This window comes from Burkholderia sp. SCN-KJ (assembly GCF_024656005.1).
Classification (GTDB): Bacteria; Pseudomonadota; Gammaproteobacteria; order Burkholderiales; family Burkholderiaceae; genus Burkholderia.
Window position 1 is genome coordinate 1 of the sequence record NZ_JANKOG010000011.1, and the last position, 111,940, is coordinate 111,940.

Sequence of the window (111,940 nt, forward strand, 5' to 3'; positions counted from 1 at the left end):
CTCGGGCGTCTCGCCGGCTTGCGCTTCGCCGAAGAAATACGGCTGGTCGATGTGCACGATGTTCTCGACCTTCGACGGCATCTGCTCGTGCATGTAGCCCATCCCGCCGAGCGTGCCGCCCGCGATCGTCGAGCCGTGATAGCCGTTCCTGCGCGAGATCACGAACTTCTTCTGCGGCTTGCCCTGCACGCGCCAGTACTGGTGCACGAGGCGCAGCACGGTATCGTTGCCTTCCGAGCCGCTGTTGCAATAGAAGAAGTGGTTGAAGCCGGCGGGCGTGACTTCGGCGAGCATCGCCGACAGTTCGATCACCGGCGGGTGCGTGGTCTTGAAGAACGTGTTGTAGAACGGCAGTTCCTGGAGCTGGCGATATGCGGCATCGGCAAGTTCCTTGCGGCCGTAGCCGACATTCACGCACCAGAGGCCGGCCATCCCGTCGATGACCTTGTTGCCGTCCGAGTCCCACAGATAGACGCCGTCGGCCTTCACGATCACGCGGCTGCCCGCGCGATTCAGTGCGCCCATGTCCGAGAACGGGTGGATGTGGTGCGCGGCGTCGAGCGCGCGGTATTCGGCGGTCGAGCGTGCCTGCGTCGTGCGCGGTGCGGCGGCCGGCGCGGCCGGCTGGATCCAGGCAGATTCGTTGCGGTACGTCATGTTTCCTCCGTGATTCCGTATTCGGTCGTGTGCACGCTCAGACGTGCAGCAGCAGATGGCGGCGTTCCCACGAACTGATCACGCGGAAGAACGCTTCGTATTCGGTTTCCTTCAGCGCGAAATACGCCTTCAGGAACTTATGGCCGAGAATCTCGCCGAGCGGCTCGCACGCGGCCATCAGCGTGAGCCCTTCCTCGAGGTTGCGCGGCAGCTGGTACGGCAGGTCGTAGCCGTCGCTGACGAGCGGTTCGGTCGGCTCGAGACGCTGCGTCATGCCGAGATAGCCGGCCGCGAGCGTCGCCGCGAGCGCGAGGTACGGGTTGCAGTCGACGCCCGGAATCCGGTTCTCGATGCGGCGCGCGGCCGGGCCCGAGTGCGGGATGCGGAAGCCGACCGTGCGGTTGTCGTAGCCCCACTGCACGTTGATCGGCGCGGCCATGAAGCGCGACAGGCGGCGATACGAGTTGATGTACGGCGCGAAGATCGGCATCAGGGCGGGCGTGTACTTCTGCAGCCCCGCGAGGTAGTTGTAGAACAGCGACGTCGCGCCGCCCGTTTCCGGCGACGTGAACAGGTTGCGGCCCGTTTCCTCGTCGACGATGCTCTGGTGCACATGCATCGCCGAGCCCGGCTCGTTTTCCATCGGCTTGGCCATGAAGGTCGAGTACATGTTGTGGCGCAGCGCCGCCTCGCGCACCGTGCGCTTGAACAGGAACACCTGGTCGGCGAGCGACAGCGCGTCGCCGTGCATGAAGTTGATCTCCATCTGCGCGGCGCCGACTTCGTGGATCAGCGTGTCGATGTCGAGGTTCTGCGCTTCGCAGTACTCGTAGATGTCCTCGAACAGCGGGTCGAACTCGTTGACCGCCTCGATCGAATACGACTGGCGGCCCGTCTCGGGGCGGCCCGTGCGGCCGACCGGCGGACGCAGTGGCAGGTCCGGGTCCTTGTTCATGTCGACCAGGTAGAACTCGAGCTCCGGCGCGACGACCGGCTTCCAGCCCTTCGCCTTGTAGAGGTCGAGCACGCGGCGCAGCACGTAGCGCGGCGAGATCTCGACCGGCGAGCCGTCGAAGTGCACGCAGTCGTGGATCACCTGCGCGGTCGGATCGACGGCCCACGGGATCAGGCGAATGGTCGACGTGTCGGGCACGCACACCATGTCGGGATCGGTCACGCCGGTCAGCGAGCCGTCTTCCGGGTAGTCGCCGGTGACGGTCTGCACCATCACGGCCTGCGGCAGCCGCATCGATTCGCCGGACGTGAACTTGTTGCGCGGCGTGATCTTGCCGCGCGCGATGCCGGCCATGTCGGGAATGATCGCTTCGATCTCGGTGATCCTGTGCTGCTTCAGAAAGTCTTCGATGTCTTGCATGTCTGTTCTCGTTATGTGGGTCGGCGCGCTCAGGCGAGCGCGGCGGCGGCCGTGGCACGTGTGCGGGCGTCGCGGCGCGCGCGGCAGGCGTCGCCGAAGGCGCGGAAGATCGCGCTCGACAGCGGGTCGTGCGCATGCCGCCATTCCGGGTGCCACTGCACGGCGAGGGCGAAGGCCGGGGCATCGACGACGCTGACGGCCTCGATCAGGCCGTCCGGCGCGACGGCTTCGACGGCGAGGCCGGAACCGAGCTGCGCGATGCCCTGCTTGTGCAGCGAGTTCACGTGCACGTCGTCGCGGCCGCCGGCGAGCGTGTGCAGCACGCCGCCGGGCGTCAGGTGCACGACGTGCGCGGGGCCGTATTGCGTGTCCATCGGCGCGTCGTCGTCCTCGCGGTGATCGGCGAGGCCCGGCACGTCGTGCACGCGCTGATGCAGCGTGCCGCCGCAAACGACGTTCAGCTCCTGGAAGCCGCGGCACACGGCCAGCACGGGCACGCCCGCGACGATCGCCGCGCGCAGCAGCGGCAGCGTCGTCGCGTCGCGTGCGGGATCGTGCTTCGTGCCGGGCGCGCTCGGCTCGCCGCCATACAGGTGCGGCTCGACGTTCGAATAGCTGCCGGTAAACAACAGGCCGTCGACCGTGGCGAGCACGTCGTCGACCGACTGGCGATCGCCGAGCGCGGGCAGCACCATCGCGAGCGCGTGTGCGCCGTCGACGACCGCCGCGACGTACTTGTCGCCGACCGTGTGCGACGCATGTGCGCCGATCTGCGTGAAGTCGGCGGTGATGCCGACGAGGGGTTTCCTTTCCATGACGTCAATCAGTTGTCCGTAGGGCTGTTGCGTGCATGACGCGGGAAAACCGCAAAATGCAGGCGCGACACGACCCCGCAGCCTGGCGAAACGCGCAAGGCCGCTGGTGAATGGGCGCAACGGGTTCGCATGGCGATCCGCGCTGCGCGCGACGGTCAGGCCATCGTTCGTTTCGTTGAGCCGTGCGACGCGGCAATGAATGCGCGAACGCGTTCCGTCACCGCGCAGACGACGCGGCTGACGAGCAGGCAGTTGAAACGAACGACGAGAAAAGGAGGAGAGGCGCTATGGCAGCAGCGACGCGACTTCGTCGGTATCGACGGCCACGAACGCGCGTGCGGAAACGGCGTTGTGACGGCGAACGGAACGACGGGACAGGATGGTGTAGATCGACAGATGCAGCAGGCGAGGACTATGCCAGCCGCAACTGCCATCGGAAGCGGGAGCAGCGCTGCGCAAACTTCGCACATCGCCTCGATCCCACCTCACCAGAGGGCCACGGACTCTCACGATTACACTCGACTGGTTTGTTGAAAGTATTGAACACCTGATCGTTTCGGCGCGCGAGGCGTTTAAAATAATCAAGGTGCCGGCCCTGCGTCATTTACATCGATGGGCATCAATTTTTACGTTGCAATAACGTTTTTCGGTGCCGATGAATGGCCAATGACGCTGACCTGAGAGCCAGCATATACGAGCCAAAAACGGCGTCAAATGTTTTTTGACGGTCTTGTGTCAGGGCTTTCCCGAGGCCGTGCGAACAGAAGATTCGTAAATGGAATGACTCGCGGGGTGTTCATTATTTCGAACGCCTTTCAGGGTTTTCCCCGCTGATGCGCGGCATAAAGTGATTAGAATATTCAACAGCTGCTCAACGCTGTCCAATGCGTCGCTTCACTTTTTCACCGCACTCCTATCGTGTCCGAAACCGAATCGATGTCCACCGAAGTCGCCGAGCGCCTGCGTTTCGTGCGCAACAAGCATGGCCTGTCGCAGCGCGAACTCGCGAAGCGGGCCGGCGTGACCAACGGCACGATCTCGCTGATCGAACAGGGGCGCGTGAGCCCGTCGGTCGGCTCGCTGAAGAAACTGCTCGAATGCATCCCGATGAGTCTCGCGGAGTTCTTCACGTTCGAACTGGTCGAATCGCGCTCGGTCGTGTCGCGACGTGACGAGATGCCGAACCTCGGCAACGACGCGCTCGCGTTTCACCTCGTCGGCGCGGGCGTGAAGGACCGCAACATGTGCATCATGCGCGAGGTCTACCAGCCGCTCGCCGATACGGGGCCCGAGATGCTCGTGCACGCGGGGCACGAGGGTGGTGTGGTCGTGTCGGGCCGGCTCGAGCTCACCGTCGACGGCGCGACCTGGCTGCTCGACCCCGGAGACGGCTACTACTTCGAAAGCCGTTTGCCGCACCGTTTTCGCAATCCCAGCGCGGAACAGCTCTGCGAGGTCGTGTCGGCCAATTCGCCGGCCACCTTCTGACCGCGCATCACCGCATTCGCCACCGCCGGCAGCGTTGCCGTCGCACGGCGTGCCGCAGCGCGAATGCCACAACCGTTGAGGCATCCTGAATGAACAAGTTGACTTTGGCTGACTGGCAGGACAAGGCGGCGTCGCTCGAGATCGAGGGGCGCGCATTCATCGACGGCGCGTCGTGCGACGCGCACGGCGGCAAGACGTTCGACTGCGTGAGCCCGATCGACGGCCGCGTGCTCGCGAAGGTGGCCGATTGCGGCGAGGCCGACGTGAATGCCGCCGTCGCGGCCGCGCGCCGCGCGTTCGACGCCGGCGTGTGGGCCGGGCTGAATCCGCGCGCGCGCAAGGCCGTGCTGCTGCGCTGGGCCGCACTGATGCGCGAGCATCTCGACGAACTGTCGCTGCTCGAGACGCTCGACGCCGGCAAGCCGATCGGCGACACGACGACGGTCGACGTGCCGGGCGCCGCGTATTGCGTCGAGTGGTTCGCCGAGGCGATCGACAAGGTCGGCGGCGAAGTCGCGCCGGCCGACCATCATCTCGTCGGTCTCGTCACGCGCGAGCCGGTCGGCGTGGTCGCGGCCGTCGTGCCGTGGAACTTCCCGATCCTGATGGCCGCATGGAAGTTCGGCCCGGCGCTCGCGGCCGGCAACAGCGTCGTGCTGAAACCGTCGGAGAAATCGCCGCTGACCGCGATCCGCGTCGCGCAGCTCGCGTACGAGGCCGGCATCCCGGCCGGCGTGTTCAACGTCGTGCCGGGCGCGGGCGAACCAGGCAAGCTGCTCGCGCTGCATCGCGACGTCGACTGCATTGCGTTCACGGGCTCCACGGCAGTCGGCAAGCTGATCATGCAGTACGCCGCGCAGTCGAACCTGAAGCGCGCATGGCTCGAACTCGGCGGCAAGTCGCCGAACATCGTGCTGCCCGATTGCCCGGATCTCGACCGCGCCGCGCAGGCCGCGGCCGGCGCGATCTTCTACAACATGGGCGAGATGTGCACGGCCGGCTCGCGCCTGCTCGTGCATCGCGACATCAAGGACGCGTTCATCGAGAAGCTGGTCGCCGCCGCGCGTGCGTACGTGCCGGGCAACCCGCTCGATCCGTCGGTATCGATGGGCGCGATCGTCGACGGCATCCAGCTCGAGCGCGTGCTCGGCTACATCGATGCCGGGCGCAAGGAGGGCACGCTCGTCACGGGTGGTGCGCGCGTGAAGGCGGAGACGGGCGGCTTCTACGTCGAGCCGACGGTGTTCGAGGTGAAGCCCGATGCGAAGATCGCGCGCGAGGAGATCTTCGGTCCCGTGCTGTCGGTGATCGTGTTCGACGATGTCGACGAGGCGGTGCGGATCGCGAACGATACCGAGTACGGGCTCGCGGCGGCGGTGTGGACGTCGGACCTGACGACCGCGCACGATGTGTCGCGCCGGCTGCGGGCGGGCACGGTGTGGGTGAACTGCTACGACGAGGGCGGCGACATGAACTTCCCGTTCGGCGGCTACAAGCAGTCGGGCAACGGCCGCGACAAGTCGCTGCATGCGCTCGAGAAGTACACCGAACTGAAGTCGACGCTGATCCGGCTGCGCTGACGCGGCCGGTGTGCGGGCGCGGTGCCGACGAACGCCGCGCCCGTACTGCGCACGCGCGCGTCAGGCCGTGCGCAGCGCCGGGTGGAAGCCCGCGGCTTCGATGATCGACTGCACGCGTTCGGCGCCTTGCGCCGATTCGACCTTGACCGTCTTCGCGGCCACGTCGATGTCGAGCTTCGCAGCGGGGTCGGCTGCCGTCACGGCACGCGTGATGGCGTTGGCGCAGCCGCCGCAGGTCATGTCCTGGACTTCGAATTCCATCGTGTTCTCCTGGGTTGGGTGGCGATTCACAAACGTCGCCAGCATGAAGCTTGCCATGGTGGGAAGGTCAAGCGATTCGTCGCGTTCGGTATCGCACAAGCTGTTTGTAAAGCTGATGTCAGACGAATCGTAATCCGCGGATGTACGTCAGTCGGAATTTTTCCCGATTGACGGTCGCGCATTGTCGGCGAAATCTGGCGGAGCCTTGCACGACAAGGTGCGTGTCGCGTCGACGACGCCCGATGCCCATGCCGTCAGTAAGGGTACTTCGAGAGGGAAATGCGAATCGATCTTACTATCGGTTCCCCCTCGATATTTCATTTCGTTACCCATATGAATCGCTTCGCTTTCGGTTTCGCACTGGCCCTGCTGGGCGCATCGGCAACGTCCGCCTTCGCTGCCGACGACGTCGTCAACCTGACCCTGAAGGACCACAAGTTCTCGCCCGACGGCGTGACGATTCCGGCCGGCAAGAAGGTGAAGTTCGTCGTGAAGAACCTCGACGCGACGCCCGCGGAATTCGAAAGCGACGATTTCAAGGCAGAGAAGGTCGTGCCGGCCGGCAAGTCGGTCGAGATCCTCGTCGGGCCGCTGAAGGCCGGCACCTACGAGTTCCACGACGAGTATCACGAAGCGCAGTCGAAGACGCACCTGACCGTCAAGTAAGCGGATATCGCCATGCTGTCTACTGCCCTGATCGTCTTTCGTGAAGTGCTCGAGGCCGCGCTGGTGGTCTCGATCGTGATGGCCGCCACGAAGGGCGTGCCGCGGCGCGGCTGGTGGGTCGGCGGCGGGCTCGTCGGCGGCGTGATCGGCGCCGGCCTGATCGCCGCGTTCGCGGACGTGATCTCGCAGTGGGCATCCGGCATGGGGCAGGAAGTCTTCAACGCGGGCGTGATGTTCGTCGCGACGCTGATGCTCGCGTGGCATTGCATCTGGATGAGCCGCCACGGCCGCGAGATGGCGCTGCACATGGGCGAGGTCGGGCGGGCCGTCGCGGCCGGCAGCCGGCCGCTCACGGGGCTCGCGATCGTGGTCGGCGTCGCGGTATTGCGCGAAGGCTCCGAGGCCGTATTGTTCCTGTACGGCATCGCGGCGGGCGATCCGGGACAGACGCCGCAGATGATCGTCGGCGGGCTGCTCGGCGTGCTGGGCGGCGCCGGGCTCGGCTATGCGATGTATGCGGGCCTGCTGCAGATTCCGCTCAAGCGCCTGTTCTCCGTCACCAATGCGCTGATCGTGCTGCTCGCGGCAGGGATGGCGAGCCAGTGCGTCGGCTTCCTGCTTGCCGCAGGCCTCGTGCCGTCGTGGGGCGACGCGGTCTGGGATACCTCGTGGCTGCTCAAGGAAACGAGCATCGTCGGCAAGGCGCTGCATACGCTGATCGGCTATACCGCGCGTCCGGCGGGGATCCAGATCGCCGCGTACGTGGTCACGCTGGTTGCGATCGTCGTGCTCGCGCGGCTCGTCGGCCGGCCGCGGACGGTCGTGCCGCCGCCGCGGCCCGTCGCCTGAGCGGGCGGGGCCGAATGCAGCAAGGGGCGTCTTGGACGCCCCTTGTTGCATGTGTTGACGACGGTTCGCGCGCTGCCGCGCGCTCCGTTCAGCGATGGCTGTCGATCCACGCGCGGGCCCATTCGAGCCCCGCTTCGCGCGCTTCGTCCTCGGTATCGAACACGCCGAGCACGCCCGACGCTTCGACGAGCCGGTTGTTCTGCGTGATCGTGCCGCTCGCCGCGAAGCGCTCGGGCTGCAGGATTTCGTCCTGCTGCAGGATCGAATGGCCCCAGATCTGGTAGCCGTGATAGGTCTGCGCTTCCATTATCGCGTCACCTCCGCGGAACGGCGGCTCGCGCCGACGCGCAGCACGTTGCCGTCCGGCGTGTATTGCCGCGGGATATCGGAGTAGCCGAGTGCGTGCGGCGTGTCGGGCACGGCCGGCTGCATCACGGTGAGCCGGCCCGGCGCGGGCTGCGCGACCGGGCGCGGCGCGGCGGGCGCATCGACCGTCGCGGCGGTCGGTCGATGCGGCGCGGTTTTCACGGCTTGTGCGACGCGGCGCTTGTGCGGCTTGACGGCGACCTTCGGCTGCACGCTCGCGTGCTTTTCCGCGGTCTTGTTGCCGGCATGCGCGTCGGCGGCCGCGCGCGGGGTCGGCGTACGTGCCGCCGGCACGCGCGCCTCGGGCGGGTTCCAGACTTCGACGTAGTGCTCGGTCGCCCAGCCCGTCGACGCGAAGCTCAGCGCCAGCAATCCGCATCCAAACAGTCTTACCATGGTCTCTCCGTCATCTTGCTTGCGGCTTGCGTCGTGTTGCGGTGCCCGGCGCGGCGGCGGCCGCTCGTCAGCGTTCGGGGAACGCGGTTCAGGAAAATACCTCGAGCCCGTGCTTCTCGACGATCTGCAGCATGCGCGCGGCGATGCCGCTCGGCCGCTTGTCGCCCTGTTCCCATTGGCGGATCGTCGACGTCGTCGTGTTCAGGTAGAGCGCGAACACGCTCTGGCTGACGTTGACCGACTTGCGGATGCGGGCAATCGCTTCCGGATCGAACTTCGGCGCCGCTTCGATGCATAGTGCGTCGTATTCGCGCATCGTCTTCTTGTCGATCAGCCGTGCGCGATAGAGGCCCGACGCGGCGCTGTGGACCGCCTCCGTCGCGTCGCTCTTGAATCGGCTCTTAGCCATTGCAAATCTCCACCCACTCGTTCAGTGCGACCAGTGTCGCGATGTCGACGTCGGTGCGCCGACCGACGTCCGCAGCGAGCTTTTTGAAGGCGCGCAGTTCGCGAGCATCGATGTCGTCACGGTCGCGCTTCGCGAACAGGAACACGAACACCCACGTATGCCCGAGCTTGCCCAGCACGATGCCGCGCTGCCGATTTCCGTCCAGGCGCTTTTTCCAGACGTTGCCGCCGAGATCGACGCCCTGGCCCCGCGCCAGCTCGCGCACCGCGCGGCACAGTTCGCCATCGGCGATTCCCGCTTTTCCTGCTGCCTTGTGAAACCACTTCGTCTTGAATACGCGTCGTACGGAAGCAGACATGTCGAGCCAGTCGAGTTAGCACAGGATTATATACCACTACGTGGTATATATTTCGACCTGGCCGAATGGCCTGCTTCCCGCCGCTACGCAGCCCGGACGGGCCGGCGTTACTCCACCGTCACCGACTTCGCGAGGTTGCGCGGCTTGTCGACATCGGTGCCGCGCGCGCACGCGGTGTGATACGCGAGCAGCTGCAGCGGCACGACGTGCAGGATCGGCGACAGCTGGCCGTAGTGTTCCGGCATCCGGATCACGTGCAGGCCGTCGTCGTTGACGATCTGCGTGTCGGCATCCGCGAACACGTACAGCTCGCCGCCGCGCGCGCGCACTTCCTGCATGTTCGACTTCAGCTTCTCGAGCAGCGTGTCGTTCGGCGCGACCGTGACGACCGGCATCGCTTCCGTGACGAGCGCGAGCGGCCCGTGCTTCAGTTCGCCGGCCGGATAGGCCTCGGCGTGGATGTACGAGATTTCCTTCAGCTTCAGCGCGCCTTCGAGCGCGATCGGGTAGTGCAGCCCGCGGCCGAGGAACAGCGCGTTTTCCTTGCGCGCGAATTCCTCCGACCACGCGATGATCTGCGGCTCGAGCGCGAGCACGCTGTTCAGCGCGGCCGGCAGGTGGCGCAGCTCCTTCAGGAATTGCGCTTCCTGCGCGGCGTCGACGTGCCCGCGCAGCTTGCCGAGCGTCGCGGCCAGCACGAACAGCGCGACGAGCTGGGTCGTGAACGCCTTGGTCGACGCGACGCCGATCTCGGTGCCCGCGTGCGTCAGGAACTGCATCTCGGTGAGGCGCACCATCGCGCTCGTCGCGACGTTGCACACCGCGAGCGTATGCGTGTGGCCGAGCGACTGCGCGTGCTTGAGCGCGGCGAGCGTGTCGGCCGTCTCGCCCGACTGCGAGATCACCAGCACGAGCTGGCGCGGGTTCGGCACCGACTCGCGGTAGCGGTATTCGCTCGCGATCTCGACCTGGGTCGGAATCTTCGCGATCGATTCGAGCCAGTACTTCGCGGTGAGGCCCGAGTAGTAGCTCGTGCCGCACGCGAGGATCAGCAGGCTGTCGATGTCCGCGAACGCGGCGGGGGCCGCGTCGCCGAACAGCGTCGCGTCGAACGCTTCGGTTTGCGGCACCGTGTCGCTGATCGCGCGCGGCTGCTCGAAGATTTCCTTCTGCATGAAGTGGCGATACGGGCCCAGCTCGACCGCGCCGCCGTATGCGCTGACCACGCGGATCTCGCGCTGCGCGAGCGCGCCGTGGCGGTCGACGATCTTCACGCCGTCGAGCGACAGCTCGCACACGTCGCCTTCCTCGAGGAACGTGAAATGGTCGGTGCTGCCGGCCAGCGCCAGTGCGTCGGAGGCGAGGAAGTTCTCGCCGTCGCCGTGGCCGACGACGAGCGGCGAACCCTGGCGCGCGCCGACGACGATGTGCGGCTGGTCCTTGTGGGTCACCGCGATCGCATACGCGCCGTGCAGCTGCTGCACGGCTTCGCGCACGGCCTCGAACAGATTGCCGCGATACAGGCTGTGCACGAGGTGCGCGATCACTTCGGTGTCGGTCTGCGACACGAATTCGTAGCCCTTCGCGCGCAGCGCGTCGCGCAGCGTCTCGAAGTTCTCGATGATGCCGTTGTGCACCAGCGCGAGCGCGTTCGACGAGAAGATCGGGTGCGCGTTGTGCGTGACGGGCGCGCCGTGCGTCGCCCAGCGCGTGTGCGCGACGCCGGTCGTGCCTTCGAGGTGCGATTCCTGCACCTGCGCGTCGAGATCGGCGACGCGCGCGACGCTGCGCGCGCGCTTCGGCGCGTCCGGCTCGAGCACGGCGACGCCGCACGAGTCGTAGCCACGGTATTCGAGGCGCCGCAATCCTTCGATCAGCACCGGAACGATATTACGCTGCGCAACTGCGCCGACAATGCCGCACATGAAAATCTACCCTCTCAATGTGGATACGGGCGCCGCGCGGCGCCCGCATGATGTTAATTTTTCTTCTTGACCGGTCGGACGTAGCCGCTTTTCGCGGTCTGCGTCTTCTCGTTCAGTGCGAGGACGCCCTCGGCGACGTCCTTCCAGATCGTCGTGCCGGCCGCGATCGTCACGCCGCGGCCGACGCGCACCGGCGCGACGAGCTGCGTGTCCGAGCCGACGAACACGTCGTCCTCGATGACGGTGCGGAACTTGTTCGCGCCGTCGTAGTTGCAGGTGATCGTGCCCGCGCCGATGTTCACGCGCGCGCCGATGTCGGCGTCGCCGATGTAGGTCAGGTGGTTCGCCTTCGAACCGTGGCCGATCACCGCGTTCTTCACCTCGACGAAGTTGCCGACGTGCGCTTCGTCCGCGAGCTGCGCGCCCGGGCGCAGCCGCGCGTACGGGCCGATCACGGTGTGCGCGCCGAGTTCGGCGCCGTCGATGTGCGTGAACGCGTCGATGCGCGTGCCCGCGCCGACCGACGCGTTGCGGATCACGCAGTTCGCGCCGATCGTCACGTTGTCGGCGAGCGTCACGTTGCCTTCGAACACGCAGTTCACGTCGATCGACACGTCGCGCCCGCAGCGCAGCGTGCCGCGCACGTCGAGGCGCGCCGGATCGGCGAGCGTGACACCGTCGACGAGCAGCGCATCGGCGACGTTGCGCTGATGGATGCGCTCGAGTTCCGCGAGCTGCGCCTTGCTGTTCACGCCGAGCGTTTCCCAGTCCTCGTCGGGCTGCGCCGTGACGATCTCGAAGCCGGCCTCGATCGCGAGTTCGACGACGTCGGTCAGGTAGTACTCGCCCTGCGCGTTCTCGTTCTTCAGCGCGCCGAGCCACATCGACAGCTGGGCCGTCGGCGTGACGATGATGCCGGTGTTGATCTCGGCGATCTTCAGTTGCTCGGGCGACGCATCCTTCTGCTCGACGATGCGCGTGACGAAGCCGGACGCGTCGCGCACGATGCGGCCATAGCCGGTCGGATCGTCGAGCGTGACCGTCAGAATCCCGTAGCGGCCCTCGCGTGCGGCGTCGACGAGACGCCGCAGCGTCGATGCGCGGGTGAGCGGCACGTCGCCGTACAGCACCAGCGTCGGTTGTGCGGGATCGAGCAGCGGCAGCGCCTGGCGTACCGCGTGGCCGGTGCCGAGCTGTTCGGCCTGTACCGCGAACTGGACGTCGGGCGCGGCGACGGCGGCCTGGACCTGCTCGGCGCCATGACCGACGACGACCACGAGCCGCGACGGCTGCAGCGTGCGCGCGGTGGCGATGACGTGGGAGAGGAGCGGCCTGCCGGCCAGGGGATGGAGCACTTTCGGCAGCGCGGAACGCATGCGCTTGCCGGTGCCTGCCGCCAAAATCACGATATTCATGGCGCCAGCTTGTCAGAGGAGTTCGAAGCCGTCCATTTTAGCATGCGGCCCCTGGCGTTCCGGGCCTGTCGCGACGGGGCGACAGTGCCGGCAAGGGGGCTTGCGCCTCCGCGCCGGCGTGTGTTCAGGCCCTGCTTACAGGTCGTCGAACTGGACGATCGAGATCGGTTTCGCGGCACCCGGCATGGCTGTGTCTTCGCCGGATGCGCACGGCTCCTCGTCGAACGCGATGTCGCCCTGCGGATCGGCTTCTCCGGTCGCGCGCAGCGACGCGAACGGGAACTGGGTCGTATCCATCAGGTGCGACGGCACGACGTTCGCGAGCGCGCTGAACATGTTGTCGACGCGGCCCGGGAAGCGCTTGTCCCATTCGCGGATCAGCGCCTTCATTTCCGCGCGCTTCAGGTTCGGCTGGCTGCCGCACAGGTTGCACGGGATGATCGGGAATTCGCGCAGCTCCGCGTATTTCTCGAGATCGGTTTCCTTCACGTACGCGAGCGGGCGGATCACGACGTTCCGGCCGTCGTCCGATTGCAGCTTCGGCGGCATCCCCTTCAGCTTGCCGCCGTAGAACATGTTGAGCAGCAAGGTTTGCAGGATGTCGTCGCGGTGGTGGCCGAGCGCGATCTTGGTCGCGCCGAGCTCGCCCGCCACGCGGTACAGGATCCCGCGGCGCAGCCGCGAGCACAGCGAGCAGGTCGTCTTGCCTTCGGGCACGAGCCGCTTGACGATGCTGTAGGTGTCCTGGTTCTCGATGTGGAACGGCACGCCGACCTGCGTCAGGTACTCGGGCAGCACGTGCTCGGGGAAGCCCGGCTGCTTCTGGTCGAGGTTGACCGCGACGATGTCGAAGTCGATCGGCGCGCGCTCGCGCAGGCGCAGCAGCACGTCGAGCATCGCGTAGCTGTCCTTGCCGCCCGACAGGCACACCATCACCTTGTCGCCCTGCTCGATCATGTTGTAGTCGCCGATCGCCTGGCCGACCTGGCGCACGATCCGCTTGAACAGCTTGTTGTTCTCGTACGCTTCCTTCTGCTCGCGGCGCGTCAGCGCGCGGCGGCCGGTGTCGGCGACGGTGGCTTCGATGGCGACGCCATCGGCCGCCGTGTCATTCATGTGGGGGGCGTTCATGCGCGCTCCTCGTCCTTGATGCGAAAGACTTCGACGCCGACGGCGTCGCAGTCCGGATAGGCGTCCGGTTTCTCGGTACGGACGCGTACCGCGCGCACGCTGTCGTGCGCCAGCAGGTTCGCGGCGATCGCGTCGCACAGCGTTTCCTGCAGGTGGATGTGGCCGCGCGACAGGCACTGCGCGACGCTCTGCTTCATCAGGTCGTAGTCGACGACTTCATGCAGCCGGTCGTCGACGGGGGTGGACAGCGCGAGCGGCACGAACAGGTCGATGTTGATGACGACGCGCTGCTCGCCGCGCTTCTCGTGTTCGAAGGCCCCGATGTTGATGTGCACCTCGTAGTCGCGCAGGTAGAGCCTGCGGCAGTCCGCGAGGCGGGGGTGCAGGAGAGCGGAAAACATGGTCGTCCCAGTCAAATTGGCGTGCGTGCACGCAAAGCGGCGCGGGCGGCGGCGGTCGGGCCGCGCGCTCCGCGCAGTTCAGTCATTCGGGCCGGCGGCGGGCGGCACCAGGTGCTCGCCGCCGTCGACGGTCAGCGTCGCGCCCGTGACGCCGGGCGCGCTCGCGAGATAGCAGGCCGCCGCCGCGATGTCGTTCGCGTGCGGCGCGTGGCCGCGCACGAGCGCCGCGACGCGCACCTTCGGCGCGAGCGCCAGCGCGAGTGCCGAGGTCGCGCGGTTCAGCGCGGCCTGCATGAGCGCGTGCGACAGCTGCGCCGGCGCCGGGTGCAACAGGGCCTGATCCAGCACGTGGATCGCGCAGGCGCGCAGCGATTCGTCGTCGCGCGCGGCATCGGGCGTCGCGTCGGCGAGCGCGCGGGCCAGCGCGAGCGGCGCCGTCACGTTGCGCGCGAGCGCGCCGGCGAGCGACGCGCCGTCCACGGTATGCGCGTCGTCGGTGCCGGCGCAAGCGCTCACGAACACCGCGCAGGCGGGCCGGCCGAGCGCCGCGCCGCACGCGGCGACGAGCGCGGCCGCATCGGCTTCCAGGGCCAGATCGGCGTCGAGCACGGCCGCGCGGCGGCCCAATGCGGCGACTTCGGCGAGCAGCGCGTCGCCAGCCGCGCGCGGCGCGCCGGGGCTGCGCTGCAGCGCGACGTCCCAGCCGCGCCGCGCGAATCCGGTCGCGAGCGCACGGCCGAGCGACGCGGCGTCGGCCGCGCTGCCCAGCGCGCCCGCGACGAGCGCGATGCGCGGGGGCGACGTATCGGCTGAAACGGTCATTTACAATGCCGGGATGAACCCGAAAGCTCACGAACCCGCTAGTTTACCTGCTCCCGGCCCTGACGCGCTCGCGCAGTCCGAAACCCTCGCCGCGCAACTGCGCGACGAGATCGCGGCGGCCGGCGGCTGGCTGCCGTTCGACCGCTTCATGGAGCGCGCGCTGTACGCGCCCGGCCTCGGCTATTACAGCGGCGGCGCGCGCAAGTTCGGGCGCCGCGCCGACGACGGCAGCGACTTCGTGACGGCCCCCGAGCTGTCGCCGCTGTTCGCGCAGACGCTCGCGAATCCCGTCGCCGACGCGCTCGCGGCGAGCGGCACGCGCCGCGTGATGGAATTCGGCGCGGGCACCGGCAAGCTCGCGGCCGGGCTGCTCGCGGCGCTCGATGCGCTCGGCGTCGAGCTCGACGAATACCTGATCGTCGACCTGTCCGGCGAACTGCGCGAACGGCAGCGCGACACGATCGCGGCCGCGGCGCCGGCGCTTGCCGGGAAAGTACGCTGGCTCGACGCGCTGCCTGAGCACTTCGACGGCGTCGTGGTCGGCAACGAGGTGCTCGACGCGATGCCGGTGCGCCTCTTCGCGAAGGCGGGCGGCGCGTGGCGCGAGCGCGGCGTCGCGCTCGACGCGCGGCACGCGTTCGTGTTCGACGACCGGCCCGTGGGCGCGGCCGGCCTGCCGCCGGTGCTCGCGACGCTCGACGTCGACGACGGCTACGTGACCGAAACACATGAAGCCGCGCTGGCGTTCACGCGCACCGTGTGCACGATGCTCGGGCGCGGCGCGGTGCTGCTGGTCGACTACGGCTTCCCCGCGCACGAGTACTACCACCCGCAGCGCGACCGCGGCACGCTGATGTGCCACTACCGCCACCACGCGCACGACGACGCCTTCCTGTACCCGGGCCTGCAGGACATCACCGCGCATGTCGAATTCACCGGCATCTACGACGCGGGCGTCGCGACCGGCGCGGACCTGCTCGGCTACACGTCGCAGGCGCGTTTCCTGTTGAACGCGGGCATCACCGACGCGCTCGCCGCGATCGATCCGTCCGACATCCACCAGTTCCTGCCGGCCGCGAACGCGGTGCAGAAGCTGATCTCGGAAGCCGAGATGGGCGAGCTGTTCAAGGTGATCGCGTTCTCGCGCGGCATTGACGGCACGCTCGACGCGTTCGCGCGCGGCGACCGCTCGCACGCGCTCTGACCGGAGCACGGGATGCTGCGCTGGCTGATGGCGTCGTTCGTTGCGGTGATGATCCTGACGCGCTGCTGGCCGTGGCTCGGCAAGTTCGGCATCGGGCGGATGCCGGGCGACGTCACGCTGACGCTCGGCGGGCGGCGTTATCCGTTCCCGTTCATGTCGACGCTGGTGCTGACGATGCTGGTGTCGGTGGTGGCGCGGCTGCTCTGAGCCGTGCCGGATGCGGCGGCGCGTCGCGGTCCGGCCGCGGCGCGCGCGTGAAGGTTCGGCGCGCGACGGATCGCGCATGACGATTCGCGCGTCAAAGCTCGATTTCGCCGAGGATCCGGTGCGCGAGCGCCTTCGCCTCGTCGAACGCCTCTTCCTCGCTCGGACTCGTCGTGTGGACGTCGTAGCGCACGTTCTCCGTCTCGTCGCCGTCGTCCCGGGCGAGGATCACGTAGCCCTGGAACTGTCCGTTGGCGGCGTGCTGCGTATGCGCCTTGGCCGTGTAGATGCCCTTCGTGAACGTGTTCGTGTCCATCGTGCCTCTCCCGCAATAGGACACTTCATCGTAGCACTGCGGCGCAGCATGTACAGCGCCGCATATCGGCGACCGATCAGCGCGCCGTCGTCATCCCGTCACCCTTCGAGCAGCGCGACGACCTCGTCGAGCGTCGGCGCGTGCGCGCCCGTGTGCCGGCATGCGGCGGCGCCCGCCGCGAGCGCGAACGCGAGATGCTCGCGCCACGACCGCTGCGGCGCGGCCATCAGGCTGAACAGCATGCCGCCGATCGACGCGTCGCCGGCGCCGACGGTGTCGACCACCTCGACGCGCGGCGGGCTGGCCTCGAGCACGTCGCCGTCCGCGTACAGCGTCGCCGCCTGCGCGCCGCGCGTGACGAGCACGGCCGCGCGCGGATTCAGCGCGCGCACGGCCGCGACCGCGTCGGGGCCGTCGCCGCCGAACAGGTGACGCAGGTCCTCGTCGGAGACCTTGATCAGGTCGGCGAGCGCGGCCATCTTCTCCAGCGTCGGCCGGTACGCGGCCGTCATCAGGTTGCGGTAGTTCGGATCGAAGCTGATCTTCACGCCGCGCGCGTGCAGGTCGGCCGCGAGCGCGACGAGCGTGCCCGCGAGCGGTTCGCGCACCAGGCTGATGCAGCCGAAGTGCGCCCATTTCACGTGAGCGGCCCAGCCGGCCGGCAGCCGCGCCGGGTCGAACGCGAGGTCCGCGCTCGCTTCGCCGATGAAGAAGTAGGCGGGTGGCTGCGTCTCGTGGACGATCGCCAGCAGCGGCGCACGCGGGACCCGCTGCAGGAAGCGCAGGTCGAGCCCGGCGGCCTCGCTGGTGCGCCACAGCACGTCGGAGAAGCAGTCCTCGCCGATCGCGCCCGCGAGCGCGCTCGGCAGGCCGAGCCGCGCGACCGCGCGCGCGACGTTCCAGCCGGCGCCGCCCGGCACCGAGGTCCACTGCGCGTCGCCTGCGCGCACCATGTCGGTCAGGATGTCGCCCGCCGACACGAAGGCCGGAAAGGTGCCGCCGCTCATTGCGTCGGCTCGCTGCGCGCCGCGCGCGCGAGGGTCGCGAGCACGTCGTAGCACGCGCCCATCGTGTGATAGTCGGTCTTGCCGGCCGGGCTCTTCTCGTCGCTGTACTTGCGGTTGTCGCAGGTGAGGATCCGGTACCACGCGCCGTAGCGGTGATCGACGAAATGCGCCCAGCAGTAGCGCCAGATCTCGTCGTACCAATCCCAGAAACGCTCGCTGCCGGTGCGCGCGCCGAGCATCGCGGCCGCCGCGAAGGTCTCCGCCTGCACCCAGAAATACTTGTTGTGGTCGCAGATCGTGAAGTCGGGCCCGAAGCCGTAGCAGAGGCCGCCGTGATCGGCGTCCCATGCGTGCGTGAGCGCCGCGTCGAACAGCTCGGCCGCGCGCGGCACGAGCCAGTCGAGCGGGCGGTGCCGCTCCAGGATCAGCAGCAGCTTCGCCCATTCGGTCTGGTGCCCGGGCTGGAAGCCCCACGGACGGAAGATGTTCGAGCTGTCTTCCTTGTTGTAGTCCCAGTCGACCGACCAGTCCGCGTGGTAGTGCTCCCACACGAGGCCGCCCGACAGCGCGGCCTGGCGCTGCGTGATGTGGGTCGCGAGCTTTTCCGCGCGGTCGAGATAGGTGAGGTGGCCGGTCGCCTCGTACGCCGCGAGCAGCGCTTCCGTCATGTGCATGTTCGCGTTCTGACCGCGGTACGACGACACGATCCAGTTCGGCGTCGCGTCGTCCGCGTAGAGGCCGGCGGCCGCATCCCAGAAGCGGTGTTCGGCGAGTTCGTAGGTCGACGCGATCAGCGCGCGCGCTTCGTCGATGCCGGCCATCGTCGCGTGCGCGGCGGCCAGCAGCACGAACGCGAGCCCGTAGCAATGACGCGTGCCGTCGAGCGTCGCGTGCTTCGTGCCGTCGCGCCAGTCGAGCTCCCAGTCGTAGCCTTGCAGCGCTTCGTCCCAGTGCGCGTCGCGCAGGAAGCGCAGCCCGTGGCGCGCGTAGTCGAGATGGCGCGGATCGCCGAAATGCCGGTACGCCATCGCGTAGTTGAAGACGAACCGGCAACTGCTGACCAGGTGCCGCGACGTGCGGTTGTAGACGCTGCCGTCGTCGCGGAAATAGTGGTAGAAGCCGCCCGTCGGGTCGAACGCGTTCGTCGCGTAGAACCGCAGCGTGTCCTCGACGTGCGACAGCAGGAACGACGGATCGCGGAAGCTCGCGACGAACGGTGCCGCTTGCGCGTGGTTGGCCGGCGTGGCCGTGCGGGATTGGGCCGGGGGCATGTTCATGATTCGGTGACCGTGGCGGTATCGAGCGCCGGTGAGCCGGCGGGCTGGCTGCTGGCCCGTACGATCAGCTCGACGGGCAGGGAGATCTCGGTGCGCTCGGGGGCTTCCGCGAGCAGCAGTTCGACGCCGCGGCGGCCGAGCGCTTCCTTGTCGACGGCGAGCGTCGTGAGCGGCGGGTTCGCGTGCGCGGCGGCCGGGATGTCGTCGAAGCCGACGATCGCGATGTCTTCCGGAATCCGCACGCCGCGCGCGAGGCACACGCGCTGCGCGGCCAGCGCGGCGGCGTCGTTGTACGCGAACACGGCGTCCGGGCGCGGGCCCGGCGCGTCGAGCAGCTGCTGCATCGCCCGTGCGGCGCCGGTGTCGGGGTCGAGCCCGGCGTCGATCGTCACTTCGTACGCGGGATCGAACAGCCGCCCGGCCTCGAAGAACGCGCGCCGGTAGCCGATCGCGCGCTGCGCGATGCTGTAGTGCGCGGCCGAGCCGCCGATGAACGCGATCCGCGAGCGGCCGGTCGCGAGCAGGTGGCGCATCGCGAGCGCCGCGCCCGTCGCGTTGTCGATGTTCACCGAGCGCAGGCCGGGCGCCCACAGGTCGATCAGCACGAGCGGCCGGCCGGTCGCGGCGAGCGCCTCGATCGTCTCGGGCTCGATGAAGCCGGCCACCGCGATCGCGTCGGGCGCGTGCGGGCGCATCTGGCGCAGCACGTCGTCGTTCGGGCCGACCGTGAGCAGCGTCGGCACGATGCCGCGCTCGCGGCACGCGTCCTCGACGCCGTGCAGCACGTGCGAGAAGAACGGGCTGGCGGGAAAGCGATTGTGCTGGCGGTGCAGCAGGAAGGTGAGCCGGCGGATGCGCGGCCGCAACTGGGCCGGGTCGTAGCCGAGGCGCTGCGCGACCTCGACGATGCGCGCTCGCGTGGCTTCGGACAGGCCCGGCTGGTTTTTCAGCGCGCGGGAGACGGTGCCGATCGAGACCTCTGCCGCCCGCGCTACGTCGCGAATGGTGGTGCCCATCGTTCGGGATCCGGTTTGTTTAGGGTGACGGCGATTGTATAGTAAACGCGGCGCCTAATTCGGGCCGGATAACCGGGGAATACCCGGAAATAGCGGGTTTTTGCGAGCTAATCTGCGAAAACGCCGTTACTAAAAATACTAAACAAAACGCGGAAAAGGCAAGGTGATCACGCGGAATGTGGCGGCGCCGGCAGGTGGAGCGTCGGGCACGTTCCGATGCCCGGCGTGAACGGGCTGGGCGGGGCGATCGGTTGGCTGTTGCCGGGGCGCGGCCCGGCCACGCTCGCGCGGCACCGGCAACGTCGCTCGGGCGGGCCGGCGACCTGCCGGCGATCGGCAGCGGCCCGACACTCAGCCTGCCGCCGCGTGCGGCGGCTCGCCGCGATCGCGCAGCGCCGCGCGGCCCGCGTCCAGATCGACGACCGCGAGCCCGCCCGGCTGCTGTTTCGCACGCCGCTTCGCGAGCGCCGCGACCGACGCGATCTCGTCGCTGCCGTAGCGTATCGCGCCGTTCGCGCCGGCCGGCACGCCGACCACACCGATCGCCATCGTCACGAAGCCGAAGAACGCGGGGTTGCCGTAGCGGTCCTCGCCGCGCAGCCCGCCCGCCAGCCGGTCGGCCTGCGTATAGAAGCGCTGCGCGCCGTCGTTGAAGCGCGCGATCGCGTCGGCCGCGCGCGCGTGCCAGTCGTCGCGCTGGAACAGCACGAGGAAATCGTCGCCGCCGACGTGTCCGAGAAAGTCGCGTTGCGGATCGCACACGCCGGCCAGCACCGTCGCCGCGAACTTCAGCACTTCGTCGCCTTGCCAGTAGCCGTACTGGTCGTTGAACGGCTTGAACTGGTTCAGGTCGACGTAGCACGCGTGGAAGCCGGCGTCGCGTGCCAGCAGGCGCTCGATATGCGCGCTGATCGGGATGTTGCCGGGCAGGAACGTCAGCGGATTCGCGTAGCGCGCGGCCTCGATGCGCATTTCGGTCACCGCGCGCACGAGGCTTTCGCCGGTGCCGAGCCCGACGTAGCGGCCGTGTTCGGTGATCACGAAGCCGTCCGCGAGGTAGCGCTGGTCGTGGCTCGCGAGCAGCATCGCGAGCTGCTCGACCGTCGTCGCGTTGTCGATCATCAGCGGCGCGTCGTTCGCGAACTGCAGGCACGGCTTCTTCCCGAACACCTCGCGGTGGTACGGCAGCGCGAAGCGGTCGATGAAGCCGCGCCGGTTCACGAGCGCGACCGGCCGGCCGCGTTCGACGAGTGCGACCGCGTGCAGGGCGGGCATCCGGTTGAACAGGTCGAGCACGTCGTTGCTGGTCGCGTCGCGCGGCAGCGCCGGCGCGGCGACCAGCATCTTCGCCGCGATCGTGCCGGCCGGCCGCACGGCGCGGGTCGCACCGGGAAACACCGCGATGTGCGGGGCGCGGATCGCGTCGCGCGCGGCCGGCGCGACGACCGGCGAGGGTTGCGCGTCCGGCCGGCCGAGCAGGAAGCCCTGCACGCAGCCGATGCCCATGTCGCGCACGACGAGCAGGTCGCACTCGTTCTCGATCCCTTCCGCGATCAGTTGCGCGCCGCTTGCCTGCGCGAAGTGCTGCATCGCCCTGACCGCCTCGAACTTGAGCGGATCGCGCGCGATGTCGTGGATGAAGAAGCGGTCGATCTTCACGACATCCGGATGCAGGCGCAGCCACAGGTTCATGCTCGCACTCGCGGTGCCGTAGTCGTCGAGCGCGAACTGGATGCCGGCGTCGCGCAGCGAGGCGACCGCCGGCCCGATGCGCGCGACGTCCGGCAGCGCGGTCTGCTCGGTCAGCTCGATCACGATGCGTTCGGCGCCGATCCGCGCGCGCACGAGCAGTTGCCGCGCGCGCTCGCGTTCGCGCGCGAGTTGCAGGATCGTGCCCGCGCTGAAGTTGAGGAACAGCTTGCCGTCGCAGCCGAGCGCCGCGAATGCGTCGAGGCAGGTGCGCGCGGCCGCCTGTTCGAGCGCGACGGTCGTGCCGTCGCGGGCGGCCTGCGCGAACAGTGCGGCCGGCGGCTCGAGGTCGGTGCCGCGCGGGCCGCGGATCAGGCCTTCGTAGCCGACGACCGTGCCCGACCCGAGATCGACGATCGGCTGGAACACGGCCGCGAGCGCGCGTTCCGCGATCAGGCGGGTGGTGGGGGCGACGGACGAGTCGGGATGGGGCGCGGGCATGGAGGGGGCGGCCGAGACGACGGGACGCCCGACTTTAACGGCAGTGCACGCGGAGAATTGAATGAAGATTTCGTGACGCGATGCGCGTCGATGGTGCATGCGTCGCGGCGGGCTGCGCGGCGGGGACGCGGGACGCGAGAGGCGAGAGGCGAGAGGCAGCGACCAAAGGAACAAGACGAACACCCCAGCGCGGCCAGCCATGCCGGCCGCGCAGCCTCCCGCGTCAGCGCTTGCCCGCGCTCAGCGCACCGCGCCCGCGCACGGCACCGGCCGCACCCGCGTCGCCGTCGCGCTCGCCGCTCGTGTCGCGCGCCCCCCAGCGTTGCGCGAGCGCCGCGCAGGCCATCAGCTGGATCTGGTGGAACAGCATCAGCGGCAGCACGATCGCGCCGACCGCCTGCGCGGAGAAGATCACCTTCGCCATCGGCACGCCGGCCGCGAGGCTCTTCTTCGACCCGCAGAAAATGATCGTGATCCGGTCGGCGCGGTTGAAGCCGAGCCGCTTGCTGACGAACGCGGTCAGCCCCAGCGCGATCACGAGCAGCACGACGTTGACGACCAGCAGGCCGCCGAGCGCGCGCGCCGGAATCTGGTGCCACAGCCCCTGGTTCACGGCCTCGCTGAACGCGACATAGACGACGAGCAGGATCGAGCCCTGGTCGACGAAGCGCAGCACGCCGCGGTTGCGTTCGATCCAGCCGCCGATCACGGGCCGCAGCAGCTGGCCGGCGATGAACGGCACGAGCAACTGCATCACGATGCTGCCGACGGTGCTCCACGGCGACGCGGCCGCGGCCGACTGCGACGTGATCATCAGCCCGACGAGCGCCGGCGTCACGAAGATCCCAAGCAGGCTCGACGCCGATGCCGCGCACACGGCGGCCGGCACGTTGCCCTTCGCGATCGACGTGAACGCGATCGACGACTGGACGGTCGACGGCAGCGTGCACAGGAACAGCACGCCGGCATACAGCGTCGGCGTGACGAGCGGCTGCAGCACGGGCTTCAGCGCGAGGCCGAGCAGCGGGAACAGCGCGAACGTGCTGAGCAGCACGACCGCATGCAGGCGCCAGTGGGTCGCGCCCGCGACGACGGCTTCGCGCGACAGCTTCGCGCCGTGCAGGAAGAACAGCAGGCCGACCGCGATGTTGGTCGCCCAGTTGAACGCATGGGCGGCCGGGCCGCGGCACGGCAGCAGGCTCGCGAGCACGACGGTGCCGACGAGCGCGAGCGTGAAGTTGTCGGGAAGGAAACGGGGACGGGCCATCGGGGAACTCGATTCGGAAATGGCGGGCGCGCATGTCGCGCGCGCGAAGCCGGTATTGTCCCGGTTGGTCATTCAATAAACAAATTCATTGTACGAATCCATTGATGAATCGATTGCATGATGCTGCTGCGCAACGCGGCTCGCCCGCGGCGGCCCGGCGACGCGCGAAGCGGCAGAAGAATGTTCTGTCGCGATCCCACCCTGAAGTGAAAAAACCTAGCAGTAACATGGTGTTACACCGATGCCGGCGACATAACACTTTTTGGCTCGACACCGTTTGGGACCGCTCATAAATTACTGCTGAAAGGCTTGCGTCGGCCGGAAACAGCCGGCGGCGAGCGGCAACAGGCACTGAATGATGACGGAACGGGTGAAACTGAAGGTCGGACGATGGGTGGCAGGCGTGCTCGGCGCGCTGCTGATGCCGCTCGCGCTCGCGCAGCCGCCGCACGGCGGTCAGGCGTTCGGCGGCGGTCATGGCTTCGGTCACGGTTTCGGTGGCGGCGACATGCGCATGTACGGCCAGCCGGCCGGCAGCGCGCAGGTGTGGCGCCGGGCGGTGCCGCCGGGCGGCGCACGTGCCGGCGGCGTGAGCGGCTACGGTTCCCGCTGGGGCCTGCGTCCGACGCCGTCTTACGGCCATTACGCCGCGCAGAGCCCGTATCGTCCGATCAGCGCCGAGTCCCGCCAGATGCCGCGCCCGCAGGGCGGCGGCAACGTGCCGCTGCGCGCCGGCTCGATCCGCGCCGACGTCGCGCGCTACAACGAAGAGCGTGGCGGCCGTCCGATGCCGCCGCCCCGCGCGCAGGAAGAGCCTTCCCACTCGCCGTTTTTCTCCCCGTTCTACCGAAACTGAGCGCCCCGCGCGTTCGCCGAGCGCGCCTCGCGCGTTCGTTCCCCCGCCGGCTGTGATGCGAATTCGCCACAGTCGCGCATAGATTTCCGCTGATTTTCCCGTCGCATTGCGCTATCTTTCGCGCCCGGCACGCGCGCCCCCGGCGGCCGTCCCGTCGCGTGCCCGCACCGCGCGGGGCCGCCGCGGCGCGCCTGGCCATGTGCCGATTCCGCGAAGTTAATGCTGCCGCTATACCCGCAATAAGTGTGCGCAATTTTGACGGGACGCAGGTTCCGTAAAGATGGCTGCGCCCCATACGACGCAAGCAATCGGCTCCAAACAACAACGCTCGCGCCACTTATCGACATTCGACAAAACCCTGGAGATCCCATGAAAGCATTCGCTCGCCGTGCGTCGCGCACGTCCGTCAAGCTGATCGCCGCGGCCGCCTGCGTGGCCGCAACCGCACCCGTTCACGCGCAGTCGAGCGTCTCGCTCTACGGTCAGGTCGACGAATGGGTCGGCGCCACCAAGTTCCCGGGCGGCGATCGCGCATGGAACGTGTCGGGCGGCGGGATGTCGACGTCCTACTGGGGCCTGCACGGCGCCGAGGATCTCGGCGACGGCTACAAGGCGATCTTCACGCTCGAGAGCTTCTTCCGTGCGCAGAACGGCCAGTTCGGCCGCTTCCAGGGCGACACGTTCTTCGCGCGCAACGCATACGTCGGCGTCAGCTCGCCGTACGGCACGGTGACGGCGGGCCGCCTGACGACGCACCTGTTCCTGTCGACGATCCTGTTCAACCCGTTCTACGATTCGTACACCTTCTCGCCGATGGTGTACCACGTGTTCCTCGGCCTCGGCACGTTCCCGACCTATCCGAGCGATCAGGGCGCGGTCGGCGATTCGGGCTGGAACAACGCGCTGTCCTACACGTCGCCTTCGTTCGGCGGCCTGAATTTCGCGGCGATGTACGCGCTCGGCAACACGGCCGGCGACAACCGCTCGAAGAAGTGGAGCGCGCAGTTCAACTACGCGAACGGCCCGTTCGCGGCGACCGCCGTCTACCAGTACGTGAACTTCAACAACGGCCCGCAGGACCTGAGCTCGCTCGTGACCGGCATGAAGAGCCAGGGTATCGGGCTGGTCGGCGCGACCTACGACCTGAAATACGTGAAGCTGTTCGGCCAGTACATGTATACGAAGAACGACCAGGTCGCCGGCAGCTGGCACGTGAACACCGCGCAGGGCGGCGTGTCGGTGCCGCTCGGCGTCGGCAACGCGATGGCGTCGTACGCCTACTCGCGCGACGGCGGCGGCCTCGACCAGACGCGCCAGACCTGGGCCGTCGGCTACGACTATCCGCTGTCCAAGCGCACCGACGTCTACGCTGCGTACATGAACGACCACATCAGCGGCCTGTCGAGCGGCAACACGTTCGGCGCAGGCATCCGCGCGAAGTTCTGACGATTCGTCGGTTCGGACGCGCACACAACGCGCGTCGCATGTGCCGGCATTGCGCCCCGAAAAAACGGCGCCGCTATTCGCGGCGCCGTTTTGCCTTTGTTGACCTTTTTGTTTCTTCGCCTTTGTTACCCTATCTCGTAATTGCATAATTCCCAGGAATTGCGAGCTAGTTCGATGGATACCCTCGTCAGCATGAATGTGTTTCGCTACGTCGTCGAAGTGGGCAGCTTCGTCGGCGCGGCCGAGCGCATGCAGATGTCGGCCGCGATGGCGAGCAAGCACGTGATGCATCTCGAGCAGCAGCTCGGCGCGCGGCTGCTGCATCGCACGACACGACGTGTCGCGCCGACCGAGGCGGGACGCGAATACTATGAGCGCCTCGTGCAGGCGCTGTCGGAACTCGACGAAGCCGGACAGGCGGTCGGCGCCGCGAGCGTGGTGCCGCAGGGCCGCCTGCGCGTGACGTCGCTGTCCGCGTTCGGATTGCGGCACGTGATGCAGGCCGTCACCGATTATGCGGGTCGGTTCCCGGACGTGACCGTCGACGTGACGCTGTCCGATCGCGTGGTCGACCTGATCGAGGAAGGCTACGACGTCGCGGTGCGCGCGGCGCCGAACGGGCTGAAATCGTCGTCGCTGGTCGCGCGGCAGATCGCGACCGCGCACATCCTGCTGGTCGCGTCGCCCGAGTATCTCGACAAGCACGGCACGCCCCAGACGATCGCCGATCTCGCGCATCACAACTACCTGCGTCGCGATTCGAATTCGACGATGCTCGATTCGCTGGTGATCGACGCGGCCGCCGCGTCGCGCGTGAACCTGAACGGCAACCTGATCGTGAACCATCTCGAGGGGCTGCGCGCGGCCGTGCTCGCGGGCGCGGGCATCGCGCTGCTCGGCACCGAGGTGGTCGGCGACGACATCGAATCCGGCCGGCTCGTGCCGGTGCTGCTCGACGCCGTGCCGCCGCACGAGGCGCCGATCTATGCGGTGTACGCGAGCCGTCGCCACGTGTCCGCGAAGGTGCGCTCGTTCGTCGACTTCCTCGCGGCACGATTCGAAGGGCAGTCGCTGTGCCCGTCGATCGAGTCGCGCCTGCGTGTGCTGCCGATCACGCGGATCAAGCGCGCGGGCTGACCGGCGCCGGCCGCCCGCGTGGCGGACATGAAAAAAGCGCGAGCCGTTGCGGTTCGCGCTTTTTTGTTTGGTCCGACGTCGTGCGCGCCGGTGGCGCAACCCGCCGCCCGCGTCAGCGCGCGATGCCGAGTCGTGCCTTCGCGTCGTCGTACTCGCGCTTCAGGCGCTCGACGAGCGCGCCGACGCTCGGCAGGTCGTCCATCAGGCCGACACCCTGGCCGGCACCCCAGATGTCCTTCCACGCCTTCGCCTTGTCGCCGCCGAAATTCATCTTCGACTTGTCCGATTCCGGCAGTGCGTCCGGATCGAGGCCGGCCTTCTCGATGCTCTCGCGGATGTAGTTGCCGTGCACGCCGGTGAAGAGGTTCGTGTAGACGATGTCGGACGATTTCGCGTTGAGGATCGCGTGCTTGTAGTCCTCGACCGCGTGCGCTTCCTGCGTCGCGATGAAGCGCGTGCCCATGTACGCGAAGTCGGCGCCCATCGCCTGCGCGGCGAGGATCGAGCCGCCGTTGGCGATCGCGCCGGACAGCACGATCGGGCCGTCGAACATCTTGCGCACTTCACCGACGAGCGCGAACGGCGACGTCGTGCCCGCGTGGCCGCCGGCGCCGGCCGCGACGAGGATCAGCCCGTCGACGCCCGCTTCGAGCGCCTTCTGCGCGTGGCGCAGGTTGATCACATCGTGCAGCACGATGCCGCCGTAGCTGTGCACCGCGTCGACGATCTCGCGCGCCGGCGCGCGCAGGCTCGTGATGAAGATCGGCACCTTGTGCTCGACGCACACGCGCACGTCGTGCTCGAGCCGCGCGTTCGACTGGTGGACGATCTGGTTGACCGCGATCGGGCCGATCACGGCGTCCGGGTGCTTCGCCTTGTGGTCGGCGAGTTCGGACTGGATCTGCGTGAGCCATTCGTCGAGCAGTTCGGCCGGACGGGCGTTGAGCGCGGGGAAGGATCCGACGATACCCGCCTTGCATTGCGCGAGCACGAGTTCGGGGTAGCTGACGATGAACATCGGCGACGCGATGACGGGCAGCGTCAGGTTCTGCAGGACGGCGGGCAATGCCATGTTGATGTCTCCAGTCTCGAGGGGCGGCCGGGCCCGGCGCGGTCGCGCCGACGCCGGCATGCATGCTTGGCGGTCGAACGGTGCTTCGAGTGTAGCGGTACAGCCGCGCGTTCATATTAATACGAACGGTCGTGCGATTCTACGCGAGCTTAACAAACCGCGCGGCGTGGCGACAATCGAGTGAGTGTTCTCTTTCTACGCGTTCGGGCATCTGGCGCGCGCAGCAGCCGGCCGGGCGCTCCTACAATATCCGCCATAACAAACCAACGAGAAACAAACCATGTCGTTTGAGGCGTTTGCACCGTTTCGCGTGACGGTGCAGGACACCGACATCTTCGGTGTCAAAGGAGGCGCGGGGCCGCCGCTTCTGCTGCTGCACGGCCACCCGCAGACCCACATGATCTGGCATCGCGTCGCCGCGACGCTGGCGAATCACTTCACGGTGATCGCGACCGACCTGCGCGGCTACGGCACGTCGGGCAAGCCGCCGAGCGACGCGCGGCATGCGCCGTATTCGAAACGCGCGATGGCGGCCGACCAGGTCGCCGTGATGCGCCATTTCGGTTTCGAGCAATTCCATGTGTGCGCGCACGATCGCGGCGCGCGCGTCGCGCACCGGCTCGCGCTCGATCATCCGGCGGCCGTCGAGCGGATGATGCTGCTCGACATCGCGCCGACGCTCGCGATGTACGAGCAGACCGACCGCGCGTTCGCGACCGCGTATTTCCACTGGTTCTTCCTGATCCAGCCGGCACCGCTGCCCGAAACGCTGATCGAAGGCCGCACCGATGCGTACATCGAGCGCGTGATGGGCAACCGCTCGGCCGGGCTCGCGCCGTTCGCGCCGGAGGCGCTCGCCGCGTATCGCGCCGCGCTCGCGCAGCCGGGCGCCGTGCATGCGATGTGCGAGGACTACCGCGCATCGGCGACGATCGATCTCGAACACGACCGCGCGGATCTCGAGCGCGGCAACAAGGTCGCGTGCCCGCTGCGCGTGCTGTGGGGCGAGCATGGGATCGTCGGCCGCTGCTTCGATCCGCTCGACGAATGGCGGCGCGTCGCGCGCGACGTCAGCGGCCGCGCGCTCGATTGCGGGCACTACATTCCGGAAGAGGCACCCGTCGCGCTGATCGACGAGCTGCTCGCGTTCTTCGAAGCGCGCGACGCGGCCGCGTGAGCGGGGCCGGCCGCGGCGGCTCGCGCGGCGCTTGCTGCGCGTCGACGGTCAGCGTTCGAGGATCAGCGGCGCGCGGCGTCGTCTTCGACCAGCGGCGGCAGGCGGCGCGGCACGGGCGTCGATTTCACGATCGCCGTGCTCGTTTCCGCGCGCTCCGTCACCTTCGACAGGATGTCGTCGAGGTGCTCGATCGTGCGCAGGTAGAGCCGGCAGATGAAGCAGTCCTCGCCGGTCACCTTGTCGCATTCGACGAATTCCGGAATCCGCCGCAGCACCTCCTCGACCAGATGCAGCTGCCCCGGCAGCGGCTTCACGCGGACGATCGCCTGCAGCGTGTAGCCGAGCGCGCGCGGGTCGAGCTCGACGGTGAAGCCCGCGATCACGCCCTGCGCTTCGAGCCGCCGCACGCGGTCGGCGGTCGCGGGCGCCGACAGCCCGATCTGTCGCGCCAGTTCGCTGGTGGCGATGCGCGCATCCTCGGCGAGCGCCGCGAGGATCGCGCGGTCGGTCGCGTCCAGCGACGCGACGGCGGGCGGAGAAAGGCGTTTCGACATGATCGCTTTGCTTTCGAAGGTGAATCGGTCGTTTCGCTTCAGTTTAGCCGTGGATGCACCGAAAGCAAGTTCCTAGAATCGAAGTCATCTTCTCTCGCCAAACGGAGTCCATGATGGCCTCGAACGAAATCCGCCGCGGTGCCGCCGAGATGGTCGTCGCGATGCTGATGTCCGGCACGATCGGCTGGCTCGTGATGTCGTCGCAGCAACCGCTCGCCAATGTCGTGTTCTTCCGCTGCCTGTTCGGCGCCGCGACGCTCGCGATCGTCTGCGCGGCGCTCGGCTTGCTGCGCCGCGCGCTGTTCTCGCCGCGCATGCTCGTGCTCGCGACGCTCGGCAGCGTCGCGATCGTCGCGAACTGGCTGCTGCTGTTCGCCGCGTATTCGCGCGCGTCGATCTCGATGGCGACCGCCGTCTACAACACGCAGCCGTTCATGCTCGTCGCGCTCGGCGCGCTCGTGTTCCGCGAACGGATCAGCGCGTCGACGATCGCGTGGCTCGCGCTCGCCTTCATCGGGCTCGTCTGCGTGGTGCGGGTCGAGCCGGCCGTGCTCGCGGTGCCCGGCGAATATCTCGAAGGCGTCGCGCTGTCGCTCGGCGCGGCGTTCCTGTACGCGGTGTCGTCGATCGTCACGAAGCACCTGAAAGGCACGCCGCCGCATCTGCTCGCGCTGCTGCAGGCCGGCCTCGGCATCGTGCTGCTCGCGCCGTTCGCGCACTTCGACACGCTGCCCGCGACGGCCGCGCAGTGGCTCGATCTCGTCGTGCTCGGCGTCGTCAACACCGGCCTGATGTACGTGCTGCTGTACGGCGCGATCCAGAAGCTGCCGGTCGCGATGACGGGCGCGCTGTCGTTCGTCTATCCGGTCGTCGCGATCATCGTCGATCGCGTCGCGTTCGGGCAGACGCTCGCGTGGACGCAGGTGCTCGGCGCGCTGCTGATCCTGCTCGCGGCGGCCGGCGTGAACCTCGGCTGGCGCATCGTGCCCGCGCGTCGCGCGGCGGTCGGCAACTGAAACGGTCGTGCGATTCGGCTTGCCGCTGCGCTTGCCGCCAAGCCCATCGGCGTCGCCTCCGGGCACGCGGATTGCGCGCCAGACAGGTCGTAAGGAGTTGTAGGGAAACACCCGATGCGACGCTGCAGCGTCGCTCGTATGATGCGGGCTGTGACGTTGATCACGTTCACAGGATTCCGATCTCATGCCGTTCGCCAAGCAGGCCGAACGGCATTTTTTTATGCGCCGCTCCGCGCGAGCAGGCGCCGCCGCGCGTCGAGCCGCGCGAGCAGCACGCGTCTCGCGTCGTCGTCCGACGCGCGCCATCCCTTGATCTCGTCACGCGTGCGCAGGCAGCCCGCGCACCAGTCGGTGCGCGGATCGATCCTGCAGACGTCGGTGCACGGCGAGGCGACCGTGCCGACCAGTACCGGCACGTCGCTCATGCGTCGTTACGCAATGCGACGTCGGCGACCGGCGCACCCGTCAGCGCGACGAGTTCCTGCGGCGACAGGTTGAACACCGCGTGCGGATGGCCGGCGGCCGCCCACAGGCTGTCGAGCTCGAGCAGGTCGGCGTCGATCAGCGTGACCGGTTCGACGAGATGGCCGATCGGGCACACGCCGCCGATCGCGTAGCCGGTATGGTCGCGCACGAACTTCGCATCGGCGCGGCCGACCGCGCCGACCTGGGCGGCGACCTTCTTCTCGTCGACGCGATTCACGCCGCTCGCGACGACGAGCACCGGCAGGCCGTCGGATTCGCGGCGAAACAGGATCGACTTCGCGATCTGCGCGACCGAGCAGCCGAGCCCGGCCGCGGCTTCGGCGGAGGTCTTGCCGGTTTCGGCGAGCATCACGATCCCTTTCGCATGCCCGCGTTCGCGCAGCAGCAGCGCGACGCGTCGCGCGGAATCGGGGAGAGAGTCGAATGAAGCGGGTGTCGTCATGGGGAGTCCGTGAGTGTCGGGGTCACGCGCAGCTCGGCGCGTCGGCCGCGCTCTGCGCCTTGGCGAGCAGCGCGCGACCGGCGCGCGACACGTTCGCGCGGCCGATCGCGTTCGAGATGAAGTCGCCGGCGGCGACCACCTGCGCGAGATCGATGCCGGTGTCGATGCCGAGGCCCTGCATCAGGTACAGCACGTCCTCGGTCGCGACGTTGCCGGTCGCGCCCTTCGCGTACGGGCAGCCGCCGAGGCCGGCGACCGACGCGTGGAAGATCTCGATCCCTTCGAACAGCGCCGCGTAGATGTTCGCGAGCGCCTGGCCGTAGGTGTCGTGGAAGTGGCCCGACAGCCGTTCGCGCGGGAACACGCGCGTGACGGCCGACAGCACTTCGCGCGTGCGCGTCGGCGTGCCGACGCCGATGGTGTCGGCGATGTCGATCTCGTCGCAGCCGAGCGCGGCGAAGCGTTCGACGACGTCGACGACCGACGCGACCGGCACCTCGCCCTGGTACGGGCAGCCGAGCGTGCACGACACGCTGCCGCGCAGCCGCAGGCCGGCATCCTTCGCGGCCTTCGCGACTGGCTCGAAGCGCGCGATGCTCTCCGCGATGCTGCAGTTGATGTTGCGCTGCGAGAACGCCTCGCTCGCCGCGCCGAAGATCACCACTTCGTCGGCGCGTGCGGCGAGCGCGTTCTCGAAGCCTTTCAGGTTCGGCGTGAGCACCGAATACACGGTGCCCGGGCGACGCTCGATGCCGGCCATCACGTCGGCGCCGTCGGCCATCTGCGGCACCCATTTCGGCGACACGAACGATGCGGCCTCGACATTGCGGAAGCCGGCGCGCGACAGCCGGTCGACGAGCGCGATCTTCACGTCGGTCGGTACGAAGGTCTTTTCGTTCTGCAGCCCGTCGCGCGGGCCGACTTCGACGATCTTGACGGCGGTGGGGAACGTCATGGTTGTCTCCAGTTTCGTATAGGCGGAATTCAGTAGCCGCGCGCGTAGTCGACGATGCCGCCGACGCGCTCGCCGCGCTCGAGCGCGCGGATCTTGCCGGCGATCTGCTCGACGGCTTCGTCGCGCAATGTCTCGGCCGAGCTGTGCGGCGTGATCGTGATGCGCGGCGCGTGCCAGAACGGGTGGTCGACCGGTAGCGGCTCGTGCTGGAACACGTCGAGCGTCGCGGCGGCGACCTGGCCGCTCGCGAGCGCGTCGAGCAGGTCGGCTTCGACGAGGTGCGCGCCGCGTGCGACGTTCACCAGGTATGCACCCGGCGCCAGCTTCGCGAAGGTCCGCGCCGACAGGATCCCGTCGGTATCGTGCGTGCTCGGCAGCAGGTTGACGAGCACCTTCGCGCCGTCGAGGCACGCGTCGAACGCGTCGTCGCCCGCGAAGGTCGCGACGCCGTCGAGCCGTTTCGGGCTGCGGCTATAGCCGCGCACCGGCAGGCCGAGCGCCGCGAGCGCCTGCGCGACCTGCGCGCCGAGCACGCCGAGGCCGAGCACCGCGACGGTGAAGCTCGCGCGCGGATGCGGCTCCAGCACCTGCCAGCGGCGCTCGCGCTGCAACGCGTCGTATTCGTCGAAGCGGCGCAGGTAGCGCAGCACCGCGTGCGTCACGTATTCGATCATCTGCCGCGCCATGCCCGAATCCTCGAGGCGCACCAGCGGCACGTCGCGCGGCAGCGTGCCGGGATGCGCGCGATCGAGCGCGAGCAGCGCATCGACGCCCGCGCCGAGGTTGAAGATCGCGCGCAGGCCGTCGCGCGGCGCGAACAGCTCGCGCGGCGCGCGCCACACGAGCGCGTAGTCGGCGGCGGCCGTGTCGCCCGGCTGCCACGCGCGCAGCTCGGCCTCGGGCAGCGCCTGCGCGATCGCATCGCGCCAGGCGCCGGCTTCCTGGTGCGGCGAGTAGAACAGGATCTTCATGCGCTTACTTCGCGAACAGCTGGCCGATGTCGGCGAACGCCTTGAACTCGAGCGCGTTGCCGCACGGATCGAGGAAGAACATCGTCGCCTGCTCGCCGACCTCACCCTTGAAGCGGATGTGCGGCTCGATCACGAAGCGCGTGTGCGCGGCCTTGAGCTTGTCGGCGAGCGCATGCCATTCGTCCATCGACAGCACGACGCCGAAATGGCGCACGGGCACGTCGTCGCCGTCGACCGGGTTCACCGCGCTCTTGCCGGTTTCGTCCGGCGCGAGGTGCGCGACGAGCTGATGGCCGAAGAAGTCGAAGTCGACCCAGTGTTCCGAGCTGCGGCCCTCGGGGCAGCCGAGCAGGCCGCCGTAGAACGCGCGCGCGCCGGCGAGGCTCGACACGGGGAAGGCGAGATGGAACGGGCGCAGCGCGCCGGCGGGCGTAGCGGACATCGGGCGTCTCCTGTCGATCGGAACCGGCGCGGGGCGCCCCGGTTCGATCCGATGCAAGGCAAGCGGGAAGCCTACATTCTACGGTTTCGCGGCGCATTGCGCCGCCGCGAGGCGGCCGGCCCGCACCGCGGGGCCCGCCCGGGCGGTCGCCCGGCTACCGTCGCGCGCAAAAGCAAAGCACAAAATATTGGTTCGGCCGCCGCCGGCGGCGCGCCACAATCGAACCTCGTCTCCAAGCAAAGCAAGCGAGGGCAATCATGCGCGCATGCAGCAAATCGGCGTGGCCGCCGCGGCTCGTGACCGTTCCGGGCCTGCACGGCAGCGAAGGCGCCCACTGGCAGACCTGGCTGGAGCGGCAGTTCCCGCGTTCGCTGCGAGTCGAGCAGGCCGACTGGGACGCCCCCGATCTCGCGCGCTGGGCGCAGTCCGTGCGCGTGCTGCTCGAACGCGAGCGCGGCCCGTTCGTGCTGGCCGCGCACAGCTTCGGCTGCCTCGCGGCCGCGCATGCGCTCGCGCAATGGCCGCAGGCGGCCGACGTCGCGGGCGTGCTGCTCGTCGCGCCCGCCAGTCCGGAGAAGTTCACGTTCGCCGGGCCGTTCGACGCGCGCCGGCTCGCGGTGCCGTCGATCGTGATCGGCAGCGAAACCGACCCGTGGATGCCGCTCGCCGATGCGCGCACGCTCGCGCAGCGGCTCGGCAGCGCATTCGTGAACCTCGGCGACGCGGGGCACATCAACACCGCGGCCGGCTTCGGGCCGTGGCCGCGCGCGAAGTACTTCATCGACACGCTGGTGCACTGCGCGGCGCCGCTGCGCTTTCGCGACGCGGACGACGGCTTCGACCTCGCGCCCGTCGAGCGCGCGCTCGCGCACGCGATCTGAGATTCGACGGCGCGCGCCGCGAGGCCGACGCCGCGCACCGTCGTGCCGCCGCGCTTACGACGCGGAGACCGGGCGCACCGCGGCCGGATCCGAGTAGCTCGACCGGCCGTTCTCGACGTGGCCCGCGAAGCGGCGCGAGAACGTGCCGTTCACGCCGTCGCTCACCGTCACGTCGTACCAGTGGTGGCTCGACGCGAGCGCCCATTGCTCGACGCGCTCGTCGCCGCCGTGCAGGGTCACCTGGCGCGCGGGCGTGCCGTACGCGTTGTCGGTCAGCGTCAGCGTCACGTGACCGCTGCCGTGGTTGCGCAGCTTCAGGTACAGGTTGCCGTTCGCGATGTCGTAGCCGGCTTTCACCTCCGGCTGCGCCTGGTTGCGGCGGCGCGCCGTCGCGGCCGACACGTTGCCCGCGAACATCCGCACGAAGCCGTTCGGCCCGTACACCGAGAACGCATACGCACCGTTCGTCTCCGTCAGGTCGAAGTCCGCGTGCAGCACGCGGCGCGCGCCGACCGTGTAGCGCCACGGGCCGTCGGTGCGGTTGGTCGCGTACACCTGGAAGTGCGCGCCCTGGTTGCCGCGGTTCGCGAACTCGATGCGCAGCGTGTTGCCGCCATAGAGGCTCGCGTTCACGTGCAGTTCATACGGCAGCGCGCGCGCCGGGCGCACGCCGGGTTCCTGCGGGTCGATCGGCGACGGCGTCGCGGGCACGGTCGGCGCGGGTTGCGACGTGCATTGCTGGTCGGCGATCGAGCGGTACTGGCTCGTATCGGGCAGCGTCGGGAACGTCGCGTCGGACGAGCGGAAGTCGAACGCGGCGGTGAGGTCGCCGCAGACGGTCCGGCGCCACGGCGTGATGTTCGGCTCGTCGACGCCGAAGCGCTCGCCGATGAAGCGGATCACCGACGTGTGGTCGAACACCTGCGAGCACACGAAGCCGCCCTTCGACCACGGCGACACGACCGTCATCGGCACGCGCGGCCCGAGGCCGTACGGCAGCCCGTCGGCCGTGTAGCTGCCGCCGCGGCCGGGATTCACGACCGTATGCAGCTCGCCGTCGGTGGTCACGGTCGATGCGCCCTGCGCGGCCGAGGTCGGCGGCTGCGGCGGCACGACGTGATCGAAGAAGCCGTCGTTTTCGTCGTACATGATGAACAGCACCGTCTTCGCCCACACGTCGGGGTTCGACGTCAGCGCGTCGAGGATCTGCGACGTGTAGTTCGCGCCGTACGCGGGCGTGTATTTCGGATGCTCGGAGAACACGGCGGGCGGCAGCAGCCACGACACCTGCGGCAGCCGGTCGTTGATCACGTCGTCCTTCAGGTTGTCGAGCGTGCGCACCGTCTGCGCGCGCTGGTACAGCGACGAGCCCGGCTTCGCATTGATGAAGTTCGTGAAGTTCTGCAGGATGTTCGTGCCGTAGTTGCCGTTGTACGGATCGGCCCACGTGAGCCCCTGCTGGTAGATCTGCCACGACACGCCGTGCGCTTCGAGCCGTTCGGGGAAGGTCGTCCACGACAGCAGCTGGTACGCGGGCGGCAGGTCGCCGTCGACGTAGTCGGCGTTGTCGAGCAGCGGGCCGCCGAACTTGCCGGTCGGGTCGACCGTGCCCGTCATCAGGTACGAACGGTTCGGGTGCGTCGGCCCCGGCAGCGAGCAGAAGTAGTTGTCGCACACGGTGAACGCATCGGCGAGCGCGTAGTGGAACGGGATGTCCTCGCGTACGTGATAGCCCATCGTCATGTCGGTCTTGTTCGCGGGCCACTGGTCGTAGCGGCCGCCGTCGATCGCCGCGTGGGTCTTCGCCCACGAGTGGTCGAGCGCGCCGAGGCACTGCGCGCTGGTCGTCTTCGTGTCGAGCCGGAACGGCAGCACGGGCTTCGCCGGGTCTTCCTTCGACGGCTGGTACCACACCGGCTTGCCGTTCGGCAGCGGAATCGGGAAGCGGTCGTTGTAGCCGCGCACGCCGCGCAGGTGTCCGAAGTAATGGTCGAACGAGCGGTTCTCCTGCATGAACACGACGATGTGCTGGACATCGTGGATCGTGCCGGTGCCGCGCGCGGCCGGAATCGCGAGCGCGCGGCGGATCGATTCGGGGAACGCGTTGAGCGCGACGGCCGCGCCCGCCGACTGTGCGACGGTATGCAGGAAACGGCGGCGGCTGGATGACGTCATGTTATTTCACCTCGGTTCTGCGATCGGGGAACGGGGACACCGACAGGAACGGCGGGATCAGTGCGGCGACGACGCGGCGATGGCGGACGCGCCCGCGTTCGCCGCGGGCTTCGCGTCGTCGTCATCGTCGGGCGGGTAGTGGACGACGGGCGGCGCGAGCGGCGCGGCGTCGGACGCGGCGGTGCTCGCACCGGCAGCGCTGTTGAACGCGCTCGCGGCGCCGGACGATGCGCCGGCCTGTTGCGAGGCGTCGGTCGCGTGCGTGTCGTGCGGCGCGTCATCGCTGCAGGCGGCGACGAAGGCGGCGGCACATAGAACGACGACGAGGGCAACACGACGCATCACTTCTCTCCTGGCAGGCGGATCGGGAAACGTTTTCGAGTATGCCCGTGCGATGCGACGATTCGGTGAATCGTTTGCGACCGGCGCGTGATCGCGAACGGCTTTCGTGATGCTAACCATACGCTTTCACGGCGGCGGAGCCGGGTCGACCCGCCGAATTTTCATGGCGGATGTAGTGGCCGCGCGCATTACACGCGCGTGCAACGCGACGAACCATGCACGCGATGCGACGTGTCGTGCACGGCGGTGCGGACACCTTTGGCCAGCGTCGGTCGATGTGTCGCCCGCGCCACTGCCGAATGCGTGTTTTTTACCGCATCGACAGCCGGCGGTCAGCCACGCGCCAGCGTAGCGGCACGCACGTGACAGGAGCGGTAACCGATACCTGCGTGCGGTCCGTTCGCAACGCATGAACGCAATCTGCCCGGCGCAGGCGAAGACCCGTGTCGGCTTGCGGCACCGGAATTGCTCGCAGCGCCGATGCACGCGCCGTCCCGCGCGGCCATCCGGGCACAGGCGGCGTATCCGCATCCATCAACCACGGAGCGAGCAGAAGCCATGTCCAGCGATCGACCCATCCCCCCGTCCACCGGACCCGCGAGCGATGCTGCCCCGTCGCCGCTCGCGGCCGGCCATGCGGCGTCGCCGCCGTTGCCGCACGATACGCCCTCCAGCGCCGCACGGCGCCGCTTTCTGCAATCGGCGGCGGCGGCCGCGACCGTCGGCGCCGCATCGCACGTTCATCCGCAGCAGCCGCACACGACATTCACGCCTGCGGCGACACATCGCGATACGGTCCCGGCGCAGCCCGTGCGGCTCGACATCAACGGGCGCGAATACACGCTGCAGCTCGAACCGCGCGTCACGCTGCTCGACGCGCTGCGCGAATACGCGGGCCTCACCGGCACCAAGAAAGGCTGCGACCGCGGGCAATGCGGCGCGTGCACGGTGCTCGTCGACGGGCGGCGCATCAACGCGTGCCTGACGCTCGCGGTGATGCACGAAGGCGAGCGGATCACGACCGTCGAGGGGCTCGCGCGCGGCGGCGTGCTGAGCCCGATGCAGCGTGCGTTCGTCGATCACGATGCATTCCAGTGCGGCTACTGCACGCCCGGCCAGCTGTGTTCCGCGACCGCGCTGCTCGACGAGTTTTCGGCGGGCGCGGCGAGCGCCGTCACCGACGACGTGCGACGCCGGCCCGCACAACTGTCGGACGACGAGATCCGCGAGCGCATGAGCGGCAATCTGTGCCGCTGCGGTGCGTACCCGAACATCGTCGCCGCCGTGCGCGCCGCGCACGCGGCGAACGGCTAGCGCGGGAGGACCCGGCCATGGAAGCGATCTCCTACGAACGGGCAACCGACGTCGCGGGCGCCGTGCGGGCGGCGCAGCGGCCGGGCGCGGCCTTCATCGGCGGCGGCACGAACCTGCTGGACCTGATGAAGGGCGGCGTCGCGCGGCCCGTCACGCTCATCGACATCACGCGCATCGCGGGCCTCGATACGGTCGACGCGTTGCCGGATGGCGGACTGCGTATCGGTGCGCTCGTGCGCAACAGCGATGCGGCCGCTCATCCGCGTATCCGCGCGGACTATCCGCTGCTGTCGCAGGCGCTGCTCGCCGGCGCGTCCGCGCAATTGCGCAACATGGCGACCGTCGGCGGCAACCTGATGCAGCGCACGCGCTGCCCGTATTTCTACGATCCCGCGTTCGCGCAATGCAACAAGCGCGAGCCGGGCAGCGGCTGCGCGGCGATCGGCGGGCACAACCGGATGCACGCGATTCTCGGCGCCAGTCCGCAGTGCGTCGCGGTGAACCCGTCGGACATGAGCGTCGCGCTCGCGGCGCTCGACGCGGTCGTACAGGTGAGCGGCCCACGCGGCGCGCGGCAGATTCCGTTCGCGTCGTTTCACCGGTTGCCCGGCGATCGGCCCGATCTCGACACGACGCTCGAACCGGGCGAACTGATTACGTCGGTGGATCTGCCGCCGCCGCGCTTTGCGGACCATGCGCACTACCTGAAGGTGCGCGACCGCGCGAGTTACGCGTTCGCGCTGGTCGCGGTGGCCGCCGCGTTGCGGCTGGACGGTGCGCAGGTGACGGAGGCGCGCATCGCGCTCGGCGGCGTGGCGCACAAGCCGCTGCGTGCGACGGCCGCGGAACGGCATCTCGTCGGCCGCGCGCCGACCGATGCGGCGCTGCGCGAGGCGGCTGCGCTCGCGTTGCGCGACGCGCGGCCGCTCGACGGCAATCGATTCAAGGTCGCGCTCGCGCAGCGCGCGATCGTCCGTGCGGTGCAGGCGGCGGCTGGCACGACGGGAGATGCGGCATGAACACGGTGACCGGACAGCCGCTCGACCGTGTCGACGGCGTACTCAAAGTGACGGGCGGCGCGCGCTATGCGGCCGAATTCGCCGAGACGCGCCTCGCGCACGCGGTGCTCGTGACGAGCACGATCGCAGCGGGGCGCATCGAATCGATTGACGCGGCACGCGCACGCGCGATGCCCGGCGTGCTGCTCGTGATGACGCACGAGAACGCGATGCGGTTGCCCAACGGCGGCCGCACGCCGCTGTCGCCGCCGGCCGGGCGCCGGCTCACGCTGTTGCAGGACGACACAGTGCGCTACAGCAACGAACCTGTCGCGGTCGTCGTCGCCGAAACGCTCGAGCAGGCGACCGACGCCGCGAATGCCGTGCAGGTGCGCTATCGCGCGAGCGATGCCACGCTCGATTTCGCGCGCGCGAAGCGCGGCGCGCGCGTGCCGCCGAAGCAGCAGGGGCGCGCGATGGACACGCAGCGCGGCGACGTCGATGCAGGCCTGCGCGAGGGCGCGGTGCGCATCGACGCCACCTACACGACGCCGATGCAGCATCACAATCCGCTCGAGCCGCACGCGACGATGGCGCACTGGGACGGCCCGACGCTCACGCTGCACGACGCGACGCAGGGCGTGTCGGGCGCCAGCACGGCGGTGGCCGCGGTGTTCGGCATCGCGCCGGAGCAGGTGCGCGTGATCTCGCCGTTCCTCGGCGGCGGCTTCGGCTGCAAGGGATCGTCGTGGTCGCACGTGTCGTTGTGCGCGATGGCCGCGCGCCAGGTGGGCCGCCCGGTGCGCCTTGCGCTGACGCGGCCGCAGATGTTCGGCCCGGTCGGCGGCCGCCCGTTCACCGAGCAGCGCGTCGTGCTGGCCGCGCGCGCCGACGGCACGCTGACCGCGCTGCGCCACGACTCGATCGTCACTACGTCGACGTTCGAGGACTGGACGGAGATGTGCGGGATGCCGTCGCGGATCATGTATGCAGTGCCGAACCAGGCGACCACGCACCGGATCGTGTCGCTGAACGTCGGCACGCCGACGTTCATGCGCGCGCCCGGCGAGGCGTCCGGTTCGTTCGCGCTGGAATCGGCGATGGACGAGCTCGCGTGGCGGCTCGGCATGGATCCGGTCGCGCTGCGGCTCGCGAATTACGCGGAAGTCGATCCGGAGGACGGGAAGCCGTGGTCGAGCAACAAGCTGCGCGAGTGCTACCAGGCCGGCGCGCAACGCTTCGGCTGGTCGCGGCGCACCGGCGGGCCGCGCACGATGCGCGACGGCGACACGCTGGTCGGTCTCGGGATGGCCGCCGCGACGTATCCGGCGAATCGCAGCGAGGCGTCTGCGCGTGCGCGCATCCTGCCGGACGGCACGGCCGAAGTCGCGTCGGGCACGCAGGACATCGGCACCGGCACCTACACGGTCATGACGCAAGTCGCCGCCGACGCGCTCGGCTTCGCGCCGCAGAACGTGCGCTTCGTGCTCGGCGATTCGAGCCTGCCGCGCGCGCCGGTGTCGGGCGGTTCGCAATCGGCGGCGAGCGTCGCGCCGGCCGTGCGCGACGCCGCGCTGCGGGCGCGCGCGATGCTGATCGCGCTGGCGATCGCCGATTCGGGCTCGCCGCTGCACGGCGTCGCGGCGGACGACGTGACGGTCGACGACGGCTGGCTCGTGCATCGCGGCGAGCCGTCGCGGCGCGATCCGGCCGCCGCGGTGATCGCGCGCGCGGGCGGACGGCCGCTCGAAGCGCAGGCAACCGCGAAGCCGGGCGACGAGAAGTCGCGCTATGCATCTCATTCGTTCGGCGCGGTGTTTGCCGAAGTACACGTCGATGCCGAGCTCGGCACGATCCGGGTGCCGCGCATCGTCGGCGTGTACAGCGTCGGCAGCCTGCTGAATGCGAAGACCGCACGCAGCCAGCTGATCGGCGGGATGGTGTGGGGGCTCGGCACCGCGCTCGAGGAAGGCTCGTTCCTCGACGTGCGGCATGGCCGCTTCACGAATGCGAACCTCGCCGAATATCACGTACCCGTGAATGCGGATATCGGCGATCTCGACGTGAGCTTCGTCGACGAACGCGACACGCATTTCAACCCGCTCGGCATCCGCGGCATCGGCGAAATAGGGATCACGGGCGTGCCGGCGGCGATCGCGAATGCGATCTATCACGCGACGGGCGTGCGCGTGCGCGATCTGCCGATCACGCTCGACAAGGTGGCGATGCCGACGCGCGCGTGAGCGTCAGCCGCAGCGTCAGCGGCGCGGCGTTCTGCGCCGCGCTTCGCTGCGCAGCCAGTCGAGCCACGTGCGGATCGCCGCTTCCTGCGGATGGCCGGGGCGCCATACGACGTAGTGCGCATACACGTCGGTCACGCGCACCGTCGATACGCGCACGAGCGTGCCGTCCGCGAGCTCGGGCTCGATCAGCGAGCGGCGCGCGAGTGCGACGCCGCGCCCTTTCAGCGTCGCGTCGATCAGCGCATTCGCATCGGTGAAACGCGGCGCGCGAGCGGATTCGGTGAGGTCGAGCCGCGCAGCCTGGAGCCACGGTTCCCATGGCTGCGCGGGATGGCGCAGCAACGTCGCGCGCACGAGATCGGCCGGCACGCGCGGCGCAATGCCGTCGCGATTGCGGTACGCGGGGCTCGCGACCGGGAAGATCGTCTCGTTCATCAGCTTTTCGGCGACGACGCCCGGCCAGCTGCCGGGCCCGTAGCGCAGCGCGACGTCGATGCGGTCGCGCTTGCGCAGCGGCGCGAGCGCCACGTCCGGGTGCAGCGCGATCGCGATGTGCGGATGCGCGGCCGTGAAGCGCGGCAGGCGTGGTGCGAGCCAGCGCTCGGCGACACTCGGCAGCACGCTGACGTTCAGCGTCACGTCGCAGGTACGCGGGCGGCTGCGTACGGCGAGCGCCGGCTCGAACGCGCGTTCGAGCACGCTCAGGCCCTGGCGCACCTGTAGCGCGAGCGCATGCGCGGCATGCGTTGGCGTTGCGCCGTTGCGTTCGCGCGTGAAGAGCGGGTAGCCGAGCTGCGCCTCGAGCGCGCGGATGTGCTGGCTGACGGCGCCTTGCGTGAGCGCAAGCGCATCGGCCGCGCGCGTGAAGCTCTGCAGCCGCACGGCGGCTTCGAACGCACGCAGCGTCTGGAGCGGGGGGAGGTGGATGCGTCGCATGCGGGTATTAGTAACACTAATGTTCAAGCACGACAATTCTTCGTTTGCCGCGCATCGGGATGCGTTCCTACACTCGGTTCCGTCTTCCACAGCGCCGTCGGGCCACACACCATGAACGCATATCGTCTCTATCTTTCGCCGGGCGCCTGCTCGCTAGCCGCTCATATCGCGCTGGAGGAAACCGGCGCGCCGTTCGACGTCGAGATCGTCTCGGTGCAGAAGCAGCAGAACCTCGCAGCGCCCTATCTGGCGATCAACGCGAAGGCGCGCGTGCCCGTGCTCGCGATTCCGGGCGAGCCGAGCGTGCTGACCGAAACGCCTGCGATCCTCACGTATCTCGCGCACCGCTATCCGGATGCGCAATTGCTGCCGCTCGGCGAACCGCTGCGCGAGGCGCGGTGTCATGAATGGCTCGCCTGGCTGGTCGGCTGGGTGCACGGCGTCGGCTACGGCGCGTTGTGGCGGCCGGGCCGCTTCATCGGCGATCCGGCGCTGCACGGCGCGGTCAGCGCACACGGGCGCGGCACGATCGAAGCCGCGAACGCCTCGATCGAGGCCGCGCTCGCCGATGGCCGAACGTGGGCTGAACCGGGTGCGCATTCGATCGTCGATCCGTTCCTGTTGGTGCTGTATCGCTGGGGTGTCGCGATCGGACTCGACATGACGCAGCATGCGGCGTGGACAGCCCACGCGCAGCGCGAGGCCGAGCGGCCGGCCGCGCGGCGCGCGCTGGCGCGCGAGGCGGCCTGACGAATGCGCGGGCGCCGTGGGGCGTGCTGCGCCGCCCGCGTGTGACGAACGGCTGCCATTTCACGGTGCCGCGCATCGGTGGCGTGTACAGCGTCGGCGGCCTCCTGAACGCGAAGACCGCGCGCAGCCAGCTGTCGCACGCTCCGTGCGAATGATCGAGACGCCACACTGCGCCATGCTGGCCTGCGCCATGCCCGCGTCGTTCGACGATTCATTCGGATCCCGAAGTTCGTACGTGTCCAATTGCCACGTCGACTCCATTTCTATTGAATGAGAACCATTCTCGTTAATGGGGTGGAGTGAACATGAGTCGTTGCATTCTGTCGAGCGCGACGCCGCCGCGTCGCGCGACCGCGTCCGTTGCGTTCGCGATGGTGACCTGTGCCGCCGCGCCTGCGTGCGCGGAAGAGGACGAGCCGCGCCACGCGCCGCATCTGAGCCCGATCTTCGTCCACGGCAATCGCGACGCCGGTACGCGCGTCGACCGGTCGGGTTCCGCGAAATATGCGAAGCCGCTGCTCGACGTGCCGCAGACAATCACCGTCGTGCCGCGCGCGCTGCTCGACGAACAGCAGGCGCTGAGCCTGCGCGACGCGCTGTCGAACGTCGCGGGCATCACGTTCAACGCGGGAGAAGGCGGCGGCGGGTCGGGCGACATGTTCAATATCCGCGGCTTCGGCGCGAACGCGAACCTGCAGCTCGACGGGTTGCGCGACAGTGCGCAGAACAATCGGAGCGACCTGTTCAACATCGAGGCGGTCGAGGTGATCAAGGGGCCGAACTCGGTATTCGGCGGCGCGGGCACGACGGGCGGCTCGGTGAACCTGACCAGCAAGACGCCGAAAGCCGGCGCGCTCACGGAGGCCGGCACGATGCTCGGTACGTCCGGCTACCGCCGCGTGACGCTCGATGCGAACCGGCCGGTGCCCGGCACCGAAGGCCGGGCCGCGTTCCGCCTGAACGCGATGGCGCATGTGAACGACGTGCCGGGCCGCAACGACATCCGCAAGCGCCGCTGGGGCGTCGCGCCGTCGCTCGCATTTGGCCTCGGCACGCCGACGCGCGTCACGCTCGGCTATTTTCACCAGTACGACAACAACCTGCCCGACTACGGGCTGCCTGCGCACAACGGCCAGGTGCTGGCCGGCATGTCGCGCGACCGCTATTTCGGCTGGCGCAATCTGGATCGCGAACGGATCGCTGCGGATGCCGTCACCGTGAAGGCCGAGCACGACGTGTCGTCCAGCCTGAAGGTGCAGAACCTGAGCCGCTACGCGCACCTGAATCGCGATACGGTGATTTCGGGGGCGCGCGTGAGCCTGGAAGGGCTGCCGCCCGGGCGTTACAAGCCGGCCGGGCCGCAAGGCTACGGCCGCGACGCGTCGACCGCGATGTGGGCGAACCAGACGAACGTGACGAGCACGTTCACGACGTTCGGCGTCGGGCACACGCTCGTCACGGGCTTCGAGATCTCGCGCGAAACGTACGGCCGCACGACCTATTCGTACGGGCTCAACCGGTTCTACCCGGCCGACGGCTTTGCGCTCGCGGCGCCGCCCGGCGTGTGGCGCGGCCCGGCGCAGCGCGAGGACAGTGCCCGCCAGGACACCGCGCTGGTCGTGAAGGCACTGTACGCGTTCGACACGATCTCGGTCGGCCGCTACTGGGACATCGACGTCGGGCTGCGGCACGACTGGATCGACGGCTGGGCGAAAGGGGCCGCGGCCGGCAAGCCCGCCGAGCGCGCGGACAGTTCCGACCGTCACCTGAGCACGCGCGCGGGGCTCGTGTTCAAGCCGACCGACAACGGTCGCGTGTATTTCGCGTATGGCACGTCGTTCAACCCGTCCGCCGAATTTCTCGTGACCTCCGGCTCCGGCGTGAGCGCGGCAACTGGCGCGCTCGCGCCCGAGAAGAACGAGAGCTTCGAGCTCGGTGCGAAATGGGAGGGGCTCGCGGGCGTCGCGCTGAACGGCGCGCTGTTCCAGACCGAAAAGAACAACGCGCGCGAACGCATGGCCGACGGCAGCTACGCGCTCGTGGGCCGGCAGCGCGTTCGCGGCATTGAGCTCGGGGCCGCGGGCAAGGTGACGCCGCAATGGGACGTGTTCGCCAACTACACGTATCTCGCGAGCGTCACGCTCAGTTCACCGGCCACGCCGCGCCGCGACGGGCAGGCGCTCGGCAACACGCCGCGGCACGCGTTCAACCTGTGGACGACCTATCGGTTGCCGGCCGGCTGGACGGTCGGCTACGGTTCGCACTTCGTCGGCCGGCGCAACGTGACGTCGCAAGGCGACGGCAAGCTCGGCGCGTACTGGGTGCACAACCTGATGGCGTCGTACGACGTGAGCCGCAGGCTGCGCTTCCAGCTGAACGTCGACAACCTGTTCGATCGCGCCTATGTCGAACGCGTGCGGCAGGTGGCGGGAAACGCATCGCAATCGTCGGCCGTCGAGTTCGGCGACGGCCGCTCGGCGATGCTGTCGGCCGTGTACAAGTTCTGAATGCCGGGTTATGCGGGTCGGGCTGGGCGCGCCCGCCCGCTTGCTAGCGGGCAAACAACGGGTACGTTGCCGCCGCGATCAGCGCGGTCGCGAGCCACACCACGCTCCACGAGCTGACGGCGAGCAACGGCGGAATCGCGAGCGGCGTCGCGAACAGCCCGAGATAGACGACCGTGTTCGCCATCCCGAGGGCGGTGCCCGCGTGGTTCGCGCCCGCGAGCGTCGCGAGTTCGGTGTACGCGACGCCGTGCCAGGCCGACACGCAGATGCCGGCGAACACGAGGATCGCGACGATCGCGGCGAGCGGCACATGTGGGCTGCCGGCGGTCGCGGCCGCGAGCAGCGCGAACGATCCGGCCGCGACGCAGACCGACCCGCGCAGGTACGCTCGCCGGTTGCCGTGCCGGTCGGTATGGCGGCCGCTCCACACGCGCATCACCATCGCGCCCAACTGCAGCGCGACCATCGCCGCGCTGATGCCGGCGAGGCCGAGCCGGCCGAAATCGTGCAGGAACACGGTCGCGAACGTGAGTACCGCGAACTGCGGCGCACACAGCGCGCCGATGCCGAGCACGATGCGCCAGACGCGGCCGCTCGCGAGCGGACTGCGCGCGGGCGCGGCTGGCGATTGGTGCCCGACGGCGCGGTTCGCGGCGGCGGGCGCGGTGGCCCCCGTGTCGGGCGGTTCGTGCAGCCAGCGCCACGTGAGCGCGGCCGATCCGGCACACAGCAGCATCAGCGCGCCGTACACCGCGGCGAAGCCCGCATGCGATGCGAGCGACGGCAGCAGCGCCGCGCCGACGCCGCCGCCGAGCGGCACGGCCGTCTGGCGGATGCTCATCGCGAGCCCGCGTTCGCGCTCGCCGAACCAACGCATCACCGCGCGTCCGCTCGAGCCGTTCACGCTGCCGCCGAGCAGGCCGACGCAGCACATCGCCGCGACGACGCGCATGAGCGGCGGCACCGCATGCGCGGCCGGGACGATCGTGGCCACCATCAGCGCCAGCATCGCGGCAGTCGCGACGAGGCCGGTGAGCAGCACGCGGCGATCGCCGAAGCGGTCGGCGGCGATTCCCCACGGCAGTTCGGACAGTGCGACGCCGAAGCCGAGCGCGCCGAGCACGAGGCCCAGCGCACCGTTGTCCAGGTGATAGGCCGAGCGCATCCACACGGCGGTGGTCGGAATGCCCGCCGCGGCGGCGGAAAAGCTCATGTTCGCGGCGACGCCGGCCGCGAGCACGCGCCAGCGATGGGCCGGGCTGCGCGCATCGCGCGCTGGCAAGGACGGGGACGGGGATGTTAGGCAGGAGGTATCCATGGCGACAGGGCCCGTGTGGAAATTGACATCGCCAGTGTGGCGACCTACATTCATCCTGAAAATCGGAAAGTTTTTGATGAATCGTTCGATAAAACGGGATGATTGAGATGTCCGGACAAGACCCTGCCCACGGCGAGGCGTCGCTCGTGGCACCCGACGCCACGCTGGCCCGGCCGAACTTCGACGTCGCGGCGCTGCGCAGCCTCGTCGCGGGTGTGGATCTCGGCAGCTTCGCGAAGGCCGCCGATCGCGTCGCGCGTTCGTCGTCGGCGGTGAGTGCGCAGATCCGCAAGCTCGAGGAGCAGGCCGGCACGCCGCTGTTCGTGAAGGCCGGCCGCGGGCTCGCGCTGACCGACGCCGGCGACGCGATGCTGCGCTATGCGCGGCGGATGATCGAGCTGAACGACGAAGCGGCCGCTGCCGTGCGCGGCGTGAATCTCGACGGCTGGGTGCGGGTCGGCCTGCAGGAGGACTTCGGCGAAGCGATCCTGCCCGACGTGCTCGGGCGTTTCGCACGTGCGCATCCGAAGGTGAGGATCGAGGCGCGCGTCGCGCGCAATGCCGAGTTGCTCGAGCGGCTCGACGCGAACCAGCTCGATCTCGCGCTCGTGTGGGGCGACCCGGCGTCGGCGGCGCTGGTGTCGCGCGCGGGCATCGACAGCGACGCGATTGCGCAGGTGCCGATGCAGTGGATCGCGGCGGGCGGCGCGAGCGGTTTCGGCGTGCCGGACGCCGACGGACCGGCGGATGCGGTCGACGACGGCGCCGCGCGTCTGCGTGCGATGCGCGGATCGGGCGAGCCGTTGCCGCTCGTCGTGTTCGACCGGCCGTGCCGCTTCTTCGGCGCGGCGACCGATGCGCTCGACCGCGCGGGCGTGCCGTGGCGCGTCGCGTTCACGACGCCGAGCCTGGCCGGGCTGTGGGCGGCGGCGGCGGCCGGCCTCGGGCTGACCGTGCGCTCGCACTACGGGCTGCCCGCGTCGGTGCGTGTGCTCGACGCGGCGTCGTCCGGGCTGCCGGCACTGCCGGGCCTGCCGCTGATGCTGCTGCGGCGGACGTCGTCGGCGACGCCGACCGTCGAGCGGCTCGCGCGGATCGTCACGCAGGCGGTGCGGGACGCGACGCGAGGGGAGGCTGGAGCGCTGGCGGCATGATGACGATCGACGCGCCTGCGCTCGGCTGGGCGTTCGGCCTATTGGAGGGAGGGGGCGAATGTCGTGACAATGGTGGATCACTCAACGGAGGCCATCATGCAAGTTGCCACTGTCCCGGAAGCCGCGCTCGATCTTCAGCGGCTTCTCGATGCCGCGATCGCCGGCGAACGCGTCGTGATCATGCAGGACGGCAAGCAGTCGGTCCGGCTCGTGCCGCTCAAGCCGATTCATCATTACGGGCTCCTCGAGGGGCAGATATGGATCGCGGACGACTTCGACGCACCGCTTCCCGATGATTTGCTGGATGCGTTCGAAGGAAAGTGATGCGGCTGCTATTCGATACGCACATCTTTCTCTGGATGTGGGCCAATGATCCGAAATTGAGCGCTCGCGCGCGCAATCTGATTGCCGAAGCCGACGAGGTGTTCATCAGCAGCGCGAGCATCTGGGAAGTCGCGATCAAGGCCGGAACGGGGAAGCTGGACGTGGATGTGGACCGGTTGGTCGAAGCGATTGCGATGAGCCGATATCGGGAGCTGCCGGTTCGGGCGGCGCACGGTGCCGCCGTGCGCTATCTGCCCCACTACCATCGCGATCCGTTCGACCGCTTGCTGGTCGCACAGGCCTGGTCCGAACCGATGCTGCTCATCACCGCCGACGGCCATCTCGCGCAGTATGGCGCGTCGCGGATTCTGACGGTCTGAAACAGTTTTCGGAGCGAAATCCTACGCTGCCGCGACCGTCTGCGCCGACGCCTCCAGCGCCGCGCACAGCTTGCCGAGCCGCTCCCGCAACCCCTCGCTCGCCGGCACGAACGGCAACCGCAGCCCGTCCTCGCACCACCCCTGCGCGGCCAGCACCGCCTTCACCGGCGCCGGATTCGGCTCGGCGAACAGCGCCGCGACGAGCGGCTGCAGCGCGACGGACAGCCGTCGCGCGTCGGCGAGCCGGCCGTCGCGCAGCAGCGCGTGGATGCGCACGTGCCATTCGGGCAGCACGTGCGCGCTGCTGGCGATCGCGCCATGGGCGCCGGCACACAGCGCGGCGAAGTTCTGGTTGTCGTCGCCGGAGAGGATCGCGAGCGGCGTCTCGTGCACGAGCCGGCTCATCCGGTCGAGCGTCCCGCCGCACTCCTTGATGCCCGCGACGCGCGGATCGCGCGCGAGCGCCTGCAGCGTCTCCAGTTCGACGTTCACGCCGGTGCGATACGGGATGTTGTAGACGAGGACCGGCAGGTCGGCCGCCTCGACGATCGCCTCGACGTGGCGGCGGATCCCGTCCTGCGTCGGCCGAACGTAGACGGGCGGCGTGACGAGCAGCCCGTCGGGCCGCAGCGCGGCGAGTTCGCGTGCGCGGGCGGCCGCGAAGTGCGTGGCGCTCGCGGTGAGCCCGACGACGATCGGCAGGTCGGGCACCGCATCGCGCAGCGTCGCGAACACGGCGTCCTGTTCGCGCGCGTCGAGCAGCACGCCTTCACCGGTCGTCGCCCCCGCGACGAAACCCGCGATCCCTGCCGCCGCATAGTGGCGCGCGAGTCGCGTGAGCGCGCCGTGATCGACCTCGCCGTCGTGGAACGGCGTGATGAGCGGCAGCCAGATACCTTCGAAACGTGTGTGCATGCAAAGCCTCATGGTGGAAACGGAGTGGGAAGGAACCGTTCCGCCGGCGGGGTGCCGGAGCGAGGCGTGCGAGCAAGGAGAAAGAAACGACCTGCGGGCATCCCGTCCGGCATTCGCCTGACGGGACGCGACGCCCCCGTCAGTCGAGGTGTCGTTTTTTCAGTTTCAGCCCGGCCGCGCGCGCGCCTGCCGCGATGGCGGCAAGGATCGACGGCGAACGCGGGACAACGGACATGGATGAACCGTAAAAGGGGCTGAACGGCGATCTTAACACCGGATCCGGCGCGTACGCGAGCGACGCGCCCGCTTAGCAGAATTCGAGATTTGCTTTCCACGACAGATTGGAAAGTGCGTCGCGCCCGGCCGTTAGAATGCCCGCTTACGTTTCGATGACAGCGCGTACGCGTGCCGTCACGCCTATTCACCACCACTGGAAACGGGGCATATCACGATGGCAAGCATCAAGGGGATCGGCCGCTGGCTGCACACGGGCGCCGCGGCGGCGCTGGTCGTGGCGGCCACGGCCGCGCATGCGGACACGTCGATCCTGAACGTGTCGTACGACGTGACGCGCGAGCTGTACAAGGACATCAACACGAGCTTCGCCGCCGCCTACAAGCAGCGGACGGGTGAAACGGTGACGATCAAGCAGTCGCACGGCGCGTCGAGCGCGCAGGCGCTGTCGGTGTTGCAGGGGCTGCAGGCCGACGTCGTGACGATGAACCAGCCGAACGACATCGACCTGCTCGCCGAGCGCGGCCAGCTGCTGCCGAAGGACTGGCGCGCGCGCTTTCCCGACGGCAGCTCGCCGTACTCGACGACGATGGTGTTCCTCGTGCGCAAGGGCAATCCGAAGGCGATCAAGGACTGGAGCGATCTCGCGAAGCCGGGCGTGCAGGTGATCATCGCGAACCCGAAGACGTCGGGCAACGGCCGCTACGCGTACCTCGCCGCATGGGGCTACCAGAAGCAGAAGGGCGCGACCGACCAGCAGGCGCTCGACTTCGAGAAGGCGATCTTCCGCAACGTGCCCGTGCTGGACTCGGGCGGCCGCGGCGCGACGACGACCTTCACGCAGCGCGGCATCGGCGACGTGCTCGTCACGTTCGAGAACGAAGTCGCGCTGATGGACACCGGTGCGTCGGGGGCGGAATTCGACGCCGTGTATCCGTCGGCGAGCATCCTCGCGGAGCCGCCCGTCGCCGTCGTCGACAAGGTCGTCGACAAGAAGGGCACGCGCAAGGTCGCGCAGGCGTATCTCGACTACCTGTACACGCCGCAGGCGCAGGAGATCATCGCGCAGCACCATCTGCGCCCGCGCGACGCGACCGTGCTGAAGAAGCATGCGGCCGAGTTCAAGCCGCTGAAGACGTTCAGCGTCGAGCAGGTTTTCGGCAGCTGGGCGAACGCGCAGAAGACCCACTTCGCCGACGGCGGCACGTTCGACCGCGTGATCGTCGACCGCAAGTAGGCACGACCGCACGCCGCGCGCGTGCAGGCAGAACGACCGCGAAGCCGGCCGCCCATGCGGCCGGCTTTTTTTCGCGCCGCACGCGCGAGCCCGCTCCGCATCGCTGCGCATTCCCGGCCGCCGCCCGCGCGTGCTACGCTCATCGCCTCCTTGCTCCAGGCCCTTGCGCGATGAACGTCGATTCGTCCTCCCCAGCCACCCGCAGCCGCGGCCGCAAGATCTGGTCGGGCACCCGCCCCGTGATCGCGTACGGGATGCCGCCGCTCGGCTGGCGCGACCTCTATCACCGCGCGCTGACGGTGAGCTGGCCCGTATTCTTCCTGTCGCTCGCGGTGCTGTTCCTGCTGCTCAACGGCGGCTTCGCGACGCTCTACCTGCTCGGCCGCGCGCCGATCGCGAACCAGTCGCCGGCCGGGTTCGCCGGCGCGTTCTTCTTCAGCGTCGAGACACTCGCGACGGTCGGTTATGGCGACATGCATCCGCAGACCGTCTACGCGCACGTCGTCTCGACCTTCGAGATCTTCATCGGGATGTCGGGCATCGCGCTGGCGACCGGCCTCGTGTTCGCGCGCTTCTCGCGGCCGCAGGCGAAGATCCTGTTCGCGCGTTACGCGATCGTGCGTCCGCTGAACGGGCGGATGACGCTGATGGTGCGCGCCGCGAATGCGCGCCAGAACGTGATCGCCGAAGCGCAGGCGAAACTGCGGCTGATGCGCGTCGAAGGCACGCACGAGGGTTATACGCTGCGCAAGATCCACGACCTGCCGCTCGTGCGCAGCGAGCATCCGATCTTCCTGCTCGGCTGGAACCTGATGCACGTGATCGACGAAACGAGCCCGCTGTTCGGCGAGACGGCCGAGTCGCTCGCCGCGCGCGACGCGTCGCTGCTGATCACGATCGAGGGCTCCGACGAGACGACCGCGCAAGTGATGCAGGCGCGCTATTCGTGGGCGCATGCGGAGATCCGCTGGCGTCACCGCTATGTCGACCTGATGCACGACGAAGGCGGCATCACGCACATCGACTACACGCATTTTCACGAAGTCGTGCCGGTCGACACCGATACGGACGAGCGCGGCTCGCCGGGCGTGGTGGTCGAGGCCGGCACGGCCGCGAAGGCGCCCGGGCCGGCTGCATGACGGCCGTGAGCGGCGCGAGCGGGCGCCGGCCTGCGGGCGCGGCCGCCGCGACGGAAGGCCGTGCCGTTCACGCGTCACGCATGCAGCAGGCGCGCCGCTTCGCGCTGTTCGACCGCGACCGCGCGGCGATGGCCGTCGCGATCCTCGGCGCGCGCGACGTAGTCGCCGAGCACGCCTTCGTGCGGCAGCAGGTGCGCGTCGAACGCGATCTTCAGCGTGCTGGCGAGCAGCAGGTCGGCCGCGGTGAAGTGATCGCCGACGAGCCAGCGGCTGTGGGCGAGCGTTTGCGCGAGCGCACGCTGCACGCGCGTGATGTTGCCCCAGCCGAACGCGACCGGATTGCCCGACGCGCCGGTGAATTTCTCGGCCATCGCCGGCTCGAGGCAGGTGGGCGTGAAGAACATCCACTGCAGGAAGCGGCCGCGCAGCGGATCGTCCGGTGCAATGCCGAGCCCGGCGCCCGGGCAGCGATCGGCGAGATAGAGCAGCACGGCGCCGGATTCGGCGAACGGTTCGCTGCCGTCGTCGAGCGCGGGCAGCTTGGCCATCGGATTGACCTGGACGAACGCGTCGCTGCCCTGTTCGTGCGATCGCAAGTCGATCGGCACGAGCTCGTAGACGGCGCCGATTTCCTCCAGCATCCACAGCGCCCGGAATGCCCGGGTCTTCGGCCAGTAGTAGAGCTTCATCGCGCCTCCGCGTATGGGTGTGCGTGTCGGGTCGGTGGATGCTCAAGCGTACCCGAGCGGGAGAGGTTCGGACAGGGGCGGACGGCGAGAATGGCGGAGCCTGGCGCGGGCGCGGGGCGTGCGTGTCCGGCAGGATGCGGGCGGTAGGGAATTTCCCGCAAAGCCTTGTATGGCGGAAGTTCATGAATTAACTAGTTATGAGATTACTAGTTTGGAGTTGACGTATGCGTGCTCGGCTGCAGCGGTCACGACCCTGCTGTTCCGCTGGCTTTGCAGCAGCGTCGGCGGCTGCCCGCACGAGCCCGGACGATGGCCGTCGGCGAGGCGCGAAACGTGGAAACCGGGTGACCCCGCGCGGGTCGACCGAATGACTGAATTCAAGGCGATGCGATCGTATTCGGCGAGTCAGGCGCTGCGTGATGCGCGGCGTGCCGGTTCGATCGCGCACGGAGAACGGCAACGAATGGCGAACGACGATCGCACCACGATCATTCCCCGGCGCACGCCGGAATCGGCTGCGATGCGCGCCGAGCTCGGGCGGACGATGGCGATCACCGCGCGGCTCAACCGTCTGACGTTCGACGATGCGGACGACGTCCGGACATTGTTCGGAGAACTGATCGGAAGGGCGATGGACGACGGTTTTCTGCTGATCCCGCCGTTTTATGCGACGGGCGGCGCCGATACGCGGATCGGCCGCAACGTGTTCATCAACCAGAACTGCACGTTCTATGACCTCGGCGGCCTCGACATCGGCGACGACGTGATGATCGGGCCGAACGTCAGTCTCATCACGTCGGGCCATCCGGTCGAGCCGTCCCGCCGGCGCGACGCCGTCGTCGCCCGGCCGATCGTGATCGGGAGCAACGTGTGGATCGGCGCGGGTGCGACGATCATCGGCGGCGTGACGGTCGGCGAGAACTCGGTTGTCGGCGCGGGTGCCGTCGTGAAGCGCGACGTCCCGCCGAATACGCTGGTTGGCGGAAACCCGGCGCGGATCATCCGTTCGATTGCCGAGTGACGGCGCTTGCGGGCGCCGTCCGCTTCGGCGCGGATGTGGACAACCGGGTTTCCGCCCACTCGAAACGCTGTGGATTCGAACGGTGAGCGTGCGTCCGGAGGCCGAATTTGCGGGGCTTTCCGGCATCCGGCGCCGATCGCGGGCAGGTGCGTGAACCGACGTTGCCGCAGCGCCCGCGATGAATTTTTTCGCCGCGTCGGTTGTGGATATCCCGGCCTCGAAACCACTCGGCAGACTGTGCATTTCACCGGTGAGTGCGGCCGGATGCGCGATGCAGGGTGTGGACAACCGGGAATCGCGACGACGAAAAATGCTGTGCCTTTGACCGGTGAGCGCCGCCGACCGATCGCGCGTGAGACTTGCCTGGTGCGGACTTCCGGGCGTCGCACGAAATCCGGAGCGCCGCGCATTCTAACGGCGAGTGCGGATCGGCGATAGAGCCGCGCACGCATCGCGGTGTGGATAACCTGCCGGGGAATTCACTCGAAGCGCTGTGTATTTCAATGGTGAGTGTCGGTACCCGGACGGGCCAGGTGTCGACTTGCGTGCCCGTTCCCGATCTTCGACGCGGCTTCGGGGTCGCGCATTCTAACCGCACGCGCGATCGCGCGTGCCATTCGCGTGCTTGCCGCGATGTGGATATCCGGTCGCCTAAAGCAGTCGACGTGCTGTGTCTTTCGGTGGAGAGGGCGCGCGCGTGCTGCTCTGCCGCGTCGGTGCGACTGCGGATGCGTGGGCTTCGGCGTGGTTTGCATGTGCTGCCGGTCACGCCTGAATCGGCGCTTTCGTGCGACACCGTGCCTTCGCTCACCATCGAATTTCACAGTGTTCCGAGTGGTCGAGGATCGAGCTATCCACACCTGAATCGGCGCCCTCGTTCGACTGCCGTGCCTTCGCTCACCGTCGAATTTCATAGGGTTCCGAGTGGTCGCGGATCGAGCTATCCACACCCGAATCGGTACCCTCGTTCGACTGCCGTGCCGTCGCTCACCGTCGAATTTCACAGTGTTCCGAGTGGTCGCGGATCGAGCTATCCGCACCCGAATCGGCGTCCTCGTTCGACTGCCGTGCCGTCGCTCACCGTCGAATTTCACAGTGTTCCGAGTGGTCGAGGATCGAACTGTCCACACCCGAATCGGCGCCCTCGTTCGACTGCCGTGCCGTCGCTCACCGTTGCAAGTCACAGCGTCTCGAGTGGTCTCGGATCGAACTATCCACACCCGAATCGGCACCCTCGTTCGATCGCCGTGCCGTCACTCACCGTTGCAAATCACGGCGTTTGGCGTTGTCGTGGGGCGGCCTGTTCGCATCCGGATCGGCGCTCACCGTCGAAATGCACAGCGTTTCGAGTCGTCGCGGGTTGGGCTGTCCACACCCGGATCGGCATCCTTGTTCGATTGCGTGCCGATGCTCATCATCGAAATTCACTGGATTTTCAGTGCCTGGTGTGGGCGATATCCAAACCCGTGCCGGCACCTCGTCCGGCGACGCGACTGCACGCGCCGACGAACGCCAAGGCCGTGCGGGCGCTTGCGGAGGCGGGCCCATCCACACTGAAGCGCGCTGTCCCGCGTCGCCCCGACGCTCCGAAACGTCGCGAAGGCGGACGGCCGTGTGGATATCGCGCTGCCGAATCGACTCGCAAACCTGTGCATCCCACAGGTGAGGACGAACGCCGCCTCATCGGGGCAGGAATCCGACGGTGTGGATATCTCCCGCCAACATCGACTCGCCGCGCTGTGAATTTCGACGGTGAGCGTCGGCATCCGCTCGAACCGCGGACCGATCGAGGTGTGGACATCCGGCCTCCGGCGCGACTCGAAACCCTGTGCAACCGAATGGTGAGCGCGCGGGCCAGCCCGAAACGCAGCCCCGGCATTGTGGACATCCCGCACCCGCGACCAATCCGAACGCTGTGCATTCGATGGGTGAGGGCTCGCCCGTTCCGCCACCCGAGCCCTTGCCGCACCGCCTGCGAGCGCCCCGCCGCCGCGCCCGCGGTCCGCCTCCCGCGCATTCCGGCCTTTTCGAGGCAACCCGCCTGCCCACCCCGACACGCCCCGAACAGCCGCCCGCCACCCAGCGCGAAAAATCTCTCGATTTCCGACCGAAACCTGCGCAGTTTTTCTCGCTCCGGCGTCACCCGAGCAAGATGAGAAAAAACTTTCTCGTCTCCCCGCGAAAAAATAGAGCCATCCAGCCGCAGCCCCGGCCGGCGTCTCCCGACGCCCCGTGCGCGGCCCAGAACACACAATCAGGAGACATCCCCATGACCGCCCGCCTGCCCGTCGACGGCACGCCCGCTCTATCCGACTACCGCCTGACCGACAACCTGACCGCCACGCGCGGCCGGATCTTCCTGACCGGCACGCAGGCGCTGGTCCGCCTGCTGCTGATGCAGCGCGCAGCCGATACCGCGCAGGGCCTGAACACGGCCGGCTTCGTCAGCGGCTACCGCGGCTCGCCGCTCGGGATGGTCGACCAGCAGCTGTGGAAGGCGAAGAAATTGCTCGACGGCAGCGGCGTGCGCTTCCTGCCCGCGATCAACGAGGAACTCGGCGGCACCGCCGTGCTCGGCACGCAGCGCGTCGAGGCGGACCCGGAGCGCACCGTCGATGGCGTGTACGCGATGTGGTACGGCAAGGGTCCCGGCGTCGACCGCGCCGGCGACGCGCTGAAGCACGGCAACGCATACGGTTCGTCGCCGCACGGCGGCGTGCTGGTGGTGGCCGGCGACGACCATGGCTGCGTGTCGTCGTCGATGCCGCACCAGAGCGACTTCGCGATGATCGCGTGGCACATGCCGGTCGTGAACCCGTCGAACATCGCCGACATGCTGGAGTTCGGCCTGTACGGCTGGGCGCTGTCGCGCTACTCGGGCGCCTGGGTCGGCTTCAAGGCGATCTCGGAGACCGTCGAGTCGGGCTCGACCGTCGATCTCGACGCGCTGCAGACGCAATGGCCGGCGCCCGCGGGCTTCGCGCCGCCGGCGGGCGGCCTGCACAACCGCTGGCCCGACCTGCCGAGCCTCACGATCGAAGCACGCCTCGCCGCGAAGCTCGACGCGGTGCGCCACTTCGCGCGCACCAACAGCATCGACAAATGGATCGCGCCGAGCGCGCACGCGAACGTCGGCATCGTCACGTGCGGCAAGGCGCACCTCGACCTGATGGAGGCGCTGCGCCGGCTCGACCTCACCGTCGCCGACCTGGAAGCGGCCGGCGTGCGGATCTACAAGGTCGGCCTGTCGTATCCGCTCGAGATGACACGGATCGAAACCTTCGTCGACGGCCTGTCGGAAGTGCTCGTCATCGAAGAGAAGGGCCCGGTGATCGAGCAGCAGATCAAGGACTACCTGTACAACCGCGCGGACGGTGCACGCCCGCGCGTGCTCGGCAAGCACGACGCCGAAGGCGCGTGCCTGCTGTCCGAGCTCGGCGAGCTGCGCCCGTCGCGGATCCTGCCGGTGTTCGCCACCTGGCTCGCGCGGCACAAGCCGGCGCTCGACCGGCGCGAGCGCGTCGTCGATCTCGTCGCGCCGCAGATCCTGTCGAACGAGGCGGACGCGGTGAAGCGCACGCCGTACTTCTGCTCGGGCTGCCCGCACAACACGTCGACGAAGGTGCCGGAAGGCTCGATCGCGCAGGCCGGCATCGGCTGCCACTTCATGGCGTCGTGGATGGAGCGCGACACGACGGGCCTGATCCAGATGGGCGGCGAGGGCGTCGACTGGGCCGCGCACGCGATGTTCACCAACACGAAGCACGTGTTCCAGAACCTCGGCGACGGCACCTACTTCCATTCGGGCATTCTCGCGATCCGCCAGGCGGTCGCCGCGAAAGCGAACATCACGTACAAGATCCTCTACAACGACGCAGTCGCGATGACGGGCGGCCAGCCGGTCGACGGCAGCATCTCGGTGCCGCAGATCGCGCGGCAGGTCGAGGCGGAAGGCGTGTCGCGCTTCGTCGTGGTGTCCGACGAACCGGAGAAGTACGACGGCCATCACGGGCTGTTCCCGAAGGGCACGACGTTCCATCACCGCAGCGAACTCGACGCGGTGCAGCGCGAGCTGCGCGAGACGCCGGGCGTCACCGTGCTGATCTACGACCAGACCTGCGCGGCCGAGAAGCGCCGCCGCCGCAAGAAGGGCGAATTCCCCGACCCGGACAAGCGGCTGTTCATCAACGACGCGGTATGCGAAGGCTGCGGCGACTGCGGCGTGCAGTCGAACTGCCTGTCGGTCGAGCCGCTCGAGACGCCGCTCGGCCGCAAGCGCCGCATCGACCAGTCGTCGTGCAACAAGGACTACTCGTGCGTGAACGGCTTCTGCCCGAGCTTCGTGACGGTCGAAGGCGCGGCGCTGAAGAAGGCCGCGGGCGCGGCGTTCGACGAAGCCGCGCTCGCCGTGCGCGTCGACGCGCTGCCGGTGCCCGCGACCCATCTCGATGCGGCGCCGTACGACATGCTGGTCACCGGCGTGGGCGGCACGGGCGTCGTGACGGTCGGCGCGCTGATCAGCATGGCCGCGCACCTCGAAGGCAAGAGCGCGTCGGTGCTCGACTTCATGGGCTTCGCGCAGAAGGGCGGCTCGGTGCTGTCGTTCGTGCGGATCGCGTCGAGCGACCGGTGGCTGAACCAGGTGCGCATCGACACGCAGCAGGCCGACGTGCTGCTCGCGTGCGACATGGTCGTCGGCGCGAGCGCCGAGGCGCTGCAGACGGTGCGCCACGAGCGCACGCGGATCGTGGTCAACACGCACCGGATTCCGAACGCGTCGTTCGTGCAGAACCCCGACGCGAACCTGCACGCGGATGCGCTGCTCGAAAAAATGCATCACGCGGCCGGCGACGGCTACCTGTCGAGCTGCGACGCGCAGGCGCTCGCCGCGAAATTCCTCGGCGACTCGATCGGCGCGAACATCCTGATGCTCGGCTACGCGTGGCAGCTCGGCCTCGTGCCGGTGTCGCTCGCCGCGATGATGCGCGCGATCGAGCTGAACAACGTCGCGGTGCCGATGAACAAGCTCGCGTTCGCGATCGGCCGGATGGCGGCCGGCGACGCGGCGGGCCTCGACGCATTGTGGAACGCGCGTCACGCGGTGGCCGTGCACGCCGCGCCGGAGACGCTCGCCGAACTGATCGCCGATCGCGAGGCGCGCCTCGACGCCTACGGCGGCGTGCGTTACGTCGAGCGCTACCGCGCACTGGTGAACGCGGCGCGCGCGAAGGGCGACGATGCGCTGACGCGCGCGGTCGCGACGACGTTCTACCGGCTGCTCGCGGTGAAGGACGAATACGAGGTTGCCCGGCTGTATGCGGACGGCGCGTTCCGCACGGCGCTCGAAGCGCAGTTCGAAGGCGTGCCGGGGCAGGACTATCGCGTGAAGTTCAATCTGGCGCCGCCGACGGTCGCGAAGGCCGGCCGCGACGGCAGCGTGCCGAAGAAGCGCGTGTTCGGCCAGTGGATGTGGCCGGTGCTCGGCACGCTCGCGCGCGTGCGCAGCCTGCGCGGCACGTGGCTCGATCCGTTCGGCCGCACGGCCGAGCGCAGGATGGAGCGCGCGCTCGCGGACGACTACGAGACGACGCTCACGCGCGCGCTCGCCGCGACGACCGCCGGCAATGCGGCGCAGGTCACGCAGCTGGCCGATCTGCATGCCCGCGTGCGCGGCTTCGGTCACGTGAAGGTGCGCAACCTCGCGGGCGTGAAGCGTGCGGAGCGCGAGCTCGCGCTGCAGCTCGGCATCGACGCGGCGACGAGTGCGGCAGTGCAGCACGCGCTCGACGAGATGAAGGGCGCGGGAATGCTGAAGGGGATTCCGGTCGTCGTCGCGAAGTAACGCCGCGGCGGGCGGATGTGAAAACGGCGACGCTCGTGCGTCGCCGTTTTTTTTGAGCGGCCGTGCGATCGCACCGCGGCGCAGCCGCTCAGACGAGTCCTTTCTTGCGTGTCGACAGCGCCGTTTCCGACAGGTCGATCTCGCGGATCAGCTTCGTCAGCGTCTCGTCGGAAATCCTGCTTTCGCTGCGCAGCCGGTACAGCACCGAACGTTCCGCGCGCACCGCGGCGATCCGCATCTGCAGTTCCATCGTCTCCGCCTGCTTGGCTTGCGCGCGCGGGGTCGGGCCGTCGTCGGCGAGCGCGGCGAGGCGGCGGCGGTACTGGTCCATTACGCGCGCCGAGATGTCCGCGCAGCGCGCGGCGCCCGATTCGTCGAGATCGGCCGAGATCGCGTCGTGCGACGAGTCGATCGCGCGGATCGCGGCCTGCGCGGCGGCCGCGCGCGCGGTGCGCTCCTCGTCGGCGAGCGGGTTGCGCGTCGAGCGCACGCCGCGCAGCAGCGGCGGCAGGCCGATCACCGCGACGATCAGCGAACCGAGAATCACCGCCGATGCGACGAAGATCGCGGTGTCGCGCCCGGGCAGCGGCGCGCCGTCAGACAGCGCGACGGGGATCGACAGCACGCCCGCGAGCGTGACCGCGCCGCGCACGCCGCCGACCGTCATCACCGCGATCGTGCGCACGCCGGCCATCGTGCCCGCGAGGCCGTGGCGCGCGGCGCGGCGGCTCGCGATCCAGCGCAGCAGCCAGACCCACAGGAAGCGGATCGCATACAGCGCGATCATCATCGCGCACACGTTGAAGATCATCCGGCCGACGAGCGCGTCGCTCGTGTGGTGCGCGTCGACGAGCGCGCGGCCGATGATGTGCGGCAACTGCAGCCCGAGCATGATGAACACCATGCCGTTGAACACGAACTCGATCATCGCCCACGTGCTTTCGGCCCGCACGCGAGACGCGACGGTGCTTTTGCGGGAGAAGCTCGTGTAGTTCATCATCATCCCCGCCGACACGGCCGCGAGCACGCCCGACAGGTCGAGATGCTCGGCGAACAGATAGGCGGCGAACGGCACGAGCAGCGTCATCACGATGCCGGGGGCCGGATCGCCTTCCTGCTCGGCATTCAGGAAGCGCGTCGACAGCGCGCTGAACCCCCACGACACGAGCGCGCCCGTCGCGAGCCCGCCGGCGGCGACGATCACGAACGTGATCGACGCATCGCGCAGCGAGAACATGCCGGTGAGCGCGGCCGCGACCGCGAACTTCAGCGCGACGAGGCCCGACGCGTCGTTCATCAGCGCCTCGCCTTCCAGGATGTGCATCAGTTGCGGCGGGATCCGCCCCTTGCCGGCGATGCCGGACAGCGCGACCGCGTCGGTGGGCGACAGCACGGCCGCGAGCGCGAACGCGATCGGCAGCGGCAACTCGGGTATCAGCCAGTGCGCGAAGTAGCCGACTGCGAGTACCGTCATGAACACGAGCCCGAACGCGAGCATCAGGATCGCGCGGCGCTGCAGGTACAGCTCGCGTTTCGGAATCCGCCAGCCGTCCGCGAACAGCAGCGGCGGAATGAACAGCAGCATGAAGATTTCGGGATCGAACGTGACGTGCAGGTTCAGCTTCGGCCACGCGAGCATCGCGCCGAACGCGATCTGCATCAGCGGCAGCGGAAGCTGCAACGGCAGGATGCGTGTGACCGCGCCGGACAGCGCGACGGTCAGCAGCAGGATCAGGACTGTGAAGACGATTTCCATCGAGACGGCGATTGCGGAGAATGAAACGACCGTACGGAGTTTAGCGTGACGATGCGGCGGGTGCGTTCGAGTGCGCCGGTGCGCATGCACGTGAACGGTGCATCCGGCCTGCGCCATGCTGGTGCGGCGGCGCCGCACGCAGGCGCGGCGCGCGTGTTCGGCCCTTGCACGGACCTTGCTTGATGCTTGCCTACCGTCCGGCACCGGCCGGACAACCGAGGATTCCACCATGACATTGCGCGCGCCGTCTCAACCAACCGCCGCGTTCGGCTGCATCACCAGGAGGGCGCCATGACGATCGCGCAACAGGAGCGTCCGGCCACCGCATCGCCGTATCGTTTCGAGCGGGAGATGAGCTCCGGCCTCGAGCGCCTGGCGACGCAGCATCACGACCTGTCGCTTACGACCGTGTTCCAGCCGATCTTCAGCCTGTCGCACCAGCGCGCGGTGGGCTACGAGGCGCTGCTGCGCGCGCATGACGCGCTCGACCGCGCGGTGTCGCCGCTCGACGTGTTCGGCGAGGCCGCGCGCCAGGGCGAGTTGCTGCAGCTCGACCGGCTCGCGCAGGCGCTGCATCTCGAGAACTTCGCGCTGCTCGGCGCCGAGCGCGAGTGGCTGTTCCTCAACGTGCATCCGGGCGTGCTGACCGACCCGTTCCAGGCCGCCGCGCTGTTCGCGAACCTGAAGCGGATCGGCATGCCGCCGCGCCGCGTCGTGCTCGAAGTGCTCGAACAGCGTGCGGAAGACGTCGAGCGGCTCGCCGAGGCCGTGCGCGAATTCCGCGCGCAGGGTTTCCTGATCGCGCTCGATGATTTCGGCGCCGGACACTCGAACCTCGAGCGGATCTGGCAGCTGAACCCGGACATCGTGAAGCTCGACCGGATCATGCTGTCCCACGCCGCGCACCGCACGGGGCTCACCGCGATCCTGCACGGGCTCGTCACGCTGCTGCACGAGGCCGGCAAGCTCGTGCTCGTCGAGGGGATCGAGACCGAGCACGACGCGCAGATCGCGCTGTCGTGCGAGGCCGATTTCGTGCAGGGCTATTTCTTCGGCCGCCCGGCCCCCGGGCTGCCCGACAGCGCGACGGCGACCGGTTGCATCGGCGAGCTGACCGAGCGCTTTCGCCAGCAGACCGAAGCGCGCGAGCGGCGCGACGCGCAGCGGCTCGCGCCGTACCTGCGCGCGTTCGAGCGCGCGGCCGAGCGGGTGGCGGCCGGCGAGCCGCTCGACGAGGTGTGCTGGAACTTCCTCGCGCTCGACGATGCCGCACGCTGCTTCCTGCTCGACGCGCGCGGCCGGCAGGCCGGCCGCAACGTCGTGCTGCGCGCGGACCGCGCGCTCGCCGAGGCGCGCTTCTCGCCGCTGTCGGATGCGCAGGGTGCGAACTGGCTGCGCCGGCCGTATTTCCGCACGGCGATCGCCGAGCCCGGACGCGTGCAGGTGACGCGCCCGTACCTGTCGATCAACGAGGCGCAGCCGTGCGTGACGCTGTCGGTGGCGGTGCGCATCGGCGATGCGCTGCACGTGCTGTGCGGCGATATCGACTGGATCGACGAGGAAGCGGGCGGCGCATAGCGACGGCGTCGCGCTGGCGCGGTTCATGCCGCTCGGCTAGGATGCGCGAATTGTCCTGACGATTCGCGAGCCGCCGATGAACCGCACCGCTGCTTCCTCCGTTCTCCTCGAAGTGATCGCCACCACCGTCGGCGACGCGAAGGCCGCTGCCCGCGCGGGCGCCGACCGGCTCGAGCTCGTGACCGCGATCAGCGAAGGCGGGCTCACGCCGAGCGTCGGCCTAATCGAGGCCGTCGTGGCCGCCGTGGCGATCCCGGTGAACGTGATCGTGCGGCCGCACAGCCGCGCGTTCGTCTACGACGCCGACGACCTGCGCGTGATCGAGCGCGACGTGCGCGCGGCCGTCGCGGCCGGTGCGAACGGCGTCGTGTTCGGCGCGCTCGATGCGCGCGGCGACGTCGATCTCGCTGCGCTCCAGCGCATCGCGGCGGCCGCGGACGGGCGCGACCTGACGTTCCATCGCGCGTTCGACGTGTCGCGCGACCTCAATGCCGCGTTCGACGCGCTGCTGCGCGTGCCGGCCGTCACGTCGGTGCTGACCTCGGGCGGCCATCCGTCGGTGCTCGACGCGGTCGCGACGATCACGCGGCTGGTGCGCCAGGCGGCAGGCTCGACCTGCACGGTGCTGGCCGGCTCGGGCCTCACGATCGACGCGGTCGGCGATTTCGTTCGCGCGACCGGCGTGCGCGCGGTGCACTTCGGCTCGGGCGTGCGGCCGCGCGGCGAGGTGCTGGCACCCGTCGACGAACAGCGCGTCGCGCGCGTGCGCGCGGCGCTCGACGGCGCGGCCGCACACGTGTGACGCGCAGGCGGAAGTCGCGCCGGCGACGCGAGGCGGCCGCTTACGCGTTCTCCGCCAGCGCGTCGGCCTGGCTCGCGCGGATGCCGAGGCGCTCGAACAGCGCGCGGTCGCGCTGCGTCTGCGGGTTGCTCGTGGTCAGCAGCTGGTCGCCGTAGAACATCGAGTTCGCGCCCGCGAGGAAGCACATCGCCTGCATCGCGTCGTCGAGCTGCTCGCGGCCGGCCGACAGCCGTACGACGGCCTTCGGCATCGTGATGCGCGCGACCGCGATCGTGCGCACGAACTCGAACGGGTCGAGCGGTGCGGTGCCTTCGAGCGGCGTGCCCTCGATCGCGACGAGGTTGTTGATCGGCACCGACTCCGGATACGGGTTCAGGTTCGCGAGCTGCGAGATCAGGCCCGCGCGTTCGCGGCGCGATTCGCCCATCCCGATGATGCCGCCGCAGCACACGTTGATGCCCGCGTCGCGCACGCGGTCGAGCGTGTCGAGACGATCCTGGTAGGTGCGCGTCGAGATCACCTGGCCGTAGAACTCCGGCGACGTGTCGAGATTGTGGTTGTAGTAGTCGAGGCCCGCGTCGGCGAGTTCCCTGGCTTGCTCGCCCTCCAGCATGCCGAGCGTCATGCAGGTCTCGAGGCCCAGTTCCTTCACGCCGCGCACCATCTCGGTCAGCGCAGGCATGTGGCGCTCCTTCGGGTTGCGCCATGCGGCGCCCATGCAGAAGCGGCTCGCGCCGTTCGCCTTGGCCGCGCGCGCGGCGTCGAGCACCGCGTCGACGTCCATCAGCTTCTCGGCCTTCAGGCCCGTGTCGTGGTGCGACGACTGCGAGCAGTAGCCGCAATCCTCCTCGCAACCGCCCGTCTTGATCGACAGCAGCGTCGACAGCTGCACCGCGTTCGCGTCGAAGTGCTCGCGATGCACCTGCTGCGCGCGGAACATCAGGTCGTTGAACGGCAGCTCGAACAGCGCGACGACGTCGGCGACGCGCCAGCGCTGCGGCGCCGGAGCGGCCACGGGGATCGCGTCGGGTTGCACGGCGGCGGTCTGGGCTTGGGTCATGGTGGTTTTCCTGTCGTGAATGCGGGGATCGGGGCGTCAATGCTGCGCGCGGCGCAGCGTGTCGACGAGCACGGCGATGTCGAGCATCGCCGCGGCGGATTCGGGGGCGGCCGGCGCCAAGTGCGCGATGCGGCCAAGCAGCGGCGCGCGATGTTCGCGCGCGAGCCAGTCGCGGATCGTCGCGACGTTCTCGTCGGCGTACGGCATGGCCGGGTCGACGTGGTTCGCGACCCAGCCGGCGAGCGTGAGGCCGCGCTGGCGAATCGCGTCGGCCGTCAGCAGCGCGTGGCTGATGCAGCCGAGCCGCATGCCGACCACGAGCACGACCGGCAGGCCGAGCGCGACCGCGAGATCGGCCGTGTCCTGCGTGTCGTTCAGCGGCACGCGGAAGCCGCCGACGCCTTCGACGACGACGACGTCCGCGCGCGTGAGCGCCTCGCGGTGGCTCGCGACGATCGTGTCGAGGTCGATCGTCACGCCTTCCTGCGCGGCGACGATGTGCGGGGCGGCCGGCGCCTTCAGCAGGAACGGCGTGCGCAGCTCGGGCGGCAGCACGACGTTCGCGGCCGCGTCGAGCTGGTCGGCGTCCTCGTTGCGCCAGACGCCGTCGCGTTCAACCGCGCCGGCGGCGACGGGCTTCAGCGCGGCCGCGCGCAGGCCGTGACGTGCGAAGCCGTGCAGCATCGCGGCCGACACGAAGGTCTTGCCGATCTCGGTGTCGGTGCCGGTGACGAAGAGGGAAAGCGGTGCGTTCATGCGGTTTGCTCGCTGGCTTCGATGAGTGCGGTTTCCAGCCGCGCGAGATCGTCGAACGAATGCGCGGCCGACAGCGAGATGCGCAGGCGCGACGTGCCGGCGGGCACCGTCGGCGGCCGGATCGCGGGCACCCACAGGCCGTGCGCGTCGAGCGAACGCATCGCCGCGAGCGTCGCGTCGTTGCTGCCGATCACGAGCGGCTGCACGGCCGTGTGCGAGTCGACCGGCTGCCAGCGTGTCATGCGCAGCAGCGCGCGCGTGCGCTCGATCAGCGCGGCGAGGTGCGCGCGTCGCGCATCGCCTTCGTCGCCGGCGATCACCTTCAGGCTTGCCGATACCGCATGCGCGACCGCGGGCGGCGCCGCCGTCGTGAAGATGTAGCTGCGCGCGCGCTGGATCATCCATTCGATCACGGTCTCGTGCGCGATGACGAACGCGCCCGCGACGCCGGCGGCCTTGCCGAGCGTGCCGACGTACACGAGGTTCGGCGAGCGCAGCGCGGCGGCCGCGAGCGCGCCGCGGCCCTGCGGGCCGAGCACGCCGAAGCCGTGCGCGTCGTCGACCACGAGCCACGCGCCGTGGCGTTCGGCCAGCGCGACGAGTTCGGCGAGCGGCGCGAGGTCGCCGTCCATGCTGAACACCGTATCGCTGACGATCAGCTTCGTTTCGGCGTCCGACGCATCGAGCAGCGCGGCGAGCGCCGCCATGTCCGCATGCGGATAGACCTGCACGTTCGCGCGCGACAGCCGGATCCCGTCGATCAGCGACGCGTGGTTCAGCGCGTCGGAGAAGATCGTCGCGTGTTTGCCGGTGAGGGCCGTCATCGCGGCGAGGTTCGCCATGTAGCCGGTGCTGAAGTAGAGCGCGCGCGGCGCATCGGAGAAGCCGCCCGCGAAGCCGGCGAGTTCGTCCTCGAGCGTCGCGTGCGCGCGCGAATGGCCGCCGAGCAGATGCGAGCCGCCGCTGCCGGAGCCGTAGCGCTGCGCGCCTTCCGCGAACGCGGCGACGAGCGCCGGATGCGCGGCGAGGCCGAGGTAGTCGTTGCTCGCGAAGCCGACGATGTCGCGGCCGTCGACGCGCATGTGCGCGTCGCACGCGGTGTCGGCGGTGCGGCGCACGCGGCGCAGGCCCTGCGCATCGAGTTCGGCGAGGCCGCGCTGCAGCGTGTCGAGCAGCGGCGTGGTCGTTTTCGGCGACGGTTGTTTCATCACGCCGCCTCCGCAAGCGTCGCGTCGAGCGTGTCGCGCGTGCGTTGCGCGAGCCACGCGATGTCGTCGTCGCTCATCACGTACGGCGGCATCAGGTACACGGTCGTGCCGATCGGGCGCAGCAGCAGTTCGCGTTCGAGCGCGCGCTCGAAGAAGCGTCGCGAGAAGCCGCGTGCCGCGTCGCCGTCGAGCGCGACGTCGAACGCGAACAGCGTGCCGCGCTCGCGCAGGTGACGCACCTGCGGGTGCGCGCCGAGCGGCGCGAGCGCGGCGCGCATCGCGGCCGACTTGCGCGCGTTGGCGGCGAGCACGCCGTCGCGCGCGAACAGGTCGAGCGTCGCGACGGCCGCGCGGCACGCGAGCGGGTTGCCGGTGTACGAATGCGAATGCAGGAAGCCGCGCGTGGTGTCGTCGTCGTAGAACGCCGCGAACACGTCGTCGCGCGTGAGCACCAGCGACAGCGGCAGGTAGCCGCCGCTGATGCCCTTCGACAGGCACAGGAAATCGGGCCACACGCCGGCCTGCTCGCATGCGAAGAAGGTGCCGGTGCGGCCGCAGCCGACCGCGATCTCGTCGGCGATCAGGTGCACGCCGAATTCGTCGCACAGCGCGCGCAGCCCGCGCACGTACGACGGATCGTGCATCGCCATGCCGGCCGCGCATTGCACGAGCGGCTCGACGATCAGCGCGGCGATCCGGTCGGCGCGTTCGGCGAACAGGCGCCGCACGTCGTCGAGCGCGCGGCCCGCGACGTCGGCGGCCGTCTCGCCCGGCAACGCGCCGCGCGCGTCGGGCGACGCGACCACGTGCGCGTTGCGGATCAGCGGGTCGTACGCGTCCTTGAACAGCGCGACGTCGGTCACGCCGAGCGCGCCGATGGTCTCGCCGTGATAGCTGTTCGCGACGCACACGAATTCGCGCTTGTCCGCGCGGCCGCGGTTGCGCCACGCGTGAAAGCTCATCTTCAGCGCGATCTCGACCGCCGACGCGCCGTCCGACGCGAAGAACGCATGGCCGAGCGTGCGCGCGGTGAGCGCGTGCAGCCGCTCGGCGAGCTCGATCGCCGGCTCGTGCGTGCAGCCGGCGAGCATCGCGTGCTCGAGCGTGTCGAGCTGGTCCTTCAGCGCCGCGTTGATGTCCGGGTTCGCGTGGCCGAACAGGTTCACCCACCACGAGCTGATCGCGTCGAAGTAACGGCGGCCGTCGCGGTCGTACAGCCACAGGCCCGCGCCGCGCGCGACGGGAATGAGCGGCAGGCGCTCGTGGTGCTTCATCTGGGTGCAGGGATGCCAGACCGCGCGCAGGCTGCGCGCGACCCAGTCATCGTTGGCTGGCGTACTCAAGGCGACTCCGGGGGGTAAAACGGCGGCGGGTATCGACGGGATACCGCGCGGCGACAGACGGAAAACGCGCTGAGATTAGCGTGTTCCGCCGCGCGTTGCACTACCGGTTACAAACGCCGCAAAGCCTTGCCGGGCGGGAGTTCGGCGCAGATCCGGGGTGCTCGGGACGGTACGCGCCAGATGCCCCGAAATGACCGCAGATGACGACGTTCGAGTGACACCCCCCGACAGAAAAAATCGTCGGGCAGGCGGGCGCGGGAGGGGTGAAAAATCGGGGCGGGAAGGGAAAAGGGGTGCGAAGTGTGGCGCAATGCGACCGGCGACCGGCGACCGGCGACCGGCGACTAGCAACCTGCAACCTGCGACCTGCGACCTGCGACCTGCGACCTGCGAATGGCAAATGGCAAATGGCAAATGGCAAATGGCGACTAGCGACTAGCGACTAGCGACCGGCGACTAGCGACCGGCGACCGGCGACCGGCGACCGGCGACCGGCAAATGGTGCGTTGAATCAGGCGCCGCTCGCGTTCGGACAAGGCGGGAAAAGGCGGGAAAAGTCCCGCAAAGGCTCTCAGCGGATGTTACGAGCGGGGTGCTCAGCCCGCGGACTCACAAGAGCGCGAGAACGGGCATGCGAACGCCATTGCGGACCGCGCGCTCACGAAACGGAAGAGGGGAAAGAGACGCGGGTAGACCGCGATCCTGACGCGCGTCGCGACCGCGCGCGTCAGCGCGAAGCCAGTGCGCGCGCGTCGGCGTCGCCGTTGTCGGCCGTCTGCGTCGCGTTCGCGTTCCACACGACGCGGTCGTTGACCGCATACAGCTTGCATGCGCCCGCGCCCTGCTTCGAGCAGTTGTCGAGCGCGAGCGCCATCGGATCGTCGCCGCCTTCGGCCCACGACCACGCGCCTTCAGCCGACACCGCGAACGCACGGCTCGGATGCTGGCTCAGGAAACGGCGATAGCCTTCGCGGCCGGCTGCGTCGAGGAACGGCACCGCCTCGACCGCGTCGATCGACGCGTAGCCGGTCGCATTCGGCTCGTGCGGGTTCGCGACCGCATAGCGCACCGAGGTCGGCAGGTTCAGTTCCGCGAGGAACGCATGCACGGCCGGCCACCACACGGGCACGCCGTCGCGATCGACGATCAGCCGGTGCGCGTCGTCCTTGTAGCGGCCGAAATCGATGAACTGCGCCTGCGTGCCGTGCGACACGTAGGCGTCGTGCATCTGCGCGACGAGCGCGGGCGTCCACACCGAATCGTTGTCGCCGTACAGCCACAGCGACCGCACGGCAGTATGCGCGCCGTACTGGTCGAACGCGTCGACGAGATTGCGCTGCCAGCCGTCGCAGAGGTCCTGGCGCAGCCCGCCGGAGAAGTTGATGATGCCGCGCACGCCGGGCGCCGCCTCGGTGCCGTACGCGACCGACACGAGGCCGCCGTGCGACGTGCCCGCGACGACGATGCGCGACGCATCGATGTACGACTGACGCGACATGTAGCGGACCGTGGCGTCGACGTCGGCGGCCTGCACGAGGCCGTTCTTGCCGACGTTGCAGCCTTCCTGCTGGTACGCGCCGCCCGACCCGGCGAAGCCCTGGCGGTTCGGCGCGATGACCGCATAGCCGCGGCGCACGAATTCACGCGCGAACGCGAGCGGCCGGCTGCGCGGCTGCTGATGAAGATCGCCGGTGTTCTTGCCGTGGTTGAAGACGACGAGCGGGAACGGGCCGGGGCCGTTCGGCTTGAACAGCGTGGCCTCGAGCATCACGGCGCCCGAAGCATCGGCCGGAATGCTGACGATTTGTTCGTTGAGGTTCGCGGCGACCTGCGGGAGGCTGGAATCGCCGTAATCGAAGCGCTCGGCATGGGCGAGCGAGCCGCTGGCCGTGGCCGCGCCCGCATGGGCGTTCGGCGCCGTACCGGCCTGAGCGGCCGACAGCGCGCAGGCCGCCATCCATCCCACCAATACCTTGCTGAACGCCATTCGTAAGCCCTGCCATGCAACATGACCAATCTGACGGCCATCCTAGCCCGACAAATTCAGGTTGTGCAATGCGGGAATTACCCGGCGTCTGACATGGCAACTATTTGTCAGCGTTCACTTACTTCGCCGTCGACATAGCGCCAGAAACCGTGCTCGTCGCGCGTGAAGCGACTCGTCTCGTGGAGCCGGTACGCACGCCCGCCGACCTTGTAGCGGGCCACGAATTCGACCTCCGCGTGCTGTTCGTCGAGCTGGGCATGGCGTTTGACGGCGAGGCCGAGCCAGCGCGGCGCGTCGGGCGCATTCGGGTCCGCATCGAGATCGGCCGGGCAGGTGCGCGCGTCCCAGGTCGCGCGCAGGTAGTCGGTCGCGCCGAGCACGTACGCGCTGTACCGCGAGCGCATCAATTCGAGCGCGGTCGGCGCGGCTTCGCCGCCGTCGATGAAGCGGCCGCAGCAGGCCGCATAGCGTGGCGCCGGGGCTTTGCCGGCAGCGACAGGGGACGCGCCGCCGCACGGGCACGCGTCAGGTCGGTTCAAAATCATGCGAATTGTGAATTAACGACGCCCGGTTGTCATGCCGGCTCACCAGCTGAGCTCGACGCCGTCGTACTGGAAGAAACGGCCGTTGGCCTGCGACACGTCCGCGCCGGCTTCCGCGATCACGCGGCGCATGCCGGTCACGCTGGTCTCCGGATCGATCGCGGCCTGCGCGCCGCCCATGTCGGTGCGCACCCAGCCGGGATGGAGCGAAATGCAGGCAGCGTGGCGCGTCTGCAGCGATGCGATGCGCAGCACGTCGTTCAGCGCGGCCTTGCTCGCGCGGTACAGCCAGCCGGTCGTGCCGGTCGCCTCGGCGATGCTGCCCATCCGGCTCGAAACCACCGCCAGCACGCCGCGTGCGTCCTCGACGAGCGGCAGCAGGATCGGCAGCAGTTGCATCGGCCCGCGCACGTTCGTATGCATCACCGTGTCGAAATCCTCGGCGCCGATCGTTTCGACCCCTTCGGTGCGCGGCCCGTACACGCCTGACACGAGCACCGCCGCGTGGAGCCGTTCGCCGTCGAGCTTCCAGCCGAGCGCCGCGATCTGTTCGGGCTGCGCGATGTCGAGCGCGTGCGCGTGCGCGCCGCGTTCGCGCAGTGCGGCGAGCGATGCGTCGTCGCGCGCGGTCGCGATCACGTTCCAGCCGTCGCGCCGGTATTGCCGGACGAATTCGCGTCCGAGGCCGCGCGATGCGCCGACGATCAGTACGGTTTTCATGTTCGCCGCTCCTTTGCATTGCACCGCCGTCGTGGCAGTGCCGGTGTCAGATCAGTTCGACGGCCGTCGCGCCCGCATGACCGCCGTTGCGCCGGCTGGCGTGTGCGCACGGCGCACCCGTCGGGCGACGGAATGCAGGGGGCGCGGCCCCGCCATCATGATGCGCCTTCAGCCGGATGGCGCGCGGCGGGGCGCTGGCGTGCCGCGCCCGCGTGGCCGCGCGCGTCGGTTACTTCGCGTCGTTGCACGGCTTCAGCGTGTCGGCGACGGCCTGCGCGACGTCGTCGAGCCGCGCGGCGTCCGCCGCGACCATGTCGTTGTCGGGCGCGTGCTGGCCGCGCGCGGTCAGCGCCGCGACGCAGCGCTTGTAGGTTGCATCCAGCGCGTCGAAGCTCGACACGGCCATCCCGAGGTTGCGCATCCGCCCGTCGTGCACGCCGTACACGAGCCCGTGCACGGTGAGCGACTGGCCGCGCGCCCACGCGTCGTTGACGATCGTCGTGCGGCACACGTTGACGACCTGCTCGATCGAGTTCAGCTCGATCAGGCGGCGATAGCGCGCTTCGCCGACCGGCCATTCGTCGAGCAGCGCGGCGTGGCGTTCGCGCACGTCCTGCACGTGATGCAGCCAGTTGTCAGCGAGGCCAACGCGGCGGTTGTGCAGCGCCGCGTTCACGCCCGAGCAGCCGTAGTGGCCGACGACCATGATGTGCTTCACGCGCAGGATGTCGACCGCGAACTGGATCACCGACAGGCAGTTCAGGTCGCTGTGCACGACGACGTTCGCGATGTTACGGTGCACGAACACTTCGCCCGGCGGCAGGCCGATGATCTGGTTCGCGGGCACGCGCGAATCCGAGCAGCCGATCCACAGATATTCCGGCGCCTGCTGGTCGGCGAGACGCGCGAAGAAATCGGGATCGTCGGCGAGCTGGCGCTTGACCCAGGCGTCGTTGTTGTCGAACAGGTGTGAAAGCGGATTGTCTTGGATATTCATCGGTGTGGATTCCGTTGGCGGAAATCAGGTCGATAACGGTCTAGGTTCGATCGGATGGTGCGTCAGGCGGCGCGCTGCGCGTCGCTTGCGACGCCGCCGGCGTCACCGGCGTCCGGCGTCGCGTCGAAGCGCGCGGGGTAGCGCACGCTGAAGCGCAGCGACACGTCGTACGGGTAAAAATCGGGCAACTCGCCCTGCAGCAGCTTGTCCTTGCTGGCCTGCCACAGCTCGGGTTCGAAAAAGTCCGCGTGATGCTTCATGAAGACCGTTCGCACGCGCGGGTCGCCGAGCAGGAACGGTCCATAGGTTTCCGGAAAGATGTCGTGCGGGCCGACGGTATACCACGGTTCGCCGGACAGTTCGTCTTCCTCGTTGCGCGGCGGCGGCACGCGCCGCACGTTGCAGTCGGTCAGGTATTCGATTTCGTCGTAGTCGTAGAACACGACGCGGCCGTGGCGCGTGACGCCGAAGTTCTTGTAAAGCATGTCGCCCGGGAAGATGTTGGCCTTCATCAACTCCTTCACCGCGTTGCCGTACTCCTTCACGCCGTGCTCGACGTCCGCGTCGGTGCCGTTCTGCAGGTACAGGTTGAGCGGCGTCATGCGGCGCTCGATGTACAGGTGCTTGATCACGAGGTTGCCGTCCTCGTATTCGAGCAGCGACGGCACTTCCTTCTCCAGCTCGCGCACGAGCGCATGGTCGAGCCGCGACAGTGGCAGCGCGACGCTCGAATACTCGAGCGTATCGGCCATTCGCCCGAGACGGTCGTGGCGCTTCACGAGCTGGTACTTCTCCATGATCTGCGCGCGCGTCGTTTCCTTCGGCGGCGGGAACTGATCCTTGATGATCTTGAACACGTACGGGAACGACGGCAGCGTGAACACGAGCATCACGAGGCCCTTGATCCCGGGCGCGATGATGAAGCGGTCGCTCGAATGCGACAGGTGGTGCAGCAGGTCGCGGTAGAACAGGTTCTTGCCCTGCTTCTGCAGGCCGACCGACGTGTAGATCTCGGCTTTCGGCTTGCCCGGCATGATCGTGCAGAGAAAATCCACGTACGCGGACGGCACGCCCATGTCGACGAGGAAATACGAGTGCGAGAAGCTGAAGATGATCTGCAGCAGGTCGCGGCGCAGCAGCACGGTGTCGAGCGCGAGCAGGCCCGGGCGCACGTGGCGGATCGGCACCGCGAACGGCAGCACGCGATCGGCGTTGATGATGCGGCCGACGATGTACGCGCTCTTGTTGCGGAAGAACAGCGACGACAGCACGTGGATCTGGAAATTCGGCGCGGCGTCGAACTGGCCGAATTCGTCGCTGATCGCCTGCATCACGCAGCCGATGTCGCGCGTGAGATCCTCGAACGGCGGCTCGAGCTGGAAGTTCGTGACGATGCGCTCGAGCGTGGCCGCGAGCCCGTCGGTGCCCGGGTAGTACGCGCGATAGGTCGGCTTTGCGGCCGGCTCGTCGTTCTCGAGGTATTCGGTCGAGATCGCGGGCCGCACGAAGATGAAATCGTTGTTGAAATAGGAGCGGTGCAGGATCTTGCAGCACACCGAATTGAAGAACGTTTCCGCGCACTCCGGCTGGCGGTGCGACGTGAGCAGGCCGATGTAGTGCAGCTTGATCTGCTGCCACACCTCGTCGTCGATGTTCTCCGCGTCGTATTCGTCCTCCAGCACCTCGACGCATTCCTGCACGCGATCGTCGTACGACGTGATCCGCTCGCGCGCGAGCCGCTGCAGGCCGTGCCAGTCGGCGCGCTCGAATAGCGTCTTCGCCTCGACGGCGGCTTCCCGGAAGATCCGGTAGTGGCGGTCGAAGTATTCGAGCATCGTCTGCGCGACGTCGAAGCCGATTTGCGACGACAGCAGTTTGGGGAAGTGATTCATCGCGTGCAGGCTCGTTGAAGAGGGGCTGTAAGCACTCGCCATTTTAGCGCCCAAGTCGGCGTTTCAATGACTTTCGGGGTCCGGCGCCCAAGCGCCGTCAATGGGCAGGTTGCTCGCCGTTGCACGCCGTTCGATGCATCTTCGCGTAAAGATACGGGTACGGAACGGATTCTGACACGAACTTTTTTTGGCCGTCCGGCGCGCGCCGGCACGCGTTTCGCGCGACGGCGATAGAATCGACGCGATGCCTGCCGCGGCATGCCGCGCGCACCTGCACTTGCATTCGCACCCGCGCCCGCATTCGCATTCGCACCGATAACGACGAGACACCCCACCGATGAACGCACTGGAACACCAACTCGACTATCCCTTCGCCGACACGCTGCCCGCCGCGGGCGACACGTTCGAGGTCGCGCCCGGCGTGCGCTGGCTGCGCATGCCGCTGCCGTTTTCGCTCGATCACATCAATCTCTGGCTGCTGCGCGACGAGATCGACGGACAGGCCGGCTGGACGATCGTCGACTGCGGTATCTCGTCGGATGCGATCCGCACGCACTGGGAACAGATCTTCGACACGCATCTCGACGGGCTGCCGGTGCTGCGCGTGCTCGTCACGCATTGCCATCCCGATCACTTCGGCCTCGCGAACTGGATCTGCGAAGGCGGCGACCGGCGCCGCTGGAACGTGCGGCTGTGGATGACGCTCGGCGAATACATGTTCGGCTGCCTGATGGCGGCCGGCAACGGCTCGAACGCCGGCGGCGCGGCCGCCGCCGATCACTTCGCGCGTCACGGGCTGACCGATCCGGCCGCGCTCGACAAGCTGCGCAACCGTCGCAGCTATTACTCGGACCTCGTGCCGGCCGTGCCGCCGCGCTACCGGCGCCTGCGCGAAGGCGACCCGGTGACGATCGGCGCGCGCACGTGGCGCGTCGTCACCGGCTACGGCCATTCGCCTGAACATTGCGCGCTCTACAGCGAAGCGGACGGCGTGCTGATCTCCGGCGACATGGTGCTGCCGCGCATCTCGACCAACGTGTCCGTGTTCGATCTCGAACCGGAAGCGAACCCGCTCGCGCTGTACCTCGAATCGCTCGGCCGCTACGAGACGATGGCGCCCGACACGCTCGTGCTGCCGTCGCACGGCAAGCCGTTCCGCGGCGTGCGCACCCGCATCGCGCAACTGCGCGCGCACCACGACGCGCGGCTCGACGAAGTGCGCGTCGCCTGCGCGGAGAAGCCGGCGAGCGCCGCCGACATCGTGCCGATCATGTTCCGCCGCCGCGAACTCGACATCCACCAGATGACGTTCGCGCTCGGCGAGGCGCTCGCGCACCTGAACCTGCTGTGGCTCGCGGGCGAACTCGTGCGCGAGCAGGGCGACGATGGCGTGATTCGCTTCGCGCGGGCCTGAGCGCTGCCGGCCCGACGTTCCCTCGATTTCAGCGTTCAAGCCGGTCCGTTGCCGCTCCAACAACGCGAAATCCGTCGTCCCGACCGGCAAAGGCTTGCTCGAATCGGAGCGGCTCGTCAGGCAGCGGTTCGTCGAATCGGACATCACGCGAAACGACGAACGGCCGTGAGCGTCAATCACGCGACGGGTTCGTAACGCCACCCGTCGCGCTGCCATTGCATCGTGTGCGTCGGCTCGAGCGCCGCGAGAAACGCGGCGTCGTGCGACGCGATCACGAGCGCACCGGGGAAGCCGGCCAGCGCGGCTTCGATCGCGCGCACAGATTCGAGGTCGAGGTGATTGGTCGGCTCGTCGAGCAGCAGCAACTGCGCGGGCGTGCCGCGCCACAATGCGCACGCGAGCGCGGCTTTCAACCGCTCGCCGCCGCTCAGGCGCTGCACCGGCTGCGTCGCGCGCGCGGCATCGAGCTGCAGCAGCGCGAGCCGGCTGCGCAGGTCGCCTTCGGCGAGCGGCGTATCGAGGAATTCCAACTGCTCGACGATCGAGCGCTCGGGATCGAGCAGCGCGAGCCGCTGGTCGAGATACGCGGCGCTCACGTGCGTCGCGCAGGTGCCCGAGCGCGGCGCGAGTTCGCCGGCGAGCATGCGCAGCAGCGTCGATTTTCCGCAGCCGTTCGGGCCCGTCAGCGCGATGCGCACGGGGCCGCTGGCCGACCACGTGATCGCGTCCGCACGCCCGGCGGTGCGCCACGGCGGTTGCGCGCGCTCGAGCGTGAACAGCTGGCGGCGCGCGCTGACCTCGGTGCCCGGCAGCGACACGAGCACCGGCGCGTCGGCTTCGACGCGCGCGGCTGCGTCCTGCACGCGTTCGTCGAGCGTCGCCTTGAACGCGCTCTGGTCGCGGCGCACCTGCCCCATGATGTTGCGCGCGGCGCCCTTGCGCCGCTGCTTCGCGCCCGACGACAGGTTGGCCGTCTTCGCATCGCGCAGCGAGCCGGCGGCGTGGCGCTGGATCGTGTCGTGTTCCTGTTCGAGCCGGCGCCTGGCGCGCCCGCGTTCGGTGCGCGCATGCTCGAGCGCGGCCTGCGCAGCATCCTGTTCCGCGTCGCGTTGCGCGCGATACAGCGCGTAGTTGCCGCCGTAAGTACGCACGCCGTGCGGCGTCAGCTCGACGATGCGCTGCACGTGCGCGAGCAGCGCGCGGTCATGGCTGACGATCACGACGCCGCCGCGCCAGCCGTCGAGTGCCATGCGCAGCCACGCGCGGCCCGACGCATCGAGATGATTGGTCGGTTCGTCGAGCACCAGCAGCCCGGCTTCCGACAGCAACGCGCCGATCAGTGCGACGCGCGCGAGCTGGCCGCCGCTCAGCGCGTGCGCCGGCGTGTCGGCGCGCACGTCGTGCAGGCCGGCCGCGTCGAGCGCCGCGCGCAGCCGCTCGGCGAGGTCCCAGCGATCGCCGATCAGGTCGAAGTCGTGTGCGCTCGCGCGGCCGTCCGCGAGGCGCGCGAGGGCCGCGAGCGGCGCATCGAGCGCGGCGATTTCCGCGACGGTCTGCGTGCCGGCCGTTGCGTCATCGTGCTGCTGCGCGACGTAGGCGACCGACGTCTGCCGGTCGATCGCGCCCGCGCTCGGCGTGCGCCGGCCGGCGATCAGTTGCGCGAGCAGGCTCTTGCCGGCGCCGTTGCGGCCGACGATGCCCGTCGGCGTGCGGTCGATGGAGAGGTCGAGCGAATCGAACAGCGTGACGCCGTCGTCGAAGCGGAAGGAAACGTGATGAAGCGCGACGAGCGCGCCGGTCGGCGTGGCCGCAGCCATAAGCACCTCCGAAAATGCGTGAAACCCTTCGCGCGCGGCGTGCGAGGCACGGCGGCGAAAACATTTTTGGGAAGGCTTAGTTGTTCACTTCGGCTGGCGTCCGGTATGAGGAATGAGCGCGCAGTGTAGCAAGCGCGGCGCGCGCGCCGCAAGCGGCGGGCCGGGGCGCCGTCGCTTGCGCGCCACGCGCGGTTACTGCACGGCGACTGCCGCGAAGTTCTGCCGGCCGAACGGGCTGACGTGATAGCCGCTCACGTTCGCGCGCGTGAGCGCGGCCGCGGTCGGGTAGCCGAGCGGAATCCACAGCGCCTCGTCGTGGATGATCTTCTGCGCGGATTCGTACAGCTTCGCGCGCTTGCCCTGGTCGGCGGTCGACTTGCCGTCGGCGATCAGCTTGTCGAGCTGCGCGTCGCAGAAGCGCGCGAAGTTGATGCCCGACTTCACCGCGTTGCAGCTGAACAGCGGCGACAGGTAGTTGTCCGGATCGCCGTTGTCGCCGGCCCAGCCCATGAACAGCATGTCATGCTGGCCGAGCTTCGCCTGCTTGATCAGCTCGCCCCACTCGATCACCTTCACCTCTGCCTTCACGCCGATCTTCGCGAGGTCGGCCTGCAGCAGTTCCGCGCCGGCCTTCGGGTTCGGGTTCAGCACGCTGCCGGTCGGGCGCGTCCAGATCGTCGTCGAGAAGCCGTTCGGGAAACCGGCCGACGCGAGCAGCTGCTTCGCCTTCGCGGGATCGTACGCATACGGCGCGACGTCCTTCGCGTAGCTCCACGTGTTCGGCGGATACGGGTTGTTCGCGGCCGTCGCCGTGTTGTCGAACACCACCTTCAGGTAGGTCGCGCGATCGAACGCGAGGTTCAGCGCCTCGCGCACCTTGTCGTTGTCGAGCGGCTTCTTCTGCGTGTTCAGTGCGACGAACGCGGTCATGAACGCGGGCGTCTGCACGACCTTCAGCGCGCCTTCGCCCTTCGCGGCGAGCACGTCCTGCGGTTTCGGCGACAGCGCGATCTGGCATTCGCCGGCCTTCACCTTCTGCATGCGCACCGACGGGTCGGGCGTGATCGCGTAGATCAGCCGGTCGACCTTCGGCTTCGCGCCCCAGTAGGCCGGGTTCACGTCGTAGCGGATCAGCGCGTCCTTCGTGTAGCTCTTCAGCACGAACGGGCCGGTGCCGATCGGCTTCGCGTTCAGGTCGGCCTGCTTGCCGGCCTTCAGCAGCTGGTCCGCGTATTCGGCCGAGTAGATCGACGCGAAACCCATCGTCAGGATCGGCACGAACGTCGCGTTCGGCTCGTTCAGCACGAACTTCACCGTGTTGTCGTCGACCTTCGTGACCGACTTCACGAGTTTCACGAGGCCCATCGACTGCGCGTGCGGGAAGCCGCTCGCGCCGGCCACCTTGTGCCACGGGTTCGCATCGTCGAGCATCCGCGAGAACGTGAACACGACGTCGTCCGCGTTCAGCGGGCGGCCCGGCTTGAAGTAGTCGGTGGTCTGGAACGCGACGTTCGGACGCAGGTGGAACGTGTACGTGAGGCCGTCGGCGCTCGCTTCCCATTTGTCGGCGAGCGCGGGCACGACCTTCTTCGCGGCTTCGTCGTACGACACGAGCGTATTGAAGATCACGTCGGCCGATGCGTTGGTCGTGACGAGCGAGTTGTACTGCACGACGTCGAAGCCGTCCGGGCTCGATTCCGTGCAGACGGTGAGCGGCTTGGCGGCGGCGAGGCCGGGGGCGGCGAGGGCGGCGGCGACGGCGGCCGCGGCGAACAGCTTGACGTGCATAGGTTCTCCCACGTTGCTTGTGATTTTTGCTGGGTATCGGAATGCGGGCGTGGCCCGGTAACAGGCGGGGCCGGCGCGGCTGGCGGATAGCATACCGTCAAAGCGCGCGGTGCGTGAAAAAAGGCGCCTGAACGCAGCGAATTGAGCGAGAAACGGCTGCGTTCGCGACGGAATGCGTGCTGGGGCGGCGCAGCGGCGGGGAGATGAGACAGGGGCGACGGCGAACGACCGGCGGCCGAGATTGGGGGCGGGGAGAGCGCAGGCCAAAGCGGATCGGCGAGGATCGGTGCCGATCGACGCGAATCGGCTGGATCACCGAATCACCGAATCACCGAATCACCAGGATCGCCGCGCCGGCTGCGGCGAGTCGTGTGCAAGGAGGAGCGGTGCGTGCGACGTTGGCGCCGCACTCAATGCGCGCCGGCCTTCGGCTTGCGCGGTGCCTTCTCGAACAGGCGGTCGTACAGCCAGCGCGGCAGCACGTGCAGCACCTTCGCGACGACGCCCATCTGCCACGGAATCACGCGGAACGCGTGCTGCCGCGCGATCGCGCGCGCGGCGCGGGCCGCGAAGCGGTCGGCGTCCATCAGGAACGGCATCCGGTACGGGTTGTGCGCGGTCATCGGCGTGCGGATGTAGCCGGGCGCGATCGTCACGACGCCGACACCGGCCGGGCGCAGTTCGACGCGCAGCGCCTCGAGATACTTGATCGCGGCCGATTTGGACGCGCTGTACGCGCCGGAACCGGGCAGGCCGCGCACGCCGGCGACGCTCGCGACGCCGACCAGCGTGCCGTGGCGCGCGGCCGTCATCGGGCCGACGAACGGCTCGAAGGTCGCGACCATCCCGTAGTAGTTGATGTCCATCACGTTGCGGAACGTGGCGAGATCGCCCTGGCCCGTGACGGCGCCCTGGCTGATGCCCGCGTTCGCGATCACGACGTCGGGGCAGCCGTGCGCGGCGATGAACGACGCGGCGGCCGTCGCGAGCGCGTCGGCGTCGCGCACGTCGGCGGAATAGACGGAGACGGACAGCTTGGGAAAGCGTCGCGCGAACGCATCGAGGGCATCGGTGCGGCGCGCGACGAGGGCGAGCGTGGCGCCCTGGCGGGCGTATTCCTCGGCCATCGCGAGGCCGAGGCCGCTCGACGCGCCGGTGATGAAGACCTTCAGCGGAGTAGTCATGCCGGCGCGCGGGCGGGGATCAGAGCTTCTTGTCCTGAACCTGCTTCACGAGGTAGTCGAGCACCTGCGCGGTACCCGGGATGCTGTTCGTGTAAGCCGGGCCCGTCTTGTACTTGCCCTGGACCACGATCGTCGGCACGCCGTCGATCGCGTAGTTCTTCAGCAACTCGGCCGACTGCTTCACCTGGCCCTGCACGCTGAACGAGTTGTACGCGTCCATGAACTGCTTCTTGTCGACGCCCTGCGTCGCCAGGAAGTCGGCCTGCGCCTGCGGCGTCAGCAGGTAGTTCTTCTGCTTGTGGATCGCGTTGAAGATCGCCGGCGTGACCTTCTCCGAAATGCCGAGCGCCGACACCGCGTAGAACAGCTTCGAGTGCGGGAGGAAATCGTCGCGGAAGGCGACCGGCACGCGCTTGAAGTCGATGTTGTTGCCCTGCTTCTTCACCCAGGCCTCGACGGTCGGCTCGAATTCGTAGCAGTGCGGGCAGCCGTACCAGAAGAACTCGATCACTTCCACCTTGCCGGCCGGCGCGGACACCGGCTGCGGCGACTTCATCACCTCGAAGTCCTTGCCGGACACCGGTGCCGCGGGCGAAGCCTGGGCGAAGCCGGCTGCGGCCAGGCCGAGGGACAGAAGGAGCGTGCTAAGCAGTTTTTTCATGTTGTGGACGTCGAATCAGTTGCTCGGGTTACGAAACGTAACGGGTTCTGCGTGGGCGCGGCCGGTTGCTTACTGCTTCGTGAATCGGATCACGGCCGTGTCGACACCTGCATCGGACAGGCGCTGGCGGGCCGAGTTCATATCCTCGAATTTCGAGAACGGGCCGACGCGCACGCGGAAATAGGTCACGCCGCTGACATCGCGCTTCGACACCTTCGACTCGAAGCCCTGGAAGCCCAGGCGCGCGCGCTGCTGCTCGGCGTCGCCTTCCGTCTTGTACGCGCCGACCTGCAGGAAATAGCCGGTGTTCGCGTCGCTTGCGGTCGGCGGCTTCGCTGCCGCGGCGGACGTCGCGGACGGCGCCGGCTTCGGCGTGTTCGCGGCCAGTTGCTGTTGCTGCTGTTTCTGCGCGGCAGCCTGCTGCGCCTGCTTCTGCGCGGCGAAGCGCGCGAGGTCGTCCTCGCCGCCTTGCTGCTGCTGTTGCTGCGCCTGTTGCGTCTTCTTCGGCGGCGGCGGGTTGTCGGCCGGCTTCGGCGCGACGGCGACGCCGTTGCCCGACGACGCGTTGTTCGATGCGGTGGTGTTGCTCGAGCCGCTGGCGTTGCCGGAGCCGTTCGTGTTGCCCGACGGCGGCACTTCGACGATCTGCGGTTCGGGCAGCAGGCCGCCCTGGGTCTGGTTCGCGGCCTGGCCCGGCGCGGTGTTGGGCGGCGCGGATTGCGCGGCCTGCGGCACCGGCTGGCCGGGCGTCTTGCCCTGCAGCGCGCGGTTCGGGTCGAACTGCTGCGGCTGGCTCGCGGCGTTGTCGGCCGGCGGCGGCGCGACCTTCGACACGAACGGCGACGGCGACCGCGTGATGTAGAGCGCCACCACCACCGCGATCGCGAGGCCGACGATCAGGCCCAGCACGATTCCAAGAAATGTCCCTCCGGCTTGTTTCGATTGCTTCGAAGTTCGGCGTGGTTGTGCCATTGCTTGAGTCACCTGCAAAAAGAATCGTGAAAAGGCTGCGACGGGCATCCGGCGGCGGGTGCTCCCGTCGCAGGCGCGCCTGCCGCAGCCATTCGCTGCCCGGTCCGGGCCGCTTACATCTTGGCGGGCGCGGACACGCCGAGCACCGCCAGGCCGTTCTCGAGCACCTGCCGGGTCGCGGCGAGCAGCGCGGCGCGCGCGTTGCGCGGCGCTTCGTCGTCGACCAGCACGCGCTCCGCATTGTAGAACGAGTGGAATTCACCAGCGAGATCGCGCAGGTAGAACGCGACCGCGTGCGGCGCCAGTTCGTTCGCCGCGTGCGTGAGCATGTCCGGATACTCGGCGAGCTTCTGCATCAGCGACACGGCCTGCGGGCTCGTGAGCTGCGACAGGTCGGCACCCGGCAGCTGCGCCGCGTCGACGTTGTAGCGGGACTTCAGTTCGGTGAGCACCGAGCAGATCCGCGCATGCGCGTACTGGACGTAATAGACCGGGTTCTCGTCGTTCTGTTTCAGCGCGAGGTCGATGTCGAACACGAATTCGGTGTCGGCCTTGCGGGAGATCAGGAAGAAGCGGACCGCGTCGCGGCCGCGCGTGATGGTCGCCTCGTCGATCAGGTCGGGTGCCGCTTCCTGGCCCGGCGTCGCGCCGCCCGACCATTCGATCAGGTCGCGCACCGTCACGTAGCTGCCCGCGCGCTTCGACAGCTTCACTTCCTGGCCGTCGCGCATCACGGTGACCATCTTGTGCAGCACGTAGTCGGGATAGCCCTTCGGGATGCCGATGTGCAGGCCCTGCAGGCCCGCGCGCACGCGCGCGATCGTGCCGTGGTGGTCCGAACCCTGGATGTTGATCACCTTCGAGAAGCCGCGCTCCCATTTCGTCACGTGGTACGCGACGTCCGGCACGAAGTACGTATACGTTCCGTCCGTCTTGCGCATCACGCGATCCTTGTCGTCGCCCTCGTCGGTCGTGCGCAGCCACAGCGCGCCGTCCTGCTCGTAGGTCATGCCGGCCTTGATCAGCGCGTCGACCGTCTTCTCGACCCGGCCTTCGCTGTACAGCGACGACTCGAGGTAGTACTGGTCGAATTTCACGCCGAACGCCTGCAGGTCCATGTCCTGCTCGTGACGCAGGTACGCGACCGCGAACTTGCGGATCGCGTCGAGATCGTCGATGTCGCCCGCGCCGGTGACCGGCTCGCCGTCCTTCGCGGCAACCGTCTCGCGGTTCAGGTAGTCGCGTGCGATGTCGGCGATGTATTCGCCGTTGTACGCGGCTTCCGGCCAGCCCGCGTCGCCCGGCTTCAGGCCGCGCGCGCGCGCCTGCGTCGAGATCGCGAGGTTGCCGATCTGCACGCCGGCGTCGTTGTAGTAGAACTCGCGGTGCACCGCGTAGCCCTGGCTCGCGATCACGTTCGCGAGCACGTCGCCGAGCGCCGCCTGGCGGCCGTGGCCGACGTGCAGCGGACCGGTCGGGTTGGCCGACACGAATTCGAGCAGCACCTGCTTGCCCTTTTCGCGATCGGACGTGCCGAACGCGCGGCCCTGGTCGAACACGGCGGCGATCACCGCCTGCTTCGCGGCGGCCGTCAGGCGCAGGTTGATGAAGCCGGGGCCGGCGATTTCGGCCGCGTCGACGAGCCCTTGCGCGGCCGGCTGGGCCGTGAGCGCGGCGACGATCTGCTCGGCGAGCTGGCGCGGGTTCGTGCCGAGCGGCTTGGCGAGCTGCATCGCGACGTTGCACGCGACGTCGCCGTGCGCGGCGACCTTCGGGCGCTCGAGCGTGATGGCCGGGGCGACGAACGCTGCGTCGGCGCCTTTCAGCGCGTGTGCGACCTGCGTGACGCTATCCGCGAGCAGGGCTTCGAGGGTCTGTTTGTGAGCTGGCAGCATGCTGGTAGAAGGCTTCGTTGGTGGCGGCCGGAAACGCGGGCCGGCCGGCGCGCTTTTTAAGCGCGCGTTTCAGGGATCGCAGAATTTTAACAGGTGCTAATATGCCGCTCAGGCGCCCCGCGTCCGCGAGGCCGGACGCCGGCCTGCCGGCGTCCCCCAACCGCGCCGCGCAGGCACAACAAGATGAAAAGGGAATAGTCATGATTACGTTCAAGAGCAAGGCGGCACAGGATCTCGACGTGCTGAAGGATTTCGCCGTATACGTGCTGGGCCTCGTCGGCAAGCAATTGGGCGAACGCGGTGTCATTACGCACGACGAACTGGACCACGCGATCGCGAAGCTGGAAGGCGCGGTCGCGCAGGCGAAGCAGGAGCGTGCCGAGCACGCCGGCCATTTCCACGAGGACGAAGACGACCACGCGCACCACGAAGTGCCGCCGAGCCTGGCGCAGCGCGTCGCACCGTTCCTGACGATGCTGCGCGAAGCGAAGGCCGGTCAGGCCGACGTGCACTGGGGCTTCTGAGCTGTGTAGTCTGGCCGATGCGGATCGCGAGATCGGCAAGGCAACAACGAGCCTGATCGATGCAGGCCTCTCTTTTGTCTGATGAAATCCGGGCCGGGCGGCTGGCCGCTCGCCTTGACCGGCAAGGGAAATTCCTTATAATTCAACGCAAGACTATGTGAAAGCGGGTGCGAAAACATAGTGCCGCCCGGGCAACCGGGTCCCACCTGGAGTGGGTATTTCGTCGATGGACGAAAAGAGAATCCCGCATGCGACGGCTGCCGAAAGGCGGCCGTTGGTTTTTCTACGCACGAATCTTCCGGCCTTCCAGGCTCGCGCGCAGCAAGGTGCGCAACGCCACCTTCCGGGCGTCCCGCTGGCGTTTCGTCAGGTCGCCCTCCAGCGCAGATAGGCGGATTGGACCCGCAGGACAAGCCTGCGCTTTCTCGTCCGATCCTTCGACACCTCGAAAAACACCGCGTACACGCGCTGCGTACCGTCCGACAACACCGTTTCCACCGTGACGAAATTGGGTTGCCGTTCGTCCGCGACGACGATCCGGCGTGCCGGCAGCCCGACGATCACGTCGCGCAACAGTCGTCGCGACGCGTGATACCGGTCGGCGCACAGCACGCGCGTCTCGCGGCCATCGTCATAGATTTCGTCGTCCGGGATCACGTCGCGATCACGCTGGTCCCATTTGAAGCTGCGCGTAAAGCAGTGGTACGAGAACAGCACCAGGACCGTCACGTCGAATCCGGTTTCCAGATCGCAGATGAACGTCAGCGGGCGCAAATGGCTCAGATCCCAGCGCTCGCCGCGGTAGATCGTCGGCGGGAACGAGCTCGCGCTGTCAGCTGGCGTTTCGGTGATCCGGATTTCGAAGGTCGGCATGCGGGAACGATTTTGGGAGAAGGGTGCCGTGCCGCCCACGCGCGCGAGCCCCCGAGGCTTGGCGTTGTCGCGACTTCGCTTCCGGTTATCGAGATTAGGTATCCTGATGAATCGTGTCGTTGTGCGACGCGCCCCTTGATCGGGGCGCGTTGCGATGGAAGCCGCGGATGGCGCCGCGGTCGACGCGGTTAAAGCTGCGGCGCGAGCGCGCGGCGCGCGTCGTCGAGCGACAGCTGCATCCGCTGCGCGTAGTCGTCGAGCTGATCCTGCCCGATTTTGCCGACCGAGAAGTAGCGGCTGTCCGGATGCGCGAGGTAGAAGCCCGAGACGCTCGCCGCCGGCAGCATCGCCAGCGAATCGGTCACGCTCATCCCGATTTCGTCCGCGTGCAGCGCGGCGAACATGTCGCGTTTCACGAGGTGGTCGGGGCAGGCCGGGTAGCCGGGCGCCGGGCGGATGCCCGCGTACTTTTCGGCGATCAGCGCGTCGTTGTCGAGCGTCTCGCCGCTCGCGTAGCCCCACAGCTCGCGGCGCACGCGCGCGTGCATCGCTTCGGCGAACGCTTCCGCGAAGCGGTCGGCGAGCGCCTTCAGCATGATCGCGCTGTAGTCGTCGTGGTCGGCTTCGAACTGCTTTTCCTTCACGTCGACGCCGAGGCCGGCCGTCACCGCGAACATGCCGATGTAGTCGGCGACGCCCGATTCCTTCGGCGCGATGAAGTCGGCGAGCGAGCGGTTCGGGCGCATCACGCCGTCGACCACCGGGCGCACGCTCTGCTGGCGCAGGTTGCGCCACGTCATCAGCACTTCGGAGCGCGACTCGTCGGTGTAGATCTCGATGTCGTCGTCGTTGACCGTGTTCGCCGGCAGCAGCGAGATCACGCCGTTCGCGGTCAGCCAGCGGCCCTGGATCAGGCGCGCGAGCATCGACTTCGCGTCGGAGAACACGCGCCGCGCCGATTCGCCGACGATCTCGTCGTTCAGGATCGCCGGGTACGGGCCCGCGAGATCCCAGGTCTGGAAGAACGGGCCCCAGTCGATGTAGTTCGCGAGTTCGTTCAGGTCGTAATTCCTGAACACGCGGCGGCCGATGAACTTCGGCTTCACGGGCTGGTAGGCCGCCCAGTCGATCTTCGTCTTGTTCGCACGCGCCTCGGGGAGCGTGACCATCGGCTGCGCCTTGCGGTTCGCGTGCTGGTCGCGGATCCGGTCGTAATCGGACTTCAGCTCGTCGAGGTACTTCGCCGCGCCTTCGTCCGACAGCAGGTTCGACGCGACCGACACCGAGCGCGACGCGTCCGGCACGTAGACGACCGGGCCTTCGTAGTGCGGCGCGATCTTCACGGCCGTGTGCACGCGCGAGGTCGTCGCGCCGCCGATCAGCAGCGGGATCTTCTTCACGCGGAAGTAGTCGTCGCGCTGCATTTCGGACGCGACGTACGCCATTTCCTCGAGGCTCGGCGTGATGAGGCCCGACAGCCCGATGATGTCCGCGCCCTCGACCTTCGCCTTCGCGAGGATCTCGTTGCACGGGACCATCACGCCCATGTTGACCACTTCGAAGTTGTTGCACTGGAGCACGACCGACACGATGTTCTTGCCGATGTCGTGCACGTCGCCCTTCACGGTCGCGATGACGATCTTGCCTTTCGCGCGCACGTCGCCGCCCGCTTCCGCGAGCAGCCGCTTTTCTTCCTCGATGAACGGGATCAGGTGCGCGACGGCCTGCTTCATCACGCGCGCCGACTTCACGACCTGCGGCAGGAACATCTTGCCCTGGCCGAACAGGTCGCCGACGATGTTCATCCCGTCCATCAGCGGGCCTTCGATCACGTTGATCGGGCGGCCGCCGGCCGCGGCGATCTTCGCGCGGACTTCCTCGGTATCCTCGACGATGAAGTTCGTGATGCCGTGCACGAGTGCATGCGAAAGCCGCTTCTCGACCGGCTGGTTGCGCCACTCGAGGTTCTCTTCCTTCTTCGCGCCGCCCGCCTTGAACTTGTCGGCGATCTCGAGCAGGCGATCGGTCGAATCGTCGCGGCGGTTCAGGATCACGTCCTCGACGCGCTCGCGCAGCTCCGGGTCGAGATCGGCGTACACGCCGAGCTGGCCCGCGTTCACGATACCCATGTCCATGCCCGCCTGGATCGCGTGGTACAGGAACACGGTGTGGATCGCCTCGCGCACCGGGTCGTTGCCGCGGAACGAGAACGACACGTTCGACACGCCGCCGCTCACCTTCGCGTACGGCAGGTTCTGCTTGATCCAGCGGGTCGCCTCGATGAAGTCGACCGCGTAGTTGTTGTGCTCCTCGATGCCGGTCGCGACCGCGAAGATGTTCGGATCGAAGATGATGTCTTCCGGCGGGAAGCCGACTTCGTTCACGAGGAAATCGTACGAGCGCTTGCAGATCTCGGTCTTGCGCTCGTACGTGTCGGCCTGGCCGGTTTCGTCGAACGCCATCACGACCGCGGCCGCGCCGTAGCGGCGGATCAGGTTTGCGTGGCGGCGGAACGCGTCCTCGCCTTCCTTCAGCGAGATCGAGTTCACGATCGCCTTGCCCTGCACGCACTTGAGGCCGGCCTCGATGACTTCCCACTTCGACGAGTCGATCATGATCGGCACGCGCGCGATGTCCGGCTCGGACGCGATCAGGTTCAGGAAGCGCACCATCGCCGCCTTCGAATCGAGCATCGCCTCGTCCATGTTGATGTCGATCACCTGCGCGCCGTTCTCGACCTGCTGGCGCGCGACCGCGAGCGCCTCGTCGAACTGGCCGTTGAGGATCATCCGCGCGAATGCCTTCGAGCCGGTGACGTTGGTGCGTTCACCGACGTTGATGAAGAGCGTTCCGGACGTGACGTTGAACGGCTCGAGGCCGGCAAGGCGCATCATGTGATCGGTCATGGCGGTGCGAATTCGTGTGATGTAGGGCGTTGATGCGGTCGGTCAGGCGGCGTCGCTGTACTGGCTCGGCCAGCGGCGCGGTTTCACGTCGGCGAGCGCCTTCGCGATCTCGGCGATGTGCTCGGGCGTCGTGCCGCAGCAGCCGCCGGCGAGGTTCACGAGCCCGGCCTGCGCGAATTCCTTCAGGAGGCCCGACGTGACGTCCGGCGTCTCGTCGAAGCCGGTGTCGCTCATCGGGTTCGGCAGGCCCGCGTTCGGGTAGCACGACACGTAGGTGTCGCATAGCTTCGCGAGCTCGGCGATGTACGGGCGCATCAGCGCCGCGCCGAGCGCGCAGTTCAGGCCGAACGTGAGCGGCTTCGCGTGGCGCAGCGAATTCCAGAACGCCTCGACCGTCTGGCCCGACAGGATGCGGCCCGATGCGTCGGTGACGGTGCCCGAGATCATGATCGGCAGGCGCTCGCCGGTGTCCTCGAACAGTTCGTCGAGCGCGAAGAGGGCGGCCTTCGCGTTCAGCGTGTCGAAGATCGTCTCGACGAGGAACAGGTCGACGCCGCCGTCGAGCAGCGCCTTCGCCTGCTGGTAATACGCGTCGCGCAGCTCGTCGAACGTGACGTTGCGCGCGCCCGGGTCGTTGACGTCCGGCGAGATGCTCGCCGTCTTCGGCGTCGGCCCGATCGCGCCCGCGACGAAGCGCGGTTTGTCGGGCGTCGCGTAGCGGGCCGCCGATTCGCGCGCGAGCCGCGCCGATTCGACGTTCATCTCGACGACGAGGTTTTCCATCCCGTAGTCGGCCTGCGCGACCGTCGTCGCGCCGAAGGTGTTGGTTTCGACGATGTCCGCGCCGGCGGCGAAGTACTGGTCGTGGATCTCGCTGATGATCTGCGGCTGCGTGAGCGACAGCAGCTCGTTGTTGCCTTTGATGTCGCGCGGGAAATCCTTGAAGCGCTCGCCGCGATACGCGGCTTCGTCGAGCTTGTAGCGCTGGATCATCGTGCCCATCGCGCCGTCGAGGATCAGGATGCGCGATTTCAGCAGCGCGGGCAGTGCGGCGCCACGCGTGTAGGGCGCGTCGAGCGGGGCGGAAGCGGCGAGAGGAGTCGCAGACATGGGCGAGAGACCGGCGAAGACGGGAAAACCGTCATTGTAGCTGGTGCGCCGGGGCGCCGCCCGGCCTCGCGCGGCGCGCAGCCGGCCGGCGCGGCATGCGGGTGGCGCGCACGGTCGTGGTGCAGGCAACGGTGCGGGCCCGATGCCTGCTTGCGTGCGGTCTGCGCGCAATGAACGCGCGTACTCGTGTGCGGGCCGCGCACCGGCGGCACCAAACGAAAACCCCCGCCCGGCGAACCGGACGGGGGCGTGAATCGGAGTGCTCGCGGCGCCGCTTCAGTGCGGCGAATGGCCCGGCGATGCGCCGGGCCGCGGGTCGTCAGTGCAGGACGACGGGCATCATCATCAGGCTGTCAAACTGTCCGAGGAATTCGTCCACTTCGTCGAGCGACGGTTCATCCTCGATCAGCTGCTTCACGTGTGCGCGGAATCGCTCGGCGAGCTCGCCGTCGATGAAGATCTCGCGCTGGGCGTTCTTGTCGACGATTTCGTATCCGCCGGCATTCATCAGATGGTGGCCGGCCTGCGGCGCAAATTCGACGACGCAGTAGTTGGGGCTGTTGTAGATCATTTGCATGGCGGCACTCCTCTTCGCAGTGGCATCTGGCCTTGTTGTCCCGTAGGTGGGGCGGGCTGTGCCGGTTTCAAGGGGCTTGCGCTGCACACCCCGTTCTCCCGTTTGCGTGGGGTGTATCGGTTAGAAACCAATGTCTATCAAACGTTTCTTATTGTGATCCGGTGGACTGAAATAGTTGTTAAAGAGTGTCATCGGCCATTTCGGCGAGTCCTTTAATCGGTCGAAATTGCCGATTGGTCGATCGTCACGGCGCGGACGGCGCCGAGGCCGGCGGCGGCGCCGCTGGCGCGAGCGGTTGCACGGCGGGCGGCGGCGTGAGTTGTGCCGGCTCCGCGGCCGGTGCGCTGGCAGGCGCGTTGGTTGCGCCTTCCTTCGTTGCGCCTTGCGTCGCGCCGGCGGTCGGTGCATCCGGCGGGGCGAGCCGGCCGTGCCACAGCAGCTCGATCTGCGAACCGTTCGGTTCCGATTGTACGAGCCTCGCGGGCAACCAGTCGAGCGACGGCGCGAGCCACATGTCGATGCGGCGCGTGTCGCCGTCGCGGCGCGGCAGCCGCATGAAATGGCGTGCCCGGATGATGCCGGCCTGCGTCTGCACGTCCTCGTCGCCGATCACCGTGATCGGCCAGGTCTCGCCGCTGTTGTTGTCGATCACGAAGAACTGTTGCGTGACGCCCGGCTTGTACGCGGCCGGATTGCCGCGCACGAGCCCCGACAGCTGCATCAGCATGCTGAAGCGATCCTGCACGCCATCGGGCAGCTGTGCGTTGTTCGGCGTGCGCGTGAAGACCACCTGGCGGATCTCGCGGTTGAAGATCGCGATGTCCTCGGGCCGCTTGCCGCGCTTCTCGACATAGCGGTCGGGCGCGACGCCGAATGCGTCGATGCGGCCTTCGCTGCGGTAGGAGAACGGGCCGACGAACGGCACGGGCATCGACACCGACAGATCGTAGGTGCGCCCGTCGGTGCGCCAGTGGATCGTGCCGATCATGTTCTGCATCCCGTTGTAGAACGTGTCGTACTGCAGGTCGCCGGGCGGCGGCGCCGCGAACTTCACGCCGCTCGTCGCGGGGCCCGGCGTCGCGGCACTGGCGCCACTGGCGGCATCGCCGGACGATGCCGCGTGCGCGCCGGATGCGCCTGTCGTGCCGCTCGCGGCGGAGGCGGCGGCCGGCGGCGGCTCGCCGTGCTCGGCCGTCTGCGTCGACGTGAGGACCGGCTCGGGCGACGGCGCGGGCTTCGGTGCAGGCTTCGGCGTGGCGGGGGGCGGTTTCGCCGGCGCCGGCTCGGCCGGATGTGCGGCCGGATGTTCGGCCGGCTTCGGCGCAGGCTGGCGCTCGATCGGCTGCGGCTTCAGCAATTCGATCTGCACCGGTATCGCGGCGGGCGCGGGCGGCGTGAACGCGTCGCGGCTGCGCGTCAGCCACAAGGCCGCGAGCGCGTGCAGCACCAGCACGACCACGAGCGCGATGCCCACGCGCAGCCAGCGGCGGAGCGGGGCGTGACGAGGACGGGTGTCGGCAGGCGGCATCGGCGAAACGGTACAGGGTTGGGGCGGTCGCGGCGCGCAGCGCGCGTCACAGCCGTCGGACCGCCGGATGCGCCGCGCGTTCGCGGTACATCGCGCGGGTGTCGCACGGGTGTCGCACGGGTGTCGCGCGCCCGGCGTGTCAGGCGTGTCAGGCGTCGCGCGCGTCCGGACTATAGCCGAGTTGGTAGGACAGTTTCTGCGCGCAGGCACGCAGCGCGGTGTCCATTTCGCCGCCCCACGCGATGTCGAACATGCCTTCCTGGCCGAGCGCGACGATCGCGAGCGCGAGTTCGCCGACCGCATCGAACACCGGCATGCAGAACGCATGGATCGTCGGCAGCAGCATCCCTTCGACGCGCGCGGCCTGATGCGCACGCACGTCGGCGAGCACCGCCTCGACCTCGTCGAGCGTGCGCGGGCCGCCGTGATGCGGCGAGCGGCGCGTGTCGGCGAGTTCGCGTTCGAGCATCGCCGCGGTCTTGCTGCGCGGCAGGTACGCGGCGAACAGCAGGCCCGTCGCGGAGCCGAGCAGCGGCATCACGTCGCCGAGCTTCAGCGACGCCTTCGCGGGATGGCTCGATTCCATCCAGTGCACGATCGTCGGTCCCTGGTTGCCCCACACCGCGATGCCGACCGTCTGGTCGACGCGGTCGCGCAACTCGGTCAGCGCGATCCGCGCGAGTTTCACGCCGTCGACGCGCGCGAGCCGCGCGAGCCCCATCTGCAGCGCGAAGCCGCCGAGCTCGTAGCGGCCCGACACGGGATCCTGCGACACGACGCCGAGCCGCGAGAAGCTGACCAGGTAGCGGTGTGCCTTCGCCGGGCTCATGCCCGCGCGCTGCGCGAGGTCGCGCAGCATCATCGCGCGCGGCTCGCTCGTCAGCACGTCGAGCAGGCGGAAGCCGACCTCGATCGACTGGATGCCGGAGCGGAGCTTCTCGCCGCCTTCACCGTGTTCGCCGGCGCCGGTGTCGTCGGTGTCGGAATCGGCGGGATCGTCGTCGGGAAGCGGGCTGGCAGGCATGGGCAACGGGGGCGCGACAAGGCGGCAAGGGTCGGGATGAAAACGGCGTGCACGATCGTGGCGCGCCGCACGGATTCACCATCGTAAAATAGATTCCCTCCATCGTCACTAAAACGGCAGATACCCCATGAAACTTGCATCGCTGAAGGACGGCACGCGCGACGGCCAGCTGATCGTCGTGTCGCGCGACCTGCACACCGCGGCGATCGCCGATGCGATCGCACCGACGCTGCAGCGCGTCCTCGACGACTGGGCGTTCTACGCGCCGCAACTGCGCGACCTGTACGACGCGCTGAACCACGGCCGCGCACGCAACGCGTTCGCGTTCGATCCGGCGAACTGCATGGCGCCGCTGCCGCGCGCGTTCCAGTGGGCCGACGGCTCCGCGTACGTGAACCACGTCGAGCTCGTGCGTCGCGCGCGCGGCGCCGAGATGCCGCCGGAGTTCTGGACCGATCCGCTGATGTACCAGGGCGGCAGCGACGATTTCCTCGGCGCGCGCGACGACATCGTGTGTCCGTCCGAGGAATGGGGCATCGACTTCGAGGCCGAAGTCGCGGTGATCACCGGCGACGTGCCGATGAGCGCGTCGCCGGACGACGCGCTGAAGGCCGTGCGGCTCGTCACGCTGGTGAACGACGTGTCGCTGCGCAACCTGATTCCGGCCGAACTCGCGAAGGGCTTCGGCTTCTTCCAGAGCAAGCCGGCCACCGCGTTCGCACCGGTCGCGGTGACGCTCGACGAGCTCGGCGACGAATGGCGCGAAGGCCGCGTGCACCGGCCGATGATCGTCCACTGGAACGGCAGGAAGGTCGGCCAGCCCGACGCGGGCACCGACATGGTGTTCCACTTCGGCCAGTTGATCGCGCACGCGGCGAAGACGCGCAACCTGCGTGCCGGCTCGATCGTCGGCTCGGGCACGGTGTCGAACAAGGACGCGAAGCGCGGCTACTGCTGCATCGCCGAGAAGCGCTGCCTCGAGACGATCGAGCACGGCGCGCCGCAGACCGAATTCATGCGCTACGGCGACACCGTGCGCATCGAGATGTTCGACGCGGCCGGCAAGTCGATCTTCGGCGCGATCGAGCAGGCGGTCGCCCCGCCCGACGGCGCGGCCTGACGCAGACGCGCCAGCCGACGCGAAACCCGGCCCCCGGCCCGCGCGCCGGGTTTCGCCTGATGTTTGCCCGCGCGGGCTTGGCTACACTCGATTCAGGCGCTTCAGGCGTCTCGAGAACCCGGGAGCTGCGCATGGCCGATCTCGCCGCATACGGCGGTTACGAAGCACTGAAGGTGACACGCCGCGATCACGGCGTGCTCGACATCGTGATGAGCGGCGAGGGCGCGAACCGCAGCGGCCTCGCGACCGCGAACGAGCGCATGCATCGCGAGCTCGCCGACATCTGGCGCGACGTCGACCGCGATCCCGACACGCGCGTCGCGGTGATCCGCGGCGAGGGCAAGGGCTTTTCGGCGGGCGGCGATCTCGCGCTCGTCGAGGCGATGGCGAACGACTTCGACGTACGCGCACGCGTGTGGCGCGAGGCGCGCGACCTCGTCTACAACGTGATCAACTGCAGCAAGCCGATCGTGTCCGCGATGCACGGCCCGGCCGTCGGCGCGGGGCTCGTCGCCGGGCTGCTCGCCGACATCTCGATCGCCGCGAAGGACGCGCGCATCATCGACGGCCATACGCGGCTCGGCGTCGCGGCCGGCGATCACGCGGCGATCGTGTGGCCGCTGTTGTGCGGGATGGCGAAGGCGAAGTACTACCTGCTTCTGTGCGAACCGGTGAGCGGCGAGGAGGCCGAGCGGATCGGCCTCGTGTCGCTCGCGGTCGAGCCGGCCGACCTGCTGCCGAAGGCGTACGACGTTGCGGAGCGGCTCGCGCACGGATCGCAGTCGGCGATCCGCTGGACCAAGTACGCGCTGAACAACTGGCTGCGCAGCGCCGGGCCGACGTTCGATACGTCGCTCGCGCTCGAATTCATGGGCTTCTCGGGGCCCGACGTGCAGGAAGGCATCCGCTCGCTGCGCGAGCGGCGCCCGCCCGACTTCCCCGGCGACGCACCGTTCTGACGCGCGTTATGATCGAACCAAAGGCGGCCGCTCGATCCGTGCCGGCCGCTTCGCTCCCCCAGTCAACCAGGACGCCCGTATGACGACCGATGCCCCCGGCTCCAATCCTTTCGCCGGCTTTGCCGGTTTCAAGCCTGCCGACATGCTCGACCGGATGTGGGACATGATGCGGATGACGCCGTTCGGCGGGATGGCGTCGTTTCCCGGCACCGCGTCGGGGCTGCCGCCTTCGCTGTCGAGCATGTCCGACATGATGGCGCCGCTCACGAGCGTCGAGGAACTCGACAAGCGGATCACCGATCTGCGTGCGGTCGAGCAATGGCTCAAGCTCAATCTCGGGATGCTGCAGTCCGCGATCCAGGCACTCGAGGTGCAGCGCGCGACGCTCGCGACGCTGCGCGCGTTCGGCGCGTTCGCGCAAAGCTCGATGTCGGCGGCCGAGGAGGCCGCGGTTGCGGCCGCGCAAGCGGCGTCCGCGCCGCGCGCCGACGCGCAGCAAGCGCCGGACGCCGCCGCCGCGGACGCGCCGCTGGCTGGCGACACCGCGCAACAGGCGTTCGATCCGGCCGGCTGGTGGAATCTGCTGCAGGCGCAGTTCAACCAGCTCGCGAGCCTCGCGATGACGCAGCCGGGGGCGCAGCCCGCGGCACCGGACGACGCCGCTCCGCCCGAGCAGGCCGCACCGGCCGCGCGCGCGGCACAGCCCGCGCCGGCCGCGGCCGCCGCGCCGCGCAAGCCGGCCGCGAAGCGCGCGAAGCCGGCCGATTCGGCCGCGGCGCGCGCGGCAGCCGCTTCGTCGCCCGAAACGCGTCCGCCGAAGCGCTCGACGTGATGCGAACCGGATAGCAGGTCGATCATGCGGCTCGCGCTCGTGCTGATGGGAGGCGGCGCACGCGCCGCCTATCAGGTCGGCGTGCTGAAGGCGCTGGCCGAGATCGCGCGCGAGGCCGATCCGAACCGGCAGACGGTGCCGTTCACGGTGGTCTGCGGGTCATCGGCCGGCGCGATCAATGCGACGTCGATCGCAAGCCATGCTGACGACTTTTCGCACGGCGTGCGGCGCCTGCTCGAATTCTGGGAGCCGCTGCGCGCCGACTACGTGTATCGCACCGACTGGCTCGGCATCGCGGCGGCGGGCGCACGCTGGCTCGCGACGATGACCTTCGGCTGGGCGGCGCGCCGCTCGCCGCGCGGGCTGCTCGACAACGCGCCGCTCGCGCACCTGCTGCAGCGCGAGCTGAGCTTCCACCGGATCGAGCAGATGCTCGAGGCCCGCCTGCTGCATGCGCTGTCGGTGACGGCGCTCAGCTATTCGAGCGGCCGGCACCTGACCTTCTACCAGGCCGCCGAGCCGATCCAGGCATGGCGGCGCGCGCAGCGCACCGCGCGGCTCGTCGATCTGTCGGCGTCGCACCTGCTCGCGTCGTCGGCCATTCCGTTCGTGTTCCCGGCCGTGCCGCTCGTGCTCGACGGCCAGATCGAATACTTCGGCGACGGGTCGATCCGGCAGGTCGCGCCGCTGTCGCCGGCGATCCACTTCGGCGCGGACCGGATCGTCGTCGTCGGCGCGGCCGATCCGCGGCCCGAAATTCCCGCCGCGAACGGCTCGGGGCTGGTGCGCGGTTACCCGACGCCCGCGCAGATCGGCCAGCAGGTGCTCGCGAGCGTGTTTCTCGACTCGATCGGCCCGGACATCGAGCGGATCGAGCACATCAACCGGATGATCGAGCACCTGCCGCACCAGGTCGAAGTCGACAGCGGCTGGCGGCACGTCGACGTGCTCGCGATCGCGCCGTCCGAGCGCATCGAGCTGATCGCCGCGAAACACCTGACGCAGATGCCGGCGACGATGCGCGGGCTGCTCGGCGCGATCGGCGGCAGCCAGCCCGCGGGCGCGTCGTTCGCGAGCTACCTGTTGTTCGAGGAGGCGTTCACGCGCGAGCTGATCGAACTCGGCTACCGCGACGGGCGCGCGCAGCGCGACACGCTGGCGGACTGGATCGCCCGGGCCGACGGCGGCAGTGCGCCGGCGGCCGGCACGCCGCCCGAAGGCGGTCTCGCGACAGGCGAAATACGGGCCTGACCGACAGGCCCGAAAGCGACCCAGCTTACATTTCGGTTGCGTTTTCGCGACGGAACCTGCGACCGATCGCCGCACCGCGGTTGGCGGCCCGCGACCGGTTCCGCGTCTCGGAACCGTCATGTGCGCGTGCTATCATGGCCGCCGCCGTATACACCATATCGAGCAGCCCGCCGGTCCGGCGGTCGCACGGGAACCCGTCCGGGGACCGCGTGGCGCCGGGCGGGCTCGCCACCGAGCCGGCCTGCGCCGGCCCCCACATCAGGCACGCGCGGTCGGTTCCGTTCGAGCGGAGCGGGGTCGCGGCGTGCTTCAAGGCGGCGGCGCGGCCGCCCGGCTGCCGAACGCGGAATCTGCGTCCGGGGGCTGGATTCACGCGTAAAATTAGAGTCTTGGCTGCAAAAAGCGCGTTCGCGCGCCCGCGCGGCAACAGTCACGTTTAGAGAAGTCGCATTGCGCAGAACAGGGGTGGGACCATCATGAACACCATGCTTTATCCGGAACTTTACAGGTCGCTCGAAGCTGTCCGCTGGGACATGGAGAAGGACATTCCGTGGGACAAGTTCGACGCTTCGCTGCTCACCGACGAGCAGGCGAAGACGATCAAGATGAACGCGATCACCGAATGGTCGGCGCTGCCCGCGACGGAAATGTTCCTGCGCGACAACCAGCACGACAGCGACTTTTCCGCGTTCATGAGCGTGTGGTTCTTCGAGGAGCAGAAGCATTCGCTCGTGCTGATGGAATACCTGCGCCGCTTCCGTCCGGAAATGGTGCCGACCGAGGAAGAGCTGCACGCGGTGCGCTTCGAGTTCGACCCGGCGCCGCCGCTCGAGACGCTGATGCTGCACTTCTGCGGCGAGATTCGCCTGAACCACTGGTATCGCTGCGCGGCCGACTGGCACACCGAGCCGGTCATCAAGCACATCTACGAAACGATCTCGCGCGATGAAGCGCGCCACGGCGGCGCTTACCTGCGCTACATGAAGAAGGCGCTGAACAACTGCGGCGACGTCGCGCGCGCGGCGTTCGCGAAGATCGGCGTGCTGATGGCGTCGGCGCGCCGCACCGAGAAGCCGCTGCACCCGACCAACCTGCACGTGAACCAGGCGCTGTTCCCGCGCGACACCGTGCAGTCGCGCCTGCCCGATCCGGAATGGCTCGAGCGCTGGCTCGACGAGCAGATCCGTTTCGACGGCGAGTGGGAAAAGAAGGTCGTCGAGCGGATCCTGCACAACCTGTCGATCCTGTTCGAGCGCACCTTCGCGACCGCGCAGGAACTGAACCGCTATCGCAAGGAAGTCACCGGCCGCCTGCAGTCCGAAAGCGGCCCGTCGTCGGCCGCGCAACCGGCCTGAGGCCGCGCGGCGTCGCAGCCGGCGTGAAGCGCCGCCGGCCGCGCTCGCCGCCCCGTATTCCCGCATGAAGCCCGCCCGGCGATCCGGCGGGCTTTTTATCTGGCGCCGCCGTGTTCCGTCGCGACGTGCACCGCGCGCCGCCCACGCCATCCGAAATCCATCATGCCCGCTACCTTCGAACGCAAGCTGATCACCCGTGACGCGCTGGTTGCGCTGCGCGCTTCGCTGCCTTCGCCCGTCGTGTTCACGAACGGCGTGTTCGACATCCTGCACCGTGGCCACGTCACCTATCTCGCCGATGCGAAGGCGCTCGGCGCATGCCTGATCGTCGGCGTGAACAGCGATGCGTCGGTGCGCATGCTCGGCAAGGGCGACGACCGGCCGATCAACCGCGAGGAAGACCGCATGGCGCTGCTCGCGGCGCTGGAAAGCGTCGACTGGGTCGTGAAGTTCGAGGAGAAGACGCCGGTGTCGCTGATCGAGGCCGTCCGTCCGGACATTCTCGTGAAGGGCGGCGACTACGACATGGACGCGCTGCCGGAATCGGCGATCGTGCGCGGCTGGGGCGGGCGGGCGCTCGCGATTCCGTTCGAGCACGACCGCTCGACCACCGCGCTGCTGAAGAAGGTGCGCGCGCAGCAGTCCTGATGCGGGTGCCGCGCCGTCAGGGCGCGGATGCCGCGAACGGCTCGGCCGTGACGGCCGGCGCGCCGATCGGGCCGCCGATCACCGGCTGATCGGCCGCCTGCGCGAGCGGCATCGCATGCAGCGCCTCGGGCCGCACCTGCCGGGACAGCACGCCCGGTTCGCGCGGGCCGGCCGCCGGCAGCGGCCCGAACACGCCGCGCACGGCGACGAACGCGAGCAGGTTCGCGAGAAAGAGAACAGCGATCAGCCAGCGCAGCATCGTCGACACTCCTCGTCGTTGTTCAGTCGTTCAGTCGGCGCGATGCCGGCCGGTCTGACGTCAATCCTGCGCCGCCGCTTCCGCGGCGATCAGCGCAAGCCCGGACAGGATCAGCGCGTCGTGCCGCGTATGCGGCAGCGTCAGCGCACGCGCGACGTCGTCGGCCGCACCGCCTGCCAGCACGAGCCGCACGGGGGCCTGCCACGCATCGGCGAGATCGCGCCACGCGCGTTCGATCAGCCCCGCCTGCGCGTACAGGCAGCCGGCCGACAGCGAGCGCGGCGTATCGACCTGGAACGGCTCGGCCTGCGCACCCGCGAGCAGCCCGCTCGCGATGTCGGTGGTCAGCGTCGGCAATTGCGCGGTGTGGGTGCCGAGCGCGCGCATCATCAGCGCCCAGCCCGGCGCGATCAGCCCGCCGGTGAAACGACCGTCCGCACGCAGCGCTTCGAGCGTCGTCGCCGTGCCGAACGTCGCGATCAGCAGATGCTCGCCCGGAAACGCCGCATGTGCGCCGATCAAACCGGCCCAGCGATCGCTGCCGAGCTGTTCGGGCATCGTATAGCCGTTCGTCACGCCGCATTGCGCGGGCCGCGAGCGGATCGTCGTGCGCGGCAGGCCGGGCCAACGGGCGTCGAGCAGCGCGTCGAGCCGGGCGGCCACGTCGGCACCCGCGACGTTCGAGATCCATGCGCCGCGCGGACGCGGCACGGCCGACCAGTCGGGATCGGCGCCGCCGTCGCGCGTATGGCCGAACGCGCCGGTGTCGACGAGCGTGCGCTGCGCGTCGGCGAGCGCCCACTTGATCCGGCTGTTGCCGGCGTCGATCAGCAGATGCGGTTCGTTCATTGCGCTTCGCGCAGCGATACGTCGCCGGCCGCGATCGCCCGCACGCCATCGGGCGTGTCGAGCAGCAGCTGGCCGGTCGCGTCGATGCCGGTCGCGATGCCGCGCGCGCGTTCGACACCCTGTTCGAGCAGCACGACTTCGCGCCCTGCGTATGCGTGCAGCGCGTGCCAGCGCGGCAGGAACGGCGCGAGCCCGTCGGTGCCGAACTGCGCGAGGGCGGGGGTGAGCGCGTTCAGCGCGGCGGCGAGCGTATCGGTGAGATTGGCCGATGCGCACGCGGCCGACAGCGCGGCCGGCGGCAGCCCGCTCGCGAGCGTCGCTTCGCGCGCGCGCAGCGCGTCGACCTGCGCGGCGACGGCTTCCGCGCCGCGCACGTTGATGCCGAAGCCGATCACGACGGCGGTCGCGTCGGCGGTGGTCCAGACGGTTTCGATCAGGATCCCGGCGAGCTTGCCGACGATGCGCGGCGTGCCGTCGTCGGTGACCGTCAGCAGCAGGTCGTTCGGCCATTTGAGCGCGACGCGCGTGCGGGCGTCGAGCGGCAGCGCGGCGAGCCCTTCCGCGAGCGCGACGCCGATCGCGATGCTGAGGCCGCCGAGCGCGTCCACGGGGCGCGGCACGATGCAGCCGACCGAGCACAGCAGCGCGTTGCCGGGCTGCGCGAACCACGGGCGGCCTTGCCGGCCGCGGCCGGCCGTCTGCTCGAACGCGACGCGCACGAGCGGCGCGGGCAGCGCGTTCGCGGCGCGCGGCAGCGCCTTGAGGCGCGTCGCGACGTCGGCGTTGGTCGAGCCGGTGGCGGCAACGATGTCGAGCGGCCACGCGCGCGGCGCGGCATCCAGGTGCGCCTCGAGCCGGTTGCGCGCGATGTGCGCGTCGCCGGAATCGGGCGTGTCGGAGGAGGTGGGGGCGTTCATGGTGGCTATTGTAGCGACAGGGGCGGAAGCGGCGCTTGGAAGCACCGGCAGCAATATCGACCGAATCCGGCGCGGCTACCTGTTTTTCAGGCTCGGCTTGCACGGGCGCGCGCATGCCCGCGGTCGGTGTCCTGCTGGACCGCGGGCCTGTTGCCGCTTTCGCCTGCCGAACCCGGCGCCGTTGCGTACCGCCGCCGGCCGGCATCTTGAAATTGGCGACCGGCACGACTACGTTCGAAGTATCCGCTCTGGCGGCATGTTCGACGGCGTTGCCGGCAGTAACGCAGACGAATCGGCGCGCGCCGGCGCGTCCTCGTCGTTGCCGCATCGACGGAAGTGGCGATGAACCCGCTTCATTCGGGTTCGAGCCCGTCCAGCCTGTTCGAGCGCCTTCACCGCAAGACGCGCCGGATCGCCGATGCCGCCGGGCTCCCGACGACGTGTGCCTGTCGCCGGCTGATGGACTCGCTCGAGTCGGCATGGTCGGCGGTGCGAGCGGGTACGTCGCATACGCACCGGCGCTGATGCGGCGGCCGACCGTTTTCAAGGAGATGGCCATGCAACTCCACATGCATTCGCACCATTACGTGCGCCGCATTCCGGTGTGGCGAGCCGCCGTGATCGGCGGGTGCGTGGCCGGTGCGGTTTTCCTCGTCGTCCAGGTCGTCGCGGCGGCAATCATCGGACACGACGCGTGGGCGCCGCTGCGCATGATCGCGGCCATCTACTTCGGCGATGACGCGCTCGCGCCGTCGGCCACGGTCGAAGTGGGGACGCTGCTGGCCGCGCTGGGCGTGCACTTCGCGTTGTCGATCGTATTTGCGCTGGTCCTGGCCGTGATCATTGCGTGTTTCAGCCTGGATTCGAGCATCGGGATGGCCAGCGTGGCGGGGGCCGTATTCGGCGTGCTGCTGTACGTCGTCAACTACTACGGCATGACGCAGTTGTTCCCGTGGTTCGCCGACGCGCGAGGCTGGGTGAGCGCGCTCGATCACGTCGTCTTCGGACTGATCGTGTCCGACTCGTACATGCGTCTGGAACGACCCGCGCGCAGCGGCGCCGCCTGACGCCGGATGCCGCGACGGCACCCGGCCAGGCGGCTCGCGCGCATCACGGCGCGATGACCGGGTGCTTCAGCGCATGCGCGGTTTCGATCCACTGCGCGTGGAATTCGTCCGCGTCGGGCTTGAGCCCCAGTTCGCCGTTGCGATACGCTATCGCGAGCGTCTGCACGGCTTCCGGCAGCTCGTGTTCCGCCGCCCGGCGATACAGCGCGAGCGCGCGCGCTTCGTCGCGCGGCACGCCGCTGCCTTCGCGGTACGCGTTCGCGAGCATGAAGTCCGCGGCCGGGAGGTCCGCGCGCGACGCGAGCTCGAACCAGTGCGCGGCCTGCACGGCGTCCGCGGCGGTGCCGTAGCCGCTGCGATAGATCAGCCCGAGGTAATACGCGGCGGCCGGATCGCCCTGTCCGGCCGCTTCGCCGAGCAGCGCGCGGGCGCGTGCGTAATCCTTCGGGATGTCGCCGCTGCCGAGCAGCAGAGCCTTGCCGAGTGCCAGCTGCGCACGCCGCGCGGCCGGCGTGTCGGCACGGCCGTCCGCCTGCGCGGCGGTTTCCAGCCAGCCGCGTCCCTCGTCGCGCAGCCCCGGCTCGCGCGCATCGACGAGCGCGATGCCGAGCGCCGCCTGCGCGTCGCCCGACCCGCGGCGCGCGAGGGTGCGCAACTGCGCGAGCGCGTGCGGCTCGACGGCCTGCGCGACCATCGCCTGCCATTCGTCGAGCTGCGCGGCGCTCGGTGCGGGGCCGGCGGCGCGCCAGCCGGTCGCGGCGACCACGGCCGCGACGGTCACGGCCGCCGCCGCGAGCAACGCGGCCGGCGGGAGTTTCGTGCGCAGCACGCGCCGCGCGGCGGCGGTGAAGCCGGCCTCGGCCGGCCGCATCGTCCGGATCGGTTGCATCGCGGGTCTCGTGGTCATTGCGTGAGGTCGATCTCGTAGATGGCGAGGTTCTTGCCCGAGCCGTCGTCGGCCGCGACCTGCGTGAGGCCGCTCAGGCCGGCAGCCGCCGCGTCGCCGAGCCGGTTCGGCGCGGACGTGAACCGCACGTGCGCGACCGAGCTCGCGAGCTTCGTGAAGCGCCAGCTGCGCTGCGCGCCGTCGGCCGCGCGCGTGATCGCGCCGCGTTTCTTGATGAACGCGATCAGCACGTCGCGGTTCGCGTCAGGCGACGCGAAGATCGTCTTGCTGCCGTCGAGGCCCGGGAAGTTGCCGCCGCCGCTCGCGCGGTAGTTGTTGGTCGCGACGATGAACTGCGCGTTCGGGTCGATCGGCGCGCCCTTGTACGTCAGGTTCCTGATCCGGCTGCCGACCGGCTGCGTGACGTCGATCTCGTACGCGAGATCGGCGGACGTGAACATGTCGAAGTTGTAGCCGGGGAAGCTGCTGACGAGCGGCTGCACGGTCGCCTGGGTCGGGTCGATCGTGTTGAAGCGTTTCGCGGCCGTCTCGAGCCAGTTCTTCACGTCGCTGCCGCTCACCTTCACCGCGTACACGGTGTTCGGATACAGGTACAGGTCGGCCGCGTTGTTGATCGCGAGCGCGCCGGGCGCGACGTCGGTGTAGTCGCTGCCGCCGCCGAAGCCGCTCTTGAACGGCGCGCTGACCGACAGCACCGGCAGCGACGCGTATTGCGGCAGGTTCGCCTGCACGTAGGTCTTCACGTAGTCGGCCTGCGCCTCGTTGACGATCTGGATCGCACCCGGATCGCCGACGTCGGCGAAGTACGAGTTCATCCGGTAGTCGGTCGAGCCGATCGGCGTCTTCACGTAGTCGATCGTCGCCTGGTGCTCGGCGGCGATCGCGGCGGACACCGACGGATCGGCGGCGACGTAGCTCTTGTCCGCGTTCTGGATCGGCCGCGCCTCGACGGTCGTCTGCGACTTGTCGACGCTCCACGTCTTGCCGTCGAACTTGAGGCCGAGCTTGATCACGCCGAGATGCTTGCCCCAGTAGTTGGCCATCACGGTCGGCACGCCGTTGACGGTGCCCTTCGCCTTGTCGACGCCCGCCAGGTTGAACTGCGCCACGGTGCTGTTCGCGTCCGGGAACACCTGGTGCGAGTGGCCGATCAGCATCGCGTCGATGCCGGGCACCTTCGACAGCCACCAGCTGCCGTTCTCCATCGTCGGCGAGTACGCGGTGTTGTCGAGGCCGCCGTGCGAGATCGCGACGACGAGGTCGGCGCCCTTCGCGCGCATCTCCGGAATGTACTTCTCGGCCGCTTCCTTCAGGCCGGTCGTGTAGACCTTGCCGTCGAGCCAGCGCTTGTCCCAGCTCATGATCGCGGGCGGCGTGAAGCCGATGATGCCGATCTTCACCGGCGCGCTGACGGTCTTGCCGTCGGGCGTGACGGCCGTCACCGTGCGGGTGAGGATCGTGTACGGCGTGAACAGCGGCGCGTTGGTCCTCGCGCTGATCACGTTCGCGAGCACCTGCGGGAAGTTCGGGCCCGCGCACTTCTTCTGCTGCGCGGGGGGCGGCAGCCCGTCGACGTCGAACGTGTTGCCGGTCACCTGCGACAGGTACGGCAGCCCGTAGTTGAACTCATGGTTGCCGATCCCGCCGCCGTCGAACTTCGCGGCGTTCATCACCTTGTAGATCGCGAGCGTCTGGTCGCAGCCGATCGGGTTCACGAGCGCCTGGTAGTCCGACAGCGCGGTGCCCTGGATCGTGTCGCCGTTGTCGAGCAGCAGCGTGTTCGGGTACTGCGCGCGCGCCTGCGCGATCAGCGTCGACACGCGCTCGAAGCCGAGCGACTTGTCGGCGGCGAGCTTGAAATAGTCGTACGACAGCACGTTGGTGTGCAGGTCGGTCGTTTCGAGCAGCGCGAGCGTCGTGGTCGTGCCGGCGGGCGCCTGGGCCTGCGTCTGCGATGACGGCGGAGCGGTGACGTCGTCGCCGCCGCAACCGGCGAGGGCGAAGGCGAGGCTGGCGAGCGCGGCGGCGGCGCTCGCGCGGCGGCGGGAAAGCGGGGGGAGACGCATCGATTGTCCTGTTCGGTGTTCTGTTCTATGAATCGCGAGGCGCGCCGCGAGATGGCGGCGCGGGCGCCGACGGCCTGACGTGCGGCGCGTGAGAGTATCGAAAGGAAACGTGACGGAAGAATGAAAGGTCGCAGCCCGGCATGCCGATCCGGCGGCGAACGGTGCGCCGTGGCGGGCCGGGCACCCGCAACCGGATGCCCGCGGCCCGACGCGCCGGCCACGCGCGCCCCGCCACGCGCTCCCGGCCGCGCGCCCCGACGGCAATCCTCACGTCGCGGCGCCGGGCGGTTCGCTACAATGGCCGCTGTCATCCTTTTGCAAACAATCCGCCCTTGGACTTCGAGACTCCTCCCGGCCTGTCGGTCGACGCCGGCGGCCAGGGTCAGACGGTGCGCCTGTACGGCCAATGGACCGCACTCGCGCTTGCGCGCAACCGCGGCGCGGTCGCGCGCCGCATCGCGGGCATCGCGTCCGGGCGCGTGAACGAATGGGATCTGTCCGGCATCGAGCGACTCGACCACGTCGGCGGCCAGGCGCTGTGGCGCGTGTGGGGCCGCAAGCTGCCGGCCGGCGTCGAGCTGTCCGCCACGCAGCGCACGATCTTCGAGCGGATCGAACGCCTCGACAGCCAGCGCGAGGCGCCCGAGCGCGTCGTGCGGTTCGATCCCGTCACGCGCCTCGGCCAGGCGATCTTCGCGTTCGCCGAACACCTGCAGGGCGGCATCGCGATGTTCGGCCTCGTGATCCTCGATGCGCTGTCGGTGCTGCGCCGCCCGAAGACGATGCCGTGGAAGGAAATCTCGGCGAACATCTACAGCGCCGGCGCGCAGGCGCTGCCGATCACCGCGCTGGTCGCGTTCCTGATCGGCATCGTGCTCAGCTACCTGTCCGCGCAGCAGCTGCAGATGTTCGGCGCGAACCGCTACATCGTGAACATCCTCGGGCTGTCGGTGATCCGCGAGCTGGGGCCCGTGCTGTCGGCGATCCTCGTCGCGGGCCGCTCCGGGTCGGCGATCACCGCGCAGATCGGCGTGATGCGCGTGACCGAGGAACTCGACGCGATGCGCGTGATGGGCATCCCGCACGGGCTGCGGCTGATCCTGCCGCGCGTGCTCGCGCTCGGCGTCGCGATGCCGCTGCTCGTGATGTGGACCAACATCATCGCGCTCACGGGCGGCGCGCTCGCCGCGAAGCTGGTGCTCGGCATCGACGTCAACTATTTCGTGCGCTCGCTGCCGGGCGTCGTGCCGATCGCGAACCTGTACATCGGCATCGGCAAGGGTGTCGTGTTCGGCATGCTGATCGCGCTGGTCGCCTGTCATTTCGGTTTCCGGATCAAGGCGAACTCGCAGAGCCTCGGCGAAGGGACGACGACCTCGGTCGTCTCGTCGATCACGGTCGTGATCCTCGCCGACGCGGTGTTCGCGATCCTGTTCCAGAACGTGGGGCTCGGATGAACGCGTCGAACGAACCGGCGGCCGGTGCCGCCAGCGCACATGCCGCGGCAATCGGCGCAGGCTCGGTCGGCACGCCGCCGGGCGCCGCCGTGCCCGGCGACGACCTCGTGATCGAGGTGCGCAACCTGACGAAGCGCTACGGGCGCAACATCATTCACCAGAAGCTCGATTTCGACGTGCGGCGCGGCGAGATCGTCGCGATCGTCGGCGGCTCGGGCTCGGGCAAGACGACGCTGGTGCGGCAGATCCTCGGCCTCGAGCGGCCGACGTCGGGCACGATCAAGGTGTTCGGCGAGGACACGTCGAAGATCGACGACGCGACCGCGCGGATGATGCGCACGCGCTCGGGGATGCTGTTCCAGCAGGGCGCGCTGTTCTCGTCGATGACGGTGTTCGACAACGTCGCGCAGCCGTTGCGCGAGCTCGGCCGCGTGCCGCCCGACCTGCTGCACGACATCGTGATGCTGAAGCTCGAGATGGTCGGGCTGCCGTGCAAGCACGCGTCGAAGATGCCGGCTGCGCTGTCGGGCGGGATGGTGAAGCGGGTCGGCATCGCGCGCGCGATCGCGCTCGAGCCGGAGCTGCTGTTCCTCGACGAGCCGACCGCCGGCCTCGACCCGCAGGCGTCCGACGAATTCGTCGAGCTGATCGCGACGCTGCACCGCACGCTCGGGCTGACGGTCGTGATGGTGACGCACGATCTCGACACGATGGTCGCGCTGTCGACGCGCGTCGCGGTGCTGGCCGACCGCAAGGTGCTGGTCGCGGCCCCCGTCGAGGAGGCCGCGAACGTTGACCATCCGTTCATCCACGAATATTTCCTGGGGCTGCGCGGGCGCCGCGCATTGCAGGCGCTGCCGCCCGAGCGGCGCGCGAAGCTGCCGAAGGCGGCCCTCGAACCGGCGCCGTCGAGCGTCGATCTGTAAGCAAGGCAAGAAGCAAGGAATCCGCGAATGGAAAACAAATCACATGCGTTCTGGGCCGGCCTGTTCACGATCGCGCTGACGCTCGCGATCGCGGGCACCGTGTTCTGGTTCAACGTCGACCGCACCGTGCGCGTGCCGTACGACCTGCTCGCGCGCACCAACGTGACGGGCCTGTTCCCCGATGCGGCCGTGCGTTTTCGCGGCCTCGACGTCGGCAAGGTGCAGTCGATCGGCTTCGATCGCACGCATCCGGGCCAGATCCGGATCCGGATCCTCGTCGATCGCGACGCGCCGATCACGCAGTCGACCTACGGCAGCCTCGGCTTCCAGGGCGTGACGGGCATCGCGTTCGTGCAGCTCGAGGATACGGGGCGCGACCTGGCGCCGCTGCCGTCGTCGCCGAAGGCGATCGCGCAGATCCCGATGCGGCCGAGCCTGTTCGACCAGATCCAGGAGCGCGGCGACGTGCTGCTGCGGCAGCTCGAGCTGGCGGCGAAAAGCGCGAACGCGCTGATGTCGCCGGAGATGCGCGAGCAGCTGCGCGCGACGGCCGAAAGCCTGCAGCACGCGGCGGACGGCGCGGCGACGCTGTCGAAGCAGCTCGCGCCGGCGGTGGCCGCGCTGCCGGAGACGATGCACCAGGTCGATCGCGCGATGGCATCGGCGAACACGCTGCTGCAGCCGAACGGGCCGCTCGTGTCGAACCTGAACAAGGCCGGCTCGGCTGCCGAGCAGGTCGGCGTCGCGCTGAACGACCTGAACGCGCGGGTCCAGTACGACACGCTGCCGCGTTTCAACGCGCTGGCCGGCAGCGTCGGCGATGCGTCGCGGCAATTGAAGGACGTCGCCGGTGAACTCGGCCGCAACCCGCGCAGTCTGTTGTTCGGCTCGCCCGGTTCCGCGCCCGGGCCCGGCGAGGCGGGCTTCGTCTGGCCGGGGGCCGGGGCCGCGGCCGGGAAATGAAGCGCATCGCCAGCCCGCCGCTCGACCGCCCCGGTGCGAGACCGGGCCATCACGCCATCGAAACCGGAAACATCATGCAGGAACATGCCATGCCACGAATCCTTGACCGCGCGCTGCGTCCGGCCGCGACCGCCCTCGCGATGCTGACGCTCGTGTTCGCCGCCGGCTGCGCCGGCAACGGCGCGGCGCTGTCGAACGTCCGCTACGACCTCGGGCCGGCCGCATCGGTCGTCACGGCCGGCACGGGGCCCGCGCTGAAGGTGCTCGACGTCGCCGCGCCCGACGCGCTCGACACGGACAAGTTCGTCTACCGCCTCGCGTATGCGGATGCGCAGCGCATGGCCGTCTATCGCGACAGTCGCTGGACTGCACCGCCCGCGCAACTGCTCACGCAGCGGCTGCGCGGCGCGCTGTCGTCGCGCGGCGCGGTGCTCGAAGGCACCGACGGCGTGCGCGCGCCGACGCTGAAGGTCGACCTGAACGAATTCGAGCAGGTGTTCGACGGGCAGTCGCAGAGCCACGGCGCGGTCACCGCGCGCGCGACGCTGATGCAGGACGGCAAGGTGCTCGGCCAGCGCACCTTCGTCGCGCGCGCGCCGTCGAGCACGCCCGATGCGGAAGGCGGCGCGCGTGCGCTCGCGGCCGCGAGCGACGAGCTCGTGTCGCAGATCGCCGCGTGGGTCGGCGTGCAGGCGTACGCGGGCAACCCGTGACGCACCGCGCGCAGCCGCGATGAGGGCGCCGGGCACGTCGCGCGCGTCGTCGCTGGCGCGGCAGGCGTTCGCTGCGTATGCGGCGCTCGTCGTCTATGCATCGCTGTATCCGTTCGACGGCTGGGTGTCGCTCGGCATCGGGCCGTTCGACTACCTGTTCGCGCCGATGCAGCGCTATGTGACCGCGTTCGACGTGGTCACCAACGTGCTCGGCTACCTGCCGTTCGGCGCCCTCGGCGTGCTCGCGCTGCATCCGCGCTGGCGCGGCGTGGCCGCGACGCTGATCGTCGGCGGCCTCGGCGTGCTGCTGTCGGGGTCGATGGAGGCGCTGCAGACCTACCTGCCGACACGTGTCGCGTCGAATCTCGACCTCGCGGCCAACGCGCTCGGCGCGCTGCTCGGCGCGGCGCTCGCGGCACCGGCCACCGGCGCGCTGCTCGAGCGCGGCGCGCTGCGCCGGCTGCGCTTCGCGTGGTTCGAGAACGACGGCGCGACGCCGCTGCTGCTCGCCGGCCTGTGGCCGTTCGCGATCCTGTTTCCGTCGCCGTTCCTGTTCGGCATCGGCGACTGGCCGGCCGCGCTGTGGGAACGCGCCGACGGCTCGATGCAGGACGCGCTGCTCGCGTGGCTGCCGGCCGCGTGGCGCGTGAGCGAATGGCCCGAGCGCGTCGACGGCTGGCTGTCCGACTCCGCGTGGGAAGCCACGCTCGGCGGGCTGATGCTGTTCGCCGCGCTGGCGATCGCGTCGCTCGCGATGCGCGAGCGCGCGCCGCGCGTGCGGCTCCTGATCGGGTTCGTCGTCGCGACGCTCGCGCTGAAGGCGGCCGCGACCTTCATGCAGTCGAGCACCGGCCTCGTCGTCGTGTGGGCGACGCCCGGTGCGCGGCTCGGTATCGAGCTCGGCTTCGCGGCGGCCCTGCTCGCATTGCGCGTGCCGGCCGCGTGGCGCGCGCTGCTCGCGGCGCTCGCGCTGCTGGCCGGCGTGGCGCTCGTCAACCTGCTGCCCGTCAACCCGTTCTTCGACTTCACGCTGTCGGGCTGGCGGCAGGGCCGCTACGTGCACTTCAACAGCATCGCGCGCTGGCTCGCGTGGATCTGGCCCTACGCGGCGCTGATCTGGCTCGGCCAGCGCGTCGAGCACGCGTGGCTGCCGGCCGCGCCGCGGCGCTGACGCGGCACGCCGGGCAGGGCGGCCACGGTTCGGTCGCGGGCAGCGGCGCGCGCCGCTCGTTATAATCGTCCGCACATCCGTTGCCGCGCGCAACGGCGATCGCCCCTCTTTCCGCCCGGCACCGCGCCGGGCCGCTCGTCACCATCATGGATTCCTACTACCAGCACCACGTCTTCTTCTGCCTGAACCAGCGCGACCCGGGCGCCGAGCGTCCGAGCTGCGCGCAATGCGATGCGCAGACCATGCAGGAATACGCGAAAAAGCGCGTGAAGGAACTCGGCCTCGCGGGGCCCGGCAAGGTCCGCATCAACAAGGCCGGCTGCCTCGACCGCTGCGAGGAAGGGCCCGTGATGGTCGTGTATCCGGAAGGCACGTGGTACACGTACGTCGACCAGGCCGACATCGACGAGATCGTCGAATCGCACCTGCGCGACGGCAAGGTCGTCGAGCGCCTGAAGATCTGAGCGGGCCGGCCGAATGAACGTTCATACGCAGAAATCGCTGATCGCCGGCCCGGTCGGGCAGATCGAAATCGCGGTCGACCTGCCGGACGCCATGCGCGACGCCAGCGCCGCGCCGCGCGGCATCGCGCTCGTCGCGCACCCGCATCCGCTGTTCGGCGGCACGATGGACAACAAGGTCGCGCAAACCCTTGCGCGCACGCTGGTCCAGCTCGGCTACGTGGTGTACCGGTCCAACTTCCGCGGCGTCGGCGCGACCGAGGGCGTGCACGACAACGGCATCGGCGAGGCCGACGACCTGCTTGCCGTGCTCGCGCACATGCGCGCGCAGCCCGCGTATGCGGACCTGCCGCTCGTGCTCGCGGGCTTCTCGTTCGGCACCTTCGTGCTGTCGCATGTCGCGAAGCGGCTGCGCGACGCGGGCGAGACGATCGAGCGGATGGTGTTCGTCGGCACGGCCGCGAGCCGCTGGCAGGTCGCCGACGTGCCGGAGAACACGCTCGTGATCCACGGCGAAACCGACGACACGGTGCCGATCGCGTCGGTCTACGACTGGGCGCGGCCGCAGGAACTGCCGGTCGTCGTGATCCCCGGCGCCGAGCATTTCTTCCATCGCAAGCTGCACGTGCTGAAGCGCATCATCGTCGACGCGTGGCGTTGATGCGCTGAACCCGGCGTGCGGCCGCCCGGGCCACGGTTCCCGAAAACGCCGTTCGCAGCCACGTATAATGGCCGCAATTCGCGTCGCCCGCGGCCC

Annotated in this window: 104 protein-coding genes; 44 read left to right on the plus strand and 60 right to left on the minus strand. The window is 68.9% G+C overall.

Annotation, left to right across the window (positions count from 1 at the left end; genetic code table 11):
- The 4 genes from NQV17_RS19130 to NQV17_RS19145 all read right to left on the minus strand — a co-directional run.
- Positions 1-657 (minus strand): aminotransferase class III-fold pyridoxal phosphate-dependent enzyme (locus tag NQV17_RS19130; RefSeq protein ID WP_257773471.1); only part of this gene is annotated, 657 nt, incomplete at its 3' end.
- Positions 658-694: 37 nt separating this feature from the next.
- Positions 695-2,032, minus strand: coding sequence for a glutamine synthetase family protein (locus tag NQV17_RS19135; RefSeq protein WP_124616062.1), 1,338 nt, complete (start codon positions 2,030-2,032; stop codon positions 695-697).
- 29 nt (positions 2,033-2,061) lie between these two features.
- Positions 2,062-2,847 carry a gamma-glutamyl-gamma-aminobutyrate hydrolase family protein gene (locus NQV17_RS19140; protein ID WP_257773472.1) on the minus strand — a complete coding sequence of 262 codons (786 nt, stop codon included), beginning with the start codon at positions 2,845-2,847 and terminating at the stop codon, positions 2,062-2,064.
- Positions 2,848-3,132: 285 nt separating this feature from the next.
- Entirely contained in the window at positions 3,133-3,315 is a 183-nt protein-coding gene (locus tag NQV17_RS19145) for a hypothetical protein (protein WP_006402789.1), read from the minus strand.
- 468 nt (positions 3,316-3,783) lie between these two features.
- Here NQV17_RS19145 and NQV17_RS19150 point away from each other — a divergent pair, with 468 nt between their 5' ends.
- Both NQV17_RS19150 and NQV17_RS19155 read left to right on the plus strand, forming a co-directional pair.
- A complete protein-coding gene (locus NQV17_RS19150; RefSeq protein ID WP_044849101.1) occupies positions 3,784-4,335 on the plus strand; it encodes a cupin domain-containing protein in 552 nt (183 codons plus the stop codon).
- Positions 4,336-4,424: 89 nt separating this feature from the next.
- Positions 4,425-5,915: an aldehyde dehydrogenase gene (locus NQV17_RS19155; RefSeq protein WP_257773473.1), complete on the plus strand. Its 1,491-nt coding sequence runs from the start codon at positions 4,425-4,427 to the stop codon at positions 5,913-5,915.
- A gap of 60 nt (positions 5,916-5,975) precedes the next feature.
- Here the strand turns inward: NQV17_RS19155 and NQV17_RS19160 are convergent, their stop codons facing one another.
- Complete coding sequence (locus tag NQV17_RS19160) at positions 5,976-6,176, minus strand: heavy-metal-associated domain-containing protein (protein ID WP_044849094.1); 201 nt, start codon at positions 6,174-6,176, stop codon at positions 5,976-5,978.
- Between the two features lie 333 nt (positions 6,177-6,509).
- Here NQV17_RS19160 and NQV17_RS19165 point away from each other — a divergent pair, with 333 nt between their 5' ends.
- Together NQV17_RS19165 and NQV17_RS19170 are read left to right on the plus strand one after the other, a co-directional pair.
- Positions 6,510-6,842: a cupredoxin domain-containing protein gene (locus NQV17_RS19165; protein ID WP_011353437.1), complete on the plus strand. Its 333-nt coding sequence runs from the start codon at positions 6,510-6,512 to the stop codon at positions 6,840-6,842.
- A 12-nt stretch (positions 6,843-6,854) separates the two neighbouring features.
- Positions 6,855-7,691: an FTR1 family protein gene (locus NQV17_RS19170; protein WP_257773474.1), complete on the plus strand. Its 837-nt coding sequence runs from the start codon at positions 6,855-6,857 to the stop codon at positions 7,689-7,691.
- Positions 7,692-7,779: 88 nt separating this feature from the next.
- Here the strand turns inward: NQV17_RS19170 and NQV17_RS19175 are convergent, their stop codons facing one another.
- From NQV17_RS19175 to NQV17_RS19215, 9 genes are all read right to left on the minus strand, one after another.
- Positions 7,780-7,998, minus strand: a complete 219-nt coding sequence (locus tag NQV17_RS19175; protein ID WP_040142345.1) for a hypothetical protein — start codon at positions 7,996-7,998, stop codon at positions 7,780-7,782.
- Positions 7,998-8,453 (minus strand): hypothetical protein, encoded by a 456-nt coding sequence (locus NQV17_RS19180; RefSeq protein WP_257773475.1) that lies wholly within the window; start codon positions 8,451-8,453, stop codon positions 7,998-8,000. The genes NQV17_RS19175 and NQV17_RS19180 overlap by 1 nt, the downstream gene beginning before the upstream one ends.
- Before the next feature lie 88 nt (positions 8,454-8,541).
- Complete coding sequence (locus NQV17_RS19185) at positions 8,542-8,862, minus strand: DNA-binding transcriptional regulator (RefSeq protein WP_257773476.1); 321 nt, start codon at positions 8,860-8,862, stop codon at positions 8,542-8,544.
- Entirely contained in the window at positions 8,855-9,220 is a 366-nt protein-coding gene (locus tag NQV17_RS19190) for a type II toxin-antitoxin system RelE/ParE family toxin (RefSeq protein WP_257773477.1), read from the minus strand. The genes NQV17_RS19185 and NQV17_RS19190 overlap by 8 nt, the downstream gene beginning before the upstream one ends.
- A gap of 107 nt (positions 9,221-9,327) precedes the next feature.
- Positions 9,328-11,145, minus strand: coding sequence for a glutamine--fructose-6-phosphate transaminase (isomerizing) (gene glmS, locus NQV17_RS19195; protein WP_257773478.1), 1,818 nt, complete (start codon positions 11,143-11,145; stop codon positions 9,328-9,330).
- 53 nt (positions 11,146-11,198) lie between these two features.
- On the minus strand, positions 11,199-12,560 hold the full coding sequence (glmU, locus tag NQV17_RS19200; RefSeq protein ID WP_257773479.1) for a bifunctional UDP-N-acetylglucosamine diphosphorylase/glucosamine-1-phosphate N-acetyltransferase GlmU: 1,362 nt from the start codon (positions 12,558-12,560) through the stop codon (positions 11,199-11,201).
- A gap of 135 nt (positions 12,561-12,695) precedes the next feature.
- Positions 12,696-13,691, minus strand: a complete 996-nt coding sequence (ttcA, locus tag NQV17_RS19205) for a tRNA 2-thiocytidine(32) synthetase TtcA (RefSeq protein WP_257773480.1) — start codon at positions 13,689-13,691, stop codon at positions 12,696-12,698.
- Positions 13,688-14,092, minus strand: a complete 405-nt coding sequence (locus tag NQV17_RS19210; protein WP_257773481.1) for a dihydroneopterin aldolase — start codon at positions 14,090-14,092, stop codon at positions 13,688-13,690. The genes ttcA and NQV17_RS19210 overlap by 4 nt, the downstream gene beginning before the upstream one ends.
- A gap of 78 nt (positions 14,093-14,170) precedes the next feature.
- On the minus strand, positions 14,171-14,914 hold the full coding sequence (locus NQV17_RS19215; RefSeq protein WP_257773482.1) for an SDR family oxidoreductase: 744 nt from the start codon (positions 14,912-14,914) through the stop codon (positions 14,171-14,173).
- 13 nt (positions 14,915-14,927) lie between these two features.
- On the opposite strand from NQV17_RS19215, the gene NQV17_RS19220 reads away from it, so the two are divergent.
- Both NQV17_RS19220 and NQV17_RS19225 read left to right on the plus strand, forming a co-directional pair.
- Entirely contained in the window at positions 14,928-16,118 is a 1,191-nt protein-coding gene (locus tag NQV17_RS19220) for a class I SAM-dependent methyltransferase (RefSeq protein ID WP_257773483.1), read from the plus strand.
- 12 nt (positions 16,119-16,130) lie between these two features.
- Complete coding sequence (locus tag NQV17_RS19225) at positions 16,131-16,325, plus strand: DUF2905 domain-containing protein (protein ID WP_044849083.1); 195 nt, start codon at positions 16,131-16,133, stop codon at positions 16,323-16,325.
- 91 nt (positions 16,326-16,416) lie between these two features.
- Here NQV17_RS19225 and NQV17_RS19230 read toward each other — a convergent pair whose 3' ends face one another.
- The 6 genes from NQV17_RS19230 to NQV17_RS19255 form a co-directional block, all read right to left on the minus strand.
- Entirely contained in the window at positions 16,417-16,638 is a 222-nt protein-coding gene (locus NQV17_RS19230; protein WP_044849082.1) for a hypothetical protein, read from the minus strand.
- A gap of 98 nt (positions 16,639-16,736) precedes the next feature.
- The gene (locus tag NQV17_RS19235) at positions 16,737-17,645 is read right to left on the minus strand and encodes a carbohydrate kinase (protein ID WP_257773484.1); all 909 of its coding nucleotides are present in this window, start codon (positions 17,643-17,645) and stop codon (positions 16,737-16,739) included.
- Positions 17,642-18,922: an AGE family epimerase/isomerase gene (locus NQV17_RS19240; protein WP_257773485.1), complete on the minus strand. Its 1,281-nt coding sequence runs from the start codon at positions 18,920-18,922 to the stop codon at positions 17,642-17,644. Before NQV17_RS19240 ends, NQV17_RS19235 begins: the two co-directional genes overlap by 4 nt.
- Complete coding sequence (locus NQV17_RS19245; protein ID WP_257773486.1) at positions 18,919-19,938, minus strand: LacI family DNA-binding transcriptional regulator; 1,020 nt, start codon at positions 19,936-19,938, stop codon at positions 18,919-18,921. The genes NQV17_RS19240 and NQV17_RS19245 overlap by 4 nt, the downstream gene beginning before the upstream one ends.
- Before the next feature lie 351 nt (positions 19,939-20,289).
- The gene (locus NQV17_RS19250) at positions 20,290-22,128 is read right to left on the minus strand and encodes a phosphodiesterase (protein WP_257773487.1); all 1,839 of its coding nucleotides are present in this window, start codon (positions 22,126-22,128) and stop codon (positions 20,290-20,292) included.
- Positions 22,129-22,351: 223 nt separating this feature from the next.
- Positions 22,352-23,395, minus strand: a complete 1,044-nt coding sequence (locus NQV17_RS19255) for a bile acid:sodium symporter family protein (protein ID WP_257773488.1) — start codon at positions 23,393-23,395, stop codon at positions 22,352-22,354.
- Positions 23,396-23,753: 358 nt separating this feature from the next.
- Here NQV17_RS19255 and NQV17_RS19260 point away from each other — a divergent pair, with 358 nt between their 5' ends.
- From NQV17_RS19260 to NQV17_RS19270, 3 genes are all read left to right on the plus strand, one after another.
- The gene (locus NQV17_RS19260) at positions 23,754-24,251 is read left to right on the plus strand and encodes a peptide-binding protein (protein WP_257773596.1); all 498 of its coding nucleotides are present in this window, start codon (positions 23,754-23,756) and stop codon (positions 24,249-24,251) included.
- 369 nt (positions 24,252-24,620) lie between these two features.
- Complete coding sequence (locus NQV17_RS19265; protein WP_044846147.1) at positions 24,621-25,697, plus strand: porin; 1,077 nt, start codon at positions 24,621-24,623, stop codon at positions 25,695-25,697.
- Between the two features lie 174 nt (positions 25,698-25,871).
- On the plus strand, positions 25,872-26,834 hold the full coding sequence (locus NQV17_RS19270) for a LysR family transcriptional regulator (protein ID WP_044846148.1): 963 nt from the start codon (positions 25,872-25,874) through the stop codon (positions 26,832-26,834).
- A gap of 112 nt (positions 26,835-26,946) precedes the next feature.
- On the opposite strand, the gene NQV17_RS19275 is transcribed toward NQV17_RS19270, so the two are convergent.
- Positions 26,947-27,906, minus strand: coding sequence for a nitronate monooxygenase family protein (locus NQV17_RS19275; RefSeq protein WP_124486615.1), 960 nt, complete (start codon positions 27,904-27,906; stop codon positions 26,947-26,949).
- Between the two features lie 280 nt (positions 27,907-28,186).
- Here NQV17_RS19275 and NQV17_RS19280 point away from each other — a divergent pair, with 280 nt between their 5' ends.
- Positions 28,187-29,083 (plus strand): alpha/beta fold hydrolase, encoded by an 897-nt coding sequence (locus NQV17_RS19280; protein WP_044846150.1) that lies wholly within the window; start codon positions 28,187-28,189, stop codon positions 29,081-29,083.
- A gap of 62 nt (positions 29,084-29,145) precedes the next feature.
- Here the strand turns inward: NQV17_RS19280 and NQV17_RS19285 are convergent, their stop codons facing one another.
- Complete coding sequence (locus NQV17_RS19285) at positions 29,146-29,637, minus strand: Lrp/AsnC family transcriptional regulator (protein ID WP_034177375.1); 492 nt, start codon at positions 29,635-29,637, stop codon at positions 29,146-29,148.
- 113 nt (positions 29,638-29,750) lie between these two features.
- Here NQV17_RS19285 and NQV17_RS19290 point away from each other — a divergent pair, with 113 nt between their 5' ends.
- Positions 29,751-30,653: a DMT family transporter gene (locus tag NQV17_RS19290; RefSeq protein WP_257773489.1), complete on the plus strand. Its 903-nt coding sequence runs from the start codon at positions 29,751-29,753 to the stop codon at positions 30,651-30,653.
- A 218-nt stretch (positions 30,654-30,871) separates the two neighbouring features.
- On the opposite strand, the gene NQV17_RS19295 is transcribed toward NQV17_RS19290, so the two are convergent.
- Genes NQV17_RS19295 through NQV17_RS19315 form a run of 5 tightly spaced genes read right to left on the minus strand, consistent with a single transcriptional unit; the run spans position 30,872 to position 33,949 of the window.
- Entirely contained in the window at positions 30,872-31,078 is a 207-nt protein-coding gene (locus tag NQV17_RS19295; RefSeq protein WP_257773490.1) for a DUF1289 domain-containing protein, read from the minus strand.
- The gene (locus NQV17_RS19300) at positions 31,075-31,581 is read right to left on the minus strand and encodes a YbaK/EbsC family protein (RefSeq protein WP_044846152.1); all 507 of its coding nucleotides are present in this window, start codon (positions 31,579-31,581) and stop codon (positions 31,075-31,077) included. The genes NQV17_RS19295 and NQV17_RS19300 overlap by 4 nt, the downstream gene beginning before the upstream one ends.
- 22 nt (positions 31,582-31,603) lie before the next feature.
- On the minus strand, positions 31,604-32,536 hold the full coding sequence (locus tag NQV17_RS19305; protein ID WP_124571770.1) for a hydroxymethylglutaryl-CoA lyase: 933 nt from the start codon (positions 32,534-32,536) through the stop codon (positions 31,604-31,606).
- A gap of 29 nt (positions 32,537-32,565) precedes the next feature.
- Positions 32,566-33,507 carry a glyoxylate/hydroxypyruvate reductase A gene (locus NQV17_RS19310; RefSeq protein ID WP_257773491.1) on the minus strand — a complete coding sequence of 314 codons (942 nt, stop codon included), beginning with the start codon at positions 33,505-33,507 and terminating at the stop codon, positions 32,566-32,568.
- Positions 33,508-33,511: 4 nt separating this feature from the next.
- Complete coding sequence (locus NQV17_RS19315; protein WP_044846155.1) at positions 33,512-33,949, minus strand: VOC family protein; 438 nt, start codon at positions 33,947-33,949, stop codon at positions 33,512-33,514.
- 257 nt (positions 33,950-34,206) lie between these two features.
- Here NQV17_RS19315 and NQV17_RS19320 point away from each other — a divergent pair, with 257 nt between their 5' ends.
- The gene (locus tag NQV17_RS19320) at positions 34,207-34,830 is read left to right on the plus strand and encodes an alpha/beta hydrolase (RefSeq protein ID WP_257773492.1); all 624 of its coding nucleotides are present in this window, start codon (positions 34,207-34,209) and stop codon (positions 34,828-34,830) included.
- A 54-nt stretch (positions 34,831-34,884) separates the two neighbouring features.
- Here the strand turns inward: NQV17_RS19320 and NQV17_RS19325 are convergent, their stop codons facing one another.
- On the minus strand, positions 34,885-37,005 hold the full coding sequence (locus NQV17_RS19325; protein WP_257773493.1) for a phosphocholine-specific phospholipase C: 2,121 nt from the start codon (positions 37,003-37,005) through the stop codon (positions 34,885-34,887).
- A gap of 57 nt (positions 37,006-37,062) precedes the next feature.
- Positions 37,063-37,347, minus strand: coding sequence for a hypothetical protein (locus tag NQV17_RS19330; protein ID WP_257773494.1), 285 nt, complete (start codon positions 37,345-37,347; stop codon positions 37,063-37,065).
- A gap of 558 nt (positions 37,348-37,905) precedes the next feature.
- On the opposite strand from NQV17_RS19330, the gene NQV17_RS19335 reads away from it, so the two are divergent.
- The 3 genes from NQV17_RS19335 to NQV17_RS19345 are packed head-to-tail and all read left to right on the plus strand — an operon-like array spanning position 37,906 to position 41,902.
- Positions 37,906-38,661, plus strand: a complete 756-nt coding sequence (locus NQV17_RS19335) for a (2Fe-2S)-binding protein (RefSeq protein WP_124486606.1) — start codon at positions 37,906-37,908, stop codon at positions 38,659-38,661.
- A 17-nt stretch (positions 38,662-38,678) separates the two neighbouring features.
- A complete protein-coding gene (locus tag NQV17_RS19340; protein WP_257773495.1) occupies positions 38,679-39,680 on the plus strand; it encodes a xanthine dehydrogenase family protein subunit M in 1,002 nt (333 codons plus the stop codon).
- A complete protein-coding gene (locus tag NQV17_RS19345; RefSeq protein WP_257773496.1) occupies positions 39,677-41,902 on the plus strand; it encodes a xanthine dehydrogenase family protein molybdopterin-binding subunit in 2,226 nt (741 codons plus the stop codon). Before NQV17_RS19340 ends, NQV17_RS19345 begins: the two co-directional genes overlap by 4 nt.
- Positions 41,903-41,917: 15 nt before the next feature.
- Here NQV17_RS19345 and NQV17_RS19350 read toward each other — a convergent pair whose 3' ends face one another.
- The gene (locus tag NQV17_RS19350) at positions 41,918-42,838 is read right to left on the minus strand and encodes a LysR substrate-binding domain-containing protein (RefSeq protein ID WP_124486603.1); all 921 of its coding nucleotides are present in this window, start codon (positions 42,836-42,838) and stop codon (positions 41,918-41,920) included.
- A 111-nt stretch (positions 42,839-42,949) separates the two neighbouring features.
- Here NQV17_RS19350 and NQV17_RS19355 point away from each other — a divergent pair, with 111 nt between their 5' ends.
- Both NQV17_RS19355 and NQV17_RS19360 read left to right on the plus strand, forming a co-directional pair.
- Complete coding sequence (locus NQV17_RS19355) at positions 42,950-43,588, plus strand: glutathione S-transferase family protein (protein ID WP_124571777.1); 639 nt, start codon at positions 42,950-42,952, stop codon at positions 43,586-43,588.
- Positions 43,589-43,893: 305 nt separating this feature from the next.
- On the plus strand, positions 43,894-46,095 hold the full coding sequence (locus NQV17_RS19360; protein WP_257773497.1) for a TonB-dependent siderophore receptor: 2,202 nt from the start codon (positions 43,894-43,896) through the stop codon (positions 46,093-46,095).
- Between the two features lie 43 nt (positions 46,096-46,138).
- On the opposite strand, the gene NQV17_RS19365 is transcribed toward NQV17_RS19360, so the two are convergent.
- Positions 46,139-47,413: an MFS transporter gene (locus tag NQV17_RS19365; RefSeq protein ID WP_257773498.1), complete on the minus strand. Its 1,275-nt coding sequence runs from the start codon at positions 47,411-47,413 to the stop codon at positions 46,139-46,141.
- A 107-nt stretch (positions 47,414-47,520) separates the two neighbouring features.
- On the opposite strand from NQV17_RS19365, the gene NQV17_RS19370 reads away from it, so the two are divergent.
- The 3 genes from NQV17_RS19370 to NQV17_RS19380 all read left to right on the plus strand — a co-directional run bounded on the left by NQV17_RS19370 (position 47,521) and on the right by NQV17_RS19380 (position 49,271).
- Entirely contained in the window at positions 47,521-48,567 is a 1,047-nt protein-coding gene (locus NQV17_RS19370) for a LysR substrate-binding domain-containing protein (RefSeq protein ID WP_257773499.1), read from the plus strand.
- Positions 48,568-48,663: 96 nt separating this feature from the next.
- Positions 48,664-48,891, plus strand: coding sequence for a type II toxin-antitoxin system Phd/YefM family antitoxin (locus tag NQV17_RS19375; protein WP_124486598.1), 228 nt, complete (start codon positions 48,664-48,666; stop codon positions 48,889-48,891).
- On the plus strand, positions 48,891-49,271 hold the full coding sequence (locus NQV17_RS19380; RefSeq protein WP_257773500.1) for a type II toxin-antitoxin system VapC family toxin: 381 nt from the start codon (positions 48,891-48,893) through the stop codon (positions 49,269-49,271). Before NQV17_RS19375 ends, NQV17_RS19380 begins: the two co-directional genes overlap by 1 nt.
- A gap of 21 nt (positions 49,272-49,292) precedes the next feature.
- Here NQV17_RS19380 and dapA read toward each other — a convergent pair whose 3' ends face one another.
- Positions 49,293-50,186, minus strand: a complete 894-nt coding sequence (dapA, locus tag NQV17_RS19385) for a 4-hydroxy-tetrahydrodipicolinate synthase (RefSeq protein ID WP_257773501.1) — start codon at positions 50,184-50,186, stop codon at positions 49,293-49,295.
- Positions 50,187-50,637: 451 nt separating this feature from the next.
- Between dapA and NQV17_RS19390 the strand changes: the two genes are divergently transcribed.
- Together NQV17_RS19390 and NQV17_RS19395 are read left to right on the plus strand one after the other, a co-directional pair.
- Positions 50,638-51,657, plus strand: a complete 1,020-nt coding sequence (locus tag NQV17_RS19390) for a sulfate ABC transporter substrate-binding protein (RefSeq protein ID WP_257773502.1) — start codon at positions 50,638-50,640, stop codon at positions 51,655-51,657.
- A gap of 170 nt (positions 51,658-51,827) precedes the next feature.
- On the plus strand, positions 51,828-52,796 hold the full coding sequence (locus tag NQV17_RS19395) for an ion channel (protein WP_257773503.1): 969 nt from the start codon (positions 51,828-51,830) through the stop codon (positions 52,794-52,796).
- A 74-nt stretch (positions 52,797-52,870) separates the two neighbouring features.
- Here NQV17_RS19395 and NQV17_RS19400 read toward each other — a convergent pair whose 3' ends face one another.
- Positions 52,871-53,485 (minus strand): glutathione S-transferase family protein, encoded by a 615-nt coding sequence (locus NQV17_RS19400; protein WP_044846169.1) that lies wholly within the window; start codon positions 53,483-53,485, stop codon positions 52,871-52,873.
- 463 nt (positions 53,486-53,948) lie between these two features.
- On the opposite strand from NQV17_RS19400, the gene NQV17_RS19405 reads away from it, so the two are divergent.
- Both NQV17_RS19405 and NQV17_RS19410 read left to right on the plus strand, forming a co-directional pair.
- The gene (locus tag NQV17_RS19405; protein WP_257773597.1) at positions 53,949-54,506 is read left to right on the plus strand and encodes a sugar O-acetyltransferase; all 558 of its coding nucleotides are present in this window, start codon (positions 53,949-53,951) and stop codon (positions 54,504-54,506) included.
- A gap of 2,269 nt (positions 54,507-56,775) precedes the next feature.
- The gene (locus NQV17_RS19410; RefSeq protein WP_257773504.1) at positions 56,776-60,348 is read left to right on the plus strand and encodes an indolepyruvate ferredoxin oxidoreductase family protein; all 3,573 of its coding nucleotides are present in this window, start codon (positions 56,776-56,778) and stop codon (positions 60,346-60,348) included.
- A gap of 88 nt (positions 60,349-60,436) precedes the next feature.
- On the opposite strand, the gene NQV17_RS19415 is transcribed toward NQV17_RS19410, so the two are convergent.
- Positions 60,437-62,104 carry a Na+/H+ antiporter gene (locus NQV17_RS19415; RefSeq protein WP_257773505.1) on the minus strand — a complete coding sequence of 556 codons (1,668 nt, stop codon included), beginning with the start codon at positions 62,102-62,104 and terminating at the stop codon, positions 60,437-60,439.
- A gap of 291 nt (positions 62,105-62,395) precedes the next feature.
- Between NQV17_RS19415 and NQV17_RS19420 the strand changes: the two genes are divergently transcribed.
- Positions 62,396-63,682 carry an EAL domain-containing protein gene (locus tag NQV17_RS19420; protein ID WP_257773506.1) on the plus strand — a complete coding sequence of 429 codons (1,287 nt, stop codon included), beginning with the start codon at positions 62,396-62,398 and terminating at the stop codon, positions 63,680-63,682.
- Positions 63,683-63,758: 76 nt separating this feature from the next.
- Complete coding sequence (locus NQV17_RS19425) at positions 63,759-64,484, plus strand: copper homeostasis protein CutC (RefSeq protein ID WP_257773508.1); 726 nt, start codon at positions 63,759-63,761, stop codon at positions 64,482-64,484.
- Positions 64,485-64,524: 40 nt separating this feature from the next.
- Here NQV17_RS19425 and bioB read toward each other — a convergent pair whose 3' ends face one another.
- From bioB to aceK, 9 genes are all read right to left on the minus strand, one after another.
- Complete coding sequence (bioB, locus tag NQV17_RS19430) at positions 64,525-65,544, minus strand: biotin synthase BioB (RefSeq protein WP_257773509.1); 1,020 nt, start codon at positions 65,542-65,544, stop codon at positions 64,525-64,527.
- A 36-nt stretch (positions 65,545-65,580) separates the two neighbouring features.
- Positions 65,581-66,300, minus strand: coding sequence for a dethiobiotin synthase (gene bioD / locus NQV17_RS19435; protein WP_257773510.1), 720 nt, complete (start codon positions 66,298-66,300; stop codon positions 65,581-65,583).
- Positions 66,297-67,508, minus strand: a complete 1,212-nt coding sequence (gene bioF, locus NQV17_RS19440) for an 8-amino-7-oxononanoate synthase (protein WP_257773511.1) — start codon at positions 67,506-67,508, stop codon at positions 66,297-66,299. The genes bioD and bioF overlap by 4 nt, the downstream gene beginning before the upstream one ends.
- Positions 67,508-68,851 (minus strand): adenosylmethionine--8-amino-7-oxononanoate transaminase, encoded by a 1,344-nt coding sequence (gene bioA / locus NQV17_RS19445; RefSeq protein ID WP_257773512.1) that lies wholly within the window; start codon positions 68,849-68,851, stop codon positions 67,508-67,510. The genes bioF and bioA overlap by 1 nt, the downstream gene beginning before the upstream one ends.
- 727 nt (positions 68,852-69,578) lie before the next feature.
- On the minus strand, positions 69,579-70,838 hold the full coding sequence (locus tag NQV17_RS19450; RefSeq protein WP_257773513.1) for a dienelactone hydrolase family protein: 1,260 nt from the start codon (positions 70,836-70,838) through the stop codon (positions 69,579-69,581).
- A gap of 107 nt (positions 70,839-70,945) precedes the next feature.
- Positions 70,946-71,383 (minus strand): YchJ family protein, encoded by a 438-nt coding sequence (locus NQV17_RS19455; protein ID WP_257773514.1) that lies wholly within the window; start codon positions 71,381-71,383, stop codon positions 70,946-70,948.
- A gap of 39 nt (positions 71,384-71,422) precedes the next feature.
- Positions 71,423-72,100 (minus strand): SDR family oxidoreductase, encoded by a 678-nt coding sequence (locus NQV17_RS19460; protein WP_257773515.1) that lies wholly within the window; start codon positions 72,098-72,100, stop codon positions 71,423-71,425.
- A 229-nt stretch (positions 72,101-72,329) separates the two neighbouring features.
- Positions 72,330-73,097, minus strand: a complete 768-nt coding sequence (gene can / locus NQV17_RS19465; RefSeq protein WP_257773516.1) for a carbonate dehydratase — start codon at positions 73,095-73,097, stop codon at positions 72,330-72,332.
- Between the two features lie 62 nt (positions 73,098-73,159).
- Positions 73,160-74,989, minus strand: a complete 1,830-nt coding sequence (gene aceK / locus NQV17_RS19470) for a bifunctional isocitrate dehydrogenase kinase/phosphatase (RefSeq protein WP_257773517.1) — start codon at positions 74,987-74,989, stop codon at positions 73,160-73,162.
- A gap of 337 nt (positions 74,990-75,326) precedes the next feature.
- Between aceK and NQV17_RS19475 the strand changes: the two genes are divergently transcribed.
- The gene (locus NQV17_RS19475; RefSeq protein WP_044846184.1) at positions 75,327-76,403 is read left to right on the plus strand and encodes an MBL fold metallo-hydrolase; all 1,077 of its coding nucleotides are present in this window, start codon (positions 75,327-75,329) and stop codon (positions 76,401-76,403) included.
- 176 nt (positions 76,404-76,579) lie between these two features.
- On the opposite strand, the gene NQV17_RS19480 is transcribed toward NQV17_RS19475, so the two are convergent.
- The 6 genes from NQV17_RS19480 to argS all read right to left on the minus strand — a co-directional run bounded on the left by NQV17_RS19480 (position 76,580) and on the right by argS (position 84,720).
- Complete coding sequence (locus NQV17_RS19480) at positions 76,580-78,220, minus strand: ABC-F family ATP-binding cassette domain-containing protein (RefSeq protein WP_257773518.1); 1,641 nt, start codon at positions 78,218-78,220, stop codon at positions 76,580-76,582.
- 192 nt (positions 78,221-78,412) lie between these two features.
- Complete coding sequence (locus tag NQV17_RS19485) at positions 78,413-80,008, minus strand: ABC transporter substrate-binding protein (protein WP_124571790.1); 1,596 nt, start codon at positions 80,006-80,008, stop codon at positions 78,413-78,415.
- Between the two features lie 410 nt (positions 80,009-80,418).
- Complete coding sequence (locus NQV17_RS19490; RefSeq protein ID WP_044846187.1) at positions 80,419-81,192, minus strand: SDR family oxidoreductase; 774 nt, start codon at positions 81,190-81,192, stop codon at positions 80,419-80,421.
- Between the two features lie 19 nt (positions 81,193-81,211).
- On the minus strand, positions 81,212-81,853 hold the full coding sequence (locus tag NQV17_RS19495; protein WP_044846188.1) for a thiol:disulfide interchange protein DsbA/DsbL: 642 nt from the start codon (positions 81,851-81,853) through the stop codon (positions 81,212-81,214).
- Positions 81,854-81,922: 69 nt separating this feature from the next.
- Positions 81,923-82,825, minus strand: a complete 903-nt coding sequence (locus NQV17_RS19500) for an SPOR domain-containing protein (RefSeq protein WP_257773519.1) — start codon at positions 82,823-82,825, stop codon at positions 81,923-81,925.
- Between the two features lie 113 nt (positions 82,826-82,938).
- Complete coding sequence (gene argS, locus NQV17_RS19505) at positions 82,939-84,720, minus strand: arginine--tRNA ligase (protein ID WP_257773520.1); 1,782 nt, start codon at positions 84,718-84,720, stop codon at positions 82,939-82,941.
- 200 nt (positions 84,721-84,920) lie between these two features.
- Here argS and NQV17_RS19510 point away from each other — a divergent pair, with 200 nt between their 5' ends.
- Positions 84,921-85,244 (plus strand): DUF1840 domain-containing protein, encoded by a 324-nt coding sequence (locus tag NQV17_RS19510; RefSeq protein WP_044846191.1) that lies wholly within the window; start codon positions 84,921-84,923, stop codon positions 85,242-85,244.
- 366 nt (positions 85,245-85,610) lie between these two features.
- Here NQV17_RS19510 and NQV17_RS19515 read toward each other — a convergent pair whose 3' ends face one another.
- The 6 genes from NQV17_RS19515 to NQV17_RS19540 all read right to left on the minus strand — a co-directional run bounded on the left by NQV17_RS19515 (position 85,611) and on the right by NQV17_RS19540 (position 93,262).
- A complete protein-coding gene (locus tag NQV17_RS19515) occupies positions 85,611-86,156 on the minus strand; it encodes a hypothetical protein (RefSeq protein WP_257773521.1) in 546 nt (181 codons plus the stop codon).
- Positions 86,157-86,305: 149 nt separating this feature from the next.
- Positions 86,306-89,023 carry a methionine synthase gene (gene metH, locus NQV17_RS19520; RefSeq protein WP_257773522.1) on the minus strand — a complete coding sequence of 906 codons (2,718 nt, stop codon included), beginning with the start codon at positions 89,021-89,023 and terminating at the stop codon, positions 86,306-86,308.
- A 42-nt stretch (positions 89,024-89,065) separates the two neighbouring features.
- Complete coding sequence (locus tag NQV17_RS19525; protein ID WP_257773523.1) at positions 89,066-90,133, minus strand: homocysteine S-methyltransferase family protein; 1,068 nt, start codon at positions 90,131-90,133, stop codon at positions 89,066-89,068.
- Between the two features lie 319 nt (positions 90,134-90,452).
- Positions 90,453-90,710 carry a DUF3567 domain-containing protein gene (locus NQV17_RS19530; RefSeq protein ID WP_006477667.1) on the minus strand — a complete coding sequence of 86 codons (258 nt, stop codon included), beginning with the start codon at positions 90,708-90,710 and terminating at the stop codon, positions 90,453-90,455.
- Between the two features lie 244 nt (positions 90,711-90,954).
- A complete protein-coding gene (locus NQV17_RS19535) occupies positions 90,955-92,238 on the minus strand; it encodes a DUF3108 domain-containing protein (RefSeq protein ID WP_257773524.1) in 1,284 nt (427 codons plus the stop codon).
- Between the two features lie 148 nt (positions 92,239-92,386).
- On the minus strand, positions 92,387-93,262 hold the full coding sequence (locus NQV17_RS19540; RefSeq protein WP_257773525.1) for an IclR family transcriptional regulator: 876 nt from the start codon (positions 93,260-93,262) through the stop codon (positions 92,387-92,389).
- A gap of 127 nt (positions 93,263-93,389) precedes the next feature.
- Here NQV17_RS19540 and NQV17_RS19545 point away from each other — a divergent pair, with 127 nt between their 5' ends.
- From NQV17_RS19545 to rfaE2, 6 genes are all read left to right on the plus strand, one after another.
- Positions 93,390-94,382 carry a fumarylacetoacetate hydrolase family protein gene (locus tag NQV17_RS19545; protein WP_059465886.1) on the plus strand — a complete coding sequence of 331 codons (993 nt, stop codon included), beginning with the start codon at positions 93,390-93,392 and terminating at the stop codon, positions 94,380-94,382.
- 131 nt (positions 94,383-94,513) lie between these two features.
- Positions 94,514-95,341, plus strand: a complete 828-nt coding sequence (locus NQV17_RS19550; protein ID WP_257773526.1) for an enoyl-CoA hydratase/isomerase family protein — start codon at positions 94,514-94,516, stop codon at positions 95,339-95,341.
- Between the two features lie 79 nt (positions 95,342-95,420).
- Complete coding sequence (locus tag NQV17_RS19555) at positions 95,421-96,173, plus strand: PhaM family polyhydroxyalkanoate granule multifunctional regulatory protein (protein ID WP_257773527.1); 753 nt, start codon at positions 95,421-95,423, stop codon at positions 96,171-96,173.
- Between the two features lie 24 nt (positions 96,174-96,197).
- Positions 96,198-97,424, plus strand: a complete 1,227-nt coding sequence (locus NQV17_RS19560) for a patatin-like phospholipase family protein (RefSeq protein ID WP_257773528.1) — start codon at positions 96,198-96,200, stop codon at positions 97,422-97,424.
- Positions 97,425-97,900: 476 nt separating this feature from the next.
- Positions 97,901-98,779 carry a ferritin gene (locus NQV17_RS19565; protein WP_059451551.1) on the plus strand — a complete coding sequence of 293 codons (879 nt, stop codon included), beginning with the start codon at positions 97,901-97,903 and terminating at the stop codon, positions 98,777-98,779.
- 162 nt (positions 98,780-98,941) lie between these two features.
- On the plus strand, positions 98,942-99,427 hold the full coding sequence (rfaE2, locus tag NQV17_RS19570; protein WP_151068638.1) for a D-glycero-beta-D-manno-heptose 1-phosphate adenylyltransferase: 486 nt from the start codon (positions 98,942-98,944) through the stop codon (positions 99,425-99,427).
- A 16-nt stretch (positions 99,428-99,443) separates the two neighbouring features.
- Here rfaE2 and NQV17_RS19575 read toward each other — a convergent pair whose 3' ends face one another.
- Genes NQV17_RS19575 through NQV17_RS19585 form a run of 3 tightly spaced genes read right to left on the minus strand, consistent with a single transcriptional unit; the run spans position 99,444 to position 101,452 of the window.
- Complete coding sequence (locus NQV17_RS19575) at positions 99,444-99,686, minus strand: hypothetical protein (protein ID WP_124571358.1); 243 nt, start codon at positions 99,684-99,686, stop codon at positions 99,444-99,446.
- A gap of 60 nt (positions 99,687-99,746) precedes the next feature.
- A complete protein-coding gene (locus tag NQV17_RS19580; protein ID WP_257773529.1) occupies positions 99,747-100,535 on the minus strand; it encodes a type III pantothenate kinase in 789 nt (262 codons plus the stop codon).
- Complete coding sequence (locus tag NQV17_RS19585; protein WP_124520671.1) at positions 100,532-101,452, minus strand: biotin--[acetyl-CoA-carboxylase] ligase; 921 nt, start codon at positions 101,450-101,452, stop codon at positions 100,532-100,534. The genes NQV17_RS19580 and NQV17_RS19585 overlap by 4 nt, the downstream gene beginning before the upstream one ends.
- Here NQV17_RS19585 and NQV17_RS19590 point away from each other — a divergent pair.
- The 3 genes from NQV17_RS19590 to NQV17_RS19600 are packed head-to-tail and all read left to right on the plus strand — an operon-like array spanning position 101,451 to position 102,519.
- Complete coding sequence (locus NQV17_RS19590) at positions 101,451-101,798, plus strand: hypothetical protein (RefSeq protein WP_257773530.1); 348 nt, start codon at positions 101,451-101,453, stop codon at positions 101,796-101,798. The two genes, NQV17_RS19585 and NQV17_RS19590, sit on opposite strands and share 2 nt — an antisense overlap.
- The gene (locus NQV17_RS19595) at positions 101,795-101,977 is read left to right on the plus strand and encodes a hypothetical protein (RefSeq protein WP_257773531.1); all 183 of its coding nucleotides are present in this window, start codon (positions 101,795-101,797) and stop codon (positions 101,975-101,977) included. The genes NQV17_RS19590 and NQV17_RS19595 overlap by 4 nt, the downstream gene beginning before the upstream one ends.
- Positions 101,978-102,009: 32 nt before the next feature.
- A complete protein-coding gene (locus NQV17_RS19600) occupies positions 102,010-102,519 on the plus strand; it encodes a hypothetical protein (protein WP_257773532.1) in 510 nt (169 codons plus the stop codon).
- Positions 102,520-102,562: 43 nt separating this feature from the next.
- On the opposite strand, the gene NQV17_RS19605 is transcribed toward NQV17_RS19600, so the two are convergent.
- Positions 102,563-103,408 carry a tetratricopeptide repeat protein gene (locus tag NQV17_RS19605; RefSeq protein WP_257773533.1) on the minus strand — a complete coding sequence of 282 codons (846 nt, stop codon included), beginning with the start codon at positions 103,406-103,408 and terminating at the stop codon, positions 102,563-102,565.
- A gap of 14 nt (positions 103,409-103,422) precedes the next feature.
- Positions 103,423-105,492 (minus strand): bifunctional 2',3'-cyclic-nucleotide 2'-phosphodiesterase/3'-nucleotidase, encoded by a 2,070-nt coding sequence (locus NQV17_RS19610; protein WP_257773534.1) that lies wholly within the window; start codon positions 105,490-105,492, stop codon positions 103,423-103,425.
- Positions 105,493-105,824: 332 nt separating this feature from the next.
- Between NQV17_RS19610 and NQV17_RS19615 the strand changes: the two genes are divergently transcribed.
- From NQV17_RS19615 to NQV17_RS19645, 7 genes are all read left to right on the plus strand, one after another.
- On the plus strand, positions 105,825-106,949 hold the full coding sequence (locus NQV17_RS19615) for an ABC transporter permease (RefSeq protein ID WP_257773535.1): 1,125 nt from the start codon (positions 105,825-105,827) through the stop codon (positions 106,947-106,949).
- Positions 106,946-107,875: an ABC transporter ATP-binding protein gene (locus NQV17_RS19620; protein WP_124486560.1), complete on the plus strand. Its 930-nt coding sequence runs from the start codon at positions 106,946-106,948 to the stop codon at positions 107,873-107,875. The genes NQV17_RS19615 and NQV17_RS19620 overlap by 4 nt, the downstream gene beginning before the upstream one ends.
- A 27-nt stretch (positions 107,876-107,902) precedes the next feature.
- Positions 107,903-108,838, plus strand: a complete 936-nt coding sequence (locus NQV17_RS19625; protein WP_257773536.1) for an MlaD family protein — start codon at positions 107,903-107,905, stop codon at positions 108,836-108,838.
- An 89-nt stretch (positions 108,839-108,927) separates the two neighbouring features.
- Positions 108,928-109,551, plus strand: a complete 624-nt coding sequence (locus tag NQV17_RS19630) for a PqiC family protein (RefSeq protein WP_257773537.1) — start codon at positions 108,928-108,930, stop codon at positions 109,549-109,551.
- A gap of 19 nt (positions 109,552-109,570) precedes the next feature.
- Positions 109,571-110,722: a VanZ family protein gene (locus tag NQV17_RS19635; RefSeq protein ID WP_257773538.1), complete on the plus strand. Its 1,152-nt coding sequence runs from the start codon at positions 109,571-109,573 to the stop codon at positions 110,720-110,722.
- Positions 110,723-110,868: 146 nt separating this feature from the next.
- Positions 110,869-111,186, plus strand: a complete 318-nt coding sequence (locus NQV17_RS19640; protein WP_044846759.1) for a ferredoxin — start codon at positions 110,869-110,871, stop codon at positions 111,184-111,186.
- Between the two features lie 13 nt (positions 111,187-111,199).
- The gene (locus NQV17_RS19645; RefSeq protein WP_257773539.1) at positions 111,200-111,844 is read left to right on the plus strand and encodes an alpha/beta hydrolase; all 645 of its coding nucleotides are present in this window, start codon (positions 111,200-111,202) and stop codon (positions 111,842-111,844) included.
- Positions 111,845-111,940 lie beyond the last annotated feature (96 nt).

Bases quoted from the DNA above. Each gene is read 5' to 3' on its own strand.
- NQV17_RS19135 (WP_124616062.1), bottom strand. From the start codon at position 2,032: ATGCAAGACATCGAAGACTTTCTGAAGCAGCACAGGATCACCGAGATC.
- NQV17_RS19140 (WP_257773472.1), bottom strand. From the start codon at position 2,847: ATGGAAAGGAAACCCCTCGTCGGCATCACCGCCGACTTCACGCAGATC.
- NQV17_RS19150 (WP_044849101.1), top strand. From the start codon at position 3,784: ATGTCCACCGAAGTCGCCGAGCGCCTGCGTTTCGTGCGCAACAAGCAT.
- NQV17_RS19155 (WP_257773473.1), top strand. From the start codon at position 4,425: ATGAACAAGTTGACTTTGGCTGACTGGCAGGACAAGGCGGCGTCGCTC.
- NQV17_RS19160 (WP_044849094.1), bottom strand. From the start codon at position 6,176: ATGGAATTCGAAGTCCAGGACATGACCTGCGGCGGCTGCGCCAACGCC.
- NQV17_RS19165 (WP_011353437.1), top strand. From the start codon at position 6,510: ATGAATCGCTTCGCTTTCGGTTTCGCACTGGCCCTGCTGGGCGCATCG.
- NQV17_RS19170 (WP_257773474.1), top strand. From the start codon at position 6,855: ATGCTGTCTACTGCCCTGATCGTCTTTCGTGAAGTGCTCGAGGCCGCG.
- NQV17_RS19175 (WP_040142345.1), bottom strand. From the start codon at position 7,998: ATGGAAGCGCAGACCTATCACGGCTACCAGATCTGGGGCCATTCGATC.
- NQV17_RS19180 (WP_257773475.1), bottom strand. From the start codon at position 8,453: ATGGTAAGACTGTTTGGATGCGGATTGCTGGCGCTGAGCTTCGCGTCG.
- NQV17_RS19185 (WP_257773476.1), bottom strand. From the start codon at position 8,862: ATGGCTAAGAGCCGATTCAAGAGCGACGCGACGGAGGCGGTCCACAGC.
- NQV17_RS19190 (WP_257773477.1), bottom strand. From the start codon at position 9,220: ATGTCTGCTTCCGTACGACGCGTATTCAAGACGAAGTGGTTTCACAAG.
- glmS (WP_257773478.1), bottom strand. From the start codon at position 11,145: ATGTGCGGCATTGTCGGCGCAGTTGCGCAGCGTAATATCGTTCCGGTG.
- glmU (WP_257773479.1), bottom strand. From the start codon at position 12,560: ATGAATATCGTGATTTTGGCGGCAGGCACCGGCAAGCGCATGCGTTCC.
- ttcA (WP_257773480.1), bottom strand. From the start codon at position 13,691: ATGAACGCCCCCCACATGAATGACACGGCGGCCGATGGCGTCGCCATC.
- NQV17_RS19210 (WP_257773481.1), bottom strand. From the start codon at position 14,092: ATGTTTTCCGCTCTCCTGCACCCCCGCCTCGCGGACTGCCGCAGGCTC.
- NQV17_RS19215 (WP_257773482.1), bottom strand. From the start codon at position 14,914: ATGACCGTTTCAGCCGATACGTCGCCCCCGCGCATCGCGCTCGTCGCG.
- NQV17_RS19220 (WP_257773483.1), top strand. From the start codon at position 14,928: ATGAACCCGAAAGCTCACGAACCCGCTAGTTTACCTGCTCCCGGCCCT.
- NQV17_RS19225 (WP_044849083.1), top strand. From the start codon at position 16,131: ATGCTGCGCTGGCTGATGGCGTCGTTCGTTGCGGTGATGATCCTGACG.
- NQV17_RS19230 (WP_044849082.1), bottom strand. From the start codon at position 16,638: ATGGACACGAACACGTTCACGAAGGGCATCTACACGGCCAAGGCGCAT.
- NQV17_RS19235 (WP_257773484.1), bottom strand. From the start codon at position 17,645: ATGAGCGGCGGCACCTTTCCGGCCTTCGTGTCGGCGGGCGACATCCTG.
- NQV17_RS19240 (WP_257773485.1), bottom strand. From the start codon at position 18,922: ATGAACATGCCCCCGGCCCAATCCCGCACGGCCACGCCGGCCAACCAC.
- NQV17_RS19245 (WP_257773486.1), bottom strand. From the start codon at position 19,938: ATGGGCACCACCATTCGCGACGTAGCGCGGGCGGCAGAGGTCTCGATC.
- NQV17_RS19250 (WP_257773487.1), bottom strand. From the start codon at position 22,128: ATGCCCGCGCCCCATCCCGACTCGTCCGTCGCCCCCACCACCCGCCTG.
- NQV17_RS19255 (WP_257773488.1), bottom strand. From the start codon at position 23,395: ATGGCCCGTCCCCGTTTCCTTCCCGACAACTTCACGCTCGCGCTCGTC.
- NQV17_RS19260 (WP_257773596.1), top strand. From the start codon at position 23,754: ATGACGGAACGGGTGAAACTGAAGGTCGGACGATGGGTGGCAGGCGTG.
- NQV17_RS19265 (WP_044846147.1), top strand. From the start codon at position 24,621: ATGAAAGCATTCGCTCGCCGTGCGTCGCGCACGTCCGTCAAGCTGATC.
- NQV17_RS19270 (WP_044846148.1), top strand. From the start codon at position 25,872: ATGGATACCCTCGTCAGCATGAATGTGTTTCGCTACGTCGTCGAAGTG.
- NQV17_RS19275 (WP_124486615.1), bottom strand. From the start codon at position 27,906: ATGGCATTGCCCGCCGTCCTGCAGAACCTGACGCTGCCCGTCATCGCG.
- NQV17_RS19280 (WP_044846150.1), top strand. From the start codon at position 28,187: ATGTCGTTTGAGGCGTTTGCACCGTTTCGCGTGACGGTGCAGGACACC.
- NQV17_RS19285 (WP_034177375.1), bottom strand. From the start codon at position 29,637: ATGTCGAAACGCCTTTCTCCGCCCGCCGTCGCGTCGCTGGACGCGACC.
- NQV17_RS19290 (WP_257773489.1), top strand. From the start codon at position 29,751: ATGGCCTCGAACGAAATCCGCCGCGGTGCCGCCGAGATGGTCGTCGCG.
- NQV17_RS19295 (WP_257773490.1), bottom strand. From the start codon at position 31,078: ATGAGCGACGTGCCGGTACTGGTCGGCACGGTCGCCTCGCCGTGCACC.
- NQV17_RS19300 (WP_044846152.1), bottom strand. From the start codon at position 31,581: ATGACGACACCCGCTTCATTCGACTCTCTCCCCGATTCCGCGCGACGC.
- NQV17_RS19305 (WP_124571770.1), bottom strand. From the start codon at position 32,536: ATGACGTTCCCCACCGCCGTCAAGATCGTCGAAGTCGGCCCGCGCGAC.
- NQV17_RS19310 (WP_257773491.1), bottom strand. From the start codon at position 33,507: ATGAAGATCCTGTTCTACTCGCCGCACCAGGAAGCCGGCGCCTGGCGC.
- NQV17_RS19315 (WP_044846155.1), bottom strand. From the start codon at position 33,949: ATGTCCGCTACGCCCGCCGGCGCGCTGCGCCCGTTCCATCTCGCCTTC.
- NQV17_RS19320 (WP_257773492.1), top strand. From the start codon at position 34,207: ATGCGCGCATGCAGCAAATCGGCGTGGCCGCCGCGGCTCGTGACCGTT.
- NQV17_RS19325 (WP_257773493.1), bottom strand. From the start codon at position 37,005: ATGACGTCATCCAGCCGCCGCCGTTTCCTGCATACCGTCGCACAGTCG.
- NQV17_RS19330 (WP_257773494.1), bottom strand. From the start codon at position 37,347: ATGCGTCGTGTTGCCCTCGTCGTCGTTCTATGTGCCGCCGCCTTCGTC.
- NQV17_RS19335 (WP_124486606.1), top strand. From the start codon at position 37,906: ATGTCCAGCGATCGACCCATCCCCCCGTCCACCGGACCCGCGAGCGAT.
- NQV17_RS19340 (WP_257773495.1), top strand. From the start codon at position 38,679: ATGGAAGCGATCTCCTACGAACGGGCAACCGACGTCGCGGGCGCCGTG.
- NQV17_RS19345 (WP_257773496.1), top strand. From the start codon at position 39,677: ATGAACACGGTGACCGGACAGCCGCTCGACCGTGTCGACGGCGTACTC.
- NQV17_RS19350 (WP_124486603.1), bottom strand. From the start codon at position 42,838: ATGCGACGCATCCACCTCCCCCCGCTCCAGACGCTGCGTGCGTTCGAA.
- NQV17_RS19355 (WP_124571777.1), top strand. From the start codon at position 42,950: ATGAACGCATATCGTCTCTATCTTTCGCCGGGCGCCTGCTCGCTAGCC.
- NQV17_RS19360 (WP_257773497.1), top strand. From the start codon at position 43,894: ATGAGTCGTTGCATTCTGTCGAGCGCGACGCCGCCGCGTCGCGCGACC.
- NQV17_RS19365 (WP_257773498.1), bottom strand. From the start codon at position 47,413: ATGGATACCTCCTGCCTAACATCCCCGTCCCCGTCCTTGCCAGCGCGC.
- NQV17_RS19370 (WP_257773499.1), top strand. From the start codon at position 47,521: ATGTCCGGACAAGACCCTGCCCACGGCGAGGCGTCGCTCGTGGCACCC.
- NQV17_RS19375 (WP_124486598.1), top strand. From the start codon at position 48,664: ATGCAAGTTGCCACTGTCCCGGAAGCCGCGCTCGATCTTCAGCGGCTT.
- NQV17_RS19380 (WP_257773500.1), top strand. From the start codon at position 48,891: ATGCGGCTGCTATTCGATACGCACATCTTTCTCTGGATGTGGGCCAAT.
- dapA (WP_257773501.1), bottom strand. From the start codon at position 50,186: ATGCACACACGTTTCGAAGGTATCTGGCTGCCGCTCATCACGCCGTTC.
- NQV17_RS19390 (WP_257773502.1), top strand. From the start codon at position 50,638: ATGGCAAGCATCAAGGGGATCGGCCGCTGGCTGCACACGGGCGCCGCG.
- NQV17_RS19395 (WP_257773503.1), top strand. From the start codon at position 51,828: ATGAACGTCGATTCGTCCTCCCCAGCCACCCGCAGCCGCGGCCGCAAG.
- NQV17_RS19400 (WP_044846169.1), bottom strand. From the start codon at position 53,485: ATGAAGCTCTACTACTGGCCGAAGACCCGGGCATTCCGGGCGCTGTGG.
- NQV17_RS19405 (WP_257773597.1), top strand. From the start codon at position 53,949: ATGGCGAACGACGATCGCACCACGATCATTCCCCGGCGCACGCCGGAA.
- NQV17_RS19410 (WP_257773504.1), top strand. From the start codon at position 56,776: ATGACCGCCCGCCTGCCCGTCGACGGCACGCCCGCTCTATCCGACTAC.
- NQV17_RS19415 (WP_257773505.1), bottom strand. From the start codon at position 62,104: ATGGAAATCGTCTTCACAGTCCTGATCCTGCTGCTGACCGTCGCGCTG.
- NQV17_RS19420 (WP_257773506.1), top strand. From the start codon at position 62,396: ATGACGATCGCGCAACAGGAGCGTCCGGCCACCGCATCGCCGTATCGT.
- NQV17_RS19425 (WP_257773508.1), top strand. From the start codon at position 63,759: ATGAACCGCACCGCTGCTTCCTCCGTTCTCCTCGAAGTGATCGCCACC.
- bioB (WP_257773509.1), bottom strand. From the start codon at position 65,544: ATGACCCAAGCCCAGACCGCCGCCGTGCAACCCGACGCGATCCCCGTG.
- bioD (WP_257773510.1), bottom strand. From the start codon at position 66,300: ATGAACGCACCGCTTTCCCTCTTCGTCACCGGCACCGACACCGAGATC.
- bioF (WP_257773511.1), bottom strand. From the start codon at position 67,508: ATGAAACAACCGTCGCCGAAAACGACCACGCCGCTGCTCGACACGCTG.
- NQV17_RS19450 (WP_257773513.1), bottom strand. From the start codon at position 70,838: ATGGCGTTCAGCAAGGTATTGGTGGGATGGATGGCGGCCTGCGCGCTG.
- NQV17_RS19455 (WP_257773514.1), bottom strand. From the start codon at position 71,383: ATGATTTTGAACCGACCTGACGCGTGCCCGTGCGGCGGCGCGTCCCCT.
- NQV17_RS19460 (WP_257773515.1), bottom strand. From the start codon at position 72,100: ATGAAAACCGTACTGATCGTCGGCGCATCGCGCGGCCTCGGACGCGAA.
- can (WP_257773516.1), bottom strand. From the start codon at position 73,097: ATGAATATCCAAGACAATCCGCTTTCACACCTGTTCGACAACAACGAC.
- aceK (WP_257773517.1), bottom strand. From the start codon at position 74,989: ATGAATCACTTCCCCAAACTGCTGTCGTCGCAAATCGGCTTCGACGTC.
- NQV17_RS19475 (WP_044846184.1), top strand. From the start codon at position 75,327: ATGAACGCACTGGAACACCAACTCGACTATCCCTTCGCCGACACGCTG.
- NQV17_RS19480 (WP_257773518.1), bottom strand. From the start codon at position 78,220: ATGGCTGCGGCCACGCCGACCGGCGCGCTCGTCGCGCTTCATCACGTT.
- NQV17_RS19485 (WP_124571790.1), bottom strand. From the start codon at position 80,008: ATGCACGTCAAGCTGTTCGCCGCGGCCGCCGTCGCCGCCGCCCTCGCC.
- NQV17_RS19490 (WP_044846187.1), bottom strand. From the start codon at position 81,192: ATGACTACTCCGCTGAAGGTCTTCATCACCGGCGCGTCGAGCGGCCTC.
- NQV17_RS19495 (WP_044846188.1), bottom strand. From the start codon at position 81,853: ATGAAAAAACTGCTTAGCACGCTCCTTCTGTCCCTCGGCCTGGCCGCA.
- NQV17_RS19500 (WP_257773519.1), bottom strand. From the start codon at position 82,825: ATGGCACAACCACGCCGAACTTCGAAGCAATCGAAACAAGCCGGAGGG.
- argS (WP_257773520.1), bottom strand. From the start codon at position 84,720: ATGCTGCCAGCTCACAAACAGACCCTCGAAGCCCTGCTCGCGGATAGC.
- NQV17_RS19510 (WP_044846191.1), top strand. From the start codon at position 84,921: ATGATTACGTTCAAGAGCAAGGCGGCACAGGATCTCGACGTGCTGAAG.
- metH (WP_257773522.1), bottom strand. From the start codon at position 89,023: ATGACCGATCACATGATGCGCCTTGCCGGCCTCGAGCCGTTCAACGTC.
- NQV17_RS19525 (WP_257773523.1), bottom strand. From the start codon at position 90,133: ATGTCTGCGACTCCTCTCGCCGCTTCCGCCCCGCTCGACGCGCCCTAC.
- NQV17_RS19530 (WP_006477667.1), bottom strand. From the start codon at position 90,710: ATGCAAATGATCTACAACAGCCCCAACTACTGCGTCGTCGAATTTGCG.
- NQV17_RS19535 (WP_257773524.1), bottom strand. From the start codon at position 92,238: ATGCCGCCTGCCGACACCCGTCCTCGTCACGCCCCGCTCCGCCGCTGG.
- NQV17_RS19540 (WP_257773525.1), bottom strand. From the start codon at position 93,262: ATGCCTGCCAGCCCGCTTCCCGACGACGATCCCGCCGATTCCGACACC.
- NQV17_RS19545 (WP_059465886.1), top strand. From the start codon at position 93,390: ATGAAACTTGCATCGCTGAAGGACGGCACGCGCGACGGCCAGCTGATC.
- NQV17_RS19550 (WP_257773526.1), top strand. From the start codon at position 94,514: ATGGCCGATCTCGCCGCATACGGCGGTTACGAAGCACTGAAGGTGACA.
- NQV17_RS19555 (WP_257773527.1), top strand. From the start codon at position 95,421: ATGACGACCGATGCCCCCGGCTCCAATCCTTTCGCCGGCTTTGCCGGT.
- NQV17_RS19560 (WP_257773528.1), top strand. From the start codon at position 96,198: ATGCGGCTCGCGCTCGTGCTGATGGGAGGCGGCGCACGCGCCGCCTAT.
- NQV17_RS19565 (WP_059451551.1), top strand. From the start codon at position 97,901: ATGAACACCATGCTTTATCCGGAACTTTACAGGTCGCTCGAAGCTGTC.
- rfaE2 (WP_151068638.1), top strand. From the start codon at position 98,942: ATGCCCGCTACCTTCGAACGCAAGCTGATCACCCGTGACGCGCTGGTT.
- NQV17_RS19575 (WP_124571358.1), bottom strand. From the start codon at position 99,686: ATGCTGCGCTGGCTGATCGCTGTTCTCTTTCTCGCGAACCTGCTCGCG.
- NQV17_RS19580 (WP_257773529.1), bottom strand. From the start codon at position 100,535: ATGAACGAACCGCATCTGCTGATCGACGCCGGCAACAGCCGGATCAAG.
- NQV17_RS19590 (WP_257773530.1), top strand. From the start codon at position 101,451: ATGGTGGCTATTGTAGCGACAGGGGCGGAAGCGGCGCTTGGAAGCACC.
- NQV17_RS19585 (WP_124520671.1), bottom strand. From the start codon at position 101,452: ATGAACGCCCCCACCTCCTCCGACACGCCCGATTCCGGCGACGCGCAC.
- NQV17_RS19595 (WP_257773531.1), top strand. From the start codon at position 101,795: ATGAACCCGCTTCATTCGGGTTCGAGCCCGTCCAGCCTGTTCGAGCGC.
- NQV17_RS19600 (WP_257773532.1), top strand. From the start codon at position 102,010: ATGCAACTCCACATGCATTCGCACCATTACGTGCGCCGCATTCCGGTG.
- NQV17_RS19605 (WP_257773533.1), bottom strand. From the start codon at position 103,408: ATGCAACCGATCCGGACGATGCGGCCGGCCGAGGCCGGCTTCACCGCC.
- NQV17_RS19610 (WP_257773534.1), bottom strand. From the start codon at position 105,492: ATGCGTCTCCCCCCGCTTTCCCGCCGCCGCGCGAGCGCCGCCGCCGCG.
- NQV17_RS19620 (WP_124486560.1), top strand. From the start codon at position 106,946: ATGAACGCGTCGAACGAACCGGCGGCCGGTGCCGCCAGCGCACATGCC.
- NQV17_RS19625 (WP_257773536.1), top strand. From the start codon at position 107,903: ATGGAAAACAAATCACATGCGTTCTGGGCCGGCCTGTTCACGATCGCG.
- NQV17_RS19630 (WP_257773537.1), top strand. From the start codon at position 108,928: ATGCCACGAATCCTTGACCGCGCGCTGCGTCCGGCCGCGACCGCCCTC.
- NQV17_RS19635 (WP_257773538.1), top strand. From the start codon at position 109,571: ATGAGGGCGCCGGGCACGTCGCGCGCGTCGTCGCTGGCGCGGCAGGCG.
- NQV17_RS19640 (WP_044846759.1), top strand. From the start codon at position 110,869: ATGGATTCCTACTACCAGCACCACGTCTTCTTCTGCCTGAACCAGCGC.
- NQV17_RS19645 (WP_257773539.1), top strand. From the start codon at position 111,200: ATGAACGTTCATACGCAGAAATCGCTGATCGCCGGCCCGGTCGGGCAG.